Here is a 115,343-nt window from a genome sequence, read left to right as displayed (position 1 = left end):
GCTTTTTCTGCCTCTGATTCATAAGGCACAGCCCAAATGGAGCCATCAAAGTCTAACCACAATTTGCCTGAATCAAACATAATGCCACGCCACCCCATCATTTCCCAATCATGGCGAATACTTGAGTTCACGATTTTTTCGACAAACTCTTTATCAAAAATTTGCTCAAACTTTTCTATGAGCATTTGCTCATTTTCTATTGCTTGCAGCGGCGCTTTACGCTGCAAAGGATAATGCACTCGCTTGGCAATGGCAGCTTTGTCACCCGCCTTAAATACCGCAACCACAGGTTTGACGATATTTAGGTGCTTTGTTGCGGCAAGACCACTGAATGCCATCAACAAAAGGAATAGATAAACGCTGTACTTAAAAAATCTCATTAATTACTCAACCACCAAATCAAACACAACATTGACACTTGCTCTGAAGGTAATCGACTCTTGTAGATACTTACCTTCTGGGACTGTATTAATACGTGAGCCCGTAACCATAATTCGTTCAATATTTGTATTGCTACCATAGCCAAAGTGACTACCTACCTCTTGCGATTGAATACTATACACCCGACCAAGTTTCGCTTCGAATGCGCTAGCGAGGCTACTTCCCTGCTGTTTGGCATTCGCTACTGCTTTATCAAGAGCGGCTTGCTCGTAATCTGAGGCTTTGGTTGATAAAAGTTGAATTTGCTCGATTTGATTGACACCCACTTTAAGCGCAAAATTTAAAAATCCGTCCAAAAGGGAGAGTTTTTTAAGGCTGACTTTGACCTTTCGCGTGGCTCGAAAACCATCTTTAACTTGATTATCATTTTCGTCATAACGCATGTTCGGCTCTACGAAAATTCGACCCGCAGAGATACTTTTTTCGTCTATAAAGAAATTATTTAAGCCCGCAAGGAGTTCATTGACTTGCGCATCTACTTGCTGCTTAGCCTGCACGCTTTCAGCTTTTACAACTTCAAACTCTAACGTGATATCAGCACTATCGGGGGCAGTACGTACAACAGCCTCACCTTTAACAACAATATGACGATTATCCGGCAGACTTGTAGCAGCCATCGCAGAACTGCTACATAAAACCAGTAACAACAAAGATTTAAGCATCATAACCTCTCCTTAGAAAAAAGTTATGATGCCTTGCTACAGCAGGAAAGTATAGTAATGCATACTTTCTTTCGATATAAAAAAGCGAGTGATGATAACTCACCACTCGCAAACTCATCGAAGTTAAGATGATAGGAAATAAACGCTAATTGGCTTTAACTAGCCATCGCATTGTCGACGTAATCTTCGACCATATCGGCAAAATCTTGATCAACAATACCCAGCTCTGCAAAGCACTGCTCTTTAATTTTAAACCACTCGCTCGAATACTGTTGGTGACGGGCATAGTCCACAGCACTCTCCGCGCATTTTAAGATGGCATACGCCATACGTTGTTGCTCATCATTGTTTTGCTCTAAAAAGTGCGTGTTGTGATGATTTAAAATAACATGACAAAGTGGCTTTGGAAGGTGCCATGATACCGAGATAAAATAACCAATCACCGCATGATCGCACTGATAACGAGCCTGTTCTAGGTCGGTGATAGCCAGCTCTTTAGCTAGATTTGCTTGTTTAAGAACATCAACATAATCTCTGAACTTTAATGCCATAGCAGCAATACCGACATTATGGAAAAGCCCTAATGAATAAAGCTCGTCCACTGGCATTAATGACTTATAACTGTTTCCTAGCAGTACACAGGCATTTGCAACTTCAACCGACTCATCCCAAAAGCGCTCTAAGCTAATACAGGCATTACCTTTAAAATTTTGCTTAAGCAAGGCTAAGGTGACTAGCCGATTAAGCTGATCTAACCCTAAAAACATCGCCGCTTGGCGTATATCACTAATGGTGCGTTGTAAGCCAAACACCGGGCTATTTATAGTTTTTAATAATAAGGCCGACAGGCTAATGTCTCGAGAGATCAAATTGGCTATTTTATCTAAGCTTGCATCCGACTTTTGCATTTCATCGGCAATTTGGCTCAATAGCTCAGGTTTTGGTGGAATATGAAAACCGCGTTCAAGCGAAACTAGGCGTTGTTCATCTAAGTTGATCATTTGCCCAAGAGCCTCCGTTAATAAGCAACGAGCAATTTAATGGTTTAGATGTGTAAAATAACCTAAGAAGTTCGCCTTAGTATTGTTTGAGATCAATGTGTTGCGAAGAAAGGAAAATAATTAATGAAAGGCTAACACGGCACATTATGACAACTTGCTATAATATGCCGACTTTTTGAAGGTTTGCTTAGTGGGCAAGTACGCTTAGCCACTCATCAGGGTTTGCTAGGATGAACTCAAATACATCGTTGTTATTTAGAGTAATGCGAATTCCATCTGCTGTAATTGGTAGAATACCCGCACCTTTACCCGAACACTTATCAACGTTATTGATGTGCGCTCGTGAAAGTGTGTATGGACCTAAGCCTAACTCTTTATTAAACGGTTCAAAAACAATCTCTTGTTCAGTCACTAAAAGCTTACCATCCGCTTTTGCGACACCCGATTGAATAGTCGCTGTTGATTCTTTGACTGTGTGTGCGTGCATATCCTTTACTCCAATTAACAGATGAGTGTTAACTTACACTCAATGAAACCTTAAAATTTCGTACCAACTTAAGATACACCACGTACAAAAAAAGTACAGTGAAATTGATTTCAAACTTTTTTAAAAAAACTTAATTATTCGCTTTAAGTTATTTTTAGCTTAGTTGTTAAGGTTTTTTATTATCCTCACAAAAAGTCATTCTGACATAGGCCTTTCTTATGTGAACGAAAAAAATACTGCTATGCTTAAATTAACAGTAAGATAGGTGCGGTAAACTGATGACAAAAGCGTTGCAGCAAACTAAAAACAAGTTGAAAGTGAATGCAATTATCGTGATTGCATTAGTAACGTCGCTCACTGTTACCTCATTATTCTTTTACAAAAATGTCGACTCACAATGGCATGACTATTCAAAAACCGCCGCTAACGTTTATGTACTCCACGACAAGCTAATTCAAAAACTCGGGTATGGTGGCTTTATTCACCATTTTAAAAACCTAGTGCTCAGAAAAAATACAGAACTGTATCTTCCGCCCATTGAAAAGGAACTCATCGAAATAAAAGAGATCCTTGCCAAACTTAGCGCAATAAAAGAGTACGATCAGACTGCGCTTACTGACGTTAAAAAAACGGTTATTGAATATGAAGATAAACTCGATATTGTTTTAAGAATGATAGCTAATGGCGCGACTAGCGAGCAGATAGATACCACTGTAAAAGTAGATGATACAGATGCGTTGAAGGCACTTGCCGCGTTCGAGCGGCATGTAAAGTTAATGCTTCAAGATAAAAGCATCGCCATTGATGAAAACTTCCAAATTGCTTACATCGTGCATGTGTTAACAATTATATTGCTCACTAGCATATTGCTTATTTACTTTAGAAAGCTTTCAAACTCTTATAAACAACAGATTGAGCTTACTGAGCGCGCTTTAGAAGGCGCGAGAATAAAATCAGAATTTTTAGCTAATATGAGTCATGAAATACGTACCCCACTTAATGGCATTATGGGGCTTTTACAAATTTTGCAGCCAAATATTCAAAAACCGAAAAATATAGAAGTTGTGTCTAAAGCACTGTTTTCTTGTCGATCACTCCTTACTATCATCAACGATATTTTAGATTTTTCGAAAATGGAGGCGAACGAGCTTTCAATTGAACAGGTGGACTTTTCGATGTCGAAGGTCGTTGAATCAATCAATTCTGATTTTCTGCCGCTTTGTAACGAAAAAGCAATCGAACTAAACATAGATATAGACGATGACGTTGAAGATTTATGGATAGGAGACCCAGTTCGGGTTCGACAAATTATTTTAAACCTGGTTTCTAACGCCGTTAAATTTACCGAGCAAGGTGGCGTGCAAGTAAAAATTAATAAATCTTCGCAAAGCCAAAAACAAGGTGTTGAGATAGAAGTAATTGATACCGGCATTGGTATGAATAAAGAAGGTTTAATGCATCTGTTTAACCGTTTTCAGCAAGCCGATAACAGTATAACACGACGTTTTGGCGGGACTGGATTAGGGATGTCGATCACCGCGAATCTTATTAACCGTATGAATGGCAGTATTGATGTAGACAGCGCGCTCGGTAAAGGCACCCATTTCACCGTTTATTTACCGCTCAAAGTATCTGAAAAGCAGCACTTACATGATAGCTTTACCGATGTAACCGCACCTGACTTATCGGCTAAAACTGTACTAATTGCTGAAGATAACCCACTCAATACAATGATCATCAAATCGATGCTTGCAGAAACCAACGCAGATCTTCATTTTGCAAAAGATGGCGCTGAAGCAGTCGAGCTATTTAAACAACTAAACCCCATTTTAGTTTTAATGGATATACAAATGCCAACTATGGGGGGAATCGAAGCCTGCTCACATATTCGTAGCATTGATAAAGAGGTGCCTGTTATTGCCTTGACTGCCAACGTGATGAAAGAAAATATCATCGAATACATGAACTGTGGTTTTAATGGCCACGTAGGCAAACCCATTGAAAAGCATTTACTATTTAAAGCGCTGCATGATGTCATTGCAATTAGCCGTGACGAGTTCATAGACTAGGCTTCCCAAGCAGAAATTTTATTTTACTTTACTTTCAATGCGTTACAATTTCACTTCTACGTTTATCCTGCTGATTCAATATTGTATGATTTTTATCCTATATTGATTGACTTGGCTAAAAAGATCCCTCATAGTCGAAAAAATCATCAGTACACATTAGACCAAATTATAAAAACCAAGTAGCAACTAAAACGCTATCAACAAAAATGTGGAGGAGATGCGTTATGAACCGTAAGTCAAAATTAATCTACCGTATTATGTTGGCCTCTAAGCTTCATAGCCGTAATAAAGAGATATCACTCGATAAACTAAAACAAGGCTGCTGCCTAAGTGACTCTGAATTACTAACCATTATAAAAGAGCTGGAAATTAAAAAACTGATCAGCTGGGATGCCAGTAAATCGGCTTTTATGATTTCAGCCTAGCTCAGCATATTTAAACGACAGCTTGGCTACACCTGGCTGTCGTTTTTACATATTTCCCCACCCTATTTAATCATTTAAGTATTTATCCGCCACCCCCTATAATTAAGCCATTAAATAAGACCTTAATCGATTATGTAACTGCATTGTGAATACGTATGCACATATTTGTTACATTCATTATCAGGGTATATATTTATCAGACTGCGTGTTTTTTACACGACAACTAAAACCGACAACAAGGTCTAACATGAATTCATTGCTAACCAAAAGTTTGCTTATTTTATTGCTAAGCCTCATTACTGCATGTACACACACTAAAACTGCAAACACTGCCTATGAGCCCAAGCCTTACGTAAAACTAATTCATCCTGAGTGGTCAAAAAATGCGGTGCTTTATCAATTAAATACGCGTCAATTCACTAAAGAAGGCACCTTTAATGCAGCACAGCAGCAATTGCCACGCTTGAAAGAGTTAGGCGTTGATATTATTTGGCTTATGCCAATAAACCCGATTGGTGAAGAAAATCGCAAAGGCAGTTTAGGTAGCCCTTATTCTGTAAAAGATTACCGTAAAGTAAACTCTGAGTTTGGCACACTTGAAGACCTCAAAGCCTTTGTGAACAAAGCCCATGATATGGGGATGTACGTCATTTTAGATTGGGTAGCAAACCACAGTGCTTGGGATAACTGGCTTCGATATGAACACCCCGATTGGTACGACCGAGACAACAAAGGCCAATTTAGGCCAACACCGTGGTGGGATTGGTCTGACATTATTGACTTTGATTATTCGAAACCTGCTCTACGTGAATACATGACAGAATCGATGAAATACTGGGTAAAAGAAGTCGGTATTGATGGCTATCGCTGTGATGTGGCTGGCTTTGTGCCGGTAGATTTTTGGAATAATGTCCGCCGTGAGCTTGATAACATAAAGCCTGTCTTAATGCTGGCTGAGTGGGAGTCTCGCGATTTACATGCCGAAGCCTTTGATATGACTTACGCGTGGTCATGGTCTGAGCACATGCATAAAATCGTAAATGGTCATGCTGATGTCAGCGCCCTCTTCGTTTATTACTCATGGAACGAAAGTGCATTCCCAGCCGAGGCTTACCGCCTTGTAGGTGTTGCCAACCATGACACTAATGCATGGGAAGGCACCATGTTCGAAAACTATGGCGATGCACTTGAAGCCGTTATTGCATTATCTGTCGTTGGTGAAGGCTTCCCGATGATTTATAACGGTCAAGAAGCAGGTAACGATAAACGCCTCGCCTTTTTCGAACGTGACCCAATCAAATGGCAAAAGCACCCTGTCGGTGACTTATACCAATCATTATTTACACTCAAACATAATAATGAAGCACTGTGGAATGGCCAATTTGGCGGCCGCATGGTGCATGTACCAAACACCGCACCAAATCAAGTGCTAAGCTTTGTTCGTGCAAAAGGCAACGATAAAGTATTTGCCGTATTCAACCTATCAAAAGCGCCACAAACAGTTAGCTTTAAAGAACCATTGTTTTTGGGTAAATACACAGATGCTTTTTCAAAACAGGCAATGGAATTGACTCAAACAACAGAACTCACAATTCCTGCATGGGGATTTAGAGTGTTTGTAAAATAGTGTTAGAAGCCAAGGAGCTATAGTTAATTGTAATTACAGAGACATTATTCAGACAGGGTAATAAATCTGCGTAATTTAACTAGAACATAAAAGACGGTATCGAAAGCGTGTTTTAAAAAGAGATAGATATGAAGAAAGTCACCCAAAGAAGATTTTGGGTGGCAGTCTTACCAGCCGCATCTCGGCACACACGTCACACGCTGTGGCTGCTCCCTTCCGGGCCTGACCAGGTTCACCTGCTAGTGTTGCGAGAGGACCAATAAGACTACCATTGAGGGCCTTGTTTGGCGCGGGAGGGATTATCTCTACTTTTAGCCTGTTATTCAAGGGGTATTCGAAAAAGAAAGTGCGATTGCATACTTGGTATACAATCGCACTGTCATTAAGGGGGTTATTGCTTACTTTTCAAGTTCAGCTTTAATGTTGCGCAGCGCAGCTTTCACTTTTTTCATATTTTCTGGACCCATACGCAACAATTGTTTTTGCGCATCAGGTAGACTTTCCCACTCTGAGTAAGCATATTGATACGTAACTGAGTTACGAATAAGCGGCATATCACCTTTTGGCTCAGGTGTATCAAGCAGTACGTCAATCGCCTCTTCTAGCGTGCCTGTGAATGCATCACCTTCGTAGCCAATTTCTGCATAAGCTTCGTTGATAAGTGGTTTGTATTCATCGTACATACGAATAACTTGAGCAGCGCTTAGGCTAGTAAATAGTTTTACGTATGGCGTGTAACGCTCATAGCTATTTGGGTCGATTGTTAAGATATCGCCCTCAATAACTTTAAACGACTCTTTCGGGCGCTCAACAGGCGCATGGCTTAATGCTACTTTACCTTTTGCAATGTTATCAACATACACAACACCACGACGAATAAGATCATCGGTCACCATTAAGCTCATCACTTGGTCGCTCAGTACTTCATCCATACGCGCAATCACCACATCATCGCTTTCATTTAACGTTGGTAGTGGCTCAACGTCTGGAACTGGCTCTGGAGTACGCTCTGGTGCAGTATCTACAACAACGGGCTCTGGCTCAGGCTCTGTCACTTCAGGTTCTGGTTCAGGCTCTGGCTCTTGATACTCAACAACTGGCGCTTGTTCGCTAACAATGTCTTCAACAACTTGAACTGGTTTATCTTCGGGTTTCAATAAAATAAACGCTGCTACACCAGCTACAAGGAGAAGAATAACCACCGCAAAAATCAGGTTGTTATTTGATGAACCCTTTTGTACTTCAGGTTCTGACGAATGCTCTGACATAGACACTCCCTTAAAATAAAACAGATAAAAAATACGAAAAAAACATTTAGCCTTGAGCTAATCTTTGCTTCTTCTAGCTTAAAGACTTACAGTTGATAAATAAAGTAAAGACGCACAAGTATTTAAATGCAACCATGAGCAGTAAGTTAAAAAAAACACAGCACTCTAAAATCGCTTTATTACTAACAGGTGGTGGCGCGCGAGCGGCTTATCAAGTTGGTGTACTTAAAGCGATAACGCAAAGTATGCCTCGCACAGCACCGCTGCCCTTTACTATTATTAATGGGACATCAGCTGGCGCAATTAATTCCGCTGCGTTAGCATGTTATGCATCGTGTGCGCATTTAGCATGCAAAAAACTTGAATGGGTGTGGAAAAACTTTTCGACTTCTCAGGTTTATAAAAGCGACTTTTTAAGTGTGTTTTTGCATATTACTCGCAATATGCTCACGAGCTTTCAATCTGAACATATTAATCACCCACCAGCGAGTTTGCTGAACAATAAACCGCTGCGAAAACTGCTGCACGAAATACTCGATTTATCGCGTATCGAACGAAATCTACATAAAAACTACCTAGATGCAGTCTCGATTACTGCTTCGAGCTATACCACGGGTGACTCTGTGGCCTTTTTTCAGTCACTTACACAAAAGCCCTGGCGCAGAGCAAAACGTGAGGGGCAAGCAACGCGCATTAATGTTGATCACCTAATGGCATCCAGCGCTATTCCTATGGTGTTTCCAAGTGTGAATGTTTATAACCACTATTTTGGCGACGGCTCTATTCACCAACTTTCACCACTGAGCCCGTCGGTACACTTAGGTGCTGAAAAAATCTTTATTATTGGTGTTGATGAACCAAAAGAATTGCACCCACCGGGTTATCAGCCTCATTACCCGGGTCTTTCTAATATTGCTGGTCACTTACTCGATAGCGTCTTTACCGACACGCTACAGTCTGATCTAGAGCGCTTACAGCGTATCAATCGCACTCTGAGCCTGTTACCTGCCCGCGACAAACACCAAGAGTTAAAACAAATCGAAACTTGCGTGATCAACCCATCGCAAAACTTTAATGCAATTGCTGCTCAGTTTTATGATGACATGCCCATGGCAATCAAACTTTTATTGCGTATGATCGGTGTGAAAAAACGTTCACAATCAAGTTTAACGAGCTACTTACTGTTTGAAAAACGTTATACCCAAAAGCTTATAGAAATTGGTTACCAAGACGGCCTCAAAAAATTACCTGAAATTCGTAAATTTTTAGAGCTGGAATAACTTATTGTTACTCCATACCATCGAGTAAAAACCGTTCGACCCGCTCTACTCGCCTAGGCTTGCCTTGCAGCACTAAAATGTCGCCTGCCAATAAAATGGTTTGTGATGAAGGCGCGTCAATTTCGCGGTCTTGTCGGCGCAGCGCTCTTACCGACACACGGCGCTGCTCAAGCTTAAGCTCACTAATTTTCTGATTTACCGCATAAGCATGCTCAGGCAGTGCTATAACATGTAAATACTCAAGCCTGTCTGAACTTGCCTCTTCGCCATCAAGTTTATCGCCAGTGAAAAAGCCATTTAAAAACTTATAACGGTTGCGCCGCTCTTTACTTACACGGCGAATGATCCGTGTCATCGGCACGCCAGACATATACAGCACATGTGAAACCAACATTAAACTTGCTTCAAGGGTTTCTGGCACCACCTCAGTCACGCCGAGTTCTTTGAGGGTTTCAAGTTCAGTATCATCACGCATTCGTACCAGTATTTTTACTTTGGGCGCAATTTGTTTAATCGCATCAACGACTATTTGCGTTTGTTCAAAATCAGTAAAGGTAATAATGACTAGCCTTGCCCGCTCTACGCCCGCTGATTTTAAAATATCTTTTTGATTTACGTGGCCAAATATCACTGGCTCACCGGCCGCTTTTGCTTCTTGTAATAAGATGGGGTTGCTCTCAACGGCGACGTATTCGATTGCTTCTGGCTTTAAAAAGCGCGCAACAGTTTGCCCAACCCGTGAAAAACCACAAATAACGACATGATTTTGATACAAGGGACTACTAGTAGCAGGCTGTTGCCAATACTGCCCAGCATGGCTTAAAAGGCCGAGTTTTTTAAGAATGAGCGGTGTTTTTTCGATAAGATAAGGCGTTAGCGCCATTGAAAGTACGCCAACTGCAATTAAAAACGAAGCTTGCTCTGAGCTTATCAACAAGTGCTGCGAAGCAAGTGCAATTAAAACAAAGCCAAATTCCCCCATTTGCCAAAGCATAATGCCCGCCGATACGGCATCTTGCTTACGCTCCCCCATCACTTGCGCCGCAATCGCGAGCACCGCAATTTTAAATAGCAATAAGCCAACTAATACGATGATGATCCAATACCAGCTATTAAGCACATAAAGCACATCTAGCTGCATACCGACGGTCACAAAGAATAGCCCCATTAATATGTCGCGAAACGGTCTAATGTCGGCTTCTAGTTGGTGACGATAATGACTTTCACCTAACATCATGCCGGCTAAGAATGCGCCTAACGCCATCGATAAGCCAAATAGGTAAGTCAAGCCTGCGGCAAACAAGGCAACCAATAAAGTCGTTAGCATAAATAGCTCATCGGTTCTTACCAGCGCTATTTCACTAAATACTTTAGGCAAAATCCATTTACCTATACCAAACAATAAAACACACACTAAAGCGCCTTTAGTAAGTGCAAAAGCCAGTGCGCCGACAATTTCTTCAGAGCCACTTTGAGCCAGTAAAGGATAGACAATGAGTAAAGGGACAACGGCAATATCCTGAAACAGCAACACCCCTATTGCCAATTGGCCGCGGCGCTGGTTTAAGTCTCCTGATTCTTTAAGTAACTTAACCACCACAGCCGTTGAAGACAGCGCCATTAAACTGGCAATGGTAAAACTATTTAAAAGGCTGTGCTCTAGCAGCAGTAAAATAAGCATAAACACAATGCTGGTTACCACCACCTGCAAGGAGCCAAGGCCAAATACAATATTGCGCATTGCCATTAAACGCGGCAATGAAAACTCAAGCCCTAAGCTAAACAGTAAAAAGACAATGCCAAGCTCGGCAACAAAGTGCATTTCATGACTTTGTGCCATCCAGCCAATACCATGACTCCCCGCCAGCACGCCGGTGGCAAGATAAGCAAGAATAGGTGGTAAACCAATTCGTTTGAAGAACCAAACAAATAATACGGCAGCGACGAGCAAGCCAAACACTTGAATCAGCACATTTTGCAAGCAATAAACTCCCTTCTACTTGATGATAAAGCTGTACCCTCCTTTAAATATAGCAACCTTCTGTTTTTCAGCCAGTTTAAAAATGTGGCACAAATCTCGCTATGTAGGAGTATCTAAACACTCCGGGGGGAGAATTATCATGGAAAATGTCCATATTTTGACGCAGCGGGTGTCTGCGCGAGGCGAGTTTCTGCCGTTTTCGGCAGAGCATTACCGAATAAGTGAACCGAATAGTCCACATGACTTGGTCGCGAGGTTACAAACCACGTTATCAATCGAAGGTATTTTGACGATTTTTGCAGAGCACGCAAAGCAATTGATCAATTTATCTGGATTACAATTCCAATCTGCACTCGGAGTGTCACAAAGCGTTGGTAGCGATACCAGTCAAACGCCGTATTCTTTTGATTTAGATATCGAAAGTGAACGACTAGGGCAGCTAATTTATTTTAGCCAATTCCCTATGGGTAAAGCGATTGAAGCAAAATTAAAGCAGCTACATACAGCTTTAGTTTACCCACTGCGTAATGCACTTATGTATAACCGTGTTTTACGTTTAGCGACTAAAGATGCTTTAACCGGCTTAAATAATCGTAGTCAATTTAATGACAGCTTGGCACAAAAGCTAGAACGTTGCCGCCGTCAACATCGCCCATTTAGTTTAATGCTGCTTGATTTAGATAACTTTAAACAAGTAAACGATAACTTTGGTCATAAAATTGGCGATGATGTGCTGCAAGAATTTGCCAATGTATTACGCAGTAGTGTGCGCGGTACCGACTCAATTTTCCGCTTTGGTGGAGATGAGTTTGCATTGTTAATTGACGATCCTGAATTTACCACTAATAAAGTGATTGCCGATCGTATTATGAGCTTGGTTTCTCAATCTGGTTTGATGACACAGTATGATGTTACATCAAGTATTGGTTATACACTCGCCAATAACCAAGACTGCGAAAACGAAGTGTTTGCCCGTGCTGACAAAGGTCTTTATAAGGCAAAAGCAGCTGGAAGAAATTGCGCAAGAGCATTTTAATAAAAAGAAAGCCTAGCATCCCCCGCTAGGCTTTTTTATTCATAAATTTATAACCAAGTAATACCAACCAAAAACCACAGAAAAAGCCACTTAGTAAGTAAAGTAAGGCAGCCATGGTGGTAAGGGGTGATACCATCACTAATGCCAAAGGCGTTAGCACGCCCAATATAAAGAAAATACCGCCTTTACCTGACCAGTAACCTAGTAGCAATAACGAGCAAACAAGGCCGCCAGCAAGCGCATAAAAAAGTGTGTTTATTGTCAGTTCTGTATAAGCAAAACCAGCAATAACAGCCACTAACACCGACAGCAAAAAGCCAAGTGGTGCTTTATTAACTAGTGATAAACCAACATGTGGTTGTTCACTCATAAAGTGTCTCCCATAGAATTCCATCATCAACACTGTGCTGCTCACTAACAAAGTAGCCAACAACTTGCACAAGTTGATCGTTATAAAAAATAAGTGGTGTCTGCGCACGTAACCAAGGAGCTACTTTGGCATCTTTAAACCAATGCTTTAAGGTGTTTGAGCCTGGTTTATGCAATGGTTTGATACGCGCTTGCGGCCTATTAAATTCAACCCGTACCTGCTCATCCTGCCGTGGTTTTCTAATACCCTTGCCCTGTTTCACGGCTAGCGTTCGGCCATCTGTCAGTACAATGCTCTGCAAAGTTATATCCATCGCCTCAGGTATTGCCTGCTCTTTCACAAAGTACCAATGCTGCTGATGACGACGAACATCACCGCTTTGCAGACAAATTTTTAGCTGGGCATCGGCTTTGGCCGTTAAACCTTGCTCAATAATTTGCTGTAGCTGATTTTCTGAAGGCAGTTGATGGGTAAACTGATTCAGCCACGCACGCACAAGGTTTGCTTGTCTAGGCTGGCTAAAGGGCGCAATTGCCAGGCAACTTAACCCACCCTGCGCATTTTGACACTGTGCAAGGTCACTTTGCGTATATTCATCAAGTAGCGTTTGCTGTTTCTGTAACAGTCGAATACTTCGCGCTGCACTTTTTTCAAACCCTTGAAAACGCTCCGTTAAAATAGGCATAACCTGATGACGTAAAAAATTACGGTCAAAGCGTTCATCAATATTTGAGTCATCGGTGATATGCGAAATAGCAAATTCATCAGCAAACTGTTCAATTTGCTCACGAGTAATATTAATCAGCGGTCTAAAACATAATCGCCCAGATGCTAATAAGCGCTGTTGTTGCATTGACGCTAAACCCTGTAAGCCTGAACCGCGTTTTAGGCGAAGTAAGAAGGTTTCAAGTTGATCATTCAAGTGCTGGCCAAGTAATAATACGCTACCTGACATACAGTTTTCGTCGAGGGCTTGGTATCGAGCCTCTCGCGCTTGTGCTTCGAGTGAAGTACGCGAGCGCTGCTGAATTTCAACCTGCACGGCTTTAAATGCGACATCGATCTCTTCACACAGCGATTGGCAAAATCCTTGCCATTCAGAGGCATGCTTACTCAAACCATGATTAACATACACAGCTTCAAGCTTAAGCTCAGAGTACTGCTGTTGAGCTTGCTTCATCAAATGTAATAACACTACCGAGTCAACACCACCCGATAAGGCAACACTAAAGCGGCTGTGCTGAGCGGTCAGCAAAGGCTGTAGTTGTGCTAAAAAATGGTGAAATAAATCTGATGTTTGCATTAAAAACCAATGGGTATACAAGCGTCTGTGTTATCGGCATTATAAAACAAAAAAAGCCGCAAAAGCGGCTTTTTTCATTTATAAGCTGTGTTTAGCAATAACCAAACGACATTAAACGTTTATAACGCTGATCAAGCATTTCATCAGTTGAAAGGCTTTGTAAGTCAGCAAGGTCACGCTTAAGTTGGTTTTTAAGGTTACGCGCCATCGCATCGTAATTACGATGTGCGCCACCTAGCGGCTCATCAATGACGTTGTTGATTAAATCAAGCTCTTTAACACGTGCAGCTGTTACACCCATTGCTTCTGCAGCTAATGGTGCTTTATCTGCACTTTTCCATAAGATTGATGCACAACCTTCTGGCGAAATTACAGAGTAAGTGCTGTATTGCAACATGTTAACGCGGTCACCCACACCAATAGCCAATGCACCACCAGAACCACCTTCACCAATTACAGTACAGATAGTTGGTACTTTTAACGCTGCCATCACTTTAAGGTTACGTGCAATTGCTTCACTTTGACCACGCTCTTCAGCGCCAACACCTGGGTATGCACCTGGGGTGTCGATAAATGTCATGATAGGCATTTTGAAACGCTCAGCCATTTCCATTAGGCGTAATGCTTTACGGTAACCTTCTGGCTTTGGCATACCAAAGTTGCGTTTAATTTTTTCAGCTGTGTCACGCCCTTTTTGCTGGCCAATAACCATCACTGGTTGACCTTCAAAACGTGCAACACCACCTAAAATAGCTGGGTCGTTAGCAAAAGTACGGTCGCCTGCTAGTTCGTCAAATTCCGTGAAAATGCGCTCGATGTAATCACGAGTATAAGGACGCAACGGATGACGGGCTAACTGAGAAACCTGCCAAGCACCTAATTCAGAGAAAATTTTCTCTTTCATTTCAGCACTTTTTTCTTTTAATCGACTGACTTCCTCTTCTAATCCAAGGTCTAATTCGCCAGCGCGGCTTACATTTTGTAATTCTTCAATTTTTGCTTCTAATTCTGCGATTGGAAGCTCAAAATCAAGATAATTGAGGCTCATGCTCTAAACTACCTAATTAATTAAATTCTAGTTCTACATCTTGCGCCGCCATCAGCGATAACTTATGAATTAAGTCATCACTCGGCGTAACACACCATTCGGTTCCTAAGGTAATCTCAGCCAACGCATCCGGACGTTGATAGAATACTTTAATAGGACAAGTACCAAACTTATAAGGTTCCAGTACTTTTTGTAAATTATCGAAGAAGTTCGCCTCGATTTGCACCATGTTCAAGGTCATTTTAATCGCTTTTATACGTTTTTCACGTGCCTCAGCGATGGTGCATATGTCTCTAGCGGTCATTGTAATGCCACCGGAGAAGTTATCAAAGCTGACCTGTCCAGATATTACCAAGATATTGTTTACTTGCAGCAAATCTTGGTACATTTCAAACTGTTCTGGGAATAAGCGTACATCAATACGGGCACTCTTGTCATCTAAAGTTATAAGACCCCAACGATTTCCCTTTTTGTTAATCAGTGTACGCGCTGCAATCACTAAGCCCGCAGCCGTTGACTGCACATCGCGATTAGTTGGCTGTAAATCGACGAGTTTTCCTGACGTATAATACTTTAACTCTTTACGATACTGATTAATTGGGTGACCCGTTAAATACAGACCTAAAGTTTCTTTTTCACCATCTAACCACTCATTATCGGTTAATGGCGTTGCTTTTTTAAACGCTTGCTCAACTTCGTCAGGTTCAACAGCCAGTAAGCCAAATAAGTCACTTTGACCAATTGCTTCAGCCTTATGATGTTGCTCAGCTGATTTCATTGCATCTGGCAAACTTGCTAATAAAGTAGCACGTGCAGGCTGTGTTTTTTCAGGGCCTAACTGATCTAAGGCGCCGGCGTATATCAGCTTTTCAACAACCCGTTTGTTTAAACGTTTTAAGTCAACACGGGCACAAAAATCGAATAAGTCTTTGAACGGACCACCTTGGCTTCGGGCTTCTAAAATGGCATCAACCGGACCTTCACCTACCCCTTTAATCGCACCGATACCGTAAACAATCTCACCTTGTAGATTAACCGTAAACTTGTACTCACCGGCATTTACATCCGGCGGTAACAAGATCAGTTTCATGTTTTCACATTCATCTACCAAGGTAACAATTTTATCGGTGTTATCCATATCCGCCGACATTACCGCAGCCATAAATTCTGCTGGGTAGTGGGTTTTCATCCACAACGTTTGATACGACACTAAAGCATAAGCAGCTGAGTGAGATTTATTAAAACCATAACCTGCGAATTTCTCTACCAAGTCGAAGATTTTCATTGCAAGTTCGCCGTCAACTCCGTTATTAACAGCTCCTTCTTCGAAGGTTGAACGTTGCTTTGCCATCTCCTCTGGCTTTTTCTTACCCATCGCACGACGCAGCATGTCAGCGCCACCTAGCGTATAACCAGCCAGTACCTGCGCAATCTGCATTACCTGTTCTTGATAAAGAATGATACCATAGGTCGGTTCTAGAATGGGTATCAAGCTATCGTGTTGCCACTGCACATCAGGATAAGATAACTCTTCGCGGCCATGCTTACGGTCGATAAAGTTATCTACCATGCCTGATTGCAATGGACCAGGGCGGAATAGTGCTACCAGTGCGATCATATCTTCGAAGCAGTCGGGTTTTAGACGACGAATAAGATCTTTCATACCACGGGATTCGAGCTGGAATACCGCGGTGGTTTCGGCGCGAAGTAGTAACTCAATACTTGGCTTATCATCAAGTGGAATAGCGTTGATATCAACCGGCTCTTTACCCTCTCGGGCTAAGCGCTCATTGGTCATATCAAGCGCCCACTGTAAGATGGTGAGTGTTCTTAGCCCTAAGAAGTCGAACTTAACTAAGCCTGCCGTCTCAACGTCGTTTTTATCAAATTGAGTAACCGGGAATTTACCTTCATCATCACAATAAAGAGCGGCAAAGTCAGTGATTGTGGTGGGTGATATTACAACACCACCAGCATGCTTACCGGCGTTACGTGTACAGCCTTCAAGGATGCGACACATATCAATAAGCTCTTTGACCTCTTCATCACCGTCGTAGGCTTCTTGTAAACGCGGCTCAACATCAAACGCTTTAGCCAAGGTCATGCCCGGATCCCCCGGTACTAGTTTTGAAATACGGTCAACAAAGCCGTAAGGGTGACCAAGTACACGGCCTACGTCACGGATAACCGCTTTTGCAGCCATGGTACCAAAGGTGATGATCTGAGATACCGCGTCACGGCCATAAAGCGCTGCTACGTGATCAATTACCTCATCACGCCTATCCATACAGAAATCGACGTCGAAATCGGGCATTGAAATACGTTCAGGGTTCAAGAAACGTTCGAATAGTAAGTCAAATTCGAGTGGATCGAGGTCGGTAATTTTTAGTGCGTAAGCAACCAATGAACCCGCACCCGAACCACGCCCTGGACCTACCGGAATATTGTTATCTTTACTCCACTGAATGAACTCCATTACGATCAAGAAGTAACCCGGGAAACCCATTTGGTTGATTACGTCGAGCTCTATTTTCAGACGCTCATCATACTCACCACGTTTTTCTTTACGCTCTTGCTCATCGGGGAATAAAAACTGAAGACGCTCTTCAAGACCATCTTCAGAGACCTTCACCAAGAAGTCTTCAATTTTCAGCGAACCGGTTGGGTAATCTGGTAAGAAGTAAGTTCCGAGCTGCACGGTCACATTACAGCGCTTAGCAATTTGAACGGTGTTTTCTAACGCTTCGGGAATATCGCTGAATAGCTCAGCCATTTGATCAGCTGTTTTAAGGTATTGCTGCTCAGAAAACCGTTTTGGTCTACGTTTGTCATCCAAGGTGTAACCATCATGGATTGCCACGCGGATTTCATGAGCTTCAAAGTTCTCTGGTTTTAAAAACACCACTTCGTTCGTTGCCACCACAGGCAACTGCTCTTTTGCAGCAAGCTCAACAGCTAAGTGCAAATAGTCTTCTTCTAAAGCACGTTCAGTACGAATAAGCTCAATGTAGTAATGATCGCTAAAATGTTGTTTATAAAAGCTAACCACAGACTCGATAAGAGCTGGGTTGCCTTTTAATAATGCTTTACCTAAATCGCCATCTTTTGCGCCTGATAATAAAATCAACCCGCTTTTGTGCTCCACCAGCCATTCACGGTCAACCACTGGGCGATGAAATAAATGCCCTCGTTGGTATGCTTTAGAGATCAATAAAGTGAGGTTTTTATAGCCTTCGTTATCTTTCGCTAAGATGGTAATTCGGCTAGGTTCATCTTCAAACTCAGGGCTTCTTAGCCAAAAATCAGCACCAACAATAGGCTTAATACCGGCACCATGGGCAGCGCCATAAAAACGTACTAAACCACACAAGTTCATTTGATCGGTGATAGCCAGCGCTGGCATTTGCAGCTCTTCTGCTTTAGCGACAATTGGCTTAGTTTTAGCTAGGCCATCCACCATAGAGAAATCTGAGTGAACACGTAAGTGAACAAATTGCGGCGCAGGCATTACAGTTGCTCTCCTTTTAACGCCAAAATGCGCTGAACAGGTTTAAAACTTTTACGATGCTCTGCAATTGCCCCGTATTGTTCAAGTGCTGCAAAATGTGCTTTAGTCGGATAGCCTTTATGGCCTGCAAAGCCATAGTCAGGATAACGCTTATCAAGCTCAATCATTTCTTCGTCGCGGGCAACTTTCGCTAAAATAGATGCCGCCGAAATCTCTTCGACGAGGCTATCGCCTTTTACAACCGCCTGTGCTGGCACAGTTAACTGGCTAGGCACTCGATTACCATCAATAAAAACAAACTCAGGTTTTACACTTAAGCCTTCAACTGCGCGGCTCATCGCGAGCATAGTAGCGTGTAAAATGTTTAACTCGTCAATCTCAGTTGGGCTACAGCGACCAATGGCATAGCACAGGGCTTTTTCTTTTATTTCTGCGGCTAATAATTGGCGTTTTTTATCTGATAACTTTTTAGAATCAGCTAACCCGTCAATGGGGTTATTCGGGTCAAGTATTACCGCAGCGGTAACAACATCACCTACTAATGGGCCTCGGCCAACTTCATCTACACCAGCAATATAATTAACATTCGGTCGTTCAATTTGCATTTAGTAACTCCGCGACTGCTGCTGCAGCTTGTTCATTGGCATTTAATCTAATGTCTTTATGTATAGCTAAAAAGCGCGCTTTTAGTTCGCTGTTATCGGTATTTAACATAGGTGTTAGCGCTGCAGATAAGTTTTCAACACTACACTCAGTTTGTAAGTATTCTGGAACGAGCTCTTCGTCGGCTAATAAATTAGGCAACGAGAAATACTTAATATTAAAAGTGAATAACGTTTTGAAAATCCAGTAACTGAGTGGCTTAATTTTGTAGCCCACAACCATCGGCTTTTTATACAGCATACCTTCAAGTGTTGCGGTACCTGAGGCAAGTAAAATGGCATCAGCAGCTTGCATTGCAAGATTTGACTGGCCGTCCAATAATTGCAGTCTTAGATCTGGGGCTGTTTTTTCTAAAATCTCACAAAATTGTGCTTTTCGTTTTTCATTGACTAACGGCACCACAATTTTAAGGTCAGGATTTTGCGCTTGTAATTTCGCCGCCGTTTGAATATAGGTTTCGCTTAAAAGCCCCACTTCAGAACCACGGCTACCTGGAAGTAATGCAAGCACTTTGTCAGTTTGTGCTAAGCCAAGCTGATTACGGGCCTCAGTTTGGTCATGCTCAAGAGCAATATCATCAGCCAGTGTGTGGCCCACAAACGTACAAGGTACATCGTGCTTATCGTAAAAGGCTTTCTCGAACGGTAAAAGTGCCAGCACTAAATTAGTGGCAGCACTGATTTTATGTATACGTTTTTCACGCCACGCCCACACTGACGGGCTAACATATTGAATCGTTTTGATTCCTGCGTCTTTTAACGGTTTTTCAACACGTAAGTTAAAGTCAGGCGCATCAATGCCAATAAATACATCTGGTGGGTTGTCGATAAAATGCTGCACCAGTTGTTTGCGTATTTTAAGTAGGCGCGGTAATCGACCAAGTACTTCAACCAAGCCCATTACTGATAATTCGTCCATATCGAATAATGTATTGCAACCAGCCGCTTGCATACGCGGGCCAGCAATGCCCTCAAAAATGGCATCTGGAAAACGGCGTTTAAGTGCTTTTATTAGCCCTTCACCTAAAATATCACCTGATAACTCACCTGCCACCAAGGCAATACGTAACGGCTTTGTTTGTTCTTTCATTCGTTGATAATTCGCAACTTTTGGCACTAATAAAAATGAGTTTACCGTGTTTTAGCAGTCGGATAAATGTCACAGAGTTAATAAATACTAGAAATCGAAATTAGCATGGCGACTTGCTCAATGGTTAAGCACTTTTTTTGCATCTGCAGGCTGCGGGTTTGTTGGCCACTTTATAAAAAGATTTTATAAAAGAATTAAATAGGCCATAGCAACAGGACTTTTTATAACGATTAAATATTTGAAACTTTAGAGCTTTATCTCTAATCTGTAGAAAAGATGAGCAGGATTAATTCATCTTTATTTCGTATTTTCCTATTGACTAAAATGAATACAAGTTTAATATTCACAAAGTTTCAATAATTACTGAAACTTCATAACCAATAATTTGTCGTGTCTACCGCACCCGCTAACAAGGAGCTAAACGATGATAGATGAAACATTTGTGGATCTATCGCGATTGCAATTTGCAATCACTGCCCTATTTCACTTCCTATTTGTTCCCCTTACCTTAGGTATGACGTGGATTTTGGTGATCATGGAATCCGTTTACGTGATGACAGGTCGCGAAATTTATCGTGATATGACTAAGTTCTGGGGTAAGTTGTTTGGTATTAACTTTGCGATTGGTGTGGCCACGGGTCTAACCATGGAGTTTGAGTTTGGTACCAACTGGTCTTATTACTCTCACTATGTGGGCGATATTTTTGGCGCACCATTGGCGATTGAAGGCTTAATGGCTTTCTTCTTAGAATCAACCTTTGTGGGTATGTTCTTTTTAGGCTGGGAACGACTGACACGACGCCAACACCTAGCTGCAACCTTCTTAATGGCATTAGGTACTAACTTATCTGCGTTATGGATTTTAGTTGCCAATGGTTGGATGCAAAATCCGGTAGGTGCTGAATTTAATTACCAAACCATGCGTATGGAAATGACTAGCTTTGCTGAACTGGTATTTAACCCGGTTGCACAAGTTAAGTTTATTCACACCGTATCAGCAGGTTATGTTGCAGCATCTATGTTTGTACTTGGTATTAGTAGCTGGTACATCTTAAAAGGCCGCGACCTTGCTTTTGCTAAGCGCTCATTCTCGGTCGCTTCAGGCTTTGGTTTAGCGTCTATTCTGTGTGTGATTTTACTTGGTGATGAATCTGGCTACGAAGTTGGCGAGGTACAAAAAGTAAAACTCGCAACCATTGAAGCTGAGTGGCACACCGAAGAGGCCCCAGCTGCATTTACGCTAGTCGGTATTCCTGACTCTGAAGAGCAAGTTACTCACGCCGCTGTAAAAATCCCCTATGCACTGGGTATCATTGCGACTCGCTCTATTGACGAGCAAGTAACGGGCATTAAAGATCTTGAAGAACAGCACGAAGTGCGTATTCGTAATGGCATAATTGCATACGAATATTTAGAAAAACTTCGTGGTGGTGAAGACACCCCAGAAAACATTGCAAAATTTGATACTTTAAAAGCAGACCTTGGCTACGGTTTGCTGCTTAAGCGCTATACCCCTAACGTGGTAGATGCAACAGAAGAAGACATTCAAAAAGCAGTGAAAGACTCATTTCCTCAAGTCGGCCCTATGTTCTGGTCATTTAGAATCATGGTTGGCTGTGGTGTGATTATGCTTGGCGTATTTGTTCTCGCGTTTTATTACAACGCACACCGCATTATTGAGCAAAAGCGCTGGTTATTATGGGCTGCGGTATGGAGTATTCCTCTGCCTTGGATTGCCATTGAATTTGGTTGGATTGTTGCGGAGTACGGCCGCCAACCGTGGGCAATTTCGGAAATTCTACCGACCTTCTTGGCAACCTCGTCACTCACGGTGAATGACTTATTGATTAGTATTACTGGTTTCTTAGTTTTCTATACAGGTCTTGCTGCTGTAGAAGGCTGGCTGATGCTGCGCTTTATTAAACAAGGCCCAAGCTCACTTCATACCGGTAAATATCACCATGAACTTGCTAAAGCGGATTCACTTGCAAGCCAAGGAGCTCAGTCATGATTTTTGATTACGAAACACTCAAACTAATTTGGTGGCTGTTAATTGGTGTCTTACTGATTGGCTTTGCAGTGACCGATGGTATGGACATGGGTGTGGCAATTTTGCTTCGCCTAGTTGGTAAAACCGATGTTGAACGCCGTACAGTTATTAACACCATTGGCGCTCACTGGGATGGTAACCAAGTTTGGTTCATTACCGCTGGGGGCGCACTGTTTGCAGCTTGGCCTATGGTATACGCAGCTGCGTTCTCAGGCTTCTACTTTGCTATGATGCTGGTGTTATTTGCGTTATTTTTCAGACCGCTAGGTTTTGATTATCGCTCAAAAATAGAATCACCACGCTGGCGTAATAACTGGGATTGGGGCCTATTTGCAGGCAGCTTTATTCCGGCTCTGGTATTTGGTGTGGCATTCGGTAACCTATTATTAGGTGTGCCTTATCATATCGACGACCTATTGCGTGTTAGTTATCAAGGTTCATTCTTTGCGTTATTAAACCCGTTTGCCATTGTTGTTGGCCTAGTAAGCGTACTGATGCTGGTTGGTCACGCAGGTATGTGGTTACAACTTCGTACTGATGCAGAAGTCGCTAAACGCTCAGCACAATATGGTCAATATGCACTGATGGCGTTTATTGTGTTGTTTGCCTTAGCAGGTGTGTGGGTATCGCAAATTGACGGTTATAAAATCGTTAGCATGGGTGATACTCAAGGCTTTGCAAACCCGCTTGCTAAAACAGTCACGCAGGCACCAGGCGCATGGCTTGATAACTATACAAAAATGCCATTAACCATACTGTTTCCTGCCCTAGCATTCGTGATGGCGGCACTGGCAATTGTGTTATCTAAATTACAAAAACCAGCAATGGCCCTGATCGCATCAAGCTTAATGCTTGCAGGCGTAATTTTAACTGCTGGTATGTCAATGTTCCCGTTTGTAATGCCTTCGAGCAACAACCCTAATATTAGTTTAACTATGTGGGATGCAGTTTCGAGCCATATGACACTTAACGTGATGTTTATCGCTGCGGTTATTTTTGTACCACTTATTCTTATCTACACAACATGGTGTTATGTGAAGATGTGGCGCAAAGTAACCATCAGTGAAATTGAAAACAACACGCACGGTAGCTATTAAGGAGATTTAAATATGTGGTATTTTGCCTGGATTTTAGGTGTTCTATTAGCCTGTACACTTGGGGTGATCAACGTAATGTGGTACGAATTTCACCAACATAAAGATTCGATTGCTGATGATGAGCTAGAGCTGTACGCGAGACTCAAAAACACTGATGACAACTAAACCCCGACCAAATCGCGCGCAGCAGCAAACGCTGCGCGCTTTTTTAAAGCAGTATAGCCAGTCCGCTTCAGGACTTCTTAAATTAAGCATTAGTCTGGGCACACTCAACGCCCTTTTAATGATTGCCTCTTGTTACCTTCTTGCAAACGCGGCTCATCAAGTCATGTTTGAACAAGCAAACTTGCAAGCCGTAAGCCCATTATTATGGCCGTTGGCAGGGCTAATTATAGTTCGCGCGTTGTTGGTTGCGCTAAGTGAACGGGTGAGTAACCTCGCCGCGTTAAAAATAAAGAACGTGATGCGTAATACACTGCTAGAAAAGCTCAGCAAACTTGGGCCAGCCTACAGTGAACAAAAAGGTCATGGCGCAACACTTAACACCTTACATAATGGGGTTGAAGCACTGCATCAATATTACGCCAACTACATTCCAAGTGTGGCTTACAGTGCGCTCATTCCATTAGCGATATTGGTAGTGATTTTTCCAACCGATTACAAAGCAGGCCTCATATTCCTTTTAACTGCCCCACTGATCCCCTTTTTTATGATTTTAGTGGGTCATAAAGCGGAGCAGTTAAACCAAGACCGCTGGCAACAGCTAGCGGTACTTGGCAATTACTTTTTTGACCGATTACAAGGCTTGACTCAACTCAAGCTCTTTAATGCAACCAAGCGTGAGCTAAATAGCATCAGTCAGATTTCTGATGATTACCGCGGTGCTACTATGGGGGTATTGAAAGTCGCCTTTTTATCGTCTTTCGCCCTTGAGTTTTTAGCCACCATTAGTGTGGCACTTGTTGCCGTTATCATTGGCTTTAGATTGTTTTTTGGTACGCTCGATTTTGCCACTGGATTTGTGGTGTTACTACTGGCCCCTGAATTTTACTTACCACTTCGACAAATGGGCACTCATTATCATGCAAAACTCGAAGGGATCAGCGCCGCAGCTGATATGGTCGACATAATCAATCAAAGCGATGTTGATGAACATGTCGGGTCATCTAAACTTAAGTTACCGCTAAAAGACATACAGCTGAATGCACTTACCTTTCACTACCCAGAAACAAACGAGGGGGTAACTGATATCAACTTAAGCCTGCCAAGCACAGGCTTAATTGCCTTTGTGGGTGAAAGTGGCTCGGGTAAAAGTACCTTGTTTGATTGCCTATTGGGCTTTCATCATCAAGCCAACAATGCCATTAGCATTAACGGGCAACCACTGAGTGATACTGCATTAGCTGATTGGCAAGCAAAGCTGGCGTGGATCCCACAACACGCCACGTTATTTTATCGGACCGTTGCAGAGAACCTGCGTTTAGCTAAACCTGATGCAAGCCAAGCAGAACTCGATGAAGCAGCGAGTAAAGCAGGTGCACTTGAATTTATTACAGCCTTACCTGATGGCTTTAACACCTTGCTCGGTGAACAAGGAGAAGGCCTCTCTGGTGGGCAAAAGCAGCGCATAGCCCTTGCCCGTGCATTTTTGAAGAATGCCCCTGTGCTAATGCTAGATGAGCCTACCGCTCACTTAGACAGCCAAACCGAGCATTTAATCAACCAAGCGATCCGCGATTATGCAAAAGACCATTTAGTGCTGGTTATTGCTCACCGACTGAATACGGTTAAACACGCCGACAATATTTACGTTATGCAACAAGGTCACATTGTTGAAGCTGGTCAGTACCAGCAACTCACTAAGCAAGCTGGCCTATTTGCTAAACTGGTGAGCCAAGGTGACGCCAATGAATAACTTTATACGTCTATTAAAACTGTGCAAACCTCATACTGGCATGCTGCTTTTAGGGGCTTTTTTAGCAAGCTTAACGGTACTTGCTAATGTCGGATTGCTTGCAATTTCGGGCTGGTTTCTAGCAGCCATGGCAGCGGCGGGAATCGCTAGTGTGCAAATGAATTACTTTACCCCTGCTGGGGTTATCCGCTTTTTAGCTATCGTGCGCACAGCATCTCGTTACGGTGAGCGGATGATAACTCATAACGCCACCTTCTTATTACTAAGCGAAATTCGCGTAAACATGTTCATGACTCTAAGCCAGCTAAACAACGTTGACTTAGCAATGACGCGTAGTAGCGATTTATTTAACCGCCTACAGAACGATGTCGATGCGCTGGATAAATTTTACCTCAATGTACTGCTGCCGATTATTGTCGCTCTGATCAGCATTCCTATCGTGATGGCCTTCATGGCTATGTATAATGCTGAGGTTGCATTAATGTGCTTTACTTCGCTGATGATTATTGGCGTCCTGCTTCCCGCATTGTTAAGCCATAAGCTTCACCAACAAGCGGATACCGAAACCCAGCTCTCCGCAGAGCTAAGAGCTGAACTAGCTGATACACTATCAGGTGCCAGAGAGCTTGCTGTCTATCAAGCACACGCGGCGCAATTAGTGCATTGTGATTCACTCAGTAAACAATACAACAACCAGCTCTATAATCGCCACAAAGCCGTGGCAAATAGTAATGGTTTAAGCACTTTAGTGATCCAACTCACCATGCTGGTCAGTGTATTTATGATAATCCCGCTAGTTGCAATGGGGACCATGAAAAACGTTGAACTGGCGATGCTCGCGTTATTTGTACTAGCAAGTTTTGAAACCGTGCTTACCCTGCCTACTGCATTTATTGAATTGCCGCTTACTTTAAGTGCCGCAAAGCGACTGTTCGATCTTGAAGATAAACACAACAGCTTAGCCGAAAAACCAAACAACTTAGACGATCAGTTAGCAAACCAATTAGCGGATCAATCTGGACTTGGCCTTGAGATAAGCGAGGTCAATTACCAATACGCGGGTGCAAAAAGCAAAGCCCTTAGCAATATCAATTTTACAATTGCACCAGGCAGTAAAGTTGCCCTAGTCGGTGCCAGTGGCAGTGGCAAAACCACTCTAGTTAACTTACTCACTGGCCTTTGGCCGCTGCAATCAGGCTCATTAAAGATCACTACCAAACTAGATACCTTTGAACTTGAAAGCTTAAGCACTGCAACACGCTTTAAGCAGCTAACGATAGTTGCCCAGCAGCATCATATTTTTGATGGCACGCTACGTGAAAATCTTCGCTATGCAGCTTTTGATGCGACAGATGAGATGCTTATTGAAGCCTGTGAACACGCTGAACTTGGCTCTTGGCTTAGTAACTTAAAAGATGGGCTAAACACTCGTTTAGGCACCGCAGGCAGAAAGCTTTCTCATGGTCAGTCACGCCGTATTGCCATTGCTCAAGCTCTATTAAGGCAAGGTAATTTAATCATTCTGGATGAACCAACAGAGAGCTTAGATAATCACACTAAGCAAAACTTGCTGACTACAGTTGAGAGAATATGGGCAGATAAAACCATGCTGACCATTACCCACGACCCAGCAATGCTAAGTCGTGTTGATAAGGTTATTTGGTTAGAGCAAGGACAAGTAAGAGCCTTTGCGAGTCATGCTGAATTAGTGGCGAATGAAGCCGACTACGTAGAGCTTATTACCCGCTTTTAATCGAGCCGCTCAACGGTGACGTCAATCACACCTTGCTTTACTGAGGCAATTTGTGAAAACGCCATTTTTGATAAATCGATAATTCGACCGCGGATAAATGGGCCGCGGTCATTAATAGTCACAATCACACTTTTATTGTTAGCAATATTAGTAACTTTTACTCTGCTACCAAAGCCAAGCGTTTGATGAGCCGCGCTCAATGCCTGTTGATTAAACACTTCACCACTTGCTGTCGTTCGGCCGTGATATTTATCAGCGTAATAACTGGCTTTGCCTTTTTCTATTGCTCCTTTAGATACCGAAGGCGCACTACTACAACCACTTAAAATTAAGCTTAACAATGCAAAGACGATGAGTTTATTCATATTACTAGTTCCTTTTTGCCATGAAGATAACAAGCACTGACTTAGCAAAACCTGAACTATACCAACTTACCTAATTAAGCGAATGAGTATAAAAACAAAAAAGCCACCTTACGGTGGCTTTTATAGAAGTTCGCTTATGATTAGCGAATAATTCCGCGCTCAGAGCTTTTCACGAAGTCTATCATCAGCTGAACAGCTGGGTACTTCGCAGCATCTTCACGTAGCTCAGCGATTGCTTCTTCAACACCTAAGCTCTTACGATAAAGCGTTTTATATGCACGGCGTGTTGCCATGATTTCATCGCTCTCAAAGCCACGGCGTTTCATGCCTTCAGTATTGATTGCTACAGGGCCAGCCGGCGTACCAATGGTAGTTACAAATGGCGGTACATCTTTATTAACGCCTGAGTACATACCTACAAAGGCATGTGAACCAATTTTACAGAACTGGTGAACACCTGAGTTACCTGCAAGGATCACCCAGTCACCTACGTGTACGTGGCCAGCAACAGAGGCATTGTTAGCAAAAATAACGTTATCGCCCACAACTGCATCATGTGCAACGTGTGTGTAAGCCATAAATAAGTTGTTGCTACCAATTTTTGTTACACCTTGGTCTTGAATCGTACCACGGTGAATTGTCGCACACTCACGGATCACGTTGTTGTCACCAATGATCAGAGTCGTTGGCTCATTCGCGTACTTTTTGTCTTGGCAAGCTTCACCGACCGAAGCAAATTGGAAAATATGGTTACCAGAACCAATCGTCGATGGGCCTTTTACAACCACATGAGATTCGATGATACAGTTATCACCAATAGTTACATCGTTACCGATATAGCTGTAAGGGCCAACTGATACGTTATTTCCAAGTTTTGCACCTGGTTCGATTATCGCCGTAGGATGGATCACTATTAAAACTCTCTTCTCGCACACATGATTTCGGCAGTACACACTACTTTGCCGTCAACTTTTGCTTCTGCTGCAAATTTCCATATATTGCGGCGCTCTTTTACAAACTCTACATGCAAATGCATGGTATCGCCAGGTAATACCGGCTGTTTGAATCGCGCATTGTCGATCGCTGCGAATAAATATAGTTCGTTATCGCTACGATTTTCAACTGTCTTAAAGCCAAGTAAGCCAGTTGCTTGAGCCATTGCTTCTAAAATCAACACACCTGGAAAGATAGGTTGATTAGGAAAATGACCCGTAAAAATAGGTTCGTTCACTGTTACATTTTTAATCGCATGTAACGACTCGCCTGGCGTGTAATCAAGTACACGGTCAACAAGTAGCATCGGGTAACGATGCGGAAGTAAACTCAAGATATCCTGGATATCAAGACTATTTAATTCATTTGCCAAAATAGCATCCTTATTTGTCTTCAATATTGAGTGACTTAGTCAGTGACTCAAGTGCTTTAATGCGGTCTTTCATATCGCCAAGGTTACGGATATGGGCAATACTACGTCGCCATTCTTTGTTGGTTAGATGTGGCAAGCCTGAAGAATAAATTCCAGGTTCTGTGATTGCCTTAGTCACCATACTCATGCCGGTGATTATAGCACCATCGCATACGCTAATGTGACCATTAATTGCTACCATGCCGCCAATCTGACAATTCCTACCGATCACAGTGCTACCTGCAAACACAGAACAGCCAGCAACCGCTGTACCCGAACCGATCTCGACATTATGCGCTATTTGACATTGATTATCGATAATTACATTGCTGTGGATGATAGTATCGTCTAGTGCACCACGGTCAATCGTAGTAGACGCCCCTACCTCAACCTTATCACCGATGATTACTCGGCCAAGTTGTGGTATTTTCACCCATTCGCCACGCTCGTTGGCATAGCCAAAACCATCACTGCCCACAACCGTGTTCGCTTGGAATAAACAATCGCTACCAATTTCTACTTCATGGTAAACGCTTACATTTGCCCAAAGCTTAGTGCCTTGACCAATTTTTGCGTGCTCACCAATAAAACATCCTGGGCCAATCTGCACATCGTTTGCTATAACAGCGCCCGCTTCAATCACCACATTGGCAGCGATCGCGACATTATCGCCAATAGAGGCTGAATCGTGAATGACTGCACTTGGGTGAATCCCTGTCACAGCTGCACGCGGTGTGGTATCCATTAGCTGGGCAAGCTTGGCGTAACAAACATAAGGGTTAGCAACAATGAGTTTATTACCCGAAAAAAACTCAGCATCTGCCGGTGATAAAATCACCGCACTTGCTTGAGTATCTTCTAATTGCGAGCGATATTTCTTGTTCGCCAAAAATGCAATATGCCCATGTTGGGCATTTGCAAGTGTAGATATTTTTTTAATCTCTGTGGCGCCGTCACCTTGAAGGTCAGCGCCCAGAAGATCCGCTATCTGCGAAAGCGTGTAGTTTTGCATATATGATTTCTATTGCTTACTTACTTTTTCAACAACTTTGCTTGATAAGTCATCGACAGTTTTAGGGTTAACATAAATCGTTGTTTCTTTAACTTTAACTTCATCGAATTTGCCAGCTTTCGCTACTTCTTCGATTGCATCTAAGATTAGCTTTTGAACTTTAGCTAGTTCTTGGTTTTGACGCATTTTGATTTCTTGCTCTAAAGGACGACCTTTTTCAGCAAGTTGCTGCTGCATGCCTTGAATCTTAGTACGTAATTCTTCTTTTTGCTTGTCGCTCATCGTTGTTGCTTCACGCTTGAACTTTTCAGCTTCAAAACGGATATCACCTTGAAGTTTTTCTAGTTCTTGACGACGCTCTGAGAATTCAGCTTCTAAAGTTTGCTCTACTTTCGCCATTTGTGGGATTTGCTTGTAGATTTCTTGCATATCAACGATACCTACTTTGTGCGCGAATGCGTTAGTAGATAGACCCATAGATAAAGTAGCAAGTAGTGCAAAAGCTGTTGATTTAATTGATTTATTCACGAAAAAACTCCTTTAGAATGTATTACTAATGTTAAAGCTGATGGTCTTCGTATCGTCATCTTCTTCTTTTTGCAATGGATACGCAAAACTGATCAGCATTGGACCCATCGGAGAGATCCATTGTAGAGAAAGACCAGTTGAAACCCTAAAACGCATCGGATCTGAGTAATCATCCAATTTTGCACGCTCGTCTGTAGAAAGGTTTTGATAACGGTCAATATTAAACTCTGTATCCCATACGTTTGCAGCATCTACGAAGAAGCTAGTACGTACAGAGCTGGTGTTTTCTTCATCTAAGAAAGGTGTTGGAACAATAAGCTCCATCCCTGCTACCGCTTTGGCGTTACCACCAATTCGGCCTGCTGTTTGAAGTTGGTCAAACTCTGACGCACCACCAATACTACCTGTTGTAGTACCATCAGGTAATGGTGTACCAGGAATACTTTGCGGATAACGTGATACAGCTCGTGGAAGAATCGTATTTCGGTCAAAGCCACGTAGTTCCATTTCAGTAATTCTGAAGAACTCTTGGAACGGCAGTGTTTGGTCATAACCATTGGTTGTACCATAACCATTACCATAACCAAGTGCTGCACGCGTTGAGAATACCCAGCGGTGGTCATTACTGATTGGCCAGTAAAAACGCGAGTCATAATTTAGCTTAAAGTACTGTAAATCTGAGTTCGGCGTTGTCGCTGTTAAGTTAAGCGACTGACGTGAACCTGCTGTTGGGAATAAACCACGGTTAACAGTTACACGCGACCAACCTGCACTTAACTCGTACTTAGTAAAGTCGAAGCCCGCATCTGGGTTATCTGGATCTAAGAAAGTTTCACGAATTACACGTGTTTGCTCGTATTCTGCAATATCAGATAACTCTTCTTGCACCCAACGAACACCAAAGTTAATACGGTTTACTGCATCGATTGGGAAACCGATGTTAGTACCAATACCATAACTCTTCGATTTATAGTCGATTAGGCTGAATTTACTCGCATCATAGTTACTGTAGAAGATACTGCTACCTTGCGATACACCGTCTGGCGTAAAGTAAGGGTCAGTGTATGACACACTAATACGCTCAGAACCGCGCGAGGTATTAATGTTGAAACCAATTTGGTTACCAGTACCTAAGAAGTTTGATTCACTCACACCGATGTTAAATTGCAGACCTAAGTAAGAGCCATACGCAAGACCTGCGTTAAAGCTACCTGCAGATTGTTCTTTAACTGTAAAATCGACATCAACTTGGTCATCAACACCAGGAACTGGCACCACGTTAAAATCAACGCTTTCCATGTACGGTAAACGCTGAATTTGTAGTTTAGAGCGCTCAAGGCTTTGATTTGATAACCATGCACCTTCAAGTTGCGTCATTTCACGGCGTACTACTTCATCTGAAGTATTTTGGTTACCACCTACGATGATACGACGAACATAAACACGCTTGCCCGGATTAACAGAAAGCGTTAATTGTACTTCTTTATTTTCGTCATCAATTTCTGGGATGGTACGTACTTCAGCATTGGCATAGCCAAAACGTGCTAAGTAGCTTTTGATAAACTCTTCAGACGATGTCACCACAGAGCCGTTATAAAGCTCACCTGTTTTCAGTGGGATAACACTTCTGATTAATTCTTCACGACCTAACAAGTCACCAATAAAGTCAAAGCCTTTCACTTTATACTTAACGCCTTCAGTGATATTTGCTGTTACATAAACAGAATCACGCTCTGGGCTTACTGATACTTGTGTCGAATCGATATTAAAACGTAGGTAACCACGGTCTAAGTAGTAACTACGAATTTTCTCTAAATCGCCTTCGATGGTTTGCTTTTGGTAGCGGTCACTCGACATGAATTTCCACCACGGTAAATCTTGCTGTGATTCAGCTAATTTAAGTAGCTCTTCATCCGAGAAAAGTTCGTTACCAACCAAGTTAATTTGACGAATTGACGCAGCGTCACCTTCATCAAATTTGAATAGAAGTTTTACACGGTTACGCGGTAACTTAGTAATGCTTACATCCACTTTTGCATTGTACTTACCAATACTGTGGAAGAATTCAACTAAGCCTTTTTCAATGTTATCAAGGACTGTTTTATCAAGCGGCTCACCAGTACGGATATCTTGCTGGTCTAGCGACTCATTAAGCTGCTCATCTTTGATGTCTTTATTGCCATCAAACTCGATCATACTGATCGTTGGGCGCTCAGTCACACGGAAGATAACACTATTGCCATCACGTAATGCTTTAATATTGTCAAAGTGACCTGAACGATAGAGAGCCTTTATGGTTCTAGAAATTGTGTACTCATCAATATTATCGCCCACGTTGATCGGAATATGCGTTAACGCTGCACCTAGTGCAACACGCTGTAAACCTTCAACTTTTAAATCATCTACAATAAAGGAGTTTTGGCCTAGGGCTGCAAAGCTAGCACCTAATAAACTTGAAACTGCCAAATGTTTTTTTATAGCCATTTTGTTATCTTTATCCTTTACAACTGTATTACCGCTCAACACCTTATAAATTTAACTTTTGCGGTGTTTTACAATCGTGTTCAAATTGGAATTTTTCGCTTATTTGTTATAAACGCGATACATCATTGAACAAAGCGAAACATGTTAAAAACAGAAGCAACAAGGCCCCCACTTTAAAACCAAATTCTTGCGTCTTTTCAGAGACCGGCTTTTTGCGAAAAAGTTCAATTATGTAATACATTAAGTGCCCACCATCTAGCACTGGCAGCGGTAATAAGTTAAATACGCCAAGGTTTACACTAATTAATGCTAAAAAGCTTAAAAATGCAACCAAGCCATAGCTTACGCTAGTTCCCGCACCAACTGCAATGCCCACCGGGCCACTTAAATTTTTAACCGACACCTGACCGGTAATTAAATTACCAATCATGTCAAAACTAAGGGTAATTAAACGCCATGTTTCTTGTATGCCCAGCACAATACTATCGACTGGGCCATAATGTCTAGTTTCAATATAGTTTTCTGGCCATGGCTCAACCACCGGAGACACACCTAAAAAGCCCTGAGCAACGCCCGCATCATTGGTTCTGCTTTGTGGCGTCACTGACAGCTCTTTTATACTATCTTGCCTTTGTACACTAAATTGTAAGGATTTGTTAGGTGATTGCTGAATTAGTGAAACTAACTCGCTCCAACTGCTGATATTTTCGCCATTTACGGCAATAATTTTATCTGTAACTTGCAAGCCCGCAGCCTCTGCCGCAGAGCCTTTACTGATCATAGCCACTTCTAGAAGTGCTTTCGGGCGAAATGGCACAATACCAATAGAGGTTAATGGTGGAACATCTTGTTGATCCAACTTCCAACCATCTAAATTAAGAGTACGCACATGCTTTTGATAATTCTGATCACGAAGCGTGATGACAACACTTTGCTCACCTAAGCGACTCATTAACGAGAATGTGGCATCTTGCCAAGTGTTAATGTCGTCTTCACCAATTTTAATAATTTGCTGGTTTGGCTCAATATTGGCCGCAGCAGCACGGCTGCCTTGAGTCACTTCACCCACCACAGGTTTTAATGACTGAACGCCCACCATATACATTACAGCAAGGGCAAAAATAGCAAATAAGAAGTTTGCCATCGGGCCTGCAGCCACAATCGCAATACGTGCTTTTACTGATTTAGCATTAAATGATAAATGACGCTGCTCTGGCGGCACTTCATCTACACGCTCATCAAGCATTTTCACATAACCACCAAGTGGTATAGCTGCAATCACATATTCGGTTTGTTGTTTGTCGTACCATTTGACTAATGGCTTACCAAAGCCAATTGAAAAACGCAGCACTTTCACACCCGCTTTGCGCGCAACCCAGAAATGACCATATTCATGCACAGTCACTAAAATACCCAGGGCAAGAATGAATGAACCAAGATTCCAGAAAAAATCAAACATGCTAGTTGATGCCTCTTTTGACAAACTCAGTTGCTTTTAAACGTGCAGCTTGGTCGCAAGCTAAAATCTCATCAAGCGTTTGCACATTAATGTTTTGTGTTGCATTGAGCGTTTCAGCGTTAACGCGATAAATATCTGTGAAGCCGATTTGCCCACCTAAAAAGGCGGCAACGGCTATTTCATTCGCCGCATTGACCGTCGTTGTTGCACCTTGCCCCATTTCACACGCATCAATGGCAAGTTTTAAATTAGGGTAACGAGCGTAATCTGGCTTAGTGAAGGTAAAATCTGCCATTTGTGAAAAATCGAGCGGTTTGACACCGGCATCAACACGTTCAGGAAAGGCTAATGCGTGAGCTATTGGTGTGCGCATGTCAGGGTTGCCCATTTGCGCAAGCACTGAGCCATCTTTATATTGCACCATTGAATGGATAATACTTTGTGGATGGATCACGACTTCTATGTCGCTGGCATGACAGTTAAAGAGCCACTTGGCTTCAATAAACTCAAGGCCTTTATTCATCATAGTGGCTGAATCGACAGATATTTTTTGTCCCATCGACCAATTAGGGTGTGCCACCGCTTCTGCTACAGTCACGGATGGTAATGTCGCTAAATCACGCGTTAAGAAAGGACCACCAGAACCAGTAAGCAAAATTTTGCTCACACCATGATCGGCAAGTAAGCCCGATGCAGTTTGTAGCGATGCAGGCATACACTGGAAAATAGCATTATGTTCGCTATCGATTGGCAATAAGGTAGCGCCATGTTGTTTTACTTTATCAATAAACAACTGACCCGACATAACGAGTGATTCTTTATTAGCGAGCAGTACTTTTTTTCCTGCTTCAACCGCACTTAACGTCGGCAGCAAACCCGCAGCACCCACTATCGCCGACATCACAGCATCAACATCAACGTGAGCAGCAAGTTCACTCATCGCTTCAATACCTGCTAGCACCTCAGTTTTACACGCACTGTTAGCGAGTAAGTGTTGGAGGGCTTTGGCAGCGTGTTGGTCAGCCATAACAGCAAATTTAGGCTGATGTGCGATACACAGTTCAGCCATTTTTTCAGCATTTTTACCTGCTGCTAATGCAAAAATCGCAAAGCGCTCTGGGTTTCTAGAAACAACATCTAAGGTGCTTAAACCGATTGAGCCAGTTGCGCCTAATACGACAAGTTGCTCTACTTTGCTCATAAACTTAATGTCCATGCATAGCAAAGTACAAAGATTGGCGCAGCTGCGGTTAAGCTATCAATACGGTCTAAAATACCGCCGTGCCCAGGTAAACATGAACCGCTGTCTTTCAAGCCGACTTCACGTTTAAACATACTTTCTAGTAAATCGCCCACCGCTGAGAATAACGCGATAAATGCAGTCATAACGGCATAAATTGGCCACACAGCCATATCAACATTGGTGAAGTGACAAAATACGAGTACAAAAATAATTGAGGCAACCACACCACCTAATAAACCTTCGATGGTTTTATTCGGGCTCACTTTAGGCATTAACTTGTGTTTACCTAGGTTTTTACCGGTAAAGTATGCACCAATATCTGCACTCCAAACGATACCAAGTACAACCAAGATAAGCATTGAGCCAAAGTGAGTTGATTCGCCATAACCTGCGCTGCGTAGCGTATTTAATGCAAGCCACAGTGGGACTAAGGTTAAAAAGCCTGCAATAGCACGCATGACAATGCCTTCATTCCATGCTTTAGCCATTGCTGGGTAGCGCCAAACTAAGTAAGTCGCCACAATCCACCATGCAAATGACAGCGTAAATAAATAGTTTGCATCACCCACTAATTGGCCATTTTGCCAAAGTGATTCAATTGGCCAATGCCAGTTGAGTAGTGCCAAAAACGCAGCCGTTGCTGCAACAAATCCAAAACGCTTAACTTTATCGCACAGGCCCATAAACGCAGACCATTCCCATGCACCAAGTAAAACAATACCGGCGGCGATATAACTAAATAGTGTTAATGGGGTATAAAAAACCAAAATAAGTGCAAGTGGTGCCAACACGAGCGAGGTTAAAATTCGTTGTTTTAGCAATGTGTGTACCTTCAACTAGTAATTAGGTCTCGGCGAGTAATTGTTTTATTTGTTCGCCTGTACAACCAAATCGTCGCTCTCTGGCAACGTAACATGCGATAGCGTCAGCAAATGCAGCTTCATTGAAGTCTGGCCAAAGCGTATCGGTAAAGTAAAGCTCAGCATAAGCCGCTTGCCATAAAAGGAAATTACTGATGCGTAAATCTCCGCCAGTGCGGATCATTAAGTCAAGTTCACCTTGATCAGCCATACTCATTTGTTCGGCCATTAGCTCTTCAGTAATGTCTTCTGCAGCCATTTCACCGGCTGCGACTTTTTTCGCAAGCGTTGTTGCGGCGTTAGTGATATCCCAACGCCCACCATAATTAGCTGCTACGTTTAACTGTAGACCCGTATTATTACGGGTTAATTCATGGGCTGCATCAACTTTATTGCGCAAACCTTCTGAAAAGCGTGATAAATCACCAATTATGTTCAGCTTTACATTATTTTTATGAAGTTTTTTAACTTCTTTGCCCAAAACGAATAAAAATAGCTCCATAAGCGTATTTACTTCGTCCTCTGGACGTCGCCAATTTTCGCTACTAAATGCGAACAGTGTTAACGACTGTATACCTAAGCGAGTACAAAATTGCACTGATTGACGAACCGCATCAACGCCCTTTTTGTGCCCATAAACACGTGGGCGATTTTTCGCTTGCGCCCAACGTCCGTTGCCATCCATGATTATAGCGACATGCTTAGGCAAACTTTGCTGGGAAATTTTATCAGCGTTAAGAACCATAAATATCGAGTATTCCATAAAAAAACGCCGTCTAGTATACCCTAGACGGCGTTTCAAAACTAATAAATTTAGTTGCTGCTGTTCGCTTTCAGTATCAATGCCTGAAAGATAAACAGCGACAATTAGATTTCCATTAGCTCAGCTTCTTTCGCTGTTAACTGTGCATCCATCTCTTTGATGAATTTGTCAGTAAGCTTTTGGATCTCGTCTTCAGCTTGACGTGCTTCATCTTCAGAAATGTCTTTTTCTTTCAATAAGCTCTTGATATCGCCATTCGCGTCACGACGGATGTTACGTACCGCAACACGGCCACCTTCAACTTCACCACGTACGATTTTGATAAGGTCTTTACGACGCTCTTCTGTTAGTGGAGGAAGTGGAACGCGAATAACAGTACCCGCAGACATCGGGTTTAAACCTAAGTCTGAAGCCATGATCGCTTTTTCTACTGCTTGCGCTAGTGACTTATCGAACACGCTGATCGCAAGTGTACGAGAGTCTTCAATTGTTACGTTAGCAACTTGGTTTAATGGTGTATCAGCGCCATAGTAAGACACTTGAATACCGTCAAGTAATGCAGGATGTGCACGGCCTGTGCGAATTTTAGATAATTGACTGCCTAGTGCCGCAACACTTTTTTGCATACGTTCTGACGCATCTTTTTTGATATCGTTAATCACGGTTCAATCCTAATCTATTTGCTAGTTTCATCTGAGGCTTGTGAAGAGATAAGCGTTCCTTCATCTTCGCCCATAATAACACGCTTAAGCGCGCCTGATTTATTCATGTTAAATACGCTTAATGGCATGTTGTGGTCACGAGCCAGCGTAAATGCAGCTAAATCCATAACCTTAAGCTCTTTTTCAATGATTTCATTGTAGCTTAAGTGGCGATATAGTGTAGCTTCTGGGTTTTTCACTGGATCATCAGAGTAAACGCCGTCAACTTTAGTCGCTTTGATTACAGTATCTGCTTCAATTTCAATACCACGTAAACACGCTGCAGAATCAGTCGTGAAGAATGGGTTACCTGTACCTGCTGAGAAAATAACAACACGGCCAGATTTTAATAGGCTGATAGCTTCTGCCCAGTTGTAAGCATCACATACACCGTTAAGCGGGATAGCTGACATTAAACGGCAATTTACAAATGCACGGTGTAGTGCATCACGCATTGCTAAACCATTCATTACAGTGGCAAGCATACCCATGTGGTCACCCACAACGCGGTTCATACCCGCTTCTGCCAATGAACCACCACGCAAGAAGTTACCGCCACCGATAACTAAACCTACTTCTACGTCGAGCTCTACAAGTTCTTTAATTTCTTGAGCCATACGGTCAAGTACTTTCGGGTCGATGCCGAAGCCTTCGTCTCCCATTAATGCTTCACCGCTAAGTTTAAGAAGAACACGTCTAAAAATAGGTTTACGATTGATAGTCATAATATTTGGGCCAGCCTTAGTAATGAGATAAAAAATAACCGCGCTATGGTTACACATAAAACGCGGTTATTTTAAAGAATTTTCATCAGTGACGCAAAAGCTAATAGCAGATTAATTTCATCTAATTGCCCTACGTCACTAACTTAGAAAATTACTCGCCTTTTGCAGCAGCGATTTGAGCAGCTACTTCAGCAGCGAAGTCTTCTTCTTTACGCTCGATACCTTCACCAACTTCTAAACGTACGAAGTTAGTAACAGTTGCGCCTTTCTCTTTAAGAATTTCGCCAACAGTTTTCTTAGGTTCCATGATGAAAGCTTGACCAGTAAGAGAGATCTCACCAGTGAATTTCTTCATACGACCAACAACCATTTTCTCAGCGATTTCAGCAGGCTTGCCTTCGTTCATCGCGATGTCGATTTGAACTGCTTTTTCTTTTTCAACAACGTCAGCTGGTACGTCTTCTGGGTTTACGAACTCAGGCTTAGACGCAGCTACGTGCATAGCAACTTGCTTAAGAGTTTCTTCGTCAGCGTCACCAACTACAACAACACCGATACGGTCGCCGTGGCGGTAAGAAGAAAGTTTGTCACCGTCGATGTACTCAACGCGACGAACGTTGATGTTTTCACCGATTTTAGCAACTAGAGCAACACGTGTTTCTTCGAACTGTGCTTTAAGTGCTTCGATGTCAGCTTTTGATTCAACAGCAGCATCTAATACTTCGTTAGCGAAGCCAAGGAAGTTTGAATCTTTAGCAACGAAGTCAGTTTGACAGTTAACTTCTAGAAGAGCAGCGAAACCGTTACCTTCTTTGATTAAGATTGTACCTTCAGCAGCGATGTTACCAGCTTTTTTAGCAGCCTTTGCAGCACCGCTCTTACGCATGTTTTCGATCGCTAACTCGATGTCACCGTTAGTTTCAGTTAACGCTTTTTTACAATCCATCATGCCAGCGCCAGTGCGCTCGCGTAATTCTTTAACTAGGGCAGCAGTTACAGCCATTAGAATATCCTCAATTGAATTCTGTTATAGGGAAGCGGTATAGGCCGCTTAACAAGAATAACAAGTCTTCACCTCAAATAGATGAAGACTTGATGACAGCTAATTACTCAGCTTCTACGAAGTCGTCTTTCTCAGCTTGAGCAACGATGTTGTTCTCACGACCTTCAGTGATCGCAGCTGATACAGCGCCTGTGTAAAGTTGGATAGCACGGATCGCATCGTCGTTACCAGGAACGATGTAATCAACACCGTCTGGGTTAGAGTTTGTATCAACGATAGCAACAACAGGAATACCTAGGTTGTTAGCTTCACGGATAGCGATGTGCTCGTGGTCTGCATCGATAACGAAAAGCGCGTCTGGAAGACCGCCCATATCTTTGATACCACCAAGGCTCTTTTCAAGCTTTTCCATTTCACGAGTAAGCATTAACGCTTCTTTCTTAGTTAATTTCTCGAAAGTACCGTCTTGGCTTTGCGCTTCAAGGTCTTTAAGACGCTTGATTGATTGACGAACTGTTTTCCAGTTAGTCAACATACCACCTAACCAACGGTGGTTTACGTAGAACTGCTCGCTTTGAAGAGCTGCTTCTTTAACTGCTTCGCTTGCTGCGCGCTTAGTACCAACGAAAAGTACTTTACCTTTGTTAGAAGCTGCGTTCGATAAGAACTTAAGTGCTTCGTTGAACATTGGTACAGTTTGCTCTAGGTTGATGATATGAACACGGTTACGAGCGCCGAAGATGAAAGGCTTCATCTTAGGGTTCCAGTAACGTGCTTGGTGACCAAAGTGAACACCAGCTTGAAGCATATCGCGCATTGAAACGTTTGCCATTTGTATAATCCTCTATAATTTAGGGTTAGGCCTCCACATATCCCATAGCACCAACACCGTAGTTAATTTGTAACTTAAGTGCACCCAAGTGTATGTGACGATACGTGTGTGTGTTAAAATAAAATTGTGTTTGCCTTAAATACAAAAAATCAGTTAAGAATTTATTTGTAAAAAGACGGCGCGCTTTATACCATATTAAAATTGAAAACTCAACGTCTAGTGCAAAATTTGTGCACTGAAAACTGACCTGAAAAACAACTTTGGAGCCTCAATGAGTGCTGTGATCAAGACCCCTGAAGAAATCGAAAAAATGCGTGTTGCCGGGCGCTTAGCCGCCGAGGTACTTGAAATGATAGAACCGCATGTGGTGCCAGGTGTAACCACAGATGAACTAAATACAATTTGTCACGATTATATCGTTAATGTTCAAGATGCTATTCCAGCACCGCTTAATTATCACGGTTTCCCAAAATCAATCTGCACCTCAGTGAACCATGTTATCTGTCACGGTATTCCTAACGACAAACCACTTAAAGAAGGTGACAGCGTAAATATTGATATTACGGTGATCAAAGATGGCTATCACGGCGACACATCTAAAATGTTCCATGTGGGCACACCTAATATCCAAGGCAAACGCCTTGCTGATATCACACAAGAAAGCCTTTACCTTGCAATTAAAATGGTAAAACCAGGCGTTCGCCTAGGTGATATTGGCGCTGCAATTCAAAAATACGCAGAAAGCTTTAACTATTCAATCGTACGCGAATACTGTGGTCACGGTATTGGTGCTGAGTTCCACGAAGAACCACAAGTAATGCACTATGGTAAAGCTGGAACTGGCGAAGTGTTAAAAGCGGGTATGTGCTTAACAATCGAGCCAATGGTTAATGCTGGTAAGCGCCAATGTAAGTTACTTAAAGATAACTGGACAGTTGTAACAAAAGACCGTTCATTGTCTGCACAGTGGGAACACACACTGTTAGTGACTGAAAATGGTGTTGAAATTTTAACGCTCCGATCAGATGATACTATCGACAGGATCATCGAACACTAGGAGCCAGCCCCTGTGGCATTACCCAATAAAGTAAAAAAGTTGCTCAGCCAAGCTGAGCAACTTAGCGATTATCGCGACTGTTCTAGTTATTTTTATAAATGGCTACAGAACGAATTCTCAAAACAACCCGTTAGCAACTTAATTAATGCCCGCGCTGAGTTTATCGACCGCCTATTAATTAAATTGTTTCACGATTACGACCTTTCTCACGAAAGTGACTTAGCCCTAATTGCTGTGGGCGGCTATGGTCGTGGTGAACTGCATCCCTACTCCGATATCGACTTTATGCTACTGGTGAGTGAACAGCCAAGCGAAGCTGTGTGTGAGAAAATTGGCCAGTTCGTCACCATGCTTTGGGATCTTAATTTAGAAATTGGTCACAGCGTTCGCACCATAGAACAAGCATTAGAACAAAAACGCGAAGATGTGACATTTGCTACCAGTTTACTTGAGAGTCGATTAATTTTCGGTAATCACATCGAATTCGAAAAATTAAAAAATCATTTAATTGATTCGCCAATTTGGCGCTCAGACGAATTCTTTTTGGCGAAAGTACAAGAACAAAATCTACGCCATAGAAAATGCCATGGTACGGCTTATAACCTTGAGCCAAATATCAAAGAGAACCCAGGTGGCCTGCGAGATTTACAAACCATTATTTGGGTTGCTAAAAAGCACTTTAGAGCCGAAACATTACAAGAGCTGATCAATCACGGCTACCTCACCCATGAAGAATATCAAGAACTACTAGAGTGTTTAGAAAACCTCTGGAATATTCGTTTTGCACTGCACCTAGCTGCGGGGCGCTCTGAAAACCGTTTGCTGTTCGATCACCAACCTCACGCTGCAGAAATTCTCGGCTTTGGTAGTGATGGTAAAGCTTCGGTTGAGCGCATGATGAAACGCTTATTCAGGATCATGAGTCGCGTACGTGAGCTTAACCAAATGCTGCTGTCATATTTCGAGCAAAGCATTTTACCGGGTGCCGGTGAGCTACCTGTCATTGAACTTGATCGTAACTTTGAGCGCATTGGCCATCAAATTCGTGTAAAAAATCCGTCGGTGTTCTTTCGTCGGGATCAGCTATTTGTGTTGTTCGAGCATATTGCTGATAACCCTGAGATCACCCATATTTACCCAAGTACCATACGTACAATGCGCCAAGTGCGTCGTCGTTTACTGGGTGATTTACAAGATTACGCCGCCTGTCGCGAAGCATTTTTACGCTTAATAAAACACCCTAACGGTATGGGCCGTGCATTTACGCTAATGCACAAGCACGGCATTATTGCCGCCTACTTACCACAGTGGCGAAACATCTTCGGGCAAATGCAGTTTGATTTATTTCATGCCTATACCGTGGATGAGCACACCCATAAGCTTATTAACAATATTTATAAGTATTTTGATAAGTCAAAAGTGAGCGAGTTTCCACTTTGTAGTGAAATCGTCACCCGCATGGATAAACCTGAGTTACTTTATTTAGCCGGTATATTTCATGATATCGCCAAAGGGCGCGGCGGCGATCACTCAGAGCTAGGTTCAGTTGATGCGATTGCGTTTGCTAAATTGCACCGCTTCCCATCATCAGACGGTAAGCTCATCTCTTGGTTAGTAGCTAATCACTTACTTATGTCGGTCACGGCGCAGCGTAAAGATATTAATGACCCTGATGTGATTAAAGACTTTGCAAGCAAAGTAAAAAATGAGCGTCAGCTCGATTACTTATACTGCTTAACGTTGGCCGATATTCGCGCGACCAACGATAATCTGTGGAACGATTGGAAAAACACCCTACTCCGTGAGCTGTATTTACATACCCAGCGAGCACTGCGCTTAGGGCTTGAAAATCCAATGGACCAACGTGACCAAATTCGAGATAAAAAGCAGCAAGCTAAACAACGGTTATTGAATCACGGCTGTAACGAAGATCAGATCGACTTAATTTGGAGCCGCTTTAAAGCCAATTACTTTACCGCTTTTAGCGAACAACAAATTTCGTGGCACACAGAACACTTATTAAATTGTGAAGATTTAAGCCTACCAAGTGTGACCGTGTCTGACACCGCAATGCACGGTGGTACGCAAGTGTTTGCCTACAGCCCTTACTCGGGAAGTTTATTCTCCCGTCTTGTGAGCGTTATTGGTTCGAAAAAAGCGCAAATTCAACATGCACAAGTGTTAACCACTAAAGATGGCTACGTGCTGTTTAGCTTTGTTATTTTAGAGGTTAATGGTGACCCAATTGCAAGTAACCGAGCGCAAGGTATTAAACGCGCTTTAGAACAGGCGATTAGCGATCCGAAAAAGAAAATTCGCATCAAAAAGAACCGCTCACAGCGCTTCAAAGATTTTAATATCAAACCAAAAATTGTGCTTAGACCGCATGCGCGTAAAGATCGCAGCTTAATTGAAATTCAAGCGGTGGATATTCCGGGTCTATTAACGAAAATTGCGGAAGTATTTCAAGCACACTTATTACATATTCATGCCGCGCGGATCACCACTGTTGGTGAGCGTGCAGAAGATTTCTTCGTGGTATCAAATAACGAATACCAAGCATTAACAGACGAAGAACAGGCTAAAATTCATCAAGCATTGCGTAAAAAACTCAACGCAGAAACCGAATAAGAGGATCTTATGTCAGATTTAAAAACCATGATCGAAAACGCCTGGGACAACCGCGATAGCATCAGCCCAAGCACAGTATCAAGTGAAGTTAAACAAGCAATTATCGACGCGCTTGAATTACTTGATAGCGGTGCTGCGCGTGTTGCTGAAAAAATCAGTGGTGAGTGGGTTGTACATCAATGGTTGAAAAAAGCGGTGCTACTGTCTTTCCGTATTCGTGATAACCAACCAATGAGCGATGGTGTTAATCAGTTTTACGACAAAGTACCCCTTAAGTTTAGCGACTATACACCAGAGCAATTCCAACAAGGCGGGATGCGTGTTGTGCCAAATGCTGTGGCACGTAAAGGCAGCTTCGTAGGTAAAAACGTGGTGCTAATGCCATCTTATGTCAACATTGGCGCCTACGTTGATGAAGGTACGATGGTTGATACATGGGCAACGGTTGGCTCGTGTGCACAAATAGGTAAAAACGTTCACTTGTCGGGCGGTGTGGGCATTGGTGGTGTACTTGAGCCACTGCAAGCAAACCCAACTATTATCGAAGATAACTGTTTTATCGGCGCACGCTCTGAAATTGTTGAGGGCGTTGTGGTCGAAGAAGGTGCGGTTATTTCAATGGGTGTTTACATCAGCCAAAGCACACGTATCTATGATCGTGAAACTGGCGAAACTCATTACGGTCGAGTGCCAGCAGGTGCGGTTGTTGTTCCTGGTTCTCTACCGTCAAAAGATGGTTCGCACAGCCTATACGCTGCCATCATCGTGAAAAAAGTTGATCAACAAACTCGCGAAAAAGTAGGTATTAATGCCCTACTTCGCTCGATTGATGAATAACTATGCTGAGCTATAAGCTATAAGCTATAAGCTATAAGCTATAAGCTATAAGCTATAAGCTATAAGTTTAAAAATTCAAGAAGCGCGATGCTAACTAGTTTCGCGCTTTTTTATTCTTCGTAATGCAATGATTTTTAGCTAGTTTGTTGAGATATACTCACAAATATGTTTTAGTATAAAAAACAAACAAAAAATAATAGTGAAAATGTTCAAGTCTTTTCGGAGTTTTACCCACACGGAATTATTTTATTACACAGGACTATTCTATCTTGTGGCAATCATACTGTTTGCATCACGTAGCTACCTATACGATTTTTTTGTCACCGAGACGAATTCACATCGCACTGAGGTCAAAAAGCTTGAAGTTGCTTTAACATCGCACGTTAATAAAGATTATGTTTTTGAAGCATTGCAAACGACCTTAGATGGCCTTGCAACACCCGATCGAGTTGCAGTTAAAATCCAGTGTTATACAGCTTTCTGTGATGTTAGTTTCACGAATCCGTTTATCACCATTAACGACCACAATCACTACAGTGCAGAAGTAAAGCGAGTGTTTGAGCAAAATGTTGCTTCCCTTCGCCGAAAAGATACGACTCACTAGTTTCAGACTCTATAACTAAGGCTTAAAACTTAAAGCTCCTCCGCTAAATTGTTACATCTTATTTCAAATACACATTTTATCGCTTAATTACGGCTATTCAGCGTTACTTCTGACATACATTTCGTTTACCTCACTGGCACTTTTTTTACATCGCACTACAATGCAGACAAATTGATTTTGGAACACACACAATGAACCTGACACGTAGTTCGCTGAAAAACCCTGCGAGTGTTATTGTCATCTTGGTGTTGATTATGTTGTTTGGCATGTTGAGTATTTTTAAGCTGCCAATTCAGCTCACACCAGATATTGAGCAACCGCAGATCACTATTTTCTCTGGCTGGCGTCAAGCTGCACCTGAAGAGATTGAATCGGTGATCATTGAGCCGCTTGAGAACGCAGTAAAAAACACCCCGGGTGCGCTAGAGGTTAATACTTACATTAACCGTGGCAATGGCTCTATCACGTTGACTTTTGCTGTTGGACAAAACATGCAACAGGCCATGCTTGATGTGTTAACAAGCCTTAACCAAGCGCCGCCCCTGCCGTTAGATGCATTTGATCCTGTAGTGTTTGCTGGCGGTAATAATGGTGAAGCCGCAGCAACGTTACTGGTCACCCCAAAAGATTTTAATAGCGACAGCCTTGATTTAGACATGGCGCAGTTCCAAAAACAAATCGATGAATTTGTTGAACCCCGTTTGGCACGTATCCCTGGTGTTGCCCGTGTTGATTTAGCCAGTGAGCGACCAAAAGAATTACGCATTACCTTTGACCCTCACAAAGCCGCTGCACTTGGCGTCAGCCTTGACCAAATTAGTAACGTATTAGCCAGCTCACGCGATACCTCTGGTGGCCTTGCCAATGTTGGCCGTCGTCAATATACCGTGCGCTTTACTGGGCAATATGATTTATCGAGCATGGCACAAATGCGCGTTGGTTATTCAGGCGATAGACCCATTTACCTTGGCGATATAGCAAGTGTAGAGCGCACTTTCTCTGACCGTTTAGGGATGAGTGGTCGAAATGGTAAACCCGCATATTACATTCGTATTTCGCGCGCTAACGAAGCCAACACCGTTGCCCTACTCGACGAAATTAACCTTGCCATTAAAGAGCTAAACGAAGGGCCGCTGGCTGAGAATGGCTTAGCGATTGAATTAAGTTTTGATGCCTCAGTGCATATTCGTAATGCCTTGTCGTTAGTTAAAAGTAACTTAGGCCTAGGTGTTTTGCTGTCGTGTTTAATCTTGTGGCTGTTCTTTAGGGGCTTAAAGGCCACGTTTGTCATTGCAGCGACAATTCCTGTCTCTTTGTTAGTCGCGTTTTTAACGTTGAATATTTTTGACCGCAGCTTAAATGTTATTTCACTGGCGGGCCTTGCCTTTGCTGTTGGCTTAGTACTTGATGCCGCCATCATAGTGCAAGAAAACATCGCAAGGCTCAGAAGCGAAGGCTTTGATAGTAAAAAAGCCGCGCTAAAAGGCGCAGCCCAAGTAACTGGCGCTTTATTTGCCTCAACCACCACCAGCGTTGCTATCTTCTTGCCAATTTTATTTATGGCAGGTATTGAGGGGCAGTTATTCTCTGACTTGGCGCTCACCTTATCTATTGCTGTAATTGCCTCTATGATTTGCGCAATTACACTTATTCCGTTGGCTAACCATTTTTGGCCAGACAAAGAGCTCAAAGCGGATCCTTATCGTGAATATTGGCAGAAGCTGACTAACTTCATCATGGCGCTAACCAATACCCGCGTTAAACAAATACTATGGATAGTGTCGTTATTAGGTGGCTCAGTCGTCGCGACCATGACCATGCTTCCGAAAACTGATTTTATGCCGCGCGCACCAACCGATGGCTTTTTCTTTAACTTGAATACCCCGCCAGGCGGCAATGTGCAGTTTATGGAAGAAGAGCTGCTGATGCGTATTAAAAAGCGCTTAATGCCTTATTACACAGGTGAAAAAGAGCCGGGGATAAAAGATTTTAACTTTTATGCTTTTGGTTCGAATGCTGGCGGCTTTATTTATTCTGCCGATCCGCAACGTGTTGAAGAATTAATGAAGGTAGCCCGAGAAGAAATCTTCATCGATTTACCCGACACCCAAGTATTCTTCTTTAGAGGGTCGATGATCCAAGTTGCTAATGGCGGTGATGGTCGTAATATCAATATCGATTTAACGGGTCCGAATATGGACGAGCTAATCGCCGGTGCTAATGTGGCGCTGCAAGCTGTCACCGAAGCAATGCCGAATGCCACTGCAAGGCCACAACCACGACTCGATATGGCAGAGCCAGAACTTAGGCTCACACCCAATGACCGCCGTATAACCCAAGCAGGGCTAACTCGTCGTGATGTATCTCAAGCAGTGCAAGCCTACACAGGTGGGTTATTTGTTAATGAATACTTTGATGGCAACGAACGCATGAACGTGATTTTGCGAGGCATACCGTGGCAAACTCCAGAAGAGCTTAAAGCACTGCCCATTGTGACCCCACAATCAGGTATTCAAACTTTAGGCGAGCTTGCCAATATTGAACGCACCGTAGGACCAACCCAGCTTAGGCGTGTTAATGGCCGCCGTACCGTGAGTATTGTTGTCACGCCACCAGCAGACATGAGCTTGCAACAAGCGCAAACCATTCTCTCTGAGCAAGTTATGCCAAAAGTACGTGCAAGCTTACCCGACAGTTCTGGCGCGATTTTGGCGGGTAACGCACAAAAGATGAATTCGGCCATGCAAGAAATGACAATCAACTTTATTTTGGCTCTGTTTATTTTATTCTTGCTAATGACCGCATTGTTTAAGTCAGCCAAAGACAGCGCGTTAGTTTTACTGGTCATGCCATTGGCAATTGCAGGCGGTGTACTGGCCCTATTCGTACTTAACTTATTTACCTTCCAATCGCTCGACTTACTGACCATGATTGGCTTTATTATCTTGCTGGGTCTGGTGGTAAATAATGCCATTTTATTGGTTGACCAAACCCGTGTCGCAATGGCCGCAGGGCTCAGTCGAGAAGACGCCGTTCGTCAAGCTGTACTACTGCGTGCAAGACCCGTTTACTTAAGTACCTTAACCAGCTTATTTGGCATGCTGCCACTGATGCTAATGCCGGGGGTAGGATCAGAAATTTACCGTGGCCTTGCCACTGTGATTGTCGGCGGCATGGCCATTAGTGCCCTATTCACCCTGATATTAATGCCAAGTTTATTGCAACTTGGCAGACAACTGCCGCCAGCAAATAACAAACAGCAACCAGAAAAAACGCCTTTAAGCTTGGTATCGAATCAATGAGTATTAAAACAATGAACACACCTTTTCGTAAATTAACCGCTCGCTTTTGTGCGCTATTCAGTCTTATCGCATTTAACGCCTTTGCAGTCGTACCTGTTACGGTAGAAACCGTCACACAAGCTCCACTGACAAGCGAAATTGAAGTAAGCGGCACTTTGTATGGCAAAGATGATGTAACCCTAACAGCAGGCGTAAGCGGGCGTTTATTATATGTTGTTGAGCCAGGTACTCTGGTTAAAAGTGGCGACACCCTAGTTCGTATGGACACCTTCCCGCTTGAACTTGAAAAAGCACGCCAGCAAGAAATGCTCAACCGCGCCAAAATAAACTTACGTTTATATCAACAAGAGCTGGCTCGTTTACAAAAACTCGCCAAAGCCAGTAGTGCTGCAGCAAGCCAAGTCGATGATATGCAAAATAAGCATGACCTTGCGTTATCTGATATCGCACTGGCTAAGGTTGAATTAAAAGTAATAGACGATCAGCTTTCGCGTGCAACGGTTCGCGCCCCATTTGACGGCGTGATCAGCGAGCGTTTTAAACGCGCTGGTCGCGAAATAAATCGCGCAGATGAACTGGTCACCCTGCTCGATATTAATAACTTAGAAGTGCGTTTGTACGTGCCTGTTAAATACTTAAAGTTTTTGCACAAAGGCATAGAGTTACCAATTCAAGCCGGCGACTTATCAGCCCCAGATATGACAACAGCCACTGTAACAGCGGTGATCCCATCAACCGATCCGCGTTCACAAACCGTAGAAGTACGTGCCTTACTAGCAAATGATGCCGAGCAAACATGGGCAATTGGCCAACTGGTTGATGTAGCCGTGCCACTAAAAAGCAAAGGGGATGTACTACTGGTGAATCGCGATGCGCTGATCTTACGCAAAAAAGGCACCCATATCGTCAAAATCGACAACGACAACAAAGCCCTGCAAATTCCCGTAAAAGTCGGTAATGGTAAAGATAAACTTGTTGAAGTCACCCCGACTTCAAACATCGCCTTAAATGCGGGCGATAAAGTGGCAGTACGCGGCGCCGAGCAACTACAAACCGGGCAAGAAGTCGAAGTTCAGGTAAAGCAATAACTATTAGGCTTGAGATGACTGCCAGCTATTAAATATTTTAAGAGCTGGCAGTTATGATAAAGGGTAGTAATGATTATTAAGAGTTGCGCTTGCTTTTGACTTTCTAGGAAGCAAAAAGCAAGACAAGACCCCTTTATTTTTTTGGTAAATGTTATGACCGGGTATGAGATAACGTATAGTGGAAATTTGGCCTGGCTAAAAATCGTTCGATAAAAGCGTGGGAAAAACCGTCATAACCCTGCCAAATTTTATGATAAATAATTTGGTAAACAACACTTTAGATTTAATGGAATTGAATTATAAGAGGCGACCTATTTAGTTGACCCTTTATCACTTTTCTTTTTCTCAAACCTAATAAAGGTAAAATTAAACAATAAGATTAACCCAATAAATATAACTAATTTAACAAGAATATGATTTTCATCAAACAAGTATAGAACTATCAACGTTGATATAAATACACTTATATAAATATATTTACTAGAATATATTTTATATATTTTTTTAAAGTATTCTCGGATCATAAACTTAATTCCTCTAAAGCACCATTTTTAATTTAACAACTTTCTCTTTTTATCCTCGTCCCAGTACAACTGACCTTATCCTTAAATGGCACTCGGTCTGTAGTTTGGTCGGGCGATTCATTTCTCTCCTGATTGTTTATATCGCCGTGAATAGATTGATAAATAGTTTCACCACCTGAGTTGATAACTTTATATGAGTTCCCCACCTCTTTGTAGCCAGAATCGTTATCAAAAGTTGACGTAATTTCGAGTTCTGTTATTACTTCAATTGTATCACCCTCAGAAAGAGCAAACTCAACTTCAGTAAGATAGGAGTCGACAGCCAGTCCAGTAGGCGCTAAGTATGGATGAATGCGAGCTGCAATGACTCCGGCTGCGGTAGCCGTAAGATTGTTAACATGCCCAGCATTTGTATTTATTCTCTCGGCCTCCTTTCGCGTTAGCGGACCTACTTTATAGGAAAACGAAATACGCTGCCCAGTTTGACCGTTAGGATCAACCATATTAGCCGGATCATTACCTACATACGCATACATATTCATCCCATCTTTATATCCAATGGAAACAGTCTGCATAAAACGACCTAATTCAGGGTGGTAAACCCGTGCTTTGTAGTGATAAAGTAAGACTTACCAAGGGCAAAAAGCAAGACCTACCCCCTTTATTCCTAGCGGTAGCCTTTATCAAGTTATTGGCGAAGGAAAAAAAGCCGAAGTACAGATGAGAGATTTCCATCTCCTTCGCCACGGATTCAGCCCTGAGCAATCATCCAATTAAATTTGGCACCAAGTGACTATTTTCATTGACCTCAAAAAACAAAACCAGCTTCCGCTGGCTTTGGGTTGAGAGCAAGTATTGCTAGTTTGGTTGAATCCTAGCTCCAACTAGCGAGGTTTTGGATTCAAGAAAGTTGAATCAATTAATATGGAACGTAATCTCAATTTACGAAACCAAAAAAGTTCTGTAAAAACAACTATCAAAATGACTGGAAAAGTCTTTTCTCAAGCTCTTTATCGATTTAAATCTTTCATCTATATGACCGTCAAAAAATTTAAAACTTCGAACAAATGATCGCAAGTTCAATTCGCCAATCTCACCGACCAGCACGACCCTCAAAGCGTCATCTATAATGCCTTTGTCGATTAAATCTTGTCTTGGGCCTGACATTTCAATATCGACACAATTATCTGTCCATGTCGCAGAATACAACCAATTATTTGCATCAACTTCAATCTCTTCATTAGATTCAGATGAAATAAAGAAAAACATTTCCCAGTTCCGAGGAGGTACCCCTAAAACGATCTGCCACCCGCTGCCATCTATTGGAAAAATGTCCATATCACGAATTTCATAAAATTCATCATCATCACCAGTCGATATCGACAGTACATCGATCTCACCTTTCTCCGGGGAAGGACCAAGTTCCCACCCCAATGATGGGTTGTTTCCAAGTATCTTGCCCATTAACTCGATGAAACCTTCCTCTGGAACTTTGTCCTTATGGTTCATCAAGTGAGTCAGATTGACTACTAACTCATCTACGTTTTTCAAACTTTAAATCCTCATTTTTTATTCAGCGGTGGGATACCATACTTTTCCCAATCTGCTTCTTTTACAGAGTTTATCTTATTGTCGAGATTATCAACTCCGCCAGCAGCATTCATTTCTTTCTGTTCTTGGATTCTAAGTTCTTTTTGATGAAGCCCAATTCATAAGTATAGCTTCAGCTTGACGTTAATAAATGTAAAAGATGAGTATGTTGATATGGTAGTTATGGTTTGGTTTTCGACGTTTTTGGGGGTGTTTATGGTTTTGATTTCGACGTTTTTGACTCGTTTTATGGGTTGGATTTCAACATATTCGTTTAACAAATGGTTAATTTACAAAAAAATTTATCATCAACATTATGACACGAGGTTTTACGCCTGCGAGGCTGTACCGAAAAGATCGTGCAAAATGCAAGACTTGACCCTACCGGCTCTCTCTAGCGGTAGCCTTTATCAGGTTATTGGCGAAGGAAAAAAAAGCCGAAGTGCAGATGAGAGATTTCCAACTCCTTCACCACGGCTTTTCACCAGAACAGATCACCCAATTGAATTGGGCATCAAACAACTATTTTCATTGACCCCAAAAAACAAAACCAGCTTCCGCTGGCTTTGGATTGAGAGCAAAGTTTATTTGATCTCGATAGTTGAATCCTAGCCCCGAGTAGCGAGGCTTTGGATTCAAAAGATTGAATTGATTACTATTTAAATTAATTCCAGTTGTTCCACATCATATCCTCGTTGCGCCAAAGCCCTTTTCCTTCTTTAAGTTTCATTACCGGATCTAATGTGGGGTCATACAATACAAGTGTACTCAGCGGAACCACTCTTACATCCTCTTTTTTCACATCTGGGCCTGCCCCTGAAAATAGCTCCCATTGATCAACTTCCCACCTCATGACCTCAGTAACAGCGGCTCCTTTAAGGGCATCTAAATTTGTCACTGCTGAACAATTTTTGGGTAAATGATTTGGATAGCCAAAGTTAAACCATTTCCATACCCGGTTATGGCAGTTATCTATAGACAAAGCACAGTTGGGAACGTCAATAGTTGTAAAATGTTCAGGTGGAATAACCTGTATCAGATCAACCTCATTAATGCCGTAGTAATCTAAAGCTCCTAAAGGAAGCTTTTTAGACCAAGATAACTCAGCTTTTTGCAATTTAAACTGCCCACTTATATTCTCCATTGTAAAAGAAGAGGCAGTAGGGTTTGCTTCCAAGCATTCAGAAGCAACAGTTATTACCTCTCTAGCTTCTTCCGCAGAAAAATAAGCTCCTCCTGCAAATAGAAGTTCGAACCTAACTTTTTCATACAAGCCGATAGTATAAAGGAAGCGAGGTGAACTTCCTCCACTGATAGTGTAAACAAAAAATCCATTCGCATTGATTATTCGTTTTATATCATCAAGAGTGTTTAATCTATTCATAATTATTTCTTATTTGATGCATGTACTTCTTTATGGCATTCCTTACAAAGCGCTGCACCTTCTTCTTTAACTGTTCTGCCACCATCAGCATGCCTTTTTAAATGGTGACCATCAACTTCACTCAAAGTTTTTGGCTCTCCACACCCTAAACATTTACCACCCTGATCTTGAAGCATTTCATCGGTTTCGCTTCGACTAAATGCTCTCTTTGGATCTCGCTCTCCCGGTGGCACTGAACCTTTTCCTGTTGGAGCTTTAGGAACTTTAGAAAAATCGCAAGCATTATGCACCCACATATTCGTTTTGCCGACAAAGTATGTATGGTCTGTATCTACACTGAAGTTGTATGCATACTGGGGATCGCTATTGATATGAATACCAACAATACTAATATCATTTTCAGACTTTGGCCCAGAAACAACAGTTCCAGCAGCTATTTCTCCCGCAGCTAGCCAACCTTGACCGTCCACATAAAACGGATGTTCCGCTGTTGTGGTAATCGTTTCTTCAACACCGTTTTCGTCAACAACACTAAAAGTAATAGTTTCTTCATGCCAGTCTTTAAAGGTATCAGTTACTTCTCTCCATGAAATTTCACCAGTTTCATCATTTTTGGACAGGACAATATCACCTTTTTTGACTTCAATAATTGCCTTGAAACCATCAATAGTTGAAATCAAAGTATCAGGCGTGAAGCTACAACCTTCAGGTATAATATCAGCTTTCGAATCACCCTTTGAGTTTGCCTTAATAACTTTAGCTAAACGCTTTGCTTTTTGTAATGTTTTAGCCGGGTTTACAATCCCTACAGCTGCGTCAGTAACTGCGCTTCCTAAATTCAACTCCCCTGTTTCTGCATAGTTTAATGCGGCTCCAAGTGCGACATCTGCTATAAACTTAATAGCAAAGTTAGCAAATTTACCCGTCGGGTCATTTTTATTTAATGGATCATTACCTACATACGCATACATATTCATCCCATCTTTATATCCAATGGGAACAGTCTGCATAAAACGCCCTAATTCAGGGTGGTAAACCCGTGCTTTGTAGTGATAAAGCTTAGTACCTGGGATTAAGATTTGCCCAGTATAACGGAAACGTGATGAGCTGGTATTAATCGGCTCTACAAATGGGCCATACTTATGCGTAGCGACAATTGAACCTGAGCTATTCGTTTTCACTAATAAGTTGCCACTTCAGACTTACCAAGGGCAAAAAGCAAGACCTGACCCCTTCATTCCAGTTTCGACCTCATGTCTTCTCGGAATGGACCACGCAAAAATGCCTGTAGTCAAACGCAAAAATACAGCTGTAGTTGGCGGTGCTGGTGAAACTGAACTTTTCATGCAAAGAAAAGCCCCGCATGAGCGAGGCTTGAACTTTAAAGCTATTGAACCAATTCAACTACTTCAAAAATCAGTCCACGACAAAGCAGCTAACACTTTGTAACGTACTAGCAAAATCTTTATAACTTTTTAGCTTTTTGGTCTCCAGATCAACACCTTCAATTAATTTCTTCAACTGAATAATTTCAGGGTTATATCCACACTCTCCATCGTTATACCAAGTAAACATCCTATTTGGTATATACCGCAACCACTTATCAAACAGGTACCCCTCATTCTCCATAACAACGAAGAAATTATCAGGATTGAAGTGAAGTGCAGACATCAAATATGACGACATTTTATACCTAAATTCAGAATCTTGTACCTTTGCCTTATTTTCAAAATAATACCAAGATTCAGAAGCACACTTAATCCAGCTTTCTTGTCCTGATAATGTTCTTATCTCCCACATATTAACGAAGCTGTCCTTTGAATCGTTCAAGCTACTGCATGCTGAATGTGCATTCAGAGACATTAGAATTAATGAGAAAACCATTAACAATCTCATTACTGACTCCTTCATGGTTTTATATCTTTAATAGTGACGGTTATAGTTGTTGGAACCCCTGTTTTTGCATCATTTGCGATCGTATCATTTATAACCCCCATTACACCATTTAGTGCAGTCCGGCTACTAGATACCCAATCAGTTTTTGCGCTTGTTCCAACTAAAATGCACCCTTCGGAATTAGTTGCTTTATTCCCGGCATGAATCTGTATCGCACTATGGTCTTTCCCATCCTCGCCAAGAATATTGCCCTTAAGTTGTGGTTTATTATAATTGCCTGTTTTTGACGGTCCACGAACAAAGGCATCATAAGACCCCTGCTTCATTCGTACAGTTCCATTACCTGTTTTTGGGTCGTTATTAGGACTTTTGGGAGGCTCTAATGTACGACCAGAAAACGTTTGTTTTGAGCCATCACTTGATACTTTAATTGTGCCAGCGGTGCTAACTTTTGTTTCCGAAGTTCTTTGAATTTCTATATTTACAGTGGATTTCCCCGTTGGATCCGTCGCATTTATCGGATCATTCCCCACATAGGCGTACCAGTTCATGCCGTCTTCGTAGCCGATGGGGTCGGTCTGCATAAAACGGCCGAGCTTCGGATTGTAAACCCGTGCTTTGTAGTAATAAAGCTTAGTACCTGGGATTAAGATTTGCCCAGTATAACGGAAACGTGATGAGCTGGTATTAATCGGCACTCCAAATGGGCCATACTTATGCGTAGCGACAATTGAACCTGAGCCATTCATTTCACTAATAAGTTGCCAGTTAAGGCTTACCAAGGGCAAAAGTAAGACATGGCCCTTCATTTTCACCTATTGGTTAGAACTGACCCTATTGGTTACTTGGAGGCAGGGACATAACTTTAATCTTTGTTCCTTGGTTTATCTGCATCTGGGTTAAAGTACAGGTAAACAATTAGTAAGATGTAAACGCAAGCATAAACAAAAGGCCAAGCAAAAATATACCTTATGGCTATTTCAAAATTTGTACCGACCCTTTCTCCTATAGCGAGTCTGATAGTTACAAATATCATAATAAGTAACGTGGCCCATAATGCATGTTTAACTGGGCGTCTAAAAAAATTTTTTTCTTTAAGCATTAATCAATTTCCTATACGACAACTTAGAATTGTGGACTTCCCACTATAAAGCTCAGTAAATATACACTTAGGCCATAATTCCAAGCTTTTACAACATTGCGCTTAGCCATAATGGTATAAATAGCCGCGTTCAATAAATAAGATGGTAATAACTGATATGTAAAATATTTGCCGAATGAGAGTGAAGCTAAATTATCACTACCAATTATTAGAGTGATAAAAGTACTTAATACGGTATTCAAAGCCAGCATGGCTAAAGTGTATTTTACTATCCTTAAACTGTTCAATTTGTCTCCATGTGTTATGTCACAATTATGATTTTAAAATAGCTGATAATGGCTTCTGCAGTGCATGTATTCAGAAAACCACTTATAATCGCAGCCTCCTTTCACAAAGCCACCACCTCTCACTGCAAACAGCCAAACCCCTTTAATGAAATTTCTTGAGTATTCGCGCCACTTTGGTTTTTATGTTGAATGATCAAACGCGAATCTTGGCTAGTAAACGTAAAAGTTCCGAGCCAAGGTAGCTGGGCAATTGGTTGCATGTGGTAAAAACCATTGGCATCAAAGCATATAAATGAGAACTCATGATGTACCGGTGCAAATACGCCATAATCAGCGGTAAATACAGCAATGTTGTCTTGCAGCATAAAGTGTTTCGCTTGCGTACCCGCTACTAAATACCAAAAGCATATTGCTGTTATTATCACCACTTGTAAGCCGCCGAGTAAAAAGACTGAAAATTTAAGAATACGGGTCGATTTACTGGCTTCCATATAAAGGCGCTTTGCTTTTAATAATAACCAAAGCCCAATGGCAACCATAGTGAGCTTTATAATCATCAGCGCCACGCCTACTTGATACATCAGCTTAGGGCTATGCCATTGAATACCAAATGTTTGCGGGATAAACAAGCTATCAATTAGGGGCAGTAAAATGAGTAGGAATGGCAAAATAAGCGCTTTGTTTTTCATTATTTACTTTTCTAGTGTTCTCGCAAAGATAAGAGTTCAATGTTAATTCTTGGACTCTAAAAAAGCAAAAAGGCGCAACCTGAGGTTACGCCTTTTATCGTTCTGGGCAGAACTTAAAATTTACAGTGCAGCGAATACATCGTCTGTTTTAGCAGCACAGATAAAATCATTTTTGTGTAACCCTTTGATAGAGTGGCTCCACCAAGTAACGGTTACTTTGCCCCACTCGGTTAACAGACCTGGGTGGTGACCTTCTTCTTCAGCCATATCGCCCACTTTATTAGTGAACTCAAGTGCTTGCTTGAAGTTTTTAAACTTGTAAACACGCTCTAATTGCATAATGCCGTCGCGCACTTCAGGAACCCAATCTGGGATCATTTTGATCAATTCTGCTAATTCAGCATCAGATACTTTAGGCGCATCAGCACGACACGCTTCACACTTTTGTGTGCTTAATGAAGACATTATAAATCCTTAACTTGCTAATTTTTCTTTAGGAGGAAACTTTGGCTCATGTAGCCCTAATTCTTTTGCTTTACTCACCAGCGACATGATATCCATTTGTGAAATATCAAATAAGTCATTGATTGAGTTAATGGTGTAGTACATAGGCTGCATAATATCAATACGATAAGGTGTACGTAATACATCAAGCACGTTCATCGCATTGATTTCTGGCTTATCTGAGTACACATACTGTGTTTCGCCTGGGCTTGATAAAATACCACCACCATAAATACGCAGACCTTGTTCGGTTTGCATTAAACCAAACTCAACGGTAAACCAGTAAAGGCGTGCTAAATAAACACGATCTTTCTTTTCAGCGGCATAACCTAACTGACCATATTTGTGTGTAAACTCAGCAAATGCTGGGTTGGTAAGCATCGCACAATGACCAAAAATCTCGTGGAAGATATCTGGCTCTTGTAAGTAGTCAAACTCTTCACGGCTGCGAATAAAAGTCGCTACTGGGAACTGCTTGTTTGCTAATAATCGAAAGAACTCATCAAAATCGATCAGTGCCGGAACAGGCGCAACTTGCCAGCCCGTTGTTTCGAGTAACACTTCGTTGAGTTCACTAAGTTGTGGAATACGATCTGTTGGTAAATTAATTTTCTTAAGACCTGCTAAATATTCATCACAGGCTTTACCTTCTATGCAAGCGAGTTGGCGAGCAACGAGCTCAGACCATATTTTATTTTCTTCTTCGCTCCAATGGATAACCCCATTTTCATCAGGTTGCTTGGAGGTGTAATTACTTGCTTTAGCCATAATAACCTTCTTCGTTAAATCTTGATCAGCATTGATCAGAATCTCATTAACTTGTTAAGCCGATACTATGTAAAAGTAAGCGAAATTTTAATAGTTAAGGCTGTTTCTAAGGTTTGCAGAAACAGCCTTAACGTAAAGTTAAAATTACACTAAAAGATCGAAAAGTTTACACGCCACATTTTTAAAGGGATAAAATTAAGCACGACCGTAAACTTAAAATTACAACCTAACCAATGAATGTAAATGCCGTTTTAAGATCGTTAATAATGTCGTTAACATCCTCAAGACCAACTGATAATCGAATTAAGCCATCACTGATCCCTGCAGCTGCTCTTTCTTCGGGTGTATAAGGCGAATGTGTCATCGATGCAGGATGTTGAATGAGGGTTTCAGCATCCCCTAAACTGACAGCAAGCGTGCAAAGCTGGGTGTTATTTATAAATGTTTCGCCATCTTCAAGGCTGCCTTTTATTTCAAAGGCAATAACACCACCAGCGGCTTTCATCTGTGAGCCAATAAATTGATGACCCGGATGTGATTTAAGCCCAGGGTAATAAACTTGGCTTACTAGCGGGTGTTGCTCTAAATATTCAGCAACTACTTGTGCACTTGCACAGTGGCGCTCCATGCGTACAGCAAGGGTTTTTAAACCGCGATTAATTAACCATGCATCATGAGGACTAATCGTTGCACCAATATCTTTTAGCACCGTCATTTTGATTAGGTTGATATGCTCCTCTGTGCCGCATACAAGCCCTGCCACCACATCACCATGGCCATTTAGGTATTTAGTTGCGCTGTGTACCACAATATCAATACCAAACGAGGTAGGTTGCTGGAGCAGAGGCGTTAAGAAGGTATTGTCGATAACGCTTATCAGCTGATGCTGTTTGGCAACATCGGCAATTAAACTTAAATCAAGCACCGCCATGGTCGGATTAATTGGCGTTTCTGCAAAAATCATTTTTGAATTGGCTTTTACCGCACCGCGAAGTTCAGCCTCATTGGTCATATCAACAAAAGTAACTTCGATACCAAAGCGCGGCAACATGTGAGCAAAAAATGCAAAGGTACAACCGTACAACGCGCTTGATGCGACTAGGTGATCACCTTGTTGTAAAAAGCTAAGCACAGACGCAGACACCGCACCCATACCGGTCGCTGTGGCAGCCGCTGCTTCACAGTTTTCTAACTGAGCCACTTTTTGTTCTAGCTCTTGCGTTGTCGGATTACCTAAACGGGTATAAATAAAGCCTTGCTCTTCGCCAGCAAATCGGGCTGCACCTTGGGCTGCATTAGCAAATGCGAAGGTAGAGGTTTGGTAAAGCGGCGCACTCAGTGCGCCATGTGGGTCATTTGGTTTTTCTGGACCATGAATACATTGTGTATGTAAGTGATGCTTAGTCATTGTGTGTTCTCGTTTTTATTATCAGTACTTCATACTCATAAATAAAACGTAGATACCCACGATGCACAAGCATGCCGGATGCTCAGATGGCTAAATATCACTCAGCTGTTTTTATTAACTGTACACAAAAGTTGTCATTTTGTATTTTCGGTCTCTTTGTCGCTCGTACGTGAGGCAATTTTACGGGCAATACTATTGGCGGTTTCTTTTAGCAAGCTGCGCTTATGCTCTAAGCGAGGTAACGGGCGACTAAGCTCCATCGCTTTATACCCTATACGCGCGGTAAAAATACCTGCACTTAGCCCTTGCGCTGCACGGCCCGACAATTTCCCCAGTAATTCAGCGCTTAGTGCCGTTGCTGCTAAATCTGAAACTAACTCTGCACTACCAACAAACAATACTTGTTTCACTAATAAGCGGTACAATTTAATACGGCTTGCATAACCAAAACCAATACCGTAAATACGGCCAATTTGCTCAATGAGCTTAGTGCCACGCCATAGCACCGCCATCATATCAACTAAAGCCAGAGGGCTTAGCGCAACCAATAAGCCAGACTCAGTGGCAAAACGGTTAATCAGTTTTTTTGCTTGCTGATCTTGGCTGACCAATAAGCTATCGGCATATAAGGTCATGATTTCTTTATCGGTATGGTGACTTGCTATTTGCTGCTTAAACTCTTCAAATCCAGTAAGCTCCTGATGTTTATTAAGCTTTTCTAGCCATGGTAATGCTTCACCTACTTGCTCGCTATTAAGTAAGCGGTCGGCCTCTGTGCGATGCAATTGATTACGCTTTAAACTTCTTAGCATGCGGTACTCGCGCCAAATAACACGGGCAATCAATAGCACACCACTGAGAACAGCCGTTAAATACACCGAACCTAAAATAATTGATTGCTGAAACGTCACAAACAATGACATCGCAAACTCAAGTAGCACTAAAATTAAAAAGCTAACAACAAACACCCCTTTTAGGGTTTGCCATTTAGACTTTTTATACACAGGCTCAAGCTCAATGCTATCTTGCTGATCTTCTTCAGTGTCGATAAATTCGGCGTTTTCTATCACTTTAGCAACAGTTAACTCCTTCGTTGGAGCTTCGTTGCTTGCAGAGCTTGAAATACGGCGACCTGCCTGAAAGTTCATCTCCTTTGGTTGCTCAATCATGTTAGTTTATCTCCTATCAGGTACTGCATGACATGATCTAAACGAATATGCTTTAACCGTTTATCAGGGCATGGCAGTGGCGAAAACGATAAGAACTCAAAGCCCTGTTTTGGCCACTCTTGTTTGTTGAGCAGGCGTGACGGTGGCTGCGGCGGTAAATACGTCAGCCATTCTTGCTCGCCTAAAGGCTTGCCATAAATACAAGCTAACTGCTGGCCTTTCTCAGCCACTTGGCGCGGCTCTGTAGCGCAGATAGATGACATTGCCATGGTTTCGATTTGCACACCTTCGAACTTTAAATGATTCGTTTGGTCATGCACGATTGAATCAAGCAATAGCGCTAAATCTTTATGATATTGCGCACTAATATGATCTGACTTATTGGCCGCAAACAGTAGCTTGTCGATGTTTGGTTTAAACAAACGTTTAAAGAAGCTTGCTTCACCATAATTAAAGTGCGCCAGCAATTGGTTTATAACACGGCTTTGCTCATGCAGCGTTTCGCTGCCTTCATTCAAGGCACTGAGCACATCCACTAGCACAATTTGTCGGTCAAAATGACGAAAATGCTGCTCGTAAAAAGGTTTTACAACCTCTTTTACATAGGCTTTATAGCGCTTTTTAAGATGCGCTAAATTCGACCCTTCGGTTATGTCATCAGGCACATGCGCAACTGGGAAAAACTGCAGTAGCGGCGCTCCTTTAAGCTCACCAGGCATCAGCATGCGACCTGGTTGTAACATGGCAAGCTTGGTGTCTTTTTTAAGACCGACCAATAACTGCTGATAAAGCGTAGCAACATCAGCAAGTTTGCTCTCATCAACATTTGCGGATAAATCAAGTTCAGCAAGGGCGGTTAAAAATGGCTTAGCCTTTTCGTTGCGTGCTGTTTGCTGCAAGAGTGAATATTGTAATTCACACCAATCAGCAAATGATTGCTCTAGCATTGGCAAATCAAGTAACCATTCACCAGGGTAATCAATAATGTCTAAATAGAGTGTTGATTGCGGTGCAAAATGACCACGCAGCCCAGAATTACTTTGGTATTTAATTGCCAAACGTAAGGTATTAATACGCTCAGTGGATGCAGGCCATGCTGGCTCACCATCAACAGGTAACAACGCTGCTAATGCATTGGTATATTCAAATGTCGGAATTGTCAGTGCTTGCTGCGGCACTATTTTTGTAGCGATATGACGCTTTTCGCGCATCACATCAAAAAAAGGTAAGTTTTTATCGTCAGCTTGGCTGGTTAAGTGTTTAACCAAGGCGGTAATAAAAGCGGTTTTGCCGCTGCCACTTAAGCCTGTGACGGCTAACTTCACGTGTTGGTCTAAACTACGATGAAGGGCTTTTTCCGCTTTATTTTTTAACGAATTAAAGGTGTTCTTTGCGAATGATTGGCTCATAAAGTGTCTAGCACCTTATTTGCGCTGGGTATCACGATGCAAACAAGGTGCGTATATGTCCTTTAAAGTTTGTTGATTTCACGGCTAACCGTAAATTCTGTTGATGTGACATAGCGTTCCATCTCTTGTAAACGACCATCAACTCGAGCAAGACGATCTTTTAAATCTTGCAATGCACGGCGAGGTGGTTCCCCTTTTTGCCATACTTTAAATTTTACTTCAAGCGGGTCTTGGTGAATGCTGTCTGCGCTTTTATCTGCTTTTTCAGTCGGTTTTTTGTCTAAAATAAACCAAGCAGCAATGTAAGCAACAACAATAAACGGGCCGCCTGATAATAGTACTGCTGTCACCACTAAAATGCGTACCAGCCAAAGCTCCATGTTAAAGTAATCGCTGATACCTGCGCACACGCCAGCTATTTTACCGCGTTCTGCGTCTCTAAATAATTCGCGTTTGGTACTCATACTTTACGTCTCCACTGCGGAGCCTCTTGGTCAAGTAAGGCTTCTAATGTTTCAACACGCTCTGCCATTTTATCCGCTTTTTGTGCAAGCTCTAATAATTGGCGGTGCTCGTGTTCACTTAAACCTTGGCTCACTTGTTTTTTACTACGGTAATGTAAAATTAGCCAAAGTGGGGCAACAACCACCATAAAAACAATAATCGGTGCCATCAAAACTTCTGCGTCGAACATGGTACTCTCCTGTCAATCCGTTATGTGTTTAAGCATTGGGGGACTCGCCCCCATTTATTATTTTTTATCTGCTAGTTTTTTCTTAAGCTCAGCTAGCTCATCATCAATCTTTTCGTCTTGCTGAAGACCAGCAATTTCGTCAGCTAATGATTTTTTACCAAGATCATAAGACTCTATTTGTGATTCTAGACCATCGATCTTACTTTCGTAACGTTCGAAGCGGTTTAAAGCGTCTTCAACTTTAGAGCTGTCGAGTGCTTTTTTAACTTCAAGACGCGACTCTGCAGAGCGTTGGCGTAAGATGATTGCTTTTTGACGCGCTTTTGCATCAGCAAGCTTCTCTTGTAACGTGCTTACTTCTTGCTGTAATTTCTCGATGTGAGACTCTACATGCTCCAGCTCAGATTCAACAGCGGCGACTGCATCTGCTGACTTTTGCTTTTCAATCAGTGCTGCACGTGCTAAATCATCACGGTCTTTACTGAGTGCTAATTCAGCTTTTTCTTGCCAGTCTGCAACTTGAACTTTTAAAGTGTCAACGCGACGTACTAGCTCTTTTTTCTCAGCAAGTGTTTTAGCTGATGTAGAGCGAACTTCTACTAATGTATCTTCCATCTCTTGGATGATCAGGCGAACCATTTTTTCTGGGTCTTCTGCTTTATCTAAGATGGCATTGATATTAGAATTAACGATGTCTGCAAAACGTGAAAAAATTCCCATAACATTTACCTCTTTGGTGTTTTAACTTAATCAGTTGGTATATCTAGTATCAATATGCTTGCCAACTTTTATAAACTTAGAATAACCCAATACATTCAAACAGTTAAACTAAATTTATAAATTTCTTTAGTTCTCCAAGATAATGAAATACACTAGATCTTAGTAAAAATGACTAAGAGTTAGGGAATATGAGCCAATTTCGCCAACAGGATAATTTACTCGGCCAATCTGACAGTTTTTTAAGTGTGCTTGATCAAGTTTCGCAACTAGCAAGTTTAGAAAAGCCAGTTCTTATTATTGGTGAGCGCGGTACAGGTAAAGAACTTATTGCAGCCCGTTTGCACTTCTTATCTAAGCGTTGGGATCAAAACTATATAAAGCTTAACTGTGCAGCGCTTAACGAAAACCTGCTCGAAAGCGAATTGTTTGGTCATGAAAGTGGGGCATTTACCGGTGCCAGTAAACGCCACGAAGGCCGCTTTGAGCGTGCCAATGGCGGTACACTATTCCTTGATGAATTAGCCAACACCTCTGCGATGGTGCAAGAAAAACTGCTACGCGTTATTGAATACGGCGAGTTTGAACGCGTCGGTGGTAAGCAAACTGTTAAAGTCGATACCCGTTTAGTGTGTGCAACCAATGAAGACCTACCAACGCTTGCTGAGCAAGGCGAATTTAGAAGCGACTTACTCGACCGTCTCGCGTTTGATGTTATTACCTTACCTCCATTGCGTGAACGCCAAGAAGATATCATGTTACTGGCAGAACAATTTGCTATTAACATGGCCCGCGACCTTGAGTGGGAGCTATTTAGTGGCTTTACTCGAAGCGCCATCGAAACGCTTCAATCTTATGATTGGCCGGGTAATATTCGTGAATTAAAGAATGTGGTTGAACGTAGCCTGTATCGCCATGGTAACGAACATATTCCCGTTCACCAGATTATTTTAGACCCATTTGCGAGTAAATTTAGACCGAAACAGCGTGTAAAAGCAGCCGTGAGCAGTGCCCCCGTTACAAACGTTGAAGCAGCGCCTATTGCCACTACACAAAATCAAGATGTTGTGACACTCAATAAGCCCGACATTCAATTTCCTTGTAATTTAAAGCAGCTGTCTAACGACTTTGAAATTGATGTCATTAAAAAAGCGCTTGAACATAGCCAATTTAACCAAAAGAAAACTGCAGAACACTTAGAATTAACGTATCATCAATTACGTGGCTATTTGAAAAAATACAATTTATTAGATCAGCAGCAATAGTTAGAGGCTAATCAGGTGTTTAAACCGTTACTTGCTTTGTCTTTGGTGTGCTTAGTAGGCTGCCTAGATAACGAAGAAAAAACCACAGAACAAAAAAACCAGGGCTTGGTCTATTGCGCTGAAGCAAACCCTGTGTCGTTTAATCCGCAAGTGACAACGACGGGGTCAACTATCGATATTATCGCCAATCAGCTTTATGACCGACTACTGAGTATTGATCCGGTGTCTGCCGAATTTCAGGCAGAATTAGCAACCGATTGGAAAATTAGCCCAGATGGTAAAGCAATCACCTTTACCCTACGTAAAGGGGTTAAATTTCATACCACAAAATATTTTACCCCAACCCGTGACTTTAACGCAGATGATGTCATTTTCACCTTTAGCCGCTTATTCGACGTCTACAACCCTTATCACTTTGTTGGTGATGCCAGTTACCCTTATTTTCAAAGTGTGGGTATTGATCAGCTTATTCGCCGTATTGTGCGTGTTTCTGATTACCAAGTACGGTTTGAACTTTATAATGCTGAAAGCAGCTTTTTAGCAAACCTAGCAACCGACTTTGCCGTGGTGTTATCCGAAGAATACGCCATGCAGCTTAAAGCTCGAAATCAAGAAAACTTATTTGACCAATACCCGGTTGGTACGGGCCCGTATGTATATAAAGAATACCGCCGCGACCGTTTAATTCGCTATTACCGCAATCCAGACTACTGGAAACATCCGGTTGTGCTTGAGCAACTGGTGTATGACATTACGCCAAACGGCACCACACGCGTTGCAAAAATGCTCACTAAAGAATGTGATGTGACTGCGCATCCAAGCAGCGCGCAGCTGAGTATTTTATCGCAACGCGAAGACATTAAAGTTCAAAAAGAGCAAAACTTAAATATTGGTTACTGGGCTTTTAACACTGAGCGCCCACCTTTTGATGATGTGCGTGTACGCCAAGCACTCGCGAGCGCCATTGATATCGATAAAATTATGCAAGCGGTGTATTACGGTAATGGGATTAAAGCGCAGTCTTTACTGCCTCCTGCTTCGTGGGCATTTGAAGCGCAAAAAGCGATGCCAGAATTTAACCCTGCACTTGCCAAAACTTTACTTGCCGAAGCGGGCTACAAAGATGGCTTTGATATGAATATTTGGGCCATGCCGGTAAGCCGAATTTATAATCCCAATGCCCGTAAAATGGCTGAGCTAATGCAAAGTGATTTACGTAAGATTGGCGTTAACGTCAATATCGTAGAATACGAGTGGAACACCTTTTTACAACGCGTTGGTGAGCATAGACACGATAGCGTATTACTTGGCTGGGCTGCGGATACGCCCGACCCAGATAACTTTATGAGTCCGTTATTAAGCTGCACCGCTACCTTCAGCGGTAAAAACCCGGCTAATTGGTGTGATCCTGAGTTTGACTTATTACTGACTCAAGCGCTTGACACCACCGACATAGAAAAACGTAAACAATATTACAATCAAGCCCAACGCATTATTGTTCAAGAGCTGCCTATTTTACCGATTGCTCATGGCATGCGCTTTCAAGCCGCAAGTAGTGATGTAAAAGGCATCAGCTTGAGTCCATTTGGCGGTATCTCGCTTGCTAATGCGAGGAAAGAATAATGATACTTGATTATATTCTTCGCCGCTTCGCCTTGTTAATGTTTATGATGCTGACGCTGAGTATCTTTACCTTTTCATTAAGCTTTTTGTTTCCGGGTGATGCGCTAACTAACTTAAGTGGTATTACGAACAGCACCTTCTCACAAACCAGTGCGCTTGAAGATAAGTTCCATTTTACTGACAACTATGTGGTGCAATACTTTGCCTTTTTAGACCGTATTTTACACGGTGATTGGGGTGTCTCTTTTGCATCAGGCGAAAGTGTATTTCAACATATCAAAGACTTATTTCCTGCAACACTAGAGTTAAGTGTTTATGCATTGTTTGTCTCTGTTGCTGTTGGCGTACCTGCGGGTATTTTGGCGTCTGCCTATTACAAACGTTGGCCAGACAAATTTATAAACTCAGGCACGCTGATTGGTTACTCAATGCCCGTATTTTGGTTAGCACTGTTGTTGATCATGGTGTTTTCACTGCAGTTAGGCTGGTTTCCGATGTCTGGCCGCATGGGTTTACTTTATGAAATTGAACCAGTGACTGGCTTTATTCTCATTGATATTATTGTTGATGACTTTCCTTACCACGGCATGGCATTTTTAGATGCATTGCATCATTTAACTTTGCCAACCATAGTACTGGCTATGTATCCAACCACAGTATTAGTGCGTTTTACCCGTGATTCAATGTTGAAAGTGTTAGACCAAAGCTATATTAAAACAGCGCGAGCAAAAGGCTTAAACCGTGCTCAGCTGATTATTCACCACGCACTGCGTAATGCGCTGCTACCGGTTATCAAGCAAATAGGTTTACAGTTTAGTACCTTGATCACCCTTGCGATGATCACCGAAGTTATTTTCTCATGGCCAGGCATTGGTCGTTGGCTAATCGATAGTATTTATCAGCGTGACTACCCTGCCATTCAAGGTGGCTTACTCGCTGTTTCTATGTTCGTTATTTTAGCTACGATTATTGCTGAGCTCACTTATACCTTATTCGACCCATTATCGCGGAACCAAGCTCATGGCAAAGTTTAATTTATTCTCTGAAGAGTCGAATAAATCGCCACTGGCGCGATTTTGGAAGAAATTTAAAACCAATCACCCTGCCCTTGTGGGTTTATGGTTATTTATCGCTTTAGTGTTACTGGCTGTATCTGCTCCCCTTCTTGCCCCTTATGGCGTTAACCAGCAACACAGTGATGCACTGCTGTTACCGCCATCTTGGCATGATGCTGGAGATGTACGCTTTCTATTAGGCACCGACGATTTAGGCCGTGATGTGCTCTCACGCTTAATGAATGGCGCGACCTACACGTTTGGTTTATCGGTTGTCGCGGCTTTGATCACCACAGTGATTGGCGTATTAGTGGGTACTTTTGCTGGGATCAGCCGTGGTATTCGTTCAAGTTTTTTAAATCACTTGCTCGATATTACCTTATCGATACCTTCACTGTTGCTTGCCATCATTATTATCGCGATCCTTGGTCCAGGCCTGATGAATACAGTATGGGCAATTATTCTAGCCTTGCTGCCTCAGTTTATTCACTCTGTACGTAACTTGATTGTTGAAGAGCTAAACAAGGATTACATCACGGCATTTAAACTGGATGGTGCGTCAAATTGGCATATTCTCGCCCGTGGTATCTTTCCGAATATTTACGAGCATATTGTGGTTATTTTTACCATGGCGCTTTCTACGGCTATTTTGGATATCTCAGCGCTTGGCTTTTTAAAACTCGGTGCACAACCGCCCACCACAGAATGGGGTGCCATTTTGGCTGAGAATCTGGGTTTAATTTACCTTGCCCCTTGGACTGTTGGCTTACCGGGCGTATTATTATTTTTAGCAGTACTGTCTACCAATTTAGTAGGTGACGGTTTACGCCAAGTGCTTAAAGAACGTAAGGCCGACTAATTATGCAATTACTCGATATTCGCAACCTCACGATAGAGTTACGTACCTCAGATACCGTTATTCGTGCGGTAGATAGAGTGAGCATGACCTTAAAAGAAGGTGAAGTACATGCATTGGTTGGTGAGTCAGGCTCAGGTAAAAGCTTGATTGCAAAAGCTATTGTTGGGGTTTTGAACAAGCGCTGGCATATTACCGCAGACCGCATGCATTGGCGTGGTGTTGATTTAATGCGCTTATCTAACGAACAGCGCCGTAAATTGGTTGGTCAAGACATTGCCATGATCTACCAAGATCCTAGCCGCTGCCTCGACCCAACAGCCAAGATATTTGACCAAATTGCCGAGACCTTACCCGCACAAGAAACCAGTGGTTTTTTCTTAAAACGTAATAGACAACGAAAAGATCGTGTTAAAGCGTTAATCCATAAGGTGGGTATTAAAGATCATAAAAAGGTGCTCGACAGCTATCCTCATGAGCTCTCTGAAGGTATTTGTCAAAAGGTGATGATTGCCATGGCAATTGCGCGTACACCCAAACTACTGATTGCCGATGAACCAACGACAGCCCTTGAAAGCACCACTCGTGCGCAAGTCTTTAGGCTATTAAAGAGCTTGAACCAGCTAAAAAACATGTCGATTTTGATGATTTCTCACGAGCTTGAAGAAATTGTCGAGTGGTCACACGGTATGCATGTATTGTACTGCGGACAAATGGTTGAAGCAGGTCCAACAAATCGTATCTTTAGCCAGCCGCACCACCCGTATACTCAAGCACTGTTAAAAAGTTTACCTGATTATGAGCAAGGGCTTGCTCATAAAGAGCCTTTTTATGCGCTAAAGGGCACCATTCCAACCTTACAGCATCTACCGATAGGTTGCCGTTTGGGGCCGCGTTGCCCACAAGCACAAAAAGAATGTGTGGTAACACCGAAATTGACCAAGCATCACAGCCACAGTTATGCCTGCCATTTCCCATTAATTAAGGCGATGAAATAATGCAACCGCTGTTAAAAGTTCAAGCGTTATCAAAGAGTTTTAACCTACGTGCAGGCTTGTTTTCGCGTAAACGATTCTCTGTTCTAAAAGATATTTCGTTTTGCTTAGGACAAGGCGAGACGATAGCCATTATTGGCGAAACTGGCTCAGGTAAAAGTACCTTGGCAAAATTACTGGCTGGAGCCGATAACGCCGATAAAGGGCAAATTCTACTCGATGGCAATATCATCGAAAATGATGGCTTACGTGATAACGACTGTCGCCACATTCGGATGATCTTCCAAGACTCTGAAGCGTCGTTAAACCCGGGTTTGACGATAGGCGACATGCTGAATGACTGTTTACAGTACAACACTGATTTAAACAAAGAAGCGCGTGAAGAAAAAATAAAACAAACTCTCGCAAAAGTGGGTTTGCTATTAGACCACCAACACTATTACCCACACATGTTTAGTAGCGGCCAATTGCAACGTATAGCGCTTGCAAGAGCTTTAATCTTAGATCCTAAGGTTGTGGTGCTCGATGAAGCGTTATCGTCTCTAGACCCATCTGTGCGCGCACAAACGGTAAACTTATTACTGCGTCTACAAAAAGATACCGGCCTTAGCTATGTGCTTATTACGCATCACCTAAGTTTAGTGCGTCATATTAGCGACCAACTTGTGGTACTTGATCACGGTGAAATTGTTGAATACGGCCAAACGGAAGCGATTTTCCAAGATCCACAGTCGGTGGTGACGCAGAAGTTATTGAATTGCTGATGGTGAGCTGTCAGCTATCGGCCGTAAGCTGTCAGTTTAATTCGGCGTTAAAACGCCTCCCACGCGGGAGATTTGATCACTCAATTAACTTTACTCTTTCCCCTTGCAACTTTACTCTTATCAAAACTTTTTATACATCCCTTGGCTTTGTGGTGCGACAAACTTGTAGCCAAGCTTTTCGTAAAAGCTGGGTTTGTCGGCGACCATAGTGACGTAACTACCTTCATAAGCGGCAGATTCGATGTAGCGGTCAACATGTTCCATAATCACACGCCCTAACCCTTGCCCTTGATATTCAGGTGATACAGCAATATCAACCACTTCAAAATTACAACCACCATCACCAATAACACGACCCATGCCAATCAACTCATTGTTTTTGCGAATACAAATAGCATAGAGAGAGTTTGGCAATCCCGCCTTCGCTGCTGCTAATGAACGAGCGGATAAGCCAGCCTTAAGGCGCATTGCACAGTATTCTTCTGCACTTGGTAACTGCTCTATTAGGCGATACTCCATAAATACTCCTTGTAGTTGCGAGTGCGATTAGCTTCAACGGTAACAAAAAAGGCGCCATAAGGCGCCTTTTATTTAAGTCATTTTGCTACTTATTCAGCAGCTTGCACAACTTTTGGTACTTTTACATCTGCTTGTGCTTTAAGTGCAGCGATGAATACCATGTAGTTTTTATTCACTTGAGCCATAGTGATGTTTTGCTTTTGTTGCTCGTTAATTTCAGCGTTAGCCGCTGGATTAACTGCTTTTAGTGCAACGATAGCCGCATCACCATTGTTTAAGTCAACAACATCAACCACTGGTGCACCTTGAGGGTGAGCCATTTTGAAAGCTTGTTGAACAATCGCAGGTGAAACTGTGTAAGCTTGGCGAGCAAGTGCAGCTTCTTGACGCACAGTTAAGCCTTCAGCTTGTGCAACATCATTTAAGCTCTTACCTGCTTCGATGTCAGCATACAGTGTGCGTGCTTTTTCTTTAGCAAGTTCAGATGCTTTTTGTGCAACTAACGTCGCTTTGATTTGCTCAGAAACATCTGCAAGCGCTTTCGTTGTCGCCGCTTTGTGATCGTTTACACGAACAACAACGGCATGCTCATCACCCACTTCAATCACTTCTGAATTCATGCGATCTTCTAACACTTCAGGAGAGAAAATAGCAGCAATCACTTGTGGATTGTTTAGTGGTTCAGGTAACGAGTTACGTGTCACTAGTTCAGTTTTTTGTACTTCAACACCAGCAGCTTCAGCGGCATCCGTTAAAGTATCTGAAATTTCAAACGCCAGCTCACCCATTTGAGTTTGCTTTTCATAAAACGCATTTACTTTCTTAGTACGTTCAAGTTCAGCACGAAGCTCATCTTTTACGTCAGCATATGGCTTAACTTGTTGTGTTTGAATGTCAGTAAGTTTGATGATGTGGTAACCAAATTCTGATTCTACAACGTCTGAAATGTCGCCTTTATTTTCAAGAGCATAAGTTGCATCTTCAAACGCAGGGTCCATCATGTCACGTTCAATCCAATCTAAGTCACCGCCCATTTCAGCGCTCACAACATCATCTGAAGACGATTCAGCTAACTCGGCAAAATCAGCACCATTTTGTAATTGTGCTAGTAACTCTTCTGCTTTCGCTTTTGCTGCATCATCGTCTTCGCTGTTATCAATTAAGATGTGCGATACACGACGCTTTTCTGGTTCAACGTACTGGGCACTGTTTTGCTCGTAATACGCTTTAATGTCGTCTTCTGAAACACTTGAATCTAGCGTTAGGTTTGCTGCATTTAAATCAATGTAACTAACTGATACTTGCTCAGGAGCCAAGAATTGCGGTTGATTTAATTCATAGTAATCAGCAATTTCTTGCTCACTCACCGCTACACCCGCTTGTAATGATTCTTTTGTCACAACAAGGTAATCAATACTACGCGTTTGCTGTTGTAGCGCTACGTTGTTGTTTAATTCGTTTTCTAGGATGAAATCAGTACCAGCAACTGCACCAACCAACTGGCTGCGTGTCATGTCTTCACGTAAATACTCACGGAAAGCGTCTGGTTGGAAATTCATTTGACGAATAACTTGTAAGTAACGGTCGTTGCTAAACTGGCCGCCAACTTGGAAGTAAGGCATTTCTAAAATAGCTTTACGAACACTTTCATCACTTACACGAAGACCTAATTCTGCCGCTAGTTGAGTTTGCAATTCTTGTTGTACTAAACGGTCAATTACGCCTTGGCGGATTTGTGCCATGTAATTTGGATCAGCAGCGATTTGTGCGAAGTATTCACCAAATTGTTGTTCTAAACGGTTACGTTCGTTTTGGTATGCACGGCTGAACTCGGTTTGGCTAATTTTAACTCCATTTACTTCTGCAACGGGTTGCTCTGTGGTTTGTCCTAAATAACCACCGATCCCAGCTAAAGCAAAAGATAAAATCACCGCGCCTAAAATAATTTTGGCTGCAGGTCCCTGCGAACCTTCTCTGATTTTCTCAAGCATTTATCTATCTCTATTCTGATCAGGTACAAATTATACCAATTAGCGAATTAAAAATTATTGCGGATTGGTATCAACCCTGCTCATGTAAAAAAAGCGTATCTTACCAGATACGCTTTTTCACTTGAAGTAACTGGTGATAAGTTACCTAAATTCATTTAAGTGTGCTTAGGTATCCCTCACCAACTAATCTTTATTGATTAGTTTACTGCGTCTTTCAGCGCTTTACCTGCTTTGAAAGAAGGAATGTTTGCTGCAGCAATCTGGATAGTCTCACCAGTTTGCGGGTTACGACCTGAACGTGCTGCACGCTCACGTACTGAGAAAGTACCAAAGCCTACTAGCGCTACTGAATCGCCATCTTTAAGAGCGCCTGAAACAGCCTCGATGAATGAATCTAGTGCACGACCTGCAGCCGCTTTAGAAATGTCAGCGTCAGCTGCGATTTGATCGATTAATTGAGATTTATTCACAATATCATCCTCTTTCATTGTTATTATCAAGAGCGATTGTTTTTATAAAAAATAACATCACTGTTTTGAAAATTTATGAGCAAATTAAGTTTATGCTCAGTTTATTATATTTTTCTCAACCCTAGGCCACATAAGGCCTAGGCTTGAAAACTAGTGCTTAACTTATCATACCCTTTGTATTTGAAAAGCCCCTAATTGCACTTTTTTGCGGTTTTTTACTGGTTTTTTTCAGTTTCGACAGAAAAACTCTCAACTGGATGCTTCAAAGCCAGTTTTAAAACGTCATCAATCCATGTAACTGGGTGAATTTCAAGGCCCTCTAATACGTTATCAGGGATCTCTTTTAGGTCACGTTCGTTAATTTTTGGAATAATAACGGTCTTAATTCCACCACGATGTGCGGCTAGAAGCTTTTCTTTTAAGCCACCAATTGGTAATACTTCACCACGTAACGTGATTTCACCCGTCATCGCAACATCTGAGCGTACCGGGTTACCCGTTAAGCTTGATACCAAACCAGTTACCATCGCAATACCAGCACTTGGGCCATCTTTTGGTGTCGCACCTTCAGGCACGTGCACATGAATGTCACGTTTTTCGTAGAAGTCGCTATTAATGCGTAATTTTTCAGCACGATTACGAACGACTGTCATTGCAGCCTGAATTGACTCTTGCATCACATCGCCAAGTGAACCGGTGTAAGTTAGCTTGCCTTTACCTGGTACGGCTGCTGATTCAATCGTCAGTAAATCACCACCTACTTCAGTCCATGCAAGGCCAGTTACTTGACCAATGCGGTCGCCGTCTTCAGCTTTGCCATAGTCAAAGCGCTGCACACCTAAGAACTCTTCAAGATTGCTATCGTCGATAACAACTTTCTTAGTGTCTTTATCTAGTAAGATGTTCTTAACCGCTTTACGGCATAGTTTTGACACTTCACGCTCTAAATTACGAACACCCGCTTCACGAGTGTAGTAGCGGATAATGCCAATAATTGCGCTGTCAGCAATCTCAACTTCGTCATCTTTTAAGCCATTACGCTTAACTTGTTTAGGAATTAAGTGTTGCTTAGCAATGTTTAGCTTCTCGTCTTCGGTGTAACCCGAAAGGCGAATAACTTCCATACGGTCTAATAATGGACCTGGGATATTAAAGCTATTTGACGTTGCCACGAACATCACGTCTGATAAGTCGTAATCAACTTCTAAGTAGTGATCAGCAAAATGGCTATTTTGCTCAGGATCAAGTACTTCAAGTAATGCTGATGCTGGGTCGCCACGCATATCTGATGACATCTTATCGATTTCATCCAATAAGAATAATGGGTTCTTCACACCAACTTTAGTCATATTCTGGATTAACTTACCAGGCATTGAACCAATGTAAGTACGACGGTGACCACGAATTTCTGCTTCATCACGTACACCACCTAATGCCATACGCACATATTTACGACCGGTAGAACGCGCAATTGACTGACCTAATGAGGTTTTACCCACACCAGGAGGGCCCACTAAACATAAAATTGGACCTTTTAGCTTATTAGTGCGCTGTTGCACCGCTAGGTACTCAATAATGCGTTCTTTAACTTTATCTAGGCCGTAATGGTCGCTATCTAAAATCTTTTGTGCGCCAGCTAAGTCTTTTTTCACTTTAGAGCGTTTTTTCCAAGGCACATTGATAAGCGTATCAATGTACGAGCGCACCACAGTTGCTTCCGCCGACATAGGCGACATCATTTTTAACTTAGCAAGCTCAGCATTGGCTTTTTCTTGTGCTTCTTTAGGCATGCCAGACTCTTCGATACGCTTTTTAATCGCTTCGAATTCATCAGGTACATCATCAAGTTCGCCCAGCTCTTTTTGAATCGCTTTCATTTGCTCGTTGAGGTAGTACTCACGCTGCGATTTTTCCATCTGCTTTTTAACGCGTGTACGGATTTTTTTCTCAACTTGCAGTAAATCGATCTCACCTTCCATAAGTGCCATTAAGTATTCAAGGCGCTCAGTGACATCGGCAATCTCAAGTACTTTTTGCTTCTCAGGAACCTTCAGTGGCATGTGCGCTGCCATAGTATCGGCAAGGCGTGCAGCTTCATCAATACCTGATACTGAAGTAAGTACTTCAGGTGGGATCTTCTTATTAAGCTTTACATAACCTTCAAACTGGCTCACAGCACTACGAATGAAGATATCTTGTTCTTGTTCGTCGATATGGCCTGATTCAATAAACTGTGCTTCTGCAACAAAGAAATCATCGTTATCTAAAAACTTTTCAACGCTTGCACGTTGCGTGCCTTCAACTAGCACTTTTACAGTGCCATCAGGCAGCTTTAATAACTGAAGTACTGTGGCAATGGTGCCAACACGGTAGATATCATCTTGCTGTGGATCATCAACAGAGGCGTCTTTTTGCGCCACTAGGAAAATTTGTTTGTCCTTGTCCATCGCCGCTTCTAGGCATTTTATTGATTTTTCACGACCAACAAATAGCGGGATCACCATGTGTGGATACACCACTACATCGCGCAGTGCCAACACGGGGATTTCGACTCGATCAGTTCTCTCAAGCGTCATTATATTCTCTTCGCACTTCATTTATTTTAAAGATTACTCAAGTATATGGGGATATGTAAGGGAAAGTTCAACATATTTATAAAAAAAGGAGCCTTTGGCTCCTTTTTCGTGTTCAACTGCTTAACTTTTAAACTATTACAGCTTTATTCTGATGCAGCTTTGTCTTGGTTACCGCTTTGGTAAATCAAAATTGGATCTGATTCGCCTTTAATAACGGTTTCATCGATAACCACTTTGCTCACATCATCCATCGAAGGTAATTCATACATAGTATCAAGTAGTACACCTTCAACGATTGAACGTAAGCCACGGGCACCTGTTTTACGCTCCATTGCCTTGTGAGCAATCGCACTCAATGCATCTTCGCGGAACTCAAGCTCAACATCTTCCATCGCAAATAATGCAGAGAACTGTTTAGTTAATGCATTTTTTGGTTCACTTAAGATTTGAATAAGCGCTGCTTCATCTAGTTCTGTTAGTGTTGCAACAACCGGAAGACGACCAATAAACTCTGGGATTAAACCATATTTAACTAGATCTTCTGGCTCAACATCTTTAAATGTTTCGCTAAGGCTGCGACTACCTGATGATTGCTTAACTTCAGCGCCAAAACCAATGCCGGTATTTTTATGACTGCGTTGTTCAATCACTTTATCAAGGCCAGCAAATGCACCGCCACAGATAAATAGAATTTTCGATGTATCTACTTGCAAGAACTCTTGCTGTGGATGTTTACGACCGCCTTGTGGTGGCACAGACGCAACCGTCCCTTCTATTAGTTTAAGTAAGGCTTGTTGTACACCTTCACCTGATACGTCACGGGTAATCGATGGATTATCAGACTTGCGAGAAATCTTGTCGATTTCATCAATGTAGACAATACCACGTTGCGCTTTTTCAACGTCGTAATCACATTTTTGCAGTAGCTTTTGAATAATGTTCTCAACGTCTTCACCTACATAACCCGCTTCAGTTAGTGTCGTTGCATCAGCCATCGTGAATGGCACATCAAGTAAACGAGCCATGGTTTCAGCAAGTAATGTTTTACCACTACCTGTAGGGCCAATTAATAGGATATTACTCTTACCAAGCTCTATATCCGCATTGATTGTTTGATTACGTAAACGTTTATAGTGATTGTATACCGCAACCGACAGCACTTTTTTCGCGTGGTCTTGGCCAATCACGTAATCATCTAAGTGATTACGAATTTCTTTCGGCACAGGCAGTTTATCAGACGCATTATGCTTCGGCGCAATGTCTTTGATTTCTTCCCTGATAATATCGTTACACAGCTCAACACATTCATCACAAATATATACTGAAGGGCCAGCAATTAATTTGCGAACTTCGTGCTGGCTTTTGCCGCAAAAAGAGCAGTATAACAATTTATTACTTTTGTCGCCGTCTGTAGGAGTGTCAGACATTCAGCTACCTCATTTATTACGTTGGCAGTAGCGCGAGGCTACTGCTAATTCACTATGTTTAACTATATCAAAGATTATTAGTTTTCGCATAGTAAAGGGTGATAGCTAACAATACGATATTATTAGCTATTCAGATTACTTCGAATCGCGGCTTGAAAATACTGAGTCAACTAGGCCGTATTCAACAGCTTCGCTTGCGCTCATAAAGTTGTCGCGATCGGTATCACGAGATACAACTTCTAGCGGCTGACCAGTATGTTCAGCCATTAAACGGTTTAGCTTATCTTTAATTGATAAGATTTCACGGGCGTGAATTTCAAAGTCAGACGCCTGACCTTGGAAACCACCTAATGGTTGGTGGATCATCACACGTGAATTCGGTAAACAGAAACGCTTACCTTTAGCACCACCTGATAATAAAAACGCACCCATGCTTGCCGCTTGGCCAACACAAATTGTGCTTACGTCAGGTTTGATAAAATTCATGGTATCGTAAATTGCCATACCAGCAGTCACTGAACCACCAGGCGAATTGATATAAAGGTAAATATCTTTCTCTGGGTTCTCTGATTCTAAGAACAGCATTTGTGCAAGAATCAAATTAGCCATGTTATCTTCAACTTGGCCTGTTAAGAAAATAATGCGCTCTTTTAAAAGACGTGAGTAAATATCATATGAGCGCTCACCTTTCGCTGTTTGTTCAACAACCATAGGGACTAATGCGTTTAGAGGGTCTATCATACCGCTATTCATTCTTATTTAATTCCTTATCCGCTGCGACTCATCCTTACTATAAGGAAAGCACATTTATACTAATGTTAATTAAGCTGTCTGTTCAATCTTTATAAGTATATAGGAACTTATCAGAACAAATTCAATCCTCGTCGAAAAAAGTTCTGAATTAACATCAGTTTTGTTGTTTTTTGAGAAACTACTTAGCACAAACTAAAATGGCCCGAGTACACTGTATAAATACAGGGTAACACGAGCCATTTAATCGTTAGCGAGAGCTTAAGTCAATGACTTATTAAGCACCTTGCTGTGGATTCATGATGTCGTCGAATGCTTTTTCAACGTCAGTCACGTTTGCTTTAGCTAGGATAGCTTCAACTGCTTGCTCTTCCATAGCAACGTTGCGCATTTGCTGCATAAGTTGATCATTTGCTTTGTAGTACTCTACTACTTCAGTTGGATCTTCGTATGCAGAAGCTACAGTTGCGATTAACTCTTCAACTTTAGCGTCGTCAACTTTAAGCTCGTTCGCTTTAATTACTTCACCTAGTAATAGGCCAGTTTTAACGCGAGTAACAGCTTGCTCATGGAATAATTCAGCTGGAAGCTCAGGCATGTTTTGAGCGTTGCCACCGAAACGTTGTGCAGCTTGCTGACGTAGTGCATCAATTTCTTGATCAACTAGCGCTTTAGGCACTTCGATTTCGTTGTTAGCTAAAAGACCTTTGATTGCTTGGTCTTTAACGTTAGCTTTAACCGCTTGGTCAAGCTCACGTGTCATGTTCTTTTTAACTTCTTCTTTAAGAGCATCAACACCGCCTTCAGCTACACCGAATTTAGCTGCGAACTCATCGTTAAGCTCTGGAAGCTCTTGCGCTTCAACTTTTTTCACAGTGATTGCGAAAGAAGCAGCTTTACCTTTAAGGTTTTCAGCGTGGTATTCTTCAGGGAATGTTACTTCAGCAACAACTTCTTCGCCTGCTTTTTTACCAACGATGTTGTCTTCGAAACCTGGGATCATACGACCTTGGCCAAGTTCTAGAGGGAAGTCTTCAGCTTTACCGCCTTCGAACTCTTCACCGTCGATAGAACCAACGAAGTCGATAGTTACACGGTCTTTCTCGCCTGCAGCTGCGTCAACTTCAGCCCAAGTAGCGTGTTGCTTACGTAAAGTTTCTAGCATGTTAGCTAGATCTTCGTCAGTTACAGATACAGCTGGTTTTTCAACAGCGATTTTATCTAAACCTTGGATTTCAACTTCAGGGTAAACTTCGAAAGTTGCATCGAATTCTAAATCTTTACCAGCTTCTAACGCTTTAGGAGCGAAAGTAGGTGCACCTGCTGGGTTAATTTTTTCTGAAACGATTGCTTCAATGTAGTTGCGTTGCATTAATTCGCCAGCAACTTCTTGACGTACTGCAGCACCATAACGCTTGTTGATGATAGACGCTGGAACTTTACCAGGGCGGAAACCATCGATACGCTGGGTTTTAGACAGTTGTTGTAAGCGTTTTTTAACTTCAGTCTCAACGTTCTCTGCAGGAACGGTGATGGTCAGACGGCGCTCAAGGCCTTGAGTCGTCTCAACAGAAACTTGCATGATTTACCTCAATCTTCAATTTTGGCGACTGTTCGCCTTCCTTACAAACAAGGTGATCTCCATGAGTGATAGCAAGTTTTAATGCTGAAAAATTCAACTTAAAACGGCGCATTGTAACCATGAGATACCATTGCTGCTTTGCCTCTATGGGCACTATGTTAAACAATAGACGCGGCATTATAACCTAATATTTATGATAGTCGAGTCTAGGGGGCAATTATTTGGCGTATATAGCAGCATTCAGCGTTTAAGTGCGTAAAAAACGAACGCAATAAATTAACAAAGGAGAATTAAGCTTGCTTAGAGGTATTGAAAAGAATTAACTGGCTTCGAATAGAGGGAATGAAGCATAAATTTTAAAAGTGGTCGGCGATGCAGGATTTGAACCTGCGACCCCTTGGACCCAAACCAAGTGCGCTACCAAACTGCGCTAATCGCCGATACTGAGAGAAGTTTTGAAAATAAAGACCACTTAAGAAAAGTGGTCGGCGATGCAGGATTTGAACCTGCGACCCCTTGGACCCAAACCAAGTGCGCTACCAAACTGCGCTAATCGCCGATATCTTAAGTAAATTGGGGTGACTGATGGGGCTCGAACCCACGACAACCGGAATCACAATCCGGGGCTCTACCAACTGAGCTACAATCACCACGGCATTTACATATTTTCAAATGGCGCACCCGGAAGGATTCGAACCTTCGACCAACGCCTTAGAAGGGCGTTGCTCTATCCAGCTGAGCTACGGGCGCATCGAAAACTTCATAAGTTTGCCTGTAAGCGCCGCTTCTTAAAGAAGAAGTGGTCGGCGATGCAGGATTTGAACCTGCGACCCCTTGGACCCAAACCAAGTGCGCTACCAAACTGCGCTAATCGCCGATGCTTACCGTTGTTTGCGAGTGACCTCGTTAACAACGGGGTGCATAATAGTGATTTGACCGAGTTAGGTCAAACATTTTTTTAAGAAAATAATTCAATCGGTCACTTTTAGCTCACAATGGTTAAATATTGCAAATATAAGCTAAAATTTGAACTCTTTTTTATAAAGTAGCGCTTTATATAAGATTGCATCTTGGCGCTATGATGCTTTTCTGCGAAAATACGCAACATAAATAAATATGATCAAACAAACATGATTTGTGTATCCACGCCCCCTTTATTGGATAATCATATTTAGATGTATCAGTATCAAGTTAACTAACCCCAATGAAAGGTCACCCATGACGGCAAACATCATCGATGGTAAGGCAATAGCTAAACAAGTACGCAGCAATGTAGCAGAGCGAGTTGCAGAGCGTGTAGCGAATGGATTACGCGCTCCTGGACTAGCAGTCGTGCTAGTTGGTCAAGATCCAGCTAGCCAAGTGTATGTTGGTTCTAAACGTAAAGCATGTGAAGAAGTCGGCTTTGTATCTAAGTCTTACGATTTACCTGGCGACACGACTGAGCAAGACTTACTTGCATTAATAGATCAACTAAACGAAGACAAAGAAGTAGACGGTATCTTAGTACAGTTACCTTTACCACAAGGTCTTGATGCTGAAAAAATTCTTGAGCGCATCACACCACATAAAGATGTTGATGGTTTCCATCCTTATAACATTGGTCGTTTAGCACAGCGTATGCCGGCACTTCGCCCTTGTACGCCAAAAGGGATTATCACCCTACTAGACTCAACGGGTGTTCGTTATAAAGGTATGCACGCAGTTGTTGTTGGCGCCTCAAACATCGTTGGTCGTCCTATGTCACTTGAGCTTTTACTTGCTGGCTGTACTACAACAGTATGTCACAAGTTCACTCAAGATTTAGAAACTCATGTTCGCCGTGCCGACTTATTAGTTGTAGCGGTAGGTAAACCTGAGTTCATTCCGGGTGAATGGGTTAAAGAAGGCGCTATTGTGATTGATGTGGGTATTAACCGTCTTGAATCAGGTAAGCTTGTTGGTGATGTTCAGTATGACGTCGCGGAACAAAAAGCACATTTCATTACCCCTGTACCAGGTGGTGTTGGTCCAATGACTGTTGCAAGCTTAATTGAAAATACGCTTGAAGCATGTGAAAAGTATCACAGCTAAGAAAAGCTATATTATTGTAAAAAGGCTGCCAATGGGCAGCCTTTTTGCTTTTAAGTTTTTTGTTGTTTGAACTGCTTAAGTTTTAGCATCTGGGGGAGCACTGAAAACACAATCATCATAAACATCAATAGGTATTGCCAGTCTTGATATTGTTCGTTTATGAGCAAAACAGCACATACTATTCCTGCAATTGGGTTTGCAATGGTGCCAAATGAAAACTCAGCCACAGTCATGCGCCCTAATAACCAAACATACAAAATATAGGCAATAGCGGTATTGGGCACGATTAACCAAAATAGCGCCGAATATTGCAGCGCTGAAATTGGCTCAAATACCACTTGGTATTGCTCTGGGTTTAGCAAACTTCCATCGATAAAAGCAGCTAGCAATAATATGCTGCCACCAATGATTAATTGCCAAGTAAGCACAACCCACCAATGTATATGCACCGACAAACTTTGTACTAAGGTGCTACCAATCACAATAGTCAATAAGGCACCCAATAAAGCCGCCACTCCCAATACATTTAATGTGACGTAAGCTGGATCAAACAATAACCACGCCAGTACAACCAAGGCTATGGCGCAAAATGCTTGAACTCTTGCTGGACGCTGTCCTTTAGTAAGCCAAGCATATAACAAAGCGACAACCGGCACAGACACCATCCCTACCCCTGCTATAGCTGCAGGAAGGTTTACCGCCATGATAAAAATAAAGGCAAAAAACAACGCGATATTCACAGCACCTAGCGTTAACAAACTTGGCCACTGCGAACGGGTTGGCAAACTAGGTTTAAGCAATAAAAGTAATAACCCTGCAGGTAATGCACGCAATGCGCCTAATAAAAGTGGCGGCCAATCAGGTGTGGCATATTTGGTCACTGCATAGGTGGTGCCCCATAAAAAGGCGGGGATCATGGCAAGTAAAATATTCAATGTCTGTCCTTGTTAATACGAAGAGATGGCAAGGTAAAAGCTCAAGTACAGTTGAGGTCAATAGCTATATTGATTAATAACAAAAAAGGTTGCCTCGTTGGCAACCTTTTCAATTTGTAATATCTCGGTGGATACTTAAGCTTTACGCCATGTTGTTTTACCCGCAGAATCTTCGAGTACAACACCGAGTGCATTCAATGCATCGCGCGCTTCATCAGCAGCTGCCCAATCTTTGCTGGCACGAGCTTCGTTACGTTTTGCAATCAAGGCTTCGATGTGTGCGACTTCGTCATCAGCTTGGCCACCTTGTAGGAAAGCTTCTGGGTCTTGTTGTGCAACGCCTAATACCTCTGCAACACTGCGAAGTACATAAGCCAACTTACCAGCTTGTTCTGCATCGCTGTCTTTAACACGGTTTAGTTCTTTCGCAAGCTCAAATAACACAGGTAGTGCTTCTGGCGTATTAAAGTCATCATCCATTGCTTTTCTGAATTTAGCCACGTATTCATTGCTGGCTAAATCACATTCGATTGGTGTTACCCCACGCAGTGCGGTGTAAATACGCTCAAGTGACGAACGCGCTTGCTCTAAATTTTCTTGCGAATAGTTAAGCTGGCTACGGTAATGACCTGAAATTAAGAAGTAACGAACTGACTCAGCATCGTACTCTTTCAATACGTCACGCACGGTAAAGAAGTTGTTTAATGACTTAGACATCTTCTCTTTATTAACCTGTACCATACCTGTGTGGATCCACGTATTAACGTACTTGCCGTTATTTGCACAGCATGACTGAGCAATTTCGTTTTCATGGTGTGGGAATTGTAAATCAGAACCACCACCGTGAATATCAAAATGCTCACCTAAGTGCTTAGAGCTCATTGCCGAACATTCGATGTGCCAACCTGGACGGCCTTCACCCCATGGTGATGACCAAGATGGCTCACCTGGCTTGGCTTTTTTCCAAAGCACGAAATCAAGTGGATCTTGCTTATCTTGTGCAACTTCAACACGTGAACCAGCTTGTAGCATGGTTAAGTCTTGTTGCGATAACGCACCATATTGCTCAAATGTAGACACATCAAACAATACATCGCCATCTGCGGCAACATACGCATGGCCTTTGGCAATTAAACGCTCAACCATCGCGATGATTTCATTCATATGGTTTGTCACCGTTGGCTCAACATCAGGACGCAGCATATTTAAGCTGTCGAAATCTTCATGCATTGCTTTGGTCATACGAGTCGTTAAATCATTAATTGACTCACCATTTTCGTTTGCACGCTTGATGATTTTGTCGTCAACATCAGTGATGTTACGAACGTATTTTAAATCGTAACCAATGTGACGTAGGTAACGAACAATAACGTCAAAACCAACAAAAGTACGCGCATGACCAATGTGACAGTAATCATAAATGGTGATACCACACACGTACATGTCGATTTTGCCATCAACAAGGGGTTTAAACTGCTCTTTTTGTCGCGTAAGTGTGTTGTAAATTTGTACCATTTATAAAATGTCCTTAACGGTGTTTCGAGATTCTCTATGGTAACACTTGCAAAGCCGCTGCTCTAGCGCTTTATCAATTGAATAAGCACTTTGTTAATCGTTTTAAACAAGCTCTTTGTTAATCCAAGGCAACTACTATAAAATAGCCCCATTATTAAACCTGAATATAGGAAACCTCATGGTTGTACTACACACAAACTTTGGTGACATCACTATCAAGATGCACGAAAGCGATGCACCAAACACTGTTAAAAACTTCTTAGAGTATGCAAACGCTGGCTTTTACAACGGCACTATTTTTCACCGTGTAATTGATGGTTTTATGGTACAAGGCGGTGGTTTTGAGCCTGGTATGGTTCAAAAAGAAGTAAACAACCCTATCGAAAACGAAGCAAACAATGGCCTTGCGAATAAAGTAGGCACATTAGCAATGGCACGTACGCCGGATCCACACTCAGCAACTGCGCAGTTCTTTATTAACGTTAACGACAATGACTTCTTAAACTTCAGCAGTGAAACATCACAAGGCTGGGGCTACTGCGTGTTCGCAGAAGTTGTTGAAGGTATGGACGTGGTAAACAAAATCAAAGGTGTTGCTACTGGCAGCGCGGGTTTCCACCAAGACGTACCTCTTGAAGATGTCATCATCGAAAAAGTAACGGTTAGCTAATTTAATCGTTTAGTCTTTTTAAGCGGGCCTGTTGCCCGCTTTTTTGCGAGTAACCATGAATCAAAGTTATTTTATTGCCGATCTCCATTTAACAGAAAACCGCCCCGACATCACTGCGGCATTTTTTGATTTTCTTGATAGCAAGGTTATTAATGATGACGTTGATGCGCTGTATATTTTGGGTGACTTTTTTGAAGTATGGGTCGGTGATGACTACCAAACTGATCTTTCAAAGAGTGTTGCCGCACGTTTAAGCCAAGTCAGTGAAAGTGGTACTGAGGTGTTTTTTATTCATGGCAATCGCGATTTTATTATGCGAGAAGGCTATGCAAAAAGCGCAAGTATGACTCTATTACCAGAACAAGTTGTTATTGATTTATACGGTACCCCAACAGTTATCTTGCACGGTGATGAAATGTGCACTCAAGATATTGAGTATCAAAAGTTTCGTAAAAAAAGCCGTGGTTGGTGGTGGCCAAAATTAATGCTTGCTATGCCGCTTTGGTATCGCAAGAAGATTGCCCGTAACGCCCGAGAAAAATCAAAACAAAGTCAAGCCGGCAAAGCGTTAGAAATCCTAGATGTGACTGAAGATGCAGTATTAGCCATGTTTGAAAAACATCAGGTTGCTAATATGATCCACGGCCATACCCACCGCCCGAATGTGCACCATTATAATCACGCAGGTAAAACACTAACGCGCACAGTGTTGGGTGACTGGTATGAACAAGGATCATACTTAAGAGTTACACCTGAGCAGCAAAAACTAATCCATTCGCCCTTTAAATAGCCAGTATTTTAACTATGCTTTAAACAGTATTGTAAAAAACGCATTATCTATGATGAGTCAATTAAGCTGTTTTTGTTGCTGTTTTTTGTTTAGCTTTTCAGTCCATAGCCAAACTTGGCAACTGGTCACTGAACCATACCCGCCTTACTTTATTAATAATCAGAGCGAGCCGGGTTGGTTGCACGAAGTCATTATTGCTGCACTTAAAAGCCAAAAACACCAAGCAACGATTGAATACACCCATTGGGCGCGCGCTTTAAAACTTGCTAAGCGCCATAAACGTGTTGCTGTACTAGGGGCTTTTTATACAGAGCAAAGGGCTAGAGAATTTAGCTACTCACAACCCTTAGCAACTGCTCATACGGTATTATTTAAGCAGGCTGGCAAAGACATCACCTTTACCGGATCACTCTATTCATTAAAGCCATATACAATCAGCAAAGGCGAAGATTATGTGGTGAGTGACGAATTCGAACAGCATCCTGAACTGACCATAACAACTACAGATAGTTTGATTGAAAGCTTATTACTGTTAAAGCATGGCCGTGTTGATTTAGTTGCCGGTACTAAGGAGGTCGCACTCTATTGGCTCGACAAGAGTGAACGGTTACAGCAAGCAAAACAAACAGAATTAGAAATAATTAGCCCCTACCTTGCCACTCAGTATTTACATGTGATCACCAAAAAAGATCACCCTCACGCTGAGCTATTTCAGCAAAGCTTATATTTAGGCGTGCAGTCTTTAAAAAACTCGGGAAAGCTGGATGAAATACTTAAAAGCTATGAACTCAGTGCAGAGGAAATTGCAAGCATCCATCAATTATTAGCTAAACATTAGTGCTCGTTGAAATACTAATCGGTAGCGTGATTTTAAACTGTGTTGCAATATTTTCTGGCAGTTCATTAGTTGCGACTAAGCTTATCTTACCTTTTAGAACATTTGTAACCCACTGATGAACAAGATACAACCCAAGCCCAGTGTGACCGTGTTTTCTTGATGTGGTGAAGAAAGGATCAAATAGCTGTTCTCGCAAGGATTCATCTATACCTGAGCCATTGTCAGACACTTTAATACATAATGTATTGTCACTTTCTAGATAAACAGCTAACTGAACCTGCTTTGTGTCATGCTCATTAAAGGCATGAGAAATTGCATTGACGATTAGGCTTTCTATAATTTGTGAAATAACCCCAGGTCGACTCGTGATGTCTTGTTTGACATCGATGTGCGTTTCAATTGTTACTTTAGAGGCCTTAAAGCGAGATTTTAAACCCAGTAGAAGATCATGGGTGACTTTTTCGATATTAAAGCTAACAAGTTGATCATTCGAGCGATCATGGGCCATTTCTTTAAAGCTTTTCACATGAGCGATCGCTTTATCTAAATTTACTTTTGAGAGCGACAAATTATCGGCAATACGTTCAACTCTCGTTTCTAAAAACTGCTTTGTGAAGCCTTGGTCAATTTTATCTTTGAGTTGTTGATTAATTAACTGTGCATTTGATACTGAAATAGCAGCACCACCTAATGGGGTATTCATTTCATGAGCGACACCGGCCACCATTAAACCGAGCGATGACAACCGTTGCGCTTCAATCAACTCCCCCTGTAATTGATGCTGCTGTTTTATATAGCGTTGTAATTTGCTATTAGCCGCTACCAGCTCCTGCTGCTCATTTTCTAAATTTGCTGTTGCTTTAATGATTTGACACTGATCACGATAACTACGCTTTAAATACAAACCAGCAATAGTAATTAGACAAACAGCACATGCCAAAGCAATGCCAAATGACCATAAAAATATCTCCCTCAGTACTGAATTGTCCGCTTTTACCAGCACAATGATATTACTTAATGCATTGTCATTATTATTACCGAGATTCATTTTTAAAAAGCTGGTTGTACGACTATGCGATGTAATAAGTTGCTGCGTTTTCGGTAATTCAGCAATTGTTTGCCATAACTGATCATCATCTTCGCTGAGAGTGAGTTGTGGCTTATCTAACATAAAGCCCCACTCTTTCTTACTATCAGGATTTAACAACCAATAGCCTTCGCCATTAACCAATTGTATTTGAGCTTGCAAAGTACTCAGTGACTTAATTTGTTGTAAGGTTTTCGATAGGTCAAAATTGACAACAATTAACCCATCTAACACAAAAGTGTCGTTCGTGGTTCGATAGGATGCGCGCAATGTCGGCTCATATGGGGCGACGACAACGCCGCGTTCAACATTTAAATCTATTGGCGTGATGTATACATCACCTTTACTGTGCGCAATTCCTTCAGTGAAGTAATAACGATTACCTTTATTTTGCAACTGTTGTGGTGCCACAACTTGGGCTTTACCAGCTTTAAAATTAACGCGGTACCGTTCTTGGCCCTGGCTATCTAACCAACGTATTTGAGAAATGCTGTCAGCAGCTAAACCAAAATTAACAAAATGAGTTTGTATTTGTTGTTCAAGTTCAGCGTCGGATACGTGGCGTTTTAGCGCTTCGTCAGCCACCAGCAATTTAACCACTTTACGCACATCACCCAACTCTCTGCTAAAGGTATTATGCGCTGCAAGTAAGGTGTTATCTTGTAAAAGCGTGACATTACTTTTTTGTATTTGGTATTGCAGTAAATAAACCATAGCGCTTATAAATAAGCTGCCAATGACAATAACCACAAATTTTATAAGTAGCCTTTTCTTTAGTAACTCATATTGGTGATTTACTTCTACCATAATAGTTAGTTAGACCGGCCCTTTAGCCACTGCAATGCATCATCATAAAACATGGGTTTAGCGTAATAATAACCCTGCCCTACACTACAACCAGCTTCAACGAGCCAAGCGTACTCAGCCTCCGTTTCAATGCCTTCCGCTGTTACTTCAAAACCGAATTTTTCTGCTAATAGCATAATCATTTCGATAATATGTTGATTAGACCTCGAGTCTTGAATATTGCTCACAAAACAGCGGTCTATTTTTATATTTTGTGCTGGTATTTCACTAACATGGGCGAGCGATGAATAACCTGTCCCAAAATCATCAATGCTAATTTTTATCCCTAAACCGGCAAAACGACATAAACATGCATTGATCTTTTCATAGTTAAAAATTGCTTGGGTCTCTGTTACTTCAAGCTCAAGTAACGAAGGTGAAATGCCATATTCCTCAATACGTGCCGCAATCTCAACAAAGTAATCATCGGCTAACAAATCAAACGTAGAGGCATTAAACGCGATTGGCAAACTAACGCCCTGCTCTGCAAATTGGTTAATCGTTTGCATTATTTTGTCAAAAATCAACTTATCTAACTCACTAATAAGTCCAGCAGTTTCGGCAAGTTCAATAAACTCATCGGGTCTGACAAATGTTCCATCACCTCTTTGCCATCGCGCCAGTGCTTCAAAACCAATGACTTCATTAGTGATTAAATTAACCTTGGGTTGTAGGGCTACTTGGAGCTCTTTGTTGCGTATTGCGGTGCGCAGCTCTTGCATCAATTCATAGCGCCGTGTAATCGCTTTGGTATTATCTAACGTATAATAGAGAAGCTCAGCTCTTTGTGTGTTTTCATCATTAAGAGTAGACTCTGCTAAATTGAATATTTGCTCTGCGTTATGATCTTCAAAGGCGATTAGCTGCATAACTAAAATACGCACATCTAAAAACTGTTTTACCCCATCAATTTCAAAAGATTGACGTTTTAAAGAGTCAACAACGCTTTCATCTTCAAATGCATGGCTTGACACTAAAACACCTAAACAATCACTTTTAAAAACAGCGATACGAGGGTGATACGGCGCTAAGGCTTGCAAAATATTCTCGCGCATTTTTAGATGTGTTTTTTTACAAAATTCATGACCAAACCGAAAAGACTTTTCGTCAAACTGAAGTATCTCAAACACCACTAACTGAGTTTCAGCTTGTTCGTATTTGTTCATATTATCGATTTCGCGCTGGAGCCAGTTCCTGTTGGGCATGTTTAGCGTTATATCGGTGTAAGCAAGCTCAGTAAGCCGGTTCATCAGTGCAATATTCGAAAAGCCTGTACTGACATTTTCACTAAATACCTTTAGTAAAAATACATTATGCTCGTCGATGGGAACATCTGATTTAACAATCGTGATGTAATAGCTAACATCAACATCAGCGGTATCAAAATAAAAAACACTGTAATGCTCAGAAAACACATGCTCTTTTTTATCTCTGGCTAAAATATACGATTGCTGTGCTTCTTCACTGAGCACATCTGTGCTGAGCTCTTTACCATCAAGCCCTCTGTAACAACCGACACTAGTAAGAACTTTTGGGTGTTTATCAACGTGCTTTTCATTGCCAACGCATAATACGCCGCCTCCCTTAGATAGATGCAAAATTTTACCTATTTCATCTAGCACCGCATGAGAAAATGCACGTATGTCGTGTTTACTATTAATGCTTCTTGCCGCATCAAGTACTAACTGCAGTCCTTGTTTGGCATTTGAGATTTGCGAAATATATTGATACGTACGAAGATGGCTACTAACGATAGATTTAAGTTTATCTACCGTCATGTCAGACTTATTCCAATATTCGTCAATATCAAGCAATTGCATTACTTGCGGTTCGGGGGCAAAGCTTGGCTGCCCTGTTAATAGCACTATGCGTATATCGTTGTTGCCTAATACGTGGCGTATGGTATTTACAAGTCTAAGGCCAGAATCGTCTTCTTCCATCACCACATCAAGAAATACAATAGCGATATCTTTGTGACGCGATAACACAGACGATGCCTCTGACACTGAATTTGCCGTAAATACCTCAAGAGACTCATTGTTATCTAGAGATATGGCATTAAAACTGTTTAGTAATGCTTGTTGGTAGTTTAAGTCATCTTCAACCGTTAAAACTTTCCATGTTTTTTGGGCATACGATTGTTCAGAAGCATCTTCTTTAAACTCGAAAGGCACATTAGAATCACGCATGACTTCTCCTTTTAACAACTTATGATTCTATTTTACGAATGTTAATAGCAACCTAGGTCAAAGGTAGTGCAAGATTTTAAAAGGTACAAATTATTTACTAAAACAATAAATGAATAAGTATTAGAAAAGTAATGAGAATTAGTTAATTTGAATAGGGGGTAAAACCCACTAAATTTGGCAAGATAAATGAATTAGAGCGCCAAACAGGCGCTCTGATTTAATATATTATGCAGGCACACCGCTGTGAAATTTAAAGTCTTCATCTGGGGTTGAAATAAGCTCAGCTTCAAGTTGACCAAAAAATTCAACACGTTCGGTAATATCAAACTCACTGATTTCTTGCGCAAGAGTTAAATAATCTTGGTAATGTCGCGCTTCAGAGCGCAGTAGTGAGATATAAAAATCACCTAAGCGCTTATCAACATGCGGGGCTAATTTAGCAAAGCGTTCACATGAGCGGGCTTCGATATAAGCACCGATAATTAACTTATCAACCAAAGCATCAGGCTCGTAAGTTTTCACGTGGCGCAGCATCCCTTTCGCATAACGACATGGAGTAATGCTTTTATATTCAATACCGTATTCATCCATGATCTCAAGGACTTGATAAAAGTGATGTAGTTCTTCTTTAATGAGCATCACCATTTTATCGATAAGGTCTTGCCCGTATGGTGAATTCGATTTTGGGATCATTGATTTAGTCAGCTTGTTTTTATCAGCAAGCTCACGCCAATCTCCTTCTCGCTTATATACAAGCGTCTCAAATGGTTTTAACCACTCAAGCAAAGCATCACTACTTTCTTTATCAACTGCATACTTACGAATTAAAAACATGGCAGACTGAGCTGCTTTTAATTCGCAGATAAGATGGTCGATTAAAACCACATCTAAGTTTTCTTTTTTGGTTGCCGCAGCAATCCACTCATCGGGTGTTTCGCACTTTAAAAAAGAATGAATGGGCGCTAACAAATCAGAATAAGGCACTGAATAACTTCTCATCAAAAATCTTGATTCGATTTTATCACATAAATAAGCCCGCATTCCATGACCCATATCAGTGCAAGCTAATTTTCTATATGCACTAAAGAGTTACATTTTATCGACCATTTCGATTATTGCAGCTTCTTGACAAGGTTTAATTACTGAACCATAACTTAATCAAAGCTGTACAAAAATAAAACAGCTCACATTCCTTTTTACAGGGGCATTGATTATGATTCTAAACCACTTATGGGGCTTGTACGCCCACCCACTCGAAGAATGGCAAACAATTGATAACCGCCACGAAAGCTTGCGCTATAGCTTGTCGCACATTTTATTAATTGCCAGTATTCCTTCAATTATGGGCTACTATTCATCTGTATATTTAGGTTGGAGTATTGGCTCTGGCGATGCAGTGTTTTTAACCCATGATAGTGCATTACTCATTGCTATCGCGATGTACTTTGCACTGATTGCGGGCGTTTTTGCACTTGCTTACTTAGCACATTGGATGGCCGTTACCTTTGGTGCAAAACCCACCTTTACACAAACCTTAGAGCTCGCTGCATATACAGCAACGCCGGTATTCATGTCTTCATTTGCGGCATTTTTACCTGAACTTTGGTTTGTGGTGTGTGTAGGCCTTGTAGCACTTGCCTACTCTGTTTACTTGCTTTACACGGGAGTGCCAATTTTGATGCACATTCCTGAAGAGCGAGGCTTTATTTATGCCAGTTCGGTGGTCACGTGTGGGCTGATATTACTGGTAATTATTTTAGCTGCGACAGCTATCTTATGGACTAATGGAATCGTCCACCCTATGTTTACCTGAGTACATTGTTATTTTCCTTTCTTTCCACAAACAAAAAAGGAGCTATTCAGCTCCTTTTTTATATCAAATAGATATGCACTGATTAATCAGCACTGTTCTCTTCTTGATTGTGCAACTCTAAACTTGCTGACATGGCGTTTTCACGGGTTGATTTCGCTGAATCATTACGTAAACGGTCAATGTGGTTTAGGTAATCTTGGTCGATATCACCTGTGATGTATTGACCATCGAATACTGATGTTTCAAAACGGGTGATTTCTGGGTTTTCTTGGCTTACTGCCGAGATTAGGTCATCTAACGATTGATAGATAAGACCATCTGCACCGATGCTAGCATTGATATCTTCCACTTCACGGCCATGCGCAATTAGCTCAGCTGCCGATGGCATATCAATACCGTATACGTTCGGGAAACGAATCTCTGGCGCTGCTGACGCGAAGTAAACATTCTTCGCACCTGACTCACGAGCCATTTCTACGATTTGCGCTGATGTTGTACCACGAACAATTGAGTCATCAACAAGTAATACGTTTTTGCCTTTGAACTCACGGTCAATCGCGTTCAGTTTTTGACGAACTGATTTCTTACGCATTTCTTGACCTGGCATGATGAAGGTACGGCCAATGTAGCGGTTTTTAACAAAACCTTGGCGGTAAGGCAGGTTAAGTGCTGACGCAATCTCAAGCGCTACATCACACGACGTTTCAGGAATAGGAATAACCACATCGATGTCTTTATCAGCCCATTCACGTGCGATTTTTTCACCTAACTTAGTCCCCATGTTTACGCGTGTCGCATAAACAGACATACGGTCAATCGTTGAATCTGGGCGCGCAAAGTAAACAAACTCAAAGATACATGGCGAGTAAGTTGCTTTTTCAGCACACGCTTGTGAGAAAAACTGACCATCTTCAGTTACGTAAATCGCTTCACCTGGTGCTACGTCACGAACAAACTCAAAACCGTCGGTTTTTAATGCCACGCTTTCTGAAGCAAACATGTACTCAGTACCATTTGCAGTTTCACGCTTACCAAACACCAACGGACGAATGCCGTTCGGATCACGAAACGCAACAATACCGTGGCCGATGATCATTGCAATCGTTGCATAACCACCATTTACTTTATTGTTTACTTCGGTCACTGCATTGAAGATATCTTCAGCGTCAAGTTTTAGCTTGTTTGACTTGCTTAACTCATGTGCCACGATGTTAAGTAAGATTTCAGAGTCAGATGTTGTATTAACATGACGGCGAGCTTCTGAAAATAATTGCTGCTTTAATGCTTCTGCGTTTGTTAAGTTACCATTGTGCGCAAGTGCAATACCAAATGGTGAGTTAACGTAGAAAGGTTGCGCTTCTGACGAGCTAGAAGAACCAGCTGTCGGGTAGCGAACATGGCCAATACCAATTGTGCCTTGAAGGCGTTTCATATGACGGGTATGAAACACATCTTTCACAAGGCCATTGGCTTTACGTAAGCTAAACGTGTTGTTTTCAATGGTAATGATGCCAGCTGCATCTTGACCGCGGTGTTGCAAAACAGTTAAGCCGTCATATAACGCCTGATTAACAGGAGAAGTTCCGACTATGCCAACGATACCACACATTAAATTTATCCTCGCCGATTAACGGTTTACAGAATTTAAAAAGCTCGAGTTGTTTTCGAGGTACGAAAAGAACCACTCAACAACAAAGCCAAATTCTGGAATCAAAATAGAGTTGCCCCACCAATGCGTATTAGGTGCACCGGTAAAAGCATCAAGAAAGAAGAGTAACGCGCTTACGACCAACACGCCACGAAGAGCACCAAACACTATGCCAAAAACACGGTCTGTGCCAGATAAACCCGTACGTTGTACAAGCTCACCTAAAATATAGTTTAGTAACCCACCCAACAGGAGTGTCGCAAAGAATAATATGGCTATTGCGGCTGCATTTCTTAAAAGGGGTTCTGAAATACTTGTTAGGAAGGATGCTAAATATTGGTAAAACAAACTAGAGATGATAAATGCGCCAGCCCATACAGCTAATGACATTGCTTCTTTTACAAAGCCACGTATTAAGCCGATGATAGTGGATAGTGCAATAATGCCAAGTATGGCGTAATCAACCCAGATCATAAGAACCAACTAGTCGTTAATTTGGGGCGCATTCTATAAGACTACCTATAGAATTGCCAGATCATTTTGTAATTTCAAACTGAGTGACTTTGCCGTTTAACTTGGTTAACTGCTTTAACTCAGGAAGCTTACTCTCTAACTCTTTCTTGCTAAGTGAAGGACCTACAAAGACTTTTGTCAGTGTGCCGTTCGGGGTTTTGATTGGACGCGTAAAGGTTTTGAAACCATTCGCTTTTAGTTTTTCTTGTAGTGATTTCACATTAGGTGCATGAGAAAAACTACCCAATTGGATAACATAAGCCATTTGTGTGAGGTTTTCTTCTGGCTTACGGGTTGGCTCTGGAGCTTTGACAACGGTCTTTGCCGGCTCTTGGACTGCAACTTTTAGCTCAGTTTTACGAACCACAGGCTCATCTGTTGATGCTTCGACCATTTGCGGTGCATCATCGACGATTTGTTGCGTTTCATTAGCAGCAAGCTCAGCATCGTTGGCTTGAATATCTTCAACTGGCGTTTGTGACGGTTGTTCAGCAGAGGCGACTTTATTATCAATCGCCTCTTGTAAATCAATCGTAGTGAACTCAGGACGTTCAGGAATTGCTTTAAAGCCTTCAGTATAATGAACCTTTTCACCATCCAAAATATTTGGAATGAAGACAATAGCCGCTACAACCACAATGGTGGTACCTACTAAGCGATTAATAAACCCTGCGTTCACCGATTTCCTCTCTATTTTTTAAAGTAATTGATGGCTGCAGCCACTGTTATAAATGAACCAAACACAATCACAAGCGTGTTTTCATCGACATTTGGTAATAACGTGTCTAATGCAGTTTCAACACTCTCATATTGCGTGCTAGGCGCTGTTGATGTTGTTTCTGCAAGTGCGTTAGCAAGATTCTCAACCTTGTCTCCGCGGAAACAATCTAAGCTTGCTAACGACCATTGGTCAACTACATTTGCGACAGCCGACATGGCAGCCACTTTATCTTTATCTGCAAGCATAGCGACTAATGCATGAATTTTAAACCCTTGATCTTTATACACGCTTAATTTACGTGCCAAATAACGAGCAGATTCAGGATTATGCGCCACATCTGTAAAAATGAGCGGCTGCTCACTGAGCTGTTGAAAGCGCCCTTCTACGGTTAAATTTTCCAGGCAATCGCGAACTAGTTGCTCACTTGGCAATAGCTCAAGTTTAGCTAATAAGGTCAACGCTGTTGCAGCATTTTGACAAGGGATAGCAGGCTTAGCTAAGCGCCAATCGTTATCTTGGTACTGCCAGTTAAAGCCTTCACTGTCTTCTGTGAATTTAAAATCACGGCCTGATAACACCATATCAGCGTTAATTTCATTGCCGTAATCAGTCACTGTATGCGGAATCGCTAAATCGCCAACAATGGCAGGCGTATTCGGTCTAAAAATACCGGCTTTGTCGTAACCCACTAATTCACGGGTATCACCTAAGTATTCTTTATGGTCTAAATCTATTGTGGTGATCACGCATGCAAATGGGGTTACGATATTAGTGGCGTCATAACGACCACCCAGACCCACTTCTAACAGCACATAATCAACAGCGTGACGTTTAAAAATAGCCAGTGCGCCCAGTGTTCCGTATTCAAAATAAGTCAGCGGTGTGTCACCACGACCTTTTTCAAGCATATCGAATGCATCAACATGGAATTGATCATCAAGCTCTTGGCCATTAATACGCACGCGTTCGTTGTAACGAATTAGATGAGGAGATGCGTACGTACCGACACTAAAACCCTGAGCAAGTAATAAGCTTTCTAAACAGCGAGCGGTGGTCCCTTTACCATTAGTCCCTGCAATTAAAATTATTTTGCTAGGTGTATCGAGTAAGCCGACTTGGTTAGCAACGCGTGCAACGCGCTCTAAGCCCATTTCAATATTGGCAGGATGGACACTTTCTAAATAACAAAGCCAATCATCAAGACTTGATGATTGGCTAGGAAGGATTTCTGTCATAGCGTTTAATCAGTTAAGCTGAAATTTACGCTACTCTATGCTCTTGTTCAGTAGAAGGCAAGTTCATAAATTTCGCTAAGATACGTGCAAGGGTGTCACGCATTTCACGACGGTCTACAATCATGTCGATTGCACCGTGCTCTAGCAAGAATTCACTACGTTGGAAACCTTCAGGAAGCGTTTCACGTACTGTTTGCTCGATAACACGAGGACCAGCAAAACCGATAAGCGCTTTAGGTTCAGCAACGTTTACATCACCAAGCATTGCTAATGATGCCGATACACCACCCATTGTTGGATCAGTTAATACTGAAATAAACGGTAAGCCTTTTTCGCTCATTTTCGCTAGCGCAGCACTTGTTTTAGCCATTTGCATTAATGACATAAGTGCTTCTTGCATACGTGCACCACCTGATGCAGAGAAACAAATAAGCGGCATATTGTGTTCTAAACACTGATCTACAGCTTCAACAAAGCGTGCACCAACCACTGACGCCATTGAACCACCCATAAATGAGAATTCAAATGCAACAGCAGCAACAGGAATACCTTTTAGGCGGCCCTTCATTGCAACAAGTGCGTCTTTCTCGCCACTTGCTTTTTGTGCTTGGGTAATACGGTCAGAGTATTTTTTAGAATCTTTAAATTTTAAAACGTCTTTTGGCTCGTGCTCTGCACCAATTTCTTGACGTTCTGCATCATCTAAAAAGTTTTCAAGGCGCTTACGGCCACCTAAACGCATGTGGTGATCACATTTAGGACACACGTTGAGTGCTTTTTCTAATTCTGCTTTATATAAAATTGAATCACAGTCTGTACACTTAGCCCAAACCCCTTCAGGGATTTCTTTACGACCTGACGATTTGGTCGTTTTAGGTAAGATTTTTTCTAACCAACTCATTTGCAACTCTCTTAATGCTGTTCTGTGTCGCAGTCTGTTTAATTGGAAACACTCGCTTGTGTTTCTGATAACAAATAAACAGACAGATTTTTTCAATTAAAACATGAATTACCCGCAGACGATATAAAAAACTGGTCTTAGTAGTAGTCTACTAAAGTCTAACTGTCTGAATCAGGTAAAAACAAAGGCCCTAATGGTGTTTTAGGAATGCCAAAATGTTCAGGGTAATCCACATCAACTAAGTAAAGACCCGCCGCTTTTGCTGTTGCACTCGCTTTAGCACGTTCTTTTAGATCAAGTAATTCTTTTAACCACACTGGCTCATGCTTATGTAAGCCTATATCCATTAAACAGCCGGTGATGTTTCGAACCATGTGATGCAAAAACGCATTCGCTTTAATATCAATGATCACATAATCACCTTGGCGTTTTACCGACAAGTGGTGGATAGTGCGATTTGCTGTATTCGCTTGGCAATGTAGCGCCCTGAAAGACGTAAAATCATGCTCACCTATTAGATACTGACAGGCTTCTTGCATTTTAGTTTCGTCTAATGGGTGATGAAAATGAGTCACACCTTCGCTCATAATGGCGCCACGATAGGTGTAATTGTAAATCACATAACGATAGCGACGAGCTGTAGCACTAAAACGAGCATGAAAATCGTCACTGACAGGTTCAGCAAAACGAATCGAAATATCTTTTGGTAGTAAGGTGTTCATACCCATTGTAAACGCGACCATTTCACGCTCAGCATGCGTATCAAAATGGATCACCTGCCCGGTGCCATGAACACCGGCATCGGTACGACCTGCACAAACAATTTCAACTGGATGATTACAAATACGCGACAACGCCGTTTCTACTTCTTGTTGTACGCTATTAACGTGTGATTGACGTTGCCAACCACTGTAACGTGCGCCGTTGTACTCTACTCCAAGTGCTACTCGCATAATGACCTATTTACCTACTGAACTAAATGACGGGGCATTTTATGCGATCTACGAGCGCAATAAAAGCCACCGTGGTCGATCACATTACTGTGCCTGCTCAGATATCATACCAATTCGCTTAACGATAAGTGCGAGCTGGGATTAATCTTCTTCGATGTTGTCTAGGCCCTTGGTGCCGTCTTTAGCACGCAGCTTATGATGGATAGCCGATTTGATCAGCATATAGCCGCTGATAGGCGCGGTGATAAGCAAAAAGATTGAAATAAGAATTTCTTTCACGCTCACCCCCTCATTGGTGTAACTAAAATACACCATTGCAGCAATCAATAGCGATGCCATTCCTAAGGTTGTTGCTTTGGTAGGTCCATGTAAACGCATGAAAAAGTCAGGCATTTTCACAAGACCAATTGAACCTATCAGAATAAAGCAACCACCAATTAATAATAAGATTGAAACAATCCACTCACTCATTATCTGTTACCTTATTCAATAATGTCGCCACGCAGCAGGTATTTACACACCGCTACTGTACTTACAAAACCTAGCATCGCAATTAATAATGCCGCTTCAAAATAAAGTCCCGTGCCCATGCTCATGCCATAAAGAATGATCAAAGCAATGGTGTTAATAAACATAGTATCAAGCGCTAAAATGCGATCTGGCACCGACGGACCAACGATTAGGCGCCATAGATTTAGCAATAACGAGATTGCAATCATGGCATAAACAATTAAAAAAACGGTATCTAGCATCGAAAAATCTCCTTAAGCGGTGCTTCGTAACGCTGCTTAATAGTATTAATTAACGCTTGCTCATCTGCTAAATCGAGTACGTGAATTAATAAATAGCGCTGCTCAATAACTTCACCCTCTTCAAGTGACTCAGGAATAGGATACACCTCTGCGCTTACAGTACCCGGCGTTAACGACACTGTACTTGCCAAAATTGTAATTGGCATTTCATGACTTAAATCCAAAGGTACTTTTACAAAACCCGGACGCAATTTTTTAGTCGGTCCTAAAATCAGCAGTGCCACTTGCAAGTTAGCCGTCACAATATCGTACAGAACTAACATTAAGTGTCTAAATGCCAGACCAGGTTTCACGATAAGTGGTTGCGGATCACGAAATGGAAAGGTGATCCACGGGATAGTGATGGCAAAAAACGCGGCTAATAACAGATGACCCGGTGACACACTGTTATTCAATAACAGCCACACAACAAACAATAAAACACTGCGAAAAGGTGTCGGCAGCCAACGAAAACGAGCTTCTAAACGCATTATTGACCTCCTTGTAATACAGCATTGATGCTCGTATTAATATCAAACAACTGCTCTGAGGTTGCTAACATAAAATCAGAAATTGAACCGGCAAAAACAACCATTAAAGGTGAACATGCCAACAAAGCAATTACCGCGGTTACTTTTAAAGGGTGTGCTTTGCTGCCCTCAATTGCTTCGCTGTCTTTGTGTTTATGATCCCAAAATAAGCTTGTGCCAGCACGAGAAACTGCGACTAATAACGCAAGACTGGCAAGAATATAAATTGGCCAGAATAACATGGCTTTTTCACTATCAAGGGTGCTTTTTAGAATCCAAATTTTGCCCACAAAACCAGATAGTGGTGGCATACCAACCACTGCAAGTGCGGCGATAACAAAACAAATACCCAGTAAGAATGGCTGCGCAACGGGACGCCCTGCGACTAAACGGTCCGCAACCTTACCACGCTGCTGTGCAATTAAATCGGCAATTAAAAATAGCGCGGCACAAATTACCGTTGAGTGCACAAGGTAATAAAGGAGTGCCGCTGTTGCCGAGACATTTTGAATTGCAACGAGTGCCACTAATGTACCGACAGAGACAATCACTAAATTGGCTATCAACTTTCTAAAATCTTGACTCGCTAATACACCAATTGCTCCCATCACGATGGTTGCGAGTGCAAGGCCCCATAACCAAGGCTGTGCCATGTGAGCAAGCTCACCCGCGTTCTCACCAAAGATCACCGTATAAATACGAAGCATGGCGTACACACCGACTTTAGTCATAATGGCAAATAAGGCTGCAACCAGCGGCATCGCATTTGCGTAGGTATTTGGTAGCCATAAATGCAAAGGTAATAACGCGCCTTTTAAGGCAAATACCACGATTAACAGTAAGCCACCAATTTTAGCTAGGTAAACATCATCACCTGTCAATTGCGGGACTTTTTGTGCTAAATCAGCAATATTTAACGTACCTAGTACACCATATAGTACGCCTAAGGCAATTAAGAATACGCTTGAGCCAATCAGGTTTAAAATCACGTATTGTAATGCAGCACGGGTGCTGTGTTTATCCGCTGAGTGCATTAATAATGAATAGGATGCAATAAGTAACACTTCGAAAAATACGAATAGATTAAATACATCGCCAGTTAAAAACGCGCCGTTCACGCCTAAAATCAAAAAGTGCACTAATGGGTGAAAAAAGCTGCCTTTTTTGTCATCACCAGCACAACTATAAAGCACCACGACCGCCCCTAAGAAGCTAGTAAGCAGCACTAATAATGTCGCAAGTCTGTCAGCGACAAGTACAATCCCAAATGGCGCCGACCAATCACCTATGGCGTAAACCATTGGTGCAGTACTGTTGATATAAAACAGCAAATAGGCGCTCACCAAGACTGTAACCAAAGATAAAATGACAGAGGTTACACGGCGAATTTGTAAGTTCTTTCCGCAAGGCGGCATTAATAGCAAAACGCCAGCCAGCATAGGAATTAAAATCGGTAAAGAAGCGAGATGCTGTATCATTTTTGCTCCTTCGACGACTTAACCATATGACCATCGACATGGTCATTCCCTAAATCTGCGCGTCCGCGAATCGCTAAAATAACCACAAACGCAGTCATCGCAAAACCAATTACAATGGCAGTTAAAACCAGCGCTTGCGGTAATGGATCTGCATATTCGCTGCCAGAGCCTAATACAGCGGCTTTATTAATGGTCAAGCGTCCTGATGAGAATAAAAACAGGTTTACTGCATAAGAAAGCATGGTCAAACCCAGTACCACCGGGAACGTTCGCGCTCTCAAAATTAAATAAATTCCGCATGCAACCAGCACGCCCACGCATGATGCGTACAACACTTCCATTAAATATTTACCTCTTGCTTGGGTGTATCAGCAGTCAGTTTTCCTAAACTTGCTAAAATCATCAGCGTTGCACCTACAACGGTTAAATACACACCTAAATCAAACACGATAGCACTGGCAAGCTCAGTCTTGCCGACTAACGGAATATCAAAATAATCAAACCATGTTTTTAAGAATGGACGATCAAATGCCCAACTACCTAAGCCCGTTAATAAAGCAATGGCAATACCCGAAGCGATTATCTTGCGGTAGTTAACATCAAAGCGCTCTGAAATCCAATTCGAACCATTTGCCATGTACTGTAAAATAAACGCAATTGCAGTCACTAGACCGGCAATAAAGCCACCGCCAGGTAAATTGTGACCACGTAAGAAGATGTACGCAGAAACCAATAAAGCCAGTGGTAATAAACTTTGCGAAATGCTCGCTAACAAAATTGGGTGGCGTTCGCGCGCCCAAGGGCGACCTTCGCTATCACTTGCTGGCATAAACAGTGGCAAGTTGATAAGCAGTTTATAAATACCCAATGCAGCAATACCTAGTACGGTAATTTCGCCAAGGGTATCAAAGCCCCTAAAATCGACTAAGATCACGTTCACCACGTTAGTACCACCACCGCCGGTTTTAGCATTGGCAATAAAGAAGTCAGAAATCGACTCAAGTGGTCTGGTTAATAAGGCATAACAGATACTTGCTACAACAACACCAATAGCTGATGAAATTCCTAAATCTCGCAATATACGTAATGAGCTAGACTCTTTCGGAGTGCGCTGTGGTAAGAAGAACAGCGCTAACATAAGTAAGATAACCGTCACGACTTCTACAGTTAACTGAGTCAGTGCTAAATCTGGCGCTGAGAAACGGGTAAATACCACCGATACCATCAAGCCTACAATCGAAATCATAATCAACGAAATCATTCGTGAGCGATGCCAGATAACCGTTGCAAGCGCACCAATCACCAGTAGACCAGCACCAATCGCATTATGGAAATCGATTGGCGTTAAACCATTTGCACCCGCCAGCTGACGCATTTCGAATAATGGCCAACCTGCGCACAACAACACCACAGTGATCATCACAAACGCATAGCGCTGTAATGAACCATTTTCGATGCGATTAATTCTTTCTTGAGACCACTTAATTAGCCCGTACATACCGCGGTCAAAACCTTTCTTCGCATTTAAGGTCGGTAATGACGCTTGGAAATGGAATAAATGTTTACGTTGAATGTAAATTAATACACCGCACGACGTTGCGATGAAGCTCATTAACAGCGGTAAGTTGAAGCCATGCCACACTGATAACGTGTATTCAGGAGCAACATTGCCTAGCACTGCAAATGAGGCCGAAGCCAAAATATCGCTTACAGCAAAGTCAGGGAACATACCTACTAATAAACACAGCACCACTAATATTTCGATTGGCACACGCATGTAACGCGGTGGCTCATGAGGCTGCTTTGGTAAGTCGACAGGGTCACCATTAAAGAAAACATCATGAATGAAACGCGCTGAATAGGCGACAGAGAGCGCTCCGGCAATTGTCGCTAATACCGGAATTAACCATGACATAGAACCCAATACTTGTTGGTGTAATGTTTCAGCAAAAAACATTTCTTTCGATAAGAAACCATTTAATAGTGGCACCCCTGCCATGGCTGCGGCTGCGACCATGGCAAGCGTTGCGGTATAAGGCATAAAGCGCCACATACCATTAAGCTTACGCATATCTCGGGTGCCGGTTTCATGGTCAATAATACCCGTTGCCATAAATAACGACGCTTTAAACGTTGCGTGGTTAATAATATGGAAAATAGCGGCCACCGTAGCAAGCTCAGTATCTAAGCCAAGTAATAAGGTAATTAAACCTAAATGGCTGATTGTTGAATACGCTAGTAAGCCTTTTAAATCATGTTTAAATAAAGCGATATAAGCACCAACGAGTAAGGTCGCAAGACCCGTCATGGCTACTAAAATAAACCAAATGTCTGTGCCTGCAAGGGCTGGATAAAAACGCGCTAATAAGAAAATACCCGCTTTAACCATGGTTGCGGAGTGAAGATAAGCACTAACCGGAGTAGGTGCGGCCATGGCATGCGGTAACCAAAAGTGAAAAGGAAATTGCGCAGATTTAGTAAACGCACCTAACAGCACTAATACCAAGGCAACTTCATACAAGCCATGTGACTGGATCAGGGTTTTGCTTGCGAGGATTACATCAAGGTTATAACTACCAACAATATCACCAATCAGCAATAAACCTGCTAGCAACGCAAGACCGCCTGCACCGGTTATGGCAAGTGCCATGCGTGCGCCTTTTCTGGCTTCTGATTTGTGCCACCAGTAGCTAATCAATAAGAATGAGCTAATACTGGTTAGCTCCCAGAAAAACCATAACTGGATCACGTTGTTCGACATCACAATGCCGACCATCGCGGTCATAAATAGCATTAAATAGCAAAATAGCTTTGCCATAGAGTCATTACTACTTAAATAGTAACGTGCATAGAAGATCACGAGGGTACCAATCCCCAAGATCATATATAAAAACAGTAAACTCAAACCATCAAGTCGAAACGAAACTTGCATGTTTAAAAGTGGGATCCAATCCGCGCTATAGCGAATTGTTTCGCCAGAAAACACCGCAGGGGTATACGAAAATACAATTCCAAGGGCAATCAAAGGCGCTAACATAGTCAAAGCGGTACTTTGATTTCGTGTTAGTTTTGAAGTGCAGGATGAAATAACACTGCCGATTAAGGATAACAGGGGTATCCAGAGCAAAGTCATAATTAGGAGCCTTTTAGTGTCATAAGAATATCAATACTGCTGCTAGTTTTAATTAGTTGCGTACTGTTCATTTGGATGGTTTAAAGTTGGCTTCAAAAAAAGCTTATAGTGCGTACAGTTATACTGATCAGGGGCTATTTTGTCTATAGGAGACAGACCTATTTGCTCAAACTTTAACCGACTCGCATACTAAAATAGCAATAAATAGACGATTAGTCAGAAAATTTCTGTTCTCTTGAAGCCGTTGTAAATACAGGCTTTACTCCTAAAAATGCAAAATATTCAGAAAACCGAACAGGCTGTGTTAAGGGCTGGTTAATTTGTTTTTGCCAAAGTTGCCGATATTGCGCTGACAACCCCATCGTTTGGTATTGCATAATTGACCAGTTAGGGCTGGGCTTATACGCTTTTTTATTGCCACAGGCGAGACTCTTTTGCCACCCTTTAGGAGGAGAAGATTGGTTAGCAATAAACAAATTGGGCGCAACCTGCCCTTGCTGCTTACAAAGCCACTGCTGCTTTTGCTCTGGTAACGCATACTCATCTTCAAAACCATTAAAGTGCATCAACTCATGTAAAAACACCGCATAAGATTGCGATGAGTTGATATGCATGATCCCGCCAAGCACATTTGCAGCCCCTTGCTGCGACATCATGACAATAAAATCAAAACCCGCAGGCCATGAACGCGCGGCCGCATTTTGCCAGTTACAGCTCAGTGCCCCACTGCTGCCATCACAGTTAAACGTATCTGCCACATAGACAATGTCGGTGAAACAAAAACTCCCCTTTGCTGGCTCAGGTTTATTAGTGTATTGCTGTTTAAAGTGCTTTAAGGTCGCTATGCCTTTGTAGTGATCTGTCATCATTAGAACATTAAAGCGACATTGATCACTTGGCTGTAGATGCACAGCCGATAACACAAATTGTTGCTGCTGCGCATACGCAGAAGTTATTTGCTCAACCGGCATTTTTTGATGCAGTAGAAAAGCCTGTTTTGCACTGCCCTGTGGTAATTGACCGGCCTGAAAAAGGCGAGCGAGCTCATGCCATTGCATTGTTGCAACAAGCTTATCTGATAACGTGAGTTGCTGTGTGGTTGTGAAGTCAGAAAAGTAAGGCTGCCACCATAGTTTTGCCCCCTTGTAATCCCCCTGCTGTAAAAACCTGAGTGCAAGTTGATACGCTGCGTTACTGTCATTAAGCTGTGCAAGCTGTCGAAGTTGTGCGTTACTTAATGCTAATTGCTGGGCATTTATCGCACTTGGTGCAAGATAATAAATAGCCGTTGCTTGTGAAGGATTAACGTTCGCGTAGTATAGATAGGCAGGAATAAAACGAGGCACTGAGCTTGAAATACACCCCAAGCTCAGTATCAGAATAACACTAAAAAAAAACTTAGCTTGCGTTTTCACCAGCCATTAACTCAAGCTCTAAACGGGCATATTTGTATTCAACAAATTCATGCACATTGGTGGCAAGGGCAAGTCTGAAGTAATCAGCTGCGAGGTAGTCGTTACCCGCCGCTTGATGTAACTTAGCTAGGTAGAAATAAGCTTCACACAGGCGATGCGCATACTCTTGCTCGGAAGTAACGCCTTCGATGATGCCAGATAAGAATTCAAATTCACTGATATCACCTAAATAAAGTGCCAGCAATTGATAGCCCCATTGCGACTCATCAACACCTTGTGCATTCGCTTTCAAATCAATCAAGGCTTGTGCTTTATCGGCCTCTGATTGAGCTAAATAAAGCCATAAAACACGATACGGATCACTCGGTGAACGGTTAAGGAACTGCTGAAGATCATCTTGTGCAAGTAATGGACGCTCACCGTAGTAAAGCGCAATACCACGATTTAGGTAGGCATATTCATGCTGCTCATTTAATTCAAGTGCTGAATCAAAAAACTCATACGCTTGCTCATACTGCTGCATTAATGTGTGGTGGATCCCTAAAAAGTTATACACCTCTGCTAAATCAGGTTTGAGCTTAATTGCACGATTAAAATCAATACGTGCCAATGTCGACATGCCTAAGCTGTCAAATAATACGCCACGGTCATAATAAAGTTTTGCTTGTTGTTCGCTACTTAAATCAGCACGATTTAATAATTCAGAATAACGAGCAATTGTAATTTCATTACGAAAATCAGGCGCTAAAGGTGCAGTGAAAGGCACATTAACAATAGGGACTGACTCAGGTTGTGAGGTTGTTTGACATGCACTTAAAGAAAAAATAGCCACAGCGGTCAATGCTAAGTGTTTAAAAATCATTAAATTCCTTAATACCTGAATTCTCTGTAGACAAAGGCGAAGCGGATAGGTTTCATTAAAGCATAAAAAAAGGGGCTAAACAGCCCCTTTTTCTTATATCCAGTAAATAACTGGTTATACAATCATCATTAAGCGTCTTTTGGCTCTTCTGCTTTTTCTTCAGCAGCTGGTTCCATTGCTTCTTTAATGCTTAGACGTACACGACCTTGGCGATCTACTTCAAGAACTTTAACTTTAACTTCTTGGCCTTCGCTTAGGTGGTCAGTAACGTTGTTAACACGCTCTGTGCTGATTTGTGAAATGTGCACTAGACCGTCTTTACCCGGAAGGATGTTAACGAACGCACCGAAATCAACGATACGTACAACTTTACCAGTGTAGATAGCACCTACTTCTAGTTCAGCAGTTAATTGCTCGATACGCTTGATAGCTTCGTTTGCACTCATGCCGTCAGTTGCAGCGATCTTGATTGTACCGTCATCTTCGATTTCAATCGTTGTGCCCGTTTCTTCAGTAAGTTGACGGATAGTTGCGCCACCTTTACCGATAACTTCAGCAATTTTCTTCGCAGGGATTTGCATTGTGTAGATGCGTGGTGCGAATTGAGATAACTCTTCAGAAGGAGCAGAAATCGCTTCATCCATTACACCTAAGATGTGTAGACGTGCAGCTTTCGCTTGTTTAAGCGCGATTTGCATGATTTCTTTAGTGATACCTTCGATCTTGATATCCATTTGTAGTGCAGTGATACCGTTTGAAGTACCTGCTACTTTAAAGTCCATGTCACCTAAGTGATCTTCATCACCTAAGATGTCTGAAAGAACAACGAAATCTTCGCCTTCTTTTACTAGACCCATCGCGATACCAGCAACAGATGCTTTGATTGGTACACCCGCGTTCATAAGTGCTAGTGACGTACCACATACTGATGCCATAGACGATGAACCGTTTGATTCAGTGATTTCTGAAACAACACGGATTGAATATGGGAAGTCAGCTAATGTTGGTAATACTGCAGCAATACCACGCTTAGCTAAGTTACCGTGACCGATTTCACGACGCTTAGGAGAACCTACGAAACCTGTTTCACCTACGCAGAACGGAGGGAAGTTGTAGTGAAGCATGAAGTGATGCTTGTTAGTACCTGTTAAGTCGTCGATTAACTGTGAATCACGCTCAGTACCAAGTGTTGCAGTCACAAGTGCTTGCGTCTCACCACGCGTGAAGATTGCAGAACCGTGAGTACGTGGTAATACACCCGTCATTACGTCTAGTGCACGAACCATGTCTGGTTCACGACCATCGATACGTTTTTCACCAGCGATGATACGGCCACGAACGATTTCTTTTTCTAAAGAACCGAATAGTTTGCCAACTTCTTGCGTATCTAGCTCTTCGCCTTCAGCAAGTTCAGCTGTTAATGTAGCAACGACTTCTTCTTTCGCTACACCTAGCGCTTCTTTACGCGCTACTTTGTCAGTGATGCGGTATGCTTCACCTACTTTTTCAGCAGCGATTGCAGAGATTTTCTCAGCAAGTGTTACGTTTTTCTCTGGAGCAGTCCAATCCCAAGCTGGTTTACCTGCCTCAGCTTTAAACTCGTTGATTGCGTTGATGATAGCTTGAGATTGCTCATGACCATAAACAACCGCACCTAACATTACGTCTTCAGAAAGCGTTTCAGCTTCTGATTCAACCATAAGTACTGCGTTATCAGTACCAGCAACAACTAGGTCTAATTGGCTTTCTTCAAGCTCAGCGAGTGTTGGGTTAAGTACGTATTCACCGTTGATGAAACCAACACGTGATGCACCGATAGGACCATTGAATGGAATACCAGAGATAGCAAGTGCTGCTGAAGTACCAATCATAGCAACCATGTCAGGTTGGATTTCTGGGTTAACAGAAACAACTGTCGCGATTACTTGTACTTCGTTTACGAAACCGTCTGGGAAAAGTGGACGGATTGGACGGTCGATTAGACGAGCGATTAGCGTTTCGCCATCGTTTGGACGACCTTCACGCTTAAGGAAACCACCAGGGATACGACCCGCAGCGTACATACGCTCTTGGTAGTTAACTGTTAGTGGGAAGAAGTCTTGACCTGGTTGTGCATCACGCTTACCAACAACAGTAACTAATACTGAAGTGTCGCCAATGCTTGCTAGTACTGCGCCGTCAGCTTGACGAGCGATAGCACCCGTTTCTAGGGTCACAGTGTGTTGACCTAGTTGAAATTCTTTAATAATTGCTTGCACTTAAAAATGTCCTTTAAATGTAAAAGCAACTCAGAGCAGTGCTCCGAATTGGTAAAAAATAGTCCATCAAAGTACCAATTACAGTACTTAATTAAACTTAAGAAAAATCAATTAAGTACTACAATTGGCAATGATGTTTTTTGATATCTAGGAAGCATCCACTCCCTAGGTGTGCGCTAGTATACCTTTCATACGCGCACAAAAAAAGGGGCTAAATAGCCCCTTTTCTCGTAATCTAGTTCTTAGCGACGTAGGCCAAGCTCTTGGATTAACGCAGTGTAACGTGCAATGTCTTTACCTTTAAGGTAGTCAAGCAGTTTACGGCGTTGGCTTACTTTGCGAAGAAGACCACGACGTGAGTGGAAGTCGTGCTTGTGGCTAGCAAAGTGACCTTGAAGCTTGTTGATATCGAAAGTTAGAAGTGCAACTTGTACTTCAGGTGAACCAGTGTCGCCTTCAGCGCGTGCAAATTTAGCGATGATTTCAACTTTTTCTTGATTGCTTAGTGACATAGTAACTCCAAAAATTAATTTAAATTGTGTTTTAGCCGATCACTAATTCAGCCAAAACGATTGAGCGGGGCGTATTCTACCCAGCTTTGCTCATAACTACAAGGTAATCTTTACTCAGGTAGTTGATTTGATAAACCGCGTTTTGATTTTAAGTGGCCGTCTTTATGACGCTCACCAGTGCCAATGAACACGCCATCAGCCATGACTTTAACCACACCATCGGGGACAGGCTTACCAATAACCACGGTTTGACCATGGCTAAATGCCACGCCCTGCTCTTGGGTAATTTCAATCACAGGTAAATCAACCAAAGCAGTATCCATTGGCAGTAATAACTCATCGAGGTAGCTTGAAGGCGCAACATCATCAGCTTTCGCTTGTTGTAGCTTTTCTTCAAGTTGCTCAAGGGTAACCATTTTCTCACTTGGATAATGCCCTACCGCACTACGATGCAGCATAATAACATGCGCACCACAGCCGAGCTTTTCACCTAAATCATCAACAATAGTACGAATATAAGTACCTTTCGACACATGTGCCGTCATTTGTACTTCGTTGTTCGCTTCATCAAACTCATCAAGCGTTAAACTAAATACATTAATTTTTCGACACTTACGGGGTACTTCAATGCCTTCACGGGCATATTTATACAAAGGCTGACCTTGGTATTTAAGCGCTGAGTACATCGAAGGATATTGATCCGACTCACCTAAGAAGCTGGCAATTTGCTCAGCTAATTGTTCACGCGTGACCGATACTTCGCGCGTTTCAACCACTTCACCATCTGAATCAGAGGTAGTGGTTCGCTCACCAAGTTTGGCGCGCACAACATAGGTTTTATCAGTATCAAGCAAGAACTGGGTAAACTTAGTCGCTTCACCAAAACAAATAGGCAGCATACCCGTCGCGAGCGGATCAAGCGCACCGGTGTGGCCTGCTTTTTGAGCAAAGTAAATTCCCTTTGCTTGCTGCAATGCTTTGTTCGATGAAATACCTTGCGGCTTATTAAGTAATAAGATGCCGTCAATAGCACGACCTTTACTGCGTCTAGCCATTAGTCTTTAGTGCCTTCTTCGCTGCCGTCTTCGTCTACATGCTTAGCATTGTCTTCACGGATAACTGAGTCAACCAAGTTTGAAATACGCATACCTTCCATAAGCGAGTTATCAATAACAAAACGTAGCTCAGGCATGATGCGCGCACGAATGCGTTTACCTAATAAAGAACGAATATAACCCGTTGCTTCATTTAAGATTTTAGCGCTTTGCTTGGCTTTATCTTCATCGTCAGTGTTAAACACTGTGATAAATACTTTTGCGTAAGATAAGTCGCGAGATACCTCAACCGCAGACACTGTCACCATGCCTAAGCGTGGATCTTTGATTTCGCGTTGAAGAATAACAGCAATCTCTTTTTGAATTTGCTGTGCAACACGATCAGTGCGAGAAAATTCTCTCATTTCATTTCACTCTAAAATAATAACTTATTGATGTTAAAGAATAAGTTAATTTAATTACGAATACACAAATGGGGGCTAGGCCCCCATTTAAAATAGTGACTTAAACGAAATTAAAGTGAACGTTGTACTTCAACCGTCTCGAATACCTCGATTTGGTCGCCAACTTTAACATCGTTGTAGTTCTTAACGCCGATACCACATTCCATACCGTTACGAACTTCTTGTACGTCATCTTTAAAGCGACGTAGTGACTCAAGTTCACCTTCATAGATAACCACGTTATCACGAAGTACACGGATAGGCGCGCTACGCTTAACGATACCTTCAGTAACCATACAACCTGCGATTGCACCAATCTTAGGTGACTTGAACACGTCACGAACTTCAGCAAGACCAATGATCTCTTGCTTAAATTCTGGTGCAAGCATACCTGACATCGCTTGTTTAACTTCTTCAATCAGGCTGTAGATAACGCTGTAGTAACGTAAGTCTAGGTTTTCTGACTCAATAACTTTACGAGCTGATGCATCAGCACGAACGTTAAAGCCAACAACGATTGCGTTTGACGCCGCTGCAAGTGTTGCATCAGTTTCAGTGATACCACCTACACCTGAACCAACAATCTTCACTTTAACTTCATCAGTAGATAGTTTAGTTAATGAATCAGCAATTGCTTCAATTGAACCTTGAACGTCTGCTTTAAGTACTACGTTAACTTCAGATACATCGCCTTCAGTCATGTTAGAGAACATGTTTTCAAGCTTCGCTTTTTGCTGACGAGCAAGTTTAACTTCACGGAATTTACCTTGACGGTAAAGCGCTACTTCACGAGCTTTACGCTCATCTTTAACTACCGTTGCTTCGTCACCAGCCGCAGGGATACCAGATAGACCTAAAATCTCAACTGGGATAGATGGACCCGCAGACTTGATGTCTTTACCGTTTTCATCTTTCATCGCACGAACACGGCCATATTCAAGACCACACAGTACGATATCACCTTGGTTAAGCGTACCAGACTGAACAAGAATTGACGCAACTGGACCACGGCCTTTATCAAGACGCGATTCAATGACAACACCTGCCGCCATACCTTCAGTTGGTGCAGTTAATTCTAGGATCTCAGCTTGCATTAATACTGCTTCAAGTAGGTCATCAATACCTAAACCTGTTTTTGCAGAGATATGTACGAATTGCGTGTCACCACCCCACTCTTCTGGGATAACGTCTAGCTGTGCTAATTCGTTCTTAACGCGATCTGGGTCGATGCCTTCTTTATCCATCTTGTTAACTGCGATGATTAAAGGAACGCCAGCAGCACGGGCGTGCTGAACCGCTTCTTTAGTTTGTGGCATTACACCATCATCCGCAGCAACAACTAGGATTACGATATCCGTTGCTTTCGCACCACGAGCACGCATTGATGTAAACGCGGCGTGACCCGGAGTATCTAAGAACGTGATCATGTGACCATTTGTTTCAACGTGGTATGCACCGATGTGCTGTGTAATACCACCAGCCTCACCAGAGGCAACTTTTGCTGAACGAATGTAATCAAGTGTTGACGTTTTACCGTGGTCAACGTGACCCATTACTGTTACAACCGGTGCACGAGGAAGCGCTTTACCTTCTTCGCTACGGTCGTTTAGTACTTTCTCTTCTAATTCGTTTTCTTTAACGATGATAACCTTGTGGCCCATTTCTTCAGCAACAAGTTGTGCTGTTTCTTGGTCGATCACTTGGTTGATGGTAACCATGTCACCCATCTTCATCATTGTTTTAACAACTTCAGCACCTTTAACCGCCATACGTGATGCAAGCTCTGCAACAGTGATTGTTTCACTGATACGTACTTCGTTTTTCACGTCTGCTGTTGGTTTTTGGAAACCGTGTTGTAATGAGGTAGGTGCTTTTAACTTACCTTTTTTACCTTTAGGACCAGAAGTTAATGGCTTCTCTTTTTGAGGTCCTTTTTTCTTTTTCTTCGCACGACGAGCACTTTGCTCTTCGCGAGCATCAGACTCATCTTCTGCTGCACGTGCGTATGAAGAAGTCGTAAGGTGGTGATCAGCGTTCTTTTCACGCTCTATACGCTCTTCTTCTTCCTTCTTCCAGCGAGCTTCATTTTCTTCAGCTAGCTTTCTTGCCTCTTCTGCTTGACGTTTCGCTTCTTCTTCAGCTTTTCTCAATGCGGCCTCTTCTGCTTCTTTTTGCAGACGCTCAGCTTCGGCGCGATCTTTTTCAGACTTAGCACTTTGCTCTGGGGTCATCTGCTTCTGTTTCGCTTTACGCTCAGCCTCAGCTTTGCGTTTAGCCTCTTCTTTGGCTTGACGCTCAGCTTCTTCTTTCGCTTTGCGCTCTGCCTCTTGTTTCGCTTTAAGCTCTTCAGCTTCTTGCTGGGCTTTAAGCTCTGCTGCTTTACGTGCAGCTTCCTCTGCAGCTAAACGCTCTTCTTCTTGCTGTTGCTCAATGGCGCTTTTCTTAACGTAAGTACGTGTTTTACGTACTTCAACTTGTACAGACTTTGCTTTACCTGTTGAACCAGTCACGCTCAGCGTGCTTTTGCTCTTACGTTGCAAAGTCATGCGAGCTGGACCTTCAGAGCCCGTGCCGCCATGCTGCTTGCTCAAATGATCTAATAACGTCGACTTTTCAGACTCAGTTACCATATCACCTGCTTTTTTAGGAATACCGGCTTGCTCAAGCTGCTGTAGTAGCTTATCAACAGTTGTACCAATATCTCCGGCTAGTTTTTCAACATTTACTTCTGCCATAGTGTGTAATACCTCCGTTAATAAATTACTCGTCTGCGAACCAACAAATGTTACGCGCAGCCATAATTAGCTTGCCAGCTTCTTCTTCTGAAAGGTCAGTGATATCCACTAACTCATCAATGCCTTGCTCAGCTAAGTCTTCAAGTGTAACAACACCTTTGCTTGCCATTACGAAAGCAAGGTGACGCTCTAAACCTTCAAGTGCTAGTAGGTCTTCTGCAGGCTCTGCACCTTCTAGGCTTTCTTCTGTTTTAAGTGCTTTCGTTGTTAACGCGTCTTTTGCACGTGAACGTAAGATATCAACTGTTTCTTCGTCTAAACCGTCGATTTCTAAGAACTCAGAAGCTGGTACGTAAGCTACTTCTTCAAGCGTTGAGAAACCTTCGTTGATAAGTAATGTTGCAAACTCATCATCGATGTCTAGGTATTCAGTGAATAAGTTGATTAGCTTGTCTGATTCAGCTTCGTTCTTCGCACGCATGTCATCTACTGTCATTACGTTTAATTCCCAGCCAGTTAACTGACTAGCAAGACGAACGTTTTGACCGTTACGACCGATTGCTTGTGCAAGGTTGTCTGCTTCAACAGCGATATCCATTGAATGCGTATCTTCGTCCATTACGATTGACGCAACTTCAGCTGGCGCCATTGCGTTGATAACGAATTGCGCTGGGTTGTCATCGTAAAGAACGATATCAACACGCTCACCACCAAGCTCACTTGATACAGCTTGTACACGTGCACCACGCATACCAACACACGCACCAACTGGGTCAATACGTTTGTCGTTAGATTTAACAGCGATTTTTGCACGAGAACCCGGATCACGTGCTGCGGCACGTAATTCAATCATCTCTTCGCCAATCTCTGGCACCTCAATGCGGAATAATTCCATTAGCATTTCTGGCTTAGAACGCGTTACAAATAACTGCGCGCCACGTGCTTCTGGCTTAACTTCGTATAGAAGACCACGGATACGGTCGCCTGGACGGAAGTTTTCACGCGGTAACATATCGTCACGGTAGATAACCGCTTCAGCATTGTTACCAAGGTCAAGTACGATAGCGTCACGGGTTGCTTTTTTAACAACACCTGTTACTAATTCGCCTTGTTGGTCTTTGTATTCTTCAACAACTAATGCACGCTCAGCTTCACGTACTTTTTGTACGATAACTTGCTTAGCCATTTGTGTTGTAATACGGTCAAATTTAATTGATTCGATTTGCTCTTCAACGTAATCACCAAGTTGTAAAGACGGGTCTTCAACTTGTGCTGCTTCTAGCGTGATTTCGCTGTAAGGATGTTCTAGTGAACCATCTTCAAGAACGTTAGCAATTTTCCAACGACGGAACGTGTCGTAATTACCTGTTTTACGATCGATTGATACGCGAACATCAATTTCGCCATCGTGTTTTTTC

Annotated in this window: 99 protein-coding genes, 5 tRNA genes, 1 other RNA gene and 1 pseudogene (2 of these 106 running past the window's edge); 27 read left to right on the top strand and 79 right to left on the bottom strand. The window is 42.2% G+C overall.

The annotated features are described in order from the left end of the window. From CWC28_RS02015 to CWC28_RS02000, 4 genes are all read right to left on the bottom strand, one after another. Nucleotides 1-380, bottom strand: partial view of a hypothetical protein gene (locus CWC28_RS02015; protein ID WP_063706901.1) — the 5' portion only. Its footprint begins 370 nt before the window's first position; the window shows 380 of its 750 coding nt (coding positions 1-380); it begins with the start codon at nucleotides 378-380; its stop codon lies off the left edge, out of view. A 3-nt stretch (nucleotides 381-383) separates the two neighbouring features. After that, on the bottom strand, nucleotides 384-1,106 hold the full coding sequence (locus CWC28_RS02010; RefSeq protein WP_138624640.1) for an SIMPL domain-containing protein: 723 nt from the start codon (nucleotides 1,104-1,106) through the stop codon (nucleotides 384-386). Between the two features lie 152 nt (nucleotides 1,107-1,258). Further along, on the bottom strand, nucleotides 1,259-2,104 hold the full coding sequence (locus tag CWC28_RS02005; protein WP_063706899.1) for an HDOD domain-containing protein: 846 nt from the start codon (nucleotides 2,102-2,104) through the stop codon (nucleotides 1,259-1,261). Nucleotides 2,105-2,291: 187 nt separating this feature from the next. Beyond that, nucleotides 2,292-2,591, bottom strand: coding sequence for a hypothetical protein (locus CWC28_RS02000; RefSeq protein WP_063528276.1), 300 nt, complete (start codon nucleotides 2,589-2,591; stop codon nucleotides 2,292-2,294). A 278-nt stretch (nucleotides 2,592-2,869) separates the two neighbouring features. On the opposite strand from CWC28_RS02000, the gene CWC28_RS01995 reads away from it, so the two are divergent. The 3 genes from CWC28_RS01995 to CWC28_RS01985 all read left to right on the top strand — a co-directional run bounded on the left by CWC28_RS01995 (nucleotide 2,870) and on the right by CWC28_RS01985 (nucleotide 6,712). Next, nucleotides 2,870-4,660 carry an ATP-binding protein gene (locus tag CWC28_RS01995; protein WP_063706897.1) on the top strand — a complete coding sequence of 597 codons (1,791 nt, stop codon included), beginning with the start codon at nucleotides 2,870-2,872 and terminating at the stop codon, nucleotides 4,658-4,660. Between the two features lie 224 nt (nucleotides 4,661-4,884). Then, on the top strand, nucleotides 4,885-5,085 hold the full coding sequence (locus tag CWC28_RS01990; protein ID WP_063706895.1) for a hypothetical protein: 201 nt from the start codon (nucleotides 4,885-4,887) through the stop codon (nucleotides 5,083-5,085). A gap of 247 nt (nucleotides 5,086-5,332) precedes the next feature. After that, on the top strand, nucleotides 5,333-6,712 hold the full coding sequence (locus CWC28_RS01985) for an alpha-amylase family glycosyl hydrolase (protein ID WP_138624639.1): 1,380 nt from the start codon (nucleotides 5,333-5,335) through the stop codon (nucleotides 6,710-6,712). A 165-nt stretch (nucleotides 6,713-6,877) separates the two neighbouring features. On the opposite strand, the gene ffs is transcribed toward CWC28_RS01985, so the two are convergent. Both ffs and CWC28_RS01975 read right to left on the bottom strand, forming a co-directional pair. After that, an RNA gene (gene ffs, locus CWC28_RS01980) (signal recognition particle sRNA small type) lies at nucleotides 6,878-6,974 on the bottom strand. Between the two features lie 136 nt (nucleotides 6,975-7,110). Then, the gene (locus CWC28_RS01975) at nucleotides 7,111-7,980 is read right to left on the bottom strand and encodes a DUF3014 domain-containing protein (RefSeq protein ID WP_105175186.1); all 870 of its coding nucleotides are present in this window, start codon (nucleotides 7,978-7,980) and stop codon (nucleotides 7,111-7,113) included. 134 nt (nucleotides 7,981-8,114) lie between these two features. Between CWC28_RS01975 and CWC28_RS01970 the strand changes: the two genes are divergently transcribed. Then, on the top strand, nucleotides 8,115-9,260 hold the full coding sequence (locus CWC28_RS01970; protein ID WP_063706888.1) for a patatin-like phospholipase family protein: 1,146 nt from the start codon (nucleotides 8,115-8,117) through the stop codon (nucleotides 9,258-9,260). Nucleotides 9,261-9,267: 7 nt separating this feature from the next. Here CWC28_RS01970 and CWC28_RS01965 read toward each other — a convergent pair whose 3' ends face one another. Next, nucleotides 9,268-11,241, bottom strand: coding sequence for a monovalent cation:proton antiporter family protein (locus tag CWC28_RS01965; RefSeq protein WP_138624638.1), 1,974 nt, complete (start codon nucleotides 11,239-11,241; stop codon nucleotides 9,268-9,270). 139 nt (nucleotides 11,242-11,380) lie between these two features. Here CWC28_RS01965 and CWC28_RS01960 point away from each other — a divergent pair, with 139 nt between their 5' ends. Next, nucleotides 11,381-12,277 (top strand): GGDEF domain-containing protein, encoded by an 897-nt coding sequence (locus CWC28_RS01960; protein WP_105181533.1) that lies wholly within the window; start codon nucleotides 11,381-11,383, stop codon nucleotides 12,275-12,277. A 25-nt stretch (nucleotides 12,278-12,302) separates the two neighbouring features. On the opposite strand, the gene CWC28_RS01955 is transcribed toward CWC28_RS01960, so the two are convergent. From CWC28_RS01955 to lpxB, 6 genes are all read right to left on the bottom strand, one after another. After that, nucleotides 12,303-12,647, bottom strand: a complete 345-nt coding sequence (locus CWC28_RS01955; protein WP_105175187.1) for a hypothetical protein — start codon at nucleotides 12,645-12,647, stop codon at nucleotides 12,303-12,305. Then, entirely contained in the window at nucleotides 12,640-13,950 is a 1,311-nt protein-coding gene (gene tilS, locus CWC28_RS01950) for a tRNA lysidine(34) synthetase TilS (RefSeq protein ID WP_063706880.1), read from the bottom strand. Before tilS ends, CWC28_RS01955 begins: the two co-directional genes overlap by 8 nt. Nucleotides 13,951-14,041: 91 nt before the next feature. After that, nucleotides 14,042-14,998 (bottom strand): acetyl-CoA carboxylase carboxyl transferase subunit alpha, encoded by a 957-nt coding sequence (gene accA / locus CWC28_RS01945; RefSeq protein WP_063706877.1) that lies wholly within the window; start codon nucleotides 14,996-14,998, stop codon nucleotides 14,042-14,044. Between the two features lie 16 nt (nucleotides 14,999-15,014). Continuing rightward, nucleotides 15,015-18,506 carry a DNA polymerase III subunit alpha gene (gene dnaE / locus CWC28_RS01940; RefSeq protein WP_138624637.1) on the bottom strand — a complete coding sequence of 1,164 codons (3,492 nt, stop codon included), beginning with the start codon at nucleotides 18,504-18,506 and terminating at the stop codon, nucleotides 15,015-15,017. Next, nucleotides 18,506-19,111 carry a ribonuclease HII gene (rnhB, locus tag CWC28_RS01935; RefSeq protein ID WP_105175190.1) on the bottom strand — a complete coding sequence of 202 codons (606 nt, stop codon included), beginning with the start codon at nucleotides 19,109-19,111 and terminating at the stop codon, nucleotides 18,506-18,508. The genes dnaE and rnhB overlap by 1 nt, the downstream gene beginning before the upstream one ends. Next, a complete protein-coding gene (lpxB, locus tag CWC28_RS01930; protein ID WP_138624636.1) occupies nucleotides 19,101-20,258 on the bottom strand; it encodes a lipid-A-disaccharide synthase in 1,158 nt (385 codons plus the stop codon). The genes rnhB and lpxB overlap by 11 nt, the downstream gene beginning before the upstream one ends. A 424-nt stretch (nucleotides 20,259-20,682) precedes the next feature. On the opposite strand from lpxB, the gene CWC28_RS01925 reads away from it, so the two are divergent. Genes CWC28_RS01925 through cydC form a run of 5 tightly spaced genes read left to right on the top strand, consistent with a single transcriptional unit; the run spans nucleotide 20,683 to nucleotide 27,073 of the window. Next, on the top strand, nucleotides 20,683-22,269 hold the full coding sequence (locus CWC28_RS01925; RefSeq protein WP_063706869.1) for a cytochrome ubiquinol oxidase subunit I: 1,587 nt from the start codon (nucleotides 20,683-20,685) through the stop codon (nucleotides 22,267-22,269). Next, the gene (cydB, locus tag CWC28_RS01920; protein WP_138624635.1) at nucleotides 22,266-23,405 is read left to right on the top strand and encodes a cytochrome d ubiquinol oxidase subunit II; all 1,140 of its coding nucleotides are present in this window, start codon (nucleotides 22,266-22,268) and stop codon (nucleotides 23,403-23,405) included. Before CWC28_RS01925 ends, cydB begins: the two co-directional genes overlap by 4 nt. Nucleotides 23,406-23,417: 12 nt before the next feature. Next, the gene (gene cydX / locus CWC28_RS01915; protein WP_054553108.1) at nucleotides 23,418-23,570 is read left to right on the top strand and encodes a cytochrome bd-I oxidase subunit CydX; all 153 of its coding nucleotides are present in this window, start codon (nucleotides 23,418-23,420) and stop codon (nucleotides 23,568-23,570) included. Further along, complete coding sequence (cydD, locus tag CWC28_RS01910; protein WP_138624634.1) at nucleotides 23,560-25,320, top strand: thiol reductant ABC exporter subunit CydD; 1,761 nt, start codon at nucleotides 23,560-23,562, stop codon at nucleotides 25,318-25,320. The genes cydX and cydD overlap by 11 nt, the downstream gene beginning before the upstream one ends. Further along, nucleotides 25,313-27,073 carry a thiol reductant ABC exporter subunit CydC gene (cydC, locus tag CWC28_RS01905; protein WP_138624633.1) on the top strand — a complete coding sequence of 587 codons (1,761 nt, stop codon included), beginning with the start codon at nucleotides 25,313-25,315 and terminating at the stop codon, nucleotides 27,071-27,073. The genes cydD and cydC overlap by 8 nt, the downstream gene beginning before the upstream one ends. On the opposite strand, the gene CWC28_RS01900 is transcribed toward cydC, so the two are convergent. From CWC28_RS01900 to rpsB, 14 genes are all read right to left on the bottom strand, one after another. Beyond that, nucleotides 27,070-27,438, bottom strand: a complete 369-nt coding sequence (locus CWC28_RS01900) for a septal ring lytic transglycosylase RlpA family protein (RefSeq protein ID WP_063706861.1) — start codon at nucleotides 27,436-27,438, stop codon at nucleotides 27,070-27,072. The genes cydC and CWC28_RS01900 overlap by 4 nt on opposite strands. 140 nt (nucleotides 27,439-27,578) lie before the next feature. Further along, entirely contained in the window at nucleotides 27,579-28,349 is a 771-nt protein-coding gene (lpxA, locus tag CWC28_RS01895; protein WP_063706859.1) for an acyl-ACP--UDP-N-acetylglucosamine O-acyltransferase, read from the bottom strand. Nucleotides 28,350-28,351: 2 nt separating this feature from the next. Beyond that, nucleotides 28,352-28,804, bottom strand: coding sequence for a 3-hydroxyacyl-ACP dehydratase FabZ (gene fabZ, locus CWC28_RS01890; protein ID WP_054562040.1), 453 nt, complete (start codon nucleotides 28,802-28,804; stop codon nucleotides 28,352-28,354). 10 nt (nucleotides 28,805-28,814) lie between these two features. Further along, nucleotides 28,815-29,855 (bottom strand): UDP-3-O-(3-hydroxymyristoyl)glucosamine N-acyltransferase, encoded by a 1,041-nt coding sequence (lpxD, locus tag CWC28_RS01885; protein WP_063706857.1) that lies wholly within the window; start codon nucleotides 29,853-29,855, stop codon nucleotides 28,815-28,817. A 9-nt stretch (nucleotides 29,856-29,864) separates the two neighbouring features. Beyond that, a complete protein-coding gene (locus tag CWC28_RS01880; protein ID WP_054553115.1) occupies nucleotides 29,865-30,383 on the bottom strand; it encodes an OmpH/Skp family outer membrane protein in 519 nt (172 codons plus the stop codon). A 12-nt stretch (nucleotides 30,384-30,395) separates the two neighbouring features. After that, on the bottom strand, nucleotides 30,396-32,867 hold the full coding sequence (gene bamA, locus CWC28_RS01875; RefSeq protein WP_063706856.1) for an outer membrane protein assembly factor BamA: 2,472 nt from the start codon (nucleotides 32,865-32,867) through the stop codon (nucleotides 30,396-30,398). Nucleotides 32,868-32,973: 106 nt separating this feature from the next. Beyond that, a complete protein-coding gene (gene rseP, locus CWC28_RS01870; RefSeq protein ID WP_063706854.1) occupies nucleotides 32,974-34,326 on the bottom strand; it encodes a sigma E protease regulator RseP in 1,353 nt (450 codons plus the stop codon). 1 nt (nucleotide 34,327) lies between these two features. Further along, nucleotides 34,328-35,527, bottom strand: a complete 1,200-nt coding sequence (ispC, locus tag CWC28_RS01865; protein WP_138624632.1) for a 1-deoxy-D-xylulose-5-phosphate reductoisomerase — start codon at nucleotides 35,525-35,527, stop codon at nucleotides 34,328-34,330. Further along, a complete protein-coding gene (locus CWC28_RS01860; RefSeq protein WP_063706850.1) occupies nucleotides 35,524-36,390 on the bottom strand; it encodes a phosphatidate cytidylyltransferase in 867 nt (288 codons plus the stop codon). The genes ispC and CWC28_RS01860 overlap by 4 nt, the downstream gene beginning before the upstream one ends. A gap of 22 nt (nucleotides 36,391-36,412) precedes the next feature. Continuing rightward, nucleotides 36,413-37,192, bottom strand: a complete 780-nt coding sequence (uppS, locus tag CWC28_RS01855; protein WP_054553120.1) for an undecaprenyl pyrophosphate synthase — start codon at nucleotides 37,190-37,192, stop codon at nucleotides 36,413-36,415. Nucleotides 37,193-37,296: 104 nt separating this feature from the next. Continuing rightward, the gene (gene frr, locus CWC28_RS01850; protein ID WP_063706848.1) at nucleotides 37,297-37,854 is read right to left on the bottom strand and encodes a ribosome recycling factor; all 558 of its coding nucleotides are present in this window, start codon (nucleotides 37,852-37,854) and stop codon (nucleotides 37,297-37,299) included. Between the two features lie 14 nt (nucleotides 37,855-37,868). Beyond that, on the bottom strand, nucleotides 37,869-38,618 hold the full coding sequence (gene pyrH / locus CWC28_RS01845) for a UMP kinase (RefSeq protein ID WP_063707209.1): 750 nt from the start codon (nucleotides 38,616-38,618) through the stop codon (nucleotides 37,869-37,871). Nucleotides 38,619-38,769: 151 nt separating this feature from the next. Further along, nucleotides 38,770-39,621: a translation elongation factor Ts gene (tsf, locus tag CWC28_RS01840; protein ID WP_063706846.1), complete on the bottom strand. Its 852-nt coding sequence runs from the start codon at nucleotides 39,619-39,621 to the stop codon at nucleotides 38,770-38,772. A 103-nt stretch (nucleotides 39,622-39,724) separates the two neighbouring features. Beyond that, nucleotides 39,725-40,453 (bottom strand): 30S ribosomal protein S2, encoded by a 729-nt coding sequence (rpsB, locus tag CWC28_RS01835; RefSeq protein ID WP_054553123.1) that lies wholly within the window; start codon nucleotides 40,451-40,453, stop codon nucleotides 39,725-39,727. A 247-nt stretch (nucleotides 40,454-40,700) separates the two neighbouring features. On the opposite strand from rpsB, the gene map reads away from it, so the two are divergent. The 6 genes from map to CWC28_RS01805 all read left to right on the top strand — a co-directional run bounded on the left by map (nucleotide 40,701) and on the right by CWC28_RS01805 (nucleotide 49,972). After that, nucleotides 40,701-41,510 (top strand): type I methionyl aminopeptidase, encoded by an 810-nt coding sequence (gene map, locus CWC28_RS01830; protein ID WP_267894590.1) that lies wholly within the window; start codon nucleotides 40,701-40,703, stop codon nucleotides 41,508-41,510. A gap of 12 nt (nucleotides 41,511-41,522) precedes the next feature. Continuing rightward, complete coding sequence (gene glnD, locus CWC28_RS01825; protein ID WP_063706841.1) at nucleotides 41,523-44,141, top strand: [protein-PII] uridylyltransferase; 2,619 nt, start codon at nucleotides 41,523-41,525, stop codon at nucleotides 44,139-44,141. A gap of 9 nt (nucleotides 44,142-44,150) precedes the next feature. Beyond that, nucleotides 44,151-44,978: a 2,3,4,5-tetrahydropyridine-2,6-dicarboxylate N-succinyltransferase gene (gene dapD / locus CWC28_RS01820; protein ID WP_063706839.1), complete on the top strand. Its 828-nt coding sequence runs from the start codon at nucleotides 44,151-44,153 to the stop codon at nucleotides 44,976-44,978. Nucleotides 44,979-45,249: 271 nt separating this feature from the next. Then, on the top strand, nucleotides 45,250-45,582 hold the full coding sequence (locus CWC28_RS01815; protein WP_138624631.1) for a hypothetical protein: 333 nt from the start codon (nucleotides 45,250-45,252) through the stop codon (nucleotides 45,580-45,582). Between the two features lie 191 nt (nucleotides 45,583-45,773). Further along, a complete protein-coding gene (locus tag CWC28_RS01810) occupies nucleotides 45,774-48,884 on the top strand; it encodes an efflux RND transporter permease subunit (protein WP_138624630.1) in 3,111 nt (1,036 codons plus the stop codon). Next, nucleotides 48,881-49,972 carry an efflux RND transporter periplasmic adaptor subunit gene (locus CWC28_RS01805; protein WP_483431657.1) on the top strand — a complete coding sequence of 364 codons (1,092 nt, stop codon included), beginning with the start codon at nucleotides 48,881-48,883 and terminating at the stop codon, nucleotides 49,970-49,972. The genes CWC28_RS01810 and CWC28_RS01805 overlap by 4 nt, the downstream gene beginning before the upstream one ends. Nucleotides 49,973-50,528: 556 nt before the next feature. Here CWC28_RS01805 and CWC28_RS01800 read toward each other — a convergent pair. From CWC28_RS01800 to pspA, 15 genes and pseudogenes are all read right to left on the bottom strand, one after another. Then, nucleotides 50,529-51,107, bottom strand: a pseudogene (locus CWC28_RS01800) (RHS repeat-associated core domain-containing protein); the annotation flags it as partial. Between the two features lie 331 nt (nucleotides 51,108-51,438). Then, nucleotides 51,439-52,047 (bottom strand): hypothetical protein, encoded by a 609-nt coding sequence (locus CWC28_RS01795; protein ID WP_063706835.1) that lies wholly within the window; start codon nucleotides 52,045-52,047, stop codon nucleotides 51,439-51,441. Nucleotides 52,048-52,750: 703 nt separating this feature from the next. After that, entirely contained in the window at nucleotides 52,751-53,470 is a 720-nt protein-coding gene (locus CWC28_RS01790; RefSeq protein WP_138624629.1) for a hypothetical protein, read from the bottom strand. 2 nt (nucleotides 53,471-53,472) lie between these two features. Further along, nucleotides 53,473-54,651: a polymorphic toxin-type HINT domain-containing protein gene (locus CWC28_RS01785; protein WP_138624628.1), complete on the bottom strand. Its 1,179-nt coding sequence runs from the start codon at nucleotides 54,649-54,651 to the stop codon at nucleotides 53,473-53,475. Nucleotides 54,652-54,886: 235 nt separating this feature from the next. Then, complete coding sequence (locus CWC28_RS01780; RefSeq protein ID WP_063706831.1) at nucleotides 54,887-55,366, bottom strand: hypothetical protein; 480 nt, start codon at nucleotides 55,364-55,366, stop codon at nucleotides 54,887-54,889. Nucleotides 55,367-55,377: 11 nt separating this feature from the next. Further along, nucleotides 55,378-56,175, bottom strand: coding sequence for an RHS repeat-associated core domain-containing protein (locus CWC28_RS01775; RefSeq protein ID WP_063706830.1), 798 nt, complete (start codon nucleotides 56,173-56,175; stop codon nucleotides 55,378-55,380). 699 nt (nucleotides 56,176-56,874) lie between these two features. Then, a complete protein-coding gene (locus CWC28_RS01770) occupies nucleotides 56,875-57,444 on the bottom strand; it encodes a hypothetical protein (RefSeq protein WP_063706828.1) in 570 nt (189 codons plus the stop codon). A 120-nt stretch (nucleotides 57,445-57,564) separates the two neighbouring features. Continuing rightward, complete coding sequence (locus tag CWC28_RS01765; RefSeq protein ID WP_036969771.1) at nucleotides 57,565-57,909, bottom strand: 4a-hydroxytetrahydrobiopterin dehydratase; 345 nt, start codon at nucleotides 57,907-57,909, stop codon at nucleotides 57,565-57,567. A 9-nt stretch (nucleotides 57,910-57,918) separates the two neighbouring features. Further along, the gene (gene phhA, locus CWC28_RS01760; protein WP_138624627.1) at nucleotides 57,919-58,716 is read right to left on the bottom strand and encodes a phenylalanine 4-monooxygenase; all 798 of its coding nucleotides are present in this window, start codon (nucleotides 58,714-58,716) and stop codon (nucleotides 57,919-57,921) included. A 226-nt stretch (nucleotides 58,717-58,942) separates the two neighbouring features. Beyond that, entirely contained in the window at nucleotides 58,943-60,124 is a 1,182-nt protein-coding gene (gene megL / locus CWC28_RS01755; RefSeq protein WP_138624626.1) for a methionine gamma-lyase, read from the bottom strand. A gap of 134 nt (nucleotides 60,125-60,258) precedes the next feature. Beyond that, the gene (locus CWC28_RS01750) at nucleotides 60,259-61,293 is read right to left on the bottom strand and encodes a TIGR01620 family protein (protein ID WP_138624625.1); all 1,035 of its coding nucleotides are present in this window, start codon (nucleotides 61,291-61,293) and stop codon (nucleotides 60,259-60,261) included. Then, entirely contained in the window at nucleotides 61,290-62,702 is a 1,413-nt protein-coding gene (locus tag CWC28_RS01745; RefSeq protein ID WP_138624624.1) for a YcjX family GTP-binding protein, read from the bottom strand. Before CWC28_RS01745 ends, CWC28_RS01750 begins: the two co-directional genes overlap by 4 nt. Before the next feature lie 62 nt (nucleotides 62,703-62,764). Further along, a complete protein-coding gene (pspC, locus tag CWC28_RS01740; RefSeq protein WP_063706824.1) occupies nucleotides 62,765-63,166 on the bottom strand; it encodes an envelope stress response membrane protein PspC in 402 nt (133 codons plus the stop codon). Continuing rightward, a complete protein-coding gene (gene pspB, locus CWC28_RS01735) occupies nucleotides 63,163-63,396 on the bottom strand; it encodes an envelope stress response membrane protein PspB (protein ID WP_036969793.1) in 234 nt (77 codons plus the stop codon). Before pspB ends, pspC begins: the two co-directional genes overlap by 4 nt. Nucleotides 63,397-63,453: 57 nt before the next feature. Next, entirely contained in the window at nucleotides 63,454-64,116 is a 663-nt protein-coding gene (pspA, locus tag CWC28_RS01730) for a phage shock protein PspA (protein WP_063706823.1), read from the bottom strand. A 188-nt stretch (nucleotides 64,117-64,304) separates the two neighbouring features. On the opposite strand from pspA, the gene pspF reads away from it, so the two are divergent. The 6 genes from pspF to CWC28_RS01700 are packed head-to-tail and all read left to right on the top strand — an operon-like array spanning nucleotide 64,305 to nucleotide 70,671. Beyond that, the gene (pspF, locus tag CWC28_RS01725; RefSeq protein ID WP_063706822.1) at nucleotides 64,305-65,378 is read left to right on the top strand and encodes a phage shock protein operon transcriptional activator; all 1,074 of its coding nucleotides are present in this window, start codon (nucleotides 64,305-64,307) and stop codon (nucleotides 65,376-65,378) included. A 15-nt stretch (nucleotides 65,379-65,393) separates the two neighbouring features. Continuing rightward, nucleotides 65,394-67,001 carry an ABC transporter substrate-binding protein gene (locus tag CWC28_RS01720; protein ID WP_063706821.1) on the top strand — a complete coding sequence of 536 codons (1,608 nt, stop codon included), beginning with the start codon at nucleotides 65,394-65,396 and terminating at the stop codon, nucleotides 66,999-67,001. Further along, entirely contained in the window at nucleotides 67,001-68,035 is a 1,035-nt protein-coding gene (locus tag CWC28_RS01715; RefSeq protein WP_063706820.1) for an ABC transporter permease, read from the top strand. The genes CWC28_RS01720 and CWC28_RS01715 overlap by 1 nt, the downstream gene beginning before the upstream one ends. Next, nucleotides 68,022-68,915 (top strand): ABC transporter permease subunit, encoded by an 894-nt coding sequence (locus CWC28_RS01710; protein WP_054562068.1) that lies wholly within the window; start codon nucleotides 68,022-68,024, stop codon nucleotides 68,913-68,915. The genes CWC28_RS01715 and CWC28_RS01710 overlap by 14 nt, the downstream gene beginning before the upstream one ends. Nucleotides 68,916-68,917: 2 nt before the next feature. Continuing rightward, complete coding sequence (locus CWC28_RS01705) at nucleotides 68,918-69,910, top strand: peptide ABC transporter ATP-binding protein (protein ID WP_063706819.1); 993 nt, start codon at nucleotides 68,918-68,920, stop codon at nucleotides 69,908-69,910. After that, a complete protein-coding gene (locus CWC28_RS01700; RefSeq protein WP_063706818.1) occupies nucleotides 69,910-70,671 on the top strand; it encodes an ATP-binding cassette domain-containing protein in 762 nt (253 codons plus the stop codon). Before CWC28_RS01705 ends, CWC28_RS01700 begins: the two co-directional genes overlap by 1 nt. A 120-nt stretch (nucleotides 70,672-70,791) precedes the next feature. Here the strand turns inward: CWC28_RS01700 and CWC28_RS01695 are convergent, their stop codons facing one another. From CWC28_RS01695 to CWC28_RS01640, 12 genes are all read right to left on the bottom strand, one after another. After that, nucleotides 70,792-71,190: a GNAT family N-acetyltransferase gene (locus tag CWC28_RS01695; RefSeq protein ID WP_138624623.1), complete on the bottom strand. Its 399-nt coding sequence runs from the start codon at nucleotides 71,188-71,190 to the stop codon at nucleotides 70,792-70,794. Nucleotides 71,191-71,279: 89 nt separating this feature from the next. Further along, a complete protein-coding gene (ppiD, locus tag CWC28_RS01690; protein WP_063706816.1) occupies nucleotides 71,280-73,181 on the bottom strand; it encodes a peptidylprolyl isomerase in 1,902 nt (633 codons plus the stop codon). Nucleotides 73,182-73,378: 197 nt separating this feature from the next. Beyond that, nucleotides 73,379-73,669 (bottom strand): HU family DNA-binding protein, encoded by a 291-nt coding sequence (locus tag CWC28_RS01685; RefSeq protein WP_175580427.1) that lies wholly within the window; start codon nucleotides 73,667-73,669, stop codon nucleotides 73,379-73,381. 197 nt (nucleotides 73,670-73,866) lie between these two features. Then, the gene (lon, locus tag CWC28_RS01680; protein WP_063706815.1) at nucleotides 73,867-76,227 is read right to left on the bottom strand and encodes an endopeptidase La; all 2,361 of its coding nucleotides are present in this window, start codon (nucleotides 76,225-76,227) and stop codon (nucleotides 73,867-73,869) included. Nucleotides 76,228-76,370: 143 nt separating this feature from the next. Then, nucleotides 76,371-77,654, bottom strand: a complete 1,284-nt coding sequence (gene clpX, locus CWC28_RS01675; RefSeq protein ID WP_054553147.1) for an ATP-dependent protease ATP-binding subunit ClpX — start codon at nucleotides 77,652-77,654, stop codon at nucleotides 76,371-76,373. A gap of 135 nt (nucleotides 77,655-77,789) precedes the next feature. Further along, the gene (gene clpP / locus CWC28_RS01670) at nucleotides 77,790-78,407 is read right to left on the bottom strand and encodes an ATP-dependent Clp endopeptidase proteolytic subunit ClpP (protein ID WP_063706814.1); all 618 of its coding nucleotides are present in this window, start codon (nucleotides 78,405-78,407) and stop codon (nucleotides 77,790-77,792) included. Nucleotides 78,408-78,681: 274 nt separating this feature from the next. Further along, nucleotides 78,682-79,986 carry a trigger factor gene (tig, locus tag CWC28_RS01665; RefSeq protein ID WP_063706813.1) on the bottom strand — a complete coding sequence of 435 codons (1,305 nt, stop codon included), beginning with the start codon at nucleotides 79,984-79,986 and terminating at the stop codon, nucleotides 78,682-78,684. Nucleotides 79,987-80,349: 363 nt separating this feature from the next. Next, nucleotides 80,350-80,426: transfer RNA gene (locus tag CWC28_RS01660), tRNA-Pro, on the bottom strand. A gap of 42 nt (nucleotides 80,427-80,468) precedes the next feature. Then, nucleotides 80,469-80,545 (bottom strand) — tRNA-Pro (locus CWC28_RS01655). A 15-nt stretch (nucleotides 80,546-80,560) separates the two neighbouring features. Then, a tRNA-His gene (locus CWC28_RS01650) sits at nucleotides 80,561-80,636 on the bottom strand. A gap of 23 nt (nucleotides 80,637-80,659) precedes the next feature. Continuing rightward, nucleotides 80,660-80,736: transfer RNA gene (locus CWC28_RS01645), tRNA-Arg, on the bottom strand. 50 nt (nucleotides 80,737-80,786) lie between these two features. After that, nucleotides 80,787-80,863: transfer RNA gene (locus CWC28_RS01640), tRNA-Pro, on the bottom strand. A 341-nt stretch (nucleotides 80,864-81,204) separates the two neighbouring features. Here CWC28_RS01640 and folD point away from each other — a divergent pair. Continuing rightward, nucleotides 81,205-82,059, top strand: a complete 855-nt coding sequence (gene folD / locus CWC28_RS01635) for a bifunctional methylenetetrahydrofolate dehydrogenase/methenyltetrahydrofolate cyclohydrolase FolD (RefSeq protein ID WP_063706811.1) — start codon at nucleotides 81,205-81,207, stop codon at nucleotides 82,057-82,059. 50 nt (nucleotides 82,060-82,109) lie between these two features. Here folD and CWC28_RS01630 read toward each other — a convergent pair whose 3' ends face one another. Together CWC28_RS01630 and cysS are read right to left on the bottom strand one after the other, a co-directional pair. After that, nucleotides 82,110-82,994 carry a DMT family transporter gene (locus tag CWC28_RS01630; protein WP_105175205.1) on the bottom strand — a complete coding sequence of 295 codons (885 nt, stop codon included), beginning with the start codon at nucleotides 82,992-82,994 and terminating at the stop codon, nucleotides 82,110-82,112. A 135-nt stretch (nucleotides 82,995-83,129) separates the two neighbouring features. Then, nucleotides 83,130-84,509 carry a cysteine--tRNA ligase gene (cysS, locus tag CWC28_RS01625; RefSeq protein WP_105175206.1) on the bottom strand — a complete coding sequence of 460 codons (1,380 nt, stop codon included), beginning with the start codon at nucleotides 84,507-84,509 and terminating at the stop codon, nucleotides 83,130-83,132. A gap of 178 nt (nucleotides 84,510-84,687) precedes the next feature. On the opposite strand from cysS, the gene CWC28_RS01620 reads away from it, so the two are divergent. From CWC28_RS01620 to CWC28_RS01610, 3 genes are read left to right on the top strand one after another with little or no spacing between them, the layout of a single operon-like run. Beyond that, nucleotides 84,688-85,179: a peptidylprolyl isomerase gene (locus tag CWC28_RS01620; RefSeq protein WP_054562080.1), complete on the top strand. Its 492-nt coding sequence runs from the start codon at nucleotides 84,688-84,690 to the stop codon at nucleotides 85,177-85,179. 55 nt (nucleotides 85,180-85,234) lie between these two features. Next, complete coding sequence (locus CWC28_RS01615) at nucleotides 85,235-85,969, top strand: UDP-2,3-diacylglucosamine diphosphatase (protein WP_138624622.1); 735 nt, start codon at nucleotides 85,235-85,237, stop codon at nucleotides 85,967-85,969. Nucleotides 85,970-86,018: 49 nt separating this feature from the next. Continuing rightward, nucleotides 86,019-86,807: a transporter substrate-binding domain-containing protein gene (locus tag CWC28_RS01610; RefSeq protein WP_105175207.1), complete on the top strand. Its 789-nt coding sequence runs from the start codon at nucleotides 86,019-86,021 to the stop codon at nucleotides 86,805-86,807. On the opposite strand, the gene CWC28_RS01605 is transcribed toward CWC28_RS01610, so the two are convergent. The 3 genes from CWC28_RS01605 to miaE form a co-directional block, all read right to left on the bottom strand. Continuing rightward, nucleotides 86,797-88,701: a sensor histidine kinase gene (locus CWC28_RS01605; protein WP_105175208.1), complete on the bottom strand. Its 1,905-nt coding sequence runs from the start codon at nucleotides 88,699-88,701 to the stop codon at nucleotides 86,797-86,799. The two genes, CWC28_RS01610 and CWC28_RS01605, sit on opposite strands and share 11 nt — an antisense overlap. A gap of 5 nt (nucleotides 88,702-88,706) precedes the next feature. After that, nucleotides 88,707-90,929, bottom strand: coding sequence for a GGDEF/EAL domain-containing response regulator (locus CWC28_RS01600; RefSeq protein WP_105175209.1), 2,223 nt, complete (start codon nucleotides 90,927-90,929; stop codon nucleotides 88,707-88,709). A 225-nt stretch (nucleotides 90,930-91,154) separates the two neighbouring features. Further along, nucleotides 91,155-91,913, bottom strand: a complete 759-nt coding sequence (gene miaE / locus CWC28_RS01595; RefSeq protein ID WP_055021736.1) for a tRNA isopentenyl-2-thiomethyl-A-37 hydroxylase MiaE — start codon at nucleotides 91,911-91,913, stop codon at nucleotides 91,155-91,157. A gap of 229 nt (nucleotides 91,914-92,142) precedes the next feature. Between miaE and CWC28_RS01590 the strand changes: the two genes are divergently transcribed. Continuing rightward, nucleotides 92,143-92,742, top strand: a complete 600-nt coding sequence (locus CWC28_RS01590; protein ID WP_063706798.1) for a Yip1 family protein — start codon at nucleotides 92,143-92,145, stop codon at nucleotides 92,740-92,742. A gap of 82 nt (nucleotides 92,743-92,824) precedes the next feature. Here CWC28_RS01590 and purF read toward each other — a convergent pair whose 3' ends face one another. The 20 genes from purF to nusA all read right to left on the bottom strand — a co-directional run. Next, nucleotides 92,825-94,351 (bottom strand): amidophosphoribosyltransferase, encoded by a 1,527-nt coding sequence (gene purF, locus CWC28_RS01585; protein WP_105175211.1) that lies wholly within the window; start codon nucleotides 94,349-94,351, stop codon nucleotides 92,825-92,827. Nucleotides 94,352-94,369: 18 nt separating this feature from the next. Next, entirely contained in the window at nucleotides 94,370-94,864 is a 495-nt protein-coding gene (locus tag CWC28_RS01580) for a CvpA family protein (RefSeq protein ID WP_036969851.1), read from the bottom strand. A gap of 61 nt (nucleotides 94,865-94,925) precedes the next feature. Next, entirely contained in the window at nucleotides 94,926-95,582 is a 657-nt protein-coding gene (locus tag CWC28_RS01575) for an SPOR domain-containing protein (RefSeq protein WP_105175212.1), read from the bottom strand. Between the two features lie 11 nt (nucleotides 95,583-95,593). Further along, nucleotides 95,594-96,859, bottom strand: a complete 1,266-nt coding sequence (gene folC / locus CWC28_RS01570; protein ID WP_105175213.1) for a bifunctional tetrahydrofolate synthase/dihydrofolate synthase — start codon at nucleotides 96,857-96,859, stop codon at nucleotides 95,594-95,596. A 25-nt stretch (nucleotides 96,860-96,884) separates the two neighbouring features. Then, nucleotides 96,885-97,760 carry an acetyl-CoA carboxylase, carboxyltransferase subunit beta gene (gene accD, locus CWC28_RS01565; RefSeq protein WP_063706788.1) on the bottom strand — a complete coding sequence of 292 codons (876 nt, stop codon included), beginning with the start codon at nucleotides 97,758-97,760 and terminating at the stop codon, nucleotides 96,885-96,887. Nucleotides 97,761-97,918: 158 nt separating this feature from the next. Then, on the bottom strand, nucleotides 97,919-98,713 hold the full coding sequence (gene truA / locus CWC28_RS01560) for a tRNA pseudouridine(38-40) synthase TruA (protein ID WP_063706786.1): 795 nt from the start codon (nucleotides 98,711-98,713) through the stop codon (nucleotides 97,919-97,921). A 141-nt stretch (nucleotides 98,714-98,854) separates the two neighbouring features. Beyond that, nucleotides 98,855-99,187 carry a Na+/H+ antiporter subunit G gene (locus tag CWC28_RS01555; RefSeq protein ID WP_171038274.1) on the bottom strand — a complete coding sequence of 111 codons (333 nt, stop codon included), beginning with the start codon at nucleotides 99,185-99,187 and terminating at the stop codon, nucleotides 98,855-98,857. Nucleotides 99,188-99,195: 8 nt separating this feature from the next. Further along, nucleotides 99,196-99,465, bottom strand: a complete 270-nt coding sequence (locus CWC28_RS01550) for a K+/H+ antiporter subunit F (protein ID WP_063706782.1) — start codon at nucleotides 99,463-99,465, stop codon at nucleotides 99,196-99,198. After that, nucleotides 99,459-99,995 carry a Na+/H+ antiporter subunit E gene (locus CWC28_RS01545; protein WP_105181493.1) on the bottom strand — a complete coding sequence of 179 codons (537 nt, stop codon included), beginning with the start codon at nucleotides 99,993-99,995 and terminating at the stop codon, nucleotides 99,459-99,461. Before CWC28_RS01545 ends, CWC28_RS01550 begins: the two co-directional genes overlap by 7 nt. Continuing rightward, nucleotides 99,995-101,512 (bottom strand): monovalent cation/H+ antiporter subunit D, encoded by a 1,518-nt coding sequence (locus CWC28_RS01540; RefSeq protein ID WP_063706778.1) that lies wholly within the window; start codon nucleotides 101,510-101,512, stop codon nucleotides 99,995-99,997. The genes CWC28_RS01545 and CWC28_RS01540 overlap by 1 nt, the downstream gene beginning before the upstream one ends. Beyond that, a complete protein-coding gene (locus CWC28_RS01535; RefSeq protein ID WP_063706776.1) occupies nucleotides 101,509-101,853 on the bottom strand; it encodes a Na+/H+ antiporter subunit C in 345 nt (114 codons plus the stop codon). Before CWC28_RS01535 ends, CWC28_RS01540 begins: the two co-directional genes overlap by 4 nt. Beyond that, nucleotides 101,853-104,645 (bottom strand): monovalent cation/H+ antiporter subunit A, encoded by a 2,793-nt coding sequence (locus tag CWC28_RS01530; RefSeq protein WP_063706774.1) that lies wholly within the window; start codon nucleotides 104,643-104,645, stop codon nucleotides 101,853-101,855. Before CWC28_RS01530 ends, CWC28_RS01535 begins: the two co-directional genes overlap by 1 nt. 212 nt (nucleotides 104,646-104,857) lie before the next feature. Beyond that, nucleotides 104,858-106,060: a tetratricopeptide repeat protein gene (locus tag CWC28_RS01525; protein ID WP_138624621.1), complete on the bottom strand. Its 1,203-nt coding sequence runs from the start codon at nucleotides 106,058-106,060 to the stop codon at nucleotides 104,858-104,860. Continuing rightward, nucleotides 106,044-106,922, bottom strand: coding sequence for a lipoprotein NlpI (gene nlpI / locus CWC28_RS01520; protein WP_063706770.1), 879 nt, complete (start codon nucleotides 106,920-106,922; stop codon nucleotides 106,044-106,046). The genes CWC28_RS01525 and nlpI overlap by 17 nt, the downstream gene beginning before the upstream one ends. Nucleotides 106,923-107,050: 128 nt before the next feature. Next, on the bottom strand, nucleotides 107,051-109,180 hold the full coding sequence (gene pnp, locus CWC28_RS01515) for a polyribonucleotide nucleotidyltransferase (protein WP_063706764.1): 2,130 nt from the start codon (nucleotides 109,178-109,180) through the stop codon (nucleotides 107,051-107,053). Nucleotides 109,181-109,422: 242 nt separating this feature from the next. Then, a complete protein-coding gene (gene rpsO, locus CWC28_RS01510) occupies nucleotides 109,423-109,692 on the bottom strand; it encodes a 30S ribosomal protein S15 (protein ID WP_054553172.1) in 270 nt (89 codons plus the stop codon). A 110-nt stretch (nucleotides 109,693-109,802) separates the two neighbouring features. Beyond that, on the bottom strand, nucleotides 109,803-110,747 hold the full coding sequence (gene truB, locus CWC28_RS01505) for a tRNA pseudouridine(55) synthase TruB (protein ID WP_063706762.1): 945 nt from the start codon (nucleotides 110,745-110,747) through the stop codon (nucleotides 109,803-109,805). After that, the gene (gene rbfA, locus CWC28_RS01500) at nucleotides 110,747-111,151 is read right to left on the bottom strand and encodes a 30S ribosome-binding factor RbfA (RefSeq protein WP_063706760.1); all 405 of its coding nucleotides are present in this window, start codon (nucleotides 111,149-111,151) and stop codon (nucleotides 110,747-110,749) included. The genes truB and rbfA overlap by 1 nt, the downstream gene beginning before the upstream one ends. A gap of 110 nt (nucleotides 111,152-111,261) precedes the next feature. Further along, nucleotides 111,262-113,925: a translation initiation factor IF-2 gene (infB, locus tag CWC28_RS01495; RefSeq protein ID WP_063706758.1), complete on the bottom strand. Its 2,664-nt coding sequence runs from the start codon at nucleotides 113,923-113,925 to the stop codon at nucleotides 111,262-111,264. Between the two features lie 25 nt (nucleotides 113,926-113,950). Then, nucleotides 113,951-115,343, bottom strand: the 3' portion of a protein-coding gene (gene nusA / locus CWC28_RS01490; protein ID WP_063706756.1) for a transcription termination factor NusA. Its footprint extends 107 nt past the window's final position; only the last 1,393 of its 1,500 coding nucleotides appear in the window; the start codon falls outside the window, past its right edge; it ends in the stop codon at nucleotides 113,951-113,953.

This window comes from Pseudoalteromonas sp. S4492, from assembly GCF_005886115.1.
Taxonomy (GTDB): Bacteria; Pseudomonadota; Gammaproteobacteria; order Enterobacterales; family Alteromonadaceae; genus Pseudoalteromonas; species Pseudoalteromonas gelatinilytica.
This window is presented reverse-complemented; position numbering and strand designations above follow the sequence as displayed.

What these genes read in the sequence shown, in the direction of transcription:
- CWC28_RS02005 (WP_063706899.1), bottom strand. Translation starts at nt 2,104, where the DNA reads ATGATCAACTTAGATGAACAACGCCTAGTTTCGCTTGAACGCGGTTTT.
- lpxD (WP_063706857.1), bottom strand. Translation starts at nt 29,855, where the DNA reads ATGCAAAACTACACGCTTTCGCAGATAGCGGATCTTCTGGGCGCTGAC.
- pspC (WP_063706824.1), bottom strand. Translation starts at nt 63,166, where the DNA reads ATGAGTACCAAACGCGAATTATTTAGAGACGCAGAACGCGGTAAAATA.
- clpP (WP_063706814.1), bottom strand. Translation starts at nt 78,407, where the DNA reads ATGAATAGCGGTATGATAGACCCTCTAAACGCATTAGTCCCTATGGTT.
- CWC28_RS01600 (WP_105175209.1), bottom strand. Translation starts at nt 90,929, where the DNA reads ATGCGTGATTCTAATGTGCCTTTCGAGTTTAAAGAAGATGCTTCTGAA.
- cydC (WP_138624633.1), top strand. Translation starts at nt 25,313, where the DNA reads ATGAATAACTTTATACGTCTATTAAAACTGTGCAAACCTCATACTGGC.
- CWC28_RS01900 (WP_063706861.1), bottom strand. Translation starts at nt 27,438, where the DNA reads ATGAATAAACTCATCGTCTTTGCATTGTTAAGCTTAATTTTAAGTGGT.
- CWC28_RS01975 (WP_105175186.1), bottom strand. Translation starts at nt 7,980, where the DNA reads ATGTCAGAGCATTCGTCAGAACCTGAAGTACAAAAGGGTTCATCAAAT.
- dnaE (WP_138624637.1), bottom strand. Translation starts at nt 18,506, where the DNA reads ATGCCTGCGCCGCAATTTGTTCACTTACGTGTTCACTCAGATTTCTCT.
- dapD (WP_063706839.1), top strand. Translation starts at nt 44,151, where the DNA reads ATGTCAGATTTAAAAACCATGATCGAAAACGCCTGGGACAACCGCGAT.
- CWC28_RS01610 (WP_105175207.1), top strand. Translation starts at nt 86,019, where the DNA reads ATGATGAGTCAATTAAGCTGTTTTTGTTGCTGTTTTTTGTTTAGCTTT.
- CWC28_RS01580 (WP_036969851.1), bottom strand. Translation starts at nt 94,864, where the DNA reads ATGATCTGGGTTGATTACGCCATACTTGGCATTATTGCACTATCCACT.
- tilS (WP_063706880.1), bottom strand. Translation starts at nt 13,950, where the DNA reads ATGCAAACATCAGATTTATTTCACCATTTTTTAGCACAACTACAGCCT.
- accA (WP_063706877.1), bottom strand. Translation starts at nt 14,998, where the DNA reads ATGAGCCTCAATTATCTTGATTTTGAGCTTCCAATCGCAGAATTAGAA.
- cydD (WP_138624634.1), top strand. Translation starts at nt 23,560, where the DNA reads ATGACAACTAAACCCCGACCAAATCGCGCGCAGCAGCAAACGCTGCGC.
- megL (WP_138624626.1), bottom strand. Translation starts at nt 60,124, where the DNA reads ATGACTAAGCATCACTTACATACACAATGTATTCATGGTCCAGAAAAA.
- CWC28_RS01530 (WP_063706774.1), bottom strand. Translation starts at nt 104,645, where the DNA reads ATGACTTTGCTCTGGATACCCCTGTTATCCTTAATCGGCAGTGTTATT.
- rpsO (WP_054553172.1), bottom strand. Translation starts at nt 109,692, where the DNA reads ATGTCACTAAGCAATCAAGAAAAAGTTGAAATCATCGCTAAATTTGCA.
- CWC28_RS01990 (WP_063706895.1), top strand. Translation starts at nt 4,885, where the DNA reads ATGAACCGTAAGTCAAAATTAATCTACCGTATTATGTTGGCCTCTAAG.
- truB (WP_063706762.1), bottom strand. Translation starts at nt 110,747, where the DNA reads ATGGCTAGACGCAGTAAAGGTCGTGCTATTGACGGCATCTTATTACTT.
- CWC28_RS01765 (WP_036969771.1), bottom strand. Translation starts at nt 57,909, where the DNA reads ATGTCTTCATTAAGCACACAAAAGTGTGAAGCGTGTCGTGCTGATGCG.
- folD (WP_063706811.1), top strand. Translation starts at nt 81,205, where the DNA reads ATGACGGCAAACATCATCGATGGTAAGGCAATAGCTAAACAAGTACGC.
- CWC28_RS01775 (WP_063706830.1), bottom strand. Translation starts at nt 56,175, where the DNA reads ATGAAGGGCCATGTCTTACTTTTGCCCTTGGTAAGCCTTAACTGGCAA.
- infB (WP_063706758.1), bottom strand. Translation starts at nt 113,925, where the DNA reads ATGGCAGAAGTAAATGTTGAAAAACTAGCCGGAGATATTGGTACAACT.
- CWC28_RS01745 (WP_138624624.1), bottom strand. Translation starts at nt 62,702, where the DNA reads ATGAGCCAATCATTCGCAAAGAACACCTTTAATTCGTTAAAAAATAAA.
- CWC28_RS01995 (WP_063706897.1), top strand. Translation starts at nt 2,870, where the DNA reads ATGACAAAAGCGTTGCAGCAAACTAAAAACAAGTTGAAAGTGAATGCA.
- CWC28_RS01700 (WP_063706818.1), top strand. Translation starts at nt 69,910, where the DNA reads ATGCAACCGCTGTTAAAAGTTCAAGCGTTATCAAAGAGTTTTAACCTA.
- CWC28_RS01545 (WP_105181493.1), bottom strand. Translation starts at nt 99,995, where the DNA reads ATGCGTTTAGAAGCTCGTTTTCGTTGGCTGCCGACACCTTTTCGCAGT.
- pyrH (WP_063707209.1), bottom strand. Translation starts at nt 38,618, where the DNA reads ATGACTATCAATCGTAAACCTATTTTTAGACGTGTTCTTCTTAAACTT.
- pspF (WP_063706822.1), top strand. Translation starts at nt 64,305, where the DNA reads ATGAGCCAATTTCGCCAACAGGATAATTTACTCGGCCAATCTGACAGT.
- rpsB (WP_054553123.1), bottom strand. Translation starts at nt 40,453, where the DNA reads ATGGCAAACGTTTCAATGCGCGATATGCTTCAAGCTGGTGTTCACTTT.
- CWC28_RS01805 (WP_483431657.1), top strand. Translation starts at nt 48,881, where the DNA reads ATGAGTATTAAAACAATGAACACACCTTTTCGTAAATTAACCGCTCGC.
- folC (WP_105175213.1), bottom strand. Translation starts at nt 96,859, where the DNA reads ATGACAGAAATCCTTCCTAGCCAATCATCAAGTCTTGATGATTGGCTT.
- CWC28_RS01925 (WP_063706869.1), top strand. Translation starts at nt 20,683, where the DNA reads ATGATAGATGAAACATTTGTGGATCTATCGCGATTGCAATTTGCAATC.
- tsf (WP_063706846.1), bottom strand. Translation starts at nt 39,621, where the DNA reads ATGGCTGTAACTGCTGCCCTAGTTAAAGAATTACGCGAGCGCACTGGC.
- CWC28_RS01620 (WP_054562080.1), top strand. Translation starts at nt 84,688, where the DNA reads ATGGTTGTACTACACACAAACTTTGGTGACATCACTATCAAGATGCAC.
- accD (WP_063706788.1), bottom strand. Translation starts at nt 97,760, where the DNA reads ATGAGTTGGTTAGAAAAAATCTTACCTAAAACGACCAAATCGTCAGGT.
- lpxB (WP_138624636.1), bottom strand. Translation starts at nt 20,258, where the DNA reads ATGAAAGAACAAACAAAGCCGTTACGTATTGCCTTGGTGGCAGGTGAG.
- CWC28_RS01770 (WP_063706828.1), bottom strand. Translation starts at nt 57,444, where the DNA reads ATGAAAAACAAAGCGCTTATTTTGCCATTCCTACTCATTTTACTGCCC.
- lon (WP_063706815.1), bottom strand. Translation starts at nt 76,227, where the DNA reads ATGACGCTTGAGAGAACTGATCGAGTCGAAATCCCCGTGTTGGCACTG.
- cydX (WP_054553108.1), top strand. Translation starts at nt 23,418, where the DNA reads ATGTGGTATTTTGCCTGGATTTTAGGTGTTCTATTAGCCTGTACACTT.
- CWC28_RS01590 (WP_063706798.1), top strand. Translation starts at nt 92,143, where the DNA reads ATGATTCTAAACCACTTATGGGGCTTGTACGCCCACCCACTCGAAGAA.
- CWC28_RS01615 (WP_138624622.1), top strand. Translation starts at nt 85,235, where the DNA reads ATGAATCAAAGTTATTTTATTGCCGATCTCCATTTAACAGAAAACCGC.
- CWC28_RS02010 (WP_138624640.1), bottom strand. Translation starts at nt 1,106, where the DNA reads ATGATGCTTAAATCTTTGTTGTTACTGGTTTTATGTAGCAGTTCTGCG.
- CWC28_RS01955 (WP_105175187.1), bottom strand. Translation starts at nt 12,647, where the DNA reads ATGAGTGAACAACCACATGTTGGTTTATCACTAGTTAATAAAGCACCA.
- CWC28_RS01605 (WP_105175208.1), bottom strand. Translation starts at nt 88,701, where the DNA reads ATGGTAGAAGTAAATCACCAATATGAGTTACTAAAGAAAAGGCTACTT.
- CWC28_RS01790 (WP_138624629.1), bottom strand. Translation starts at nt 53,470, where the DNA reads ATGAATAGATTAAACACTCTTGATGATATAAAACGAATAATCAATGCG.
- clpX (WP_054553147.1), bottom strand. Translation starts at nt 77,654, where the DNA reads ATGTCTGACACTCCTACAGACGGCGACAAAAGTAATAAATTGTTATAC.
- ppiD (WP_063706816.1), bottom strand. Translation starts at nt 73,181, where the DNA reads ATGCTTGAGAAAATCAGAGAAGGTTCGCAGGGACCTGCAGCCAAAATT.
- CWC28_RS01710 (WP_054562068.1), top strand. Translation starts at nt 68,022, where the DNA reads ATGGCAAAGTTTAATTTATTCTCTGAAGAGTCGAATAAATCGCCACTG.
- truA (WP_063706786.1), bottom strand. Translation starts at nt 98,713, where the DNA reads ATGCGAGTAGCACTTGGAGTAGAGTACAACGGCGCACGTTACAGTGGT.
- CWC28_RS01695 (WP_138624623.1), bottom strand. Translation starts at nt 71,190, where the DNA reads ATGGAGTATCGCCTAATAGAGCAGTTACCAAGTGCAGAAGAATACTGT.
- ispC (WP_138624632.1), bottom strand. Translation starts at nt 35,527, where the DNA reads ATGAGCAAAGTAGAGCAACTTGTCGTATTAGGCGCAACTGGCTCAATC.
- CWC28_RS01540 (WP_063706778.1), bottom strand. Translation starts at nt 101,512, where the DNA reads ATGATACAGCATCTCGCTTCTTTACCGATTTTAATTCCTATGCTGGCT.
- CWC28_RS01705 (WP_063706819.1), top strand. Translation starts at nt 68,918, where the DNA reads ATGCAATTACTCGATATTCGCAACCTCACGATAGAGTTACGTACCTCA.
- bamA (WP_063706856.1), bottom strand. Translation starts at nt 32,867, where the DNA reads ATGGCTATAAAAAAACATTTGGCAGTTTCAAGTTTATTAGGTGCTAGC.
- CWC28_RS01960 (WP_105181533.1), top strand. Translation starts at nt 11,381, where the DNA reads ATGGAAAATGTCCATATTTTGACGCAGCGGGTGTCTGCGCGAGGCGAG.
- CWC28_RS01685 (WP_175580427.1), bottom strand. Translation starts at nt 73,669, where the DNA reads ATGAAAGAGGATGATATTGTGAATAAATCTCAATTAATCGATCAAATC.
- rbfA (WP_063706760.1), bottom strand. Translation starts at nt 111,151, where the DNA reads ATGAGAGAATTTTCTCGCACTGATCGTGTTGCACAGCAAATTCAAAAA.
- pspA (WP_063706823.1), bottom strand. Translation starts at nt 64,116, where the DNA reads ATGGGAATTTTTTCACGTTTTGCAGACATCGTTAATTCTAATATCAAT.
- CWC28_RS02000 (WP_063528276.1), bottom strand. Translation starts at nt 2,591, where the DNA reads ATGCACGCACACACAGTCAAAGAATCAACAGCGACTATTCAATCGGGT.
- CWC28_RS01550 (WP_063706782.1), bottom strand. Translation starts at nt 99,465, where the DNA reads ATGCTAGATACCGTTTTTTTAATTGTTTATGCCATGATTGCAATCTCG.
- purF (WP_105175211.1), bottom strand. Translation starts at nt 94,351, where the DNA reads ATGTGTGGTATCGTTGGCATAGTCGGAACTTCTCCTGTTAATCAGGCG.
- CWC28_RS01780 (WP_063706831.1), bottom strand. Translation starts at nt 55,366, where the DNA reads ATGAGATTGTTAATGGTTTTCTCATTAATTCTAATGTCTCTGAATGCA.
- rseP (WP_063706854.1), bottom strand. Translation starts at nt 34,326, where the DNA reads ATGTTTGATTTTTTCTGGAATCTTGGTTCATTCATTCTTGCCCTGGGT.
- cysS (WP_105175206.1), bottom strand. Translation starts at nt 84,509, where the DNA reads ATGGTACAAATTTACAACACACTTACGCGACAAAAAGAGCAGTTTAAA.
- CWC28_RS01985 (WP_138624639.1), top strand. Translation starts at nt 5,333, where the DNA reads ATGAATTCATTGCTAACCAAAAGTTTGCTTATTTTATTGCTAAGCCTC.
- rnhB (WP_105175190.1), bottom strand. Translation starts at nt 19,111, where the DNA reads ATGCAAATTGAACGACCGAATGTTAATTATATTGCTGGTGTAGATGAA.
- nlpI (WP_063706770.1), bottom strand. Translation starts at nt 106,922, where the DNA reads ATGATTTTTAAACACTTAGCATTGACCGCTGTGGCTATTTTTTCTTTA.
- cydB (WP_138624635.1), top strand. Translation starts at nt 22,266, where the DNA reads ATGATTTTTGATTACGAAACACTCAAACTAATTTGGTGGCTGTTAATT.
- tig (WP_063706813.1), bottom strand. Translation starts at nt 79,986, where the DNA reads ATGCAAGTTTCTGTTGAGACGACTCAAGGCCTTGAGCGCCGTCTGACC.
- uppS (WP_054553120.1), bottom strand. Translation starts at nt 37,192, where the DNA reads ATGGAATACTCGATATTTATGGTTCTTAACGCTGATAAAATTTCCCAG.
- CWC28_RS01750 (WP_138624625.1), bottom strand. Translation starts at nt 61,293, where the DNA reads ATGATTGAGCAACCAAAGGAGATGAACTTTCAGGCAGGTCGCCGTATT.
- CWC28_RS01810 (WP_138624630.1), top strand. Translation starts at nt 45,774, where the DNA reads ATGAACCTGACACGTAGTTCGCTGAAAAACCCTGCGAGTGTTATTGTC.
- phhA (WP_138624627.1), bottom strand. Translation starts at nt 58,716, where the DNA reads ATGGCTAAAGCAAGTAATTACACCTCCAAGCAACCTGATGAAAATGGG.
- CWC28_RS01970 (WP_063706888.1), top strand. Translation starts at nt 8,115, where the DNA reads ATGAGCAGTAAGTTAAAAAAAACACAGCACTCTAAAATCGCTTTATTA.
- CWC28_RS01535 (WP_063706776.1), bottom strand. Translation starts at nt 101,853, where the DNA reads ATGGAAGTGTTGTACGCATCATGCGTGGGCGTGCTGGTTGCATGCGGA.
- pspB (WP_036969793.1), bottom strand. Translation starts at nt 63,396, where the DNA reads ATGTTCGACGCAGAAGTTTTGATGGCACCGATTATTGTTTTTATGGTG.
- CWC28_RS01715 (WP_063706820.1), top strand. Translation starts at nt 67,001, where the DNA reads ATGATACTTGATTATATTCTTCGCCGCTTCGCCTTGTTAATGTTTATG.